Genomic DNA, 115,343 nt, shown 5'->3' with positions numbered 1-115,343 from the left:
TCCGCCCGGGCGCGCAGGCCGAACACCCCCTCGATCCACCGCTCACCGCGGGAGTGCGCCAGCGCGCGCGGCAGCGCCCGTACGACGTCCTCGAAGCCCGCCGTGGTGTGGTCGACGGCGAGCTGTAGCTGCCCGACCTCCCAGGCATCCTTCACCAGGCGCAACTCGGACAGGGAGGAGTCCAGTTCGGCATCCTCGGAGACCCTGCGGCCGGGCGGAGAGCCCAGTGTGTCCAGGTGGGCGCAGCGCAGGCCCGTCAGCCGTTCCGCCTCCGCGAGGTCGGGGCGGCGGCCGACCCAGAACTCCCCGTACCTGCGGTCCCGGAAGAACTCGTCCTCGCCTTCCGCGCGGGGCGACCGGGGACGCAGATACAGCACCGCCTCGTGCCGGTGCGGACCGGTCGGTTCCAGCACCAGGACGTGTCCCGCCTGGTCCTCGCCGGTCAGGCCGGTCAGCCAGGCGTAGGCGCTGTGCGGACGGAAGCGGTGGTCGCAGTCGTTGGAGCGCACCGTCAGCTCCCCGGCCGGGACGATCAGCCGTTCCCCGGGAAAGCGTGCCGAGAGCCGGGCACGCCGGCCGGGGGTGACGTCGTGCGCCGGCACGCGGGCGGAGGCGGGCAGCGGCGAGGGCGACCAGCCACCACCCATGAAACGGGACAGGTCCGGAGACACCTGCAGGTCATGGCTGCCGATGTGCAGGCGAGCGGGGGTGTCGGTCACGGGGCTCCTCGGGAAGAAGCGAACTGCTGGGCGCACAGGGCTTGTCAGTGCAATTTCACATTACTATGTTACAGCTCACGCCGCGGCATGTTCCTCTCCGTCAACCACCTTCCGCGACACGGCGGTTGACGCGCCTCTCGCCGCGTCAGCACACCACTTCCCCCACCTCCCAGCCCCCCAGGAGCCGTTGGTGTCCCAGCACAGAGCCGCGCGCACGTCCCTCCTCTCGGCCGCCGTGGCGGTCACCCTCCTCGCCACGGCGGGCCAGGCGTGGACCCGGACCGCCGAACACGGCCCCGCCGCCGCCCCGACGTCCGCACCGGCGAGTACCCCCGAAGCCGTCCCGCCTCCCTCGGCGGGCACGTTCGCCTCCGGTGCGCCCGGCGCGAACCCCTTCGACGAGGTCGACCGCCTCGCCTCGGAGCGGAGGCAGGCGCCGGCCTCAGCGTCGGCCCCCGGAGGCCACACCGCCGACGGCCGCGTCCCCGGAGCCGCCACCGCCGCACCGCCGTCCCCGCGTACCGAGAAGAACCGCGCCCTCGCCGCCGCCCGCACGGCACGCACGGCCGCGGGCGTCCCCTGCACCCTCGACGGGATCACGCGCCTCGCGCCGGAACAGTTCGCGGACTTCCTCGGCGACCCGGCCGTCCTCGCCGACGACTGTCTGCGCGGCCTGATCTGGACCTGGGACGCGCGCCTGACGCCCGTCATGTCCGACGCGCACGTCCAGGCCGTGTCCCGCCGCATATCCGCCCTGGCCGCCACCCACGACGGCCGCGACTCCTCCCACCTGGAGGAGATGTTCACGTACCTGCACGCCGTGGCCTACCACGACCACTCCCGCTCCGAGATCGACATCACGGACGCCCCGACCGTGGACGCCATGCGGCGCGCCATCGCCGATTACGGCGCCGCCGCCCGCACCTTCGACGTCACCCCGGCCAACGCCCGCACCCTGCGCGAGGCGCTCTACGCGGGCAGCGCCCCCGGCCTGCGCGCACACCAGACCGGGCTGATCAAGAAGGTCCTGGCCACCATGGGCCCGTCCCACCCGGCCACCCACCTGGACCCGGCCTGGGCGGGCGCCGCGCTCGCGGCGCTCTCCGTCAACTACCTCGGCGTCTACCCGGGCAACGCCGACACGGCGTTCCACGCGGCCGTGACCGCCGACGACTCCTACCGCGCCGCCTTCAAGGCCTTCGCCGGCCACGCCCACCTCAAGGGCACCGCCAACGCCTGGGTCGCGCGCGACGCCCTCGGCGAGTACGGCCGCTTCGGCCAGGTCGCCGCCCTCCAGGACCGGATCGTCCCCGCCCTCGGCGCCCTGCTGCCCACCGCCCGCTCGACGTTCGGAGACGGCAGCCAGCCCTGGGCCAAACTCGTCTCCTGGCTCAACTTCTACGAGGCGTGCGAGCCGTACGGAGTCTGCAAGGAGGACATCGAGAAGCAGATCTTCCCCCACACCTACACCTACGACAACGGCGCCATCAAGGTCCGCACCGGCCTGGACCGGGCCACCGTCGACCAGTTGTACTACGCGGCCAAACAGGTCAAGGCGCAGTACCACCGGGTCCTGGGCACCGAACAGCCGCTCGCCGGGGACCCCAACACCACGCTCACCATCGTGCTGTACGCCTCCCGCGCCGACTACGAGAACTACCACCCGATCCTGACCGGCTACGACACGAACAACGGCGGGATCTACATCGAGAAGGGCGCCACCTTCTACACGTACCAGCGCCGTGTCCCGCAGGACTCCTCGCTCACGCTCGAGGAGCTCTTCCGGCACGAGTACACGCACTACCTCAACGGCCGGTTCGCCGTGCCCGGTTTCTTCGGCGAGGGCCCTTGGTACGAGGGGGACAGGACCACCGCCATGGACGAGGGCACCGCCGAGTTCTTCGACGGCGCCACCCGCGACGACGGCATCGCCGTTCGCAAGTCCCTGGTCAAGAGCATCATCGCCGACACCGCGGGCGGCGGCCCGAGGATGACCGTCGAGCAGATACTGAACGCCACCTACGAAGGCGACGGCTTCCGCTTCTACAGCTACGCCGGGACCTTCTTCGAGTACCTGTGGACCGAGAGGCCCTCGGTGCTCCGCGAGATGTACTCCCACCTGCGCGGCAACGACGTCGCCGCCTACGACGCCTGGCGCCACCGGCTCGGCGCGGACACCTACACGCAGCGAGGCTACGACCGCTTCCTCGACGCGCAGATCGCCAGGGTCGACGACCTCTTCGTGCCGGACACCGTCTACACCCCGAACGACCGGCTCCGCGACGCCGCGCTCGCGAACGTGAAGACCTCGTTCGCGAGCGCCACCCACAACACGCCGGACTGCGTCGAGAACGGAGACCCCGGAAAGCGCCGGTTCACCTGCACCGGCCGGATCACCGCCAACCTGAAGGACTGGCGCAGCGCCGACCAGAACTTCAAGGACATGTCCGAGACGGTGGACTACTTCCTTCTGGACCGGGCGGGCGCGGTCTCCAACAACCTGGCCGACATGAACTGCTCCTTCGGCCCGGTGGAGATATGGAGCAACCGGGTGGCGGGAACCTCCCCGTACAGCTGCGAGGGACCGCTGCGCAGCTAGTCCGGCCGTCCGATCGTCCTGCCGAACCCGAACCCGAACCCGACCTGTACGGGGGCGCCGCGGTCCGGTCCCGTCCTCCTGGCGGGACCGGGCCGGAGCGGCCCCCGGCACCCTGGCCGCCCCCTGAAGAATGTGACACCTTACTGCCGTGGACGTGATCGTTATCGGTGCCGGCGTCGTCGGCGCCGCATGCGCGTACGACGCCGCCCGAGCGGGCCTCTCCGTCGCCGTCGTCGACCGGGGCCCCGTCGCGGGCGGCACCACCGGCGCCGGCGAGGGCAATCTGCTCGTCTCCGACAAGGAGGCGGGCCCCGAACTCGACCTCGCCCTGTTCTCGGCCGGCCTGTGGCGGGACCTCGCCGCCACACTCCCGGGAGAGTTCGAGTACGAGCCCAAGGGCGGGATCGTCGTCGCCCCCGACGACGCCGCCCTCAAGGCGCTGCGCGTCTTCGCGGACGGCCAGCGCCGGGCCGGCGTCGACGCGGTGGAGGTGCCGGCCGACGCGCTGCACGACCTGGAACCGCATCTGGCCCACGGCCTGGCGGGGGCCTTCCACTATCCGCAGGACGCCCAGGTCCAGCCCGCCCGCGCGGCGGCCCGCCTCCTCGCCGCCTCCCGCGCCACGCTGCACCTGGGCGAGGAGGTGACCGAGATCGTGAGGAAGGGAGGCGCCGTACGCGGCGTCCGCACCCGCACGGGAACGGAGATCCTCGCCCCCCACGTGGTGAACGCCGCCGGCACCTGGGGCGGACGCGTCGCGGAACTGGCGGGCGTGACCCTGCCCGTGCTCCCGCGCCGCGGCTTCGTCCTGGTGACGGAGCCCCTGCCCCGCGTCGTGCGGCACAAGGTGTACGCCGCCGACTACATCTCCGACGTCGCCAGCGGCTCCGCCGCCCTGCAGTCCTCGGCGGTGGTCGAGGGCACGCCGTCGGGGCCGGTGCTCATCGGGGCGACCCGCGAGCGCGTGGGCTTCGACCGATCCCTGTCGGTGGAGGCCCTGCGCCGGCTGGCGGCCCAGGCCGCGGCGCTGTTCCCGGTCCTGGCGGACGTACGCGTGCTGCGCACCTACCTCGGCTTCCGCCCGTACCTCCCTGACCACCTCCCGGCGATCGGACCGGACCCCCGCGTCCCGGGCCTCCTGCACGCCTGCGGCCACGAGGGCGCCGGCATCGGCCTTGCCCCGGCCACGGGCCGCCTGATCACGGCCGCCCTGACGGGCACCCGGCCGCCGGTGGACCCCGCTCCGTTCCGCCCCGACCGATTCGAGGAGCCACCCCGATGACCGGCATCGGTCCACCGGAGAGACCGCTACGCGGGCTCGCCTCCTCCTGCCGCACCACCGAACCGATGACGCCCGTGCCTCCTCCCACACGACCGAACCGATGCCCCCCCCGTGCCCGCATCCGAAGGAGCCCGGCCGATGACCGACCCCGCCGCCGACGCGTCCGCAGATCCCGCTCGGGAGGCCGTACCGCGACGGGCGCGCCGGCGGCCCTGGTGGCCGGCGCGTCGACGGTCGCCGCGCGACCTGGTGGGCGGAGCGCCGGAGGCGACGTACGTCCTCCGGTTCGACGGCCGTGAACTGACCGCGCAGGCAGGCCAGAGCGTCGCCGCCGTGCTCTGGAACGCCGGCGTCCTCGCCTGGCGCACCACCCGCGAGACAGGCGCCCCGCGGGGGGTGTTCTGCGGGATCGGCGTGTGTCACGACTGCCTCGTCACCGTCAACGGCCGCCCCAACCAACGGGCCTGCCTCGTGCCCGCCCGCCCCGGGGACACCGTCACCACACAGAAGGGGACCGGCCATGCCGACCTGGCCGTCTGACGCGACGCCCGACGGGGAGGGGCCTTCGGGTGCAGCGCCTGTCGGGACGGGGCCCGTGGCCTCCACGCCTGCCGGAGGGGCGCCTTCGGGCACATCGCCCGCTGCCGAGGGGCCTTCGGGCGCGTCGCCTGCCGGCGCGGGACCTTCCCGACCCTCCGCTGCTGACCCAACGCCCCCTGCCCCCGAGCTCCCTCGCGCGGTACCTTCCGAGGCGGCGCCGTCCGACGGCGCGCCGCTTGCGGAGGCGACGTCCGATGCTCCGGTCCCCGACCTCGCCGTCGTCGGTGCCGGGCCGGCCGGGCTCGCCGCCGCCATCACCGCCGCGGGCCTCGGTCTGCGCGTCGTCGTCCTGGACGCCGGCGACCGCCCCGGCGGCCAGTACTACCGCCGCCCCGCCCCGGGGCTCGGCGCGGCCCGGCCGGAGGCGCTGCACCACGACTGGGCGGCCTTCGCCGCCCGCGAGGCCGCCTTCCGCGGGCAGGAGTCGGCGGGCCGCATCACGTACCTCCCGGCCCACCACGTGTGGACGGTGGTGCGGACGGACTCCGTGGCCGGCGGCGGCTGGGTGCTGCACGCCGTGGCGGGCACGGACGACAGGGCCGTGACCGTGCGGGCGAGGACCGTGCTGCTGGCCACCGGTGCCTACGAGCGGCAACTGCCCTTTCCCGGCTGGACCCTGCCCGGGGTCGTCGGGGCGGGCGGAGCCCAGGCCATACTCAAGAGCGGTCTGGTGCTTCCGGGCAGGCGGGTCGTGGTCGCCGGCAGCGGGCCGCTGCTGCCGGCCGTCGCCGGGTCGCTCGCCGCCGCAGGGGCCCGCGTACCCGCCGTCGTCGAGGCCGGCGCCTACACCGGCTACGCCCGGCACGCGTCCGCGCTGCTCCGCAACGTCGGCAAACTCGCCGAGGGCGCCGCGTACGGCGGCGCCCTGCTCCGCCACCGGATCCGTCTCCTCGCCCGGCACGCCGTCACCGAAGCCCACGGCGGCGACCGCGTCGAGGCGGTCACGGTGGCCCGGATCGACCACGAGTGGCGCCCGCTGGCCGGCACCGCCCGCAGGATTCCATGCGACGCCCTCGCCGTCGGCCATGGGCTCGTGCCCCAACTGGAGCTGGCCACCGGCCTCGGCTGTGCCACCCGCTCCACCGTCGACGGCACCGTCGTGCTCGCCCTGGACTCCCGGCAGCGCACGTCCGTTCCGGGCATCTGGTCCGCCGGCGAGACCGGCGGCATCGGCGGAGCCCGGCTGGCCCTCACCGAGGGCGAGATCGCGGCCCGCGCGATCGCCGGCGCGGCCGTCCCCACCGCCCTGCTGCGCCGCCGTCTCCGGCTCCGTGCCTTCGCGGACGCCATGACCGCCGTCCACCGTCCCGGCCCCGGCTGGAGGGGCGGGCTGCGCGACGACACCGAGGTGTGCCGCTGCGAGGAGGTACCGGCCGGCCGGATCCGCGAGGCGGTCGCCGACCTGGGCGCCCGGGACGCCCGTACGGTCAAACTCCTCACCCGCGCCGGCATGGGCTGGTGCCAGGGCCGCATGTGCGGACCCGCCGTCGCCGGTCTCCTCGGCGAGCCGCCCGTCGCCGACCGACGCCCCTTCTCCTGCCCGGTCCCGCTGCGTCATCTCGCCGAACTGCCCACCACGGAGGGCTGATTGGACGGCCGGTGCTCTTGCGGGCTGATGCATACCACCTTGTAAAATGTCACACATCACTTGAGGAGTTGCGATGACCCACGCGCCTTCCGCCGCGCCCACCCCGCCCCCCGGATCCGAGCCCGCCCCGCCCGCCCCCGCGGCGCGTACCCGCCCTCGCCCCTGGCACGGAATCATGGTCGCCACGGCCCTCCCGATGCGTGAGGACCTGTCCGTCGACTACGACGCCTACGCCGAGCACGTCGCCTGGCTGATCGCCAACGGCTGTGACGGCGTGGTCCCCAACGGCTCCCTCGGCGAGTACCAGACCCTCACCGACGAGGAGCGGTCCCGAGTCGTCCGCACCGCCGTGGAGGCGGCGGGGGGTGACGGAGACCGTGTCATGCCCGGCGTCGCCGCCTACGGAAGTGCCGAAGCGCGCCGCTGGGCCGACCAGGCCGCCGAGGCGGGCGCCGGCTCCGTCCTCCTGCTGCCCCCCAACGCCTACCGCGCCGACGAGTCCGCCGTACGAGCCCACTACGCCGAGGTCGCCCGCGCCGGGCTCCCCGTCGTCGCCTACAACAACCCCGTCGACACCAAGGTGGACCTGACCCCGGCCCTGCTCGCCCGGCTCCACGGCGACGGATCCGTCGTCGCCGTCAAGGAGTTCAGCGGCGACGTCCGCCGCGCCTACGAGATCGCCGAACGCGCACCCGGCCTCGACCTCCTCGTCGGCGCCGACGACGTCCTGCTCGAACTCGCCCTCGCCGGCGCCGTCGGCTGGGTCGCCGGCTACCCCAACGCGCTGCCGCGCTCCTGCGCCGCCCTCTACCACGCGGCGGTCGCCGGGGACCTCGGCACCGCGCTCCCGCTGTACAAGTCCCTGCACCCCCTGCTCCGCTGGGACTCCAGGACCGAGTTCGTCCAGGCCATCAAGGCCTCCATGGACCTGGCCGGCCGCACCGGCGGCCCCACCCGCCCTCCCCGCTCGCCGCTCACCGGCGAGACCGAGGCCGCCGTCCGCGCCGCGACCGAGAAGGCCCTCGCCGAGGGGCACCACTGACCGACCCCGGAGGGGACCTCCATGCGTACGCGTCACGTCTACCACGCCGTGGATTCGCACACCGAGGGCATGCCGACCCGGGTGATCACCGGGGGAGTCGGGGTGATCCCCGGCGCCACCATGGCCGACAAGCGGCTCCACTTCATCGAGCACCTGGACGACGTCCGGACCCTGCTCATGTACGAGCCGCGCGGGCACTCCGCCATGAGCGGCGCCGTCCTCCAACCCCCCACGCGACCCGACGCCGACTTCGGCGTGCTCTACATCGAGGTCTCCGGACTGCTGCCCATGTGCGGGCACGGCACCATCGGCGTGGCCACCGTCCTGGTCGAGACCGGCATGGTCCCCGTCGTGGAACCGGTCACCACGGTCCGCCTCGACACCCCTGCCGGGCTCGTCGGTGTCGACGTCCGCGTCGAGGACGGGGCCGCCACCGCCGTCACCCTCACCAACGTCCCCTCCTTCTGCGCCGGCCTCGACCTCAAGGCCCAGGTCCCCGGCCACGGCACGGTCACCTACGACCTCGCCTACGGCGGCAACTTCTACGCCTTCGTCGACCTCGACTCCCTCGGCCTGCCCTTCGACCGGTCCCGCAAGGACGACCTGCTCGCCGCCGGTCTCGCGGTCATGGACGCGGTCAACGCCTCCGCCGACCGGCCCGTCCACCCCGAGAACCCCTCGATCGCCGGGGTGAAGCACGTCTATCTCGCGGCCCCCGGCTCCGACGCCCGACACTCGCGGCACGCCATGGCGATCCACCCCGGCTGGTTCGACCGCTCTCCCTGCGGTACGGGCACCAGCGCCCGCATGGCCCAGCTGCACGCGCGCGGACTGCTGCCGCTCGGCGCCGACTTCGTCAACGAGTCCTCCATCGGTACGCGGTTCACCGGCCGGCTCACCGGGGAGACGACCGTGGGCGGTCTTCCCGCCGTCGTACCGACGGTCACGGGACGGGCCTGGATCACCGGCACCGCCCAGTACTTCCTCGACCCGTCCGACCCCTTCCCGGCGGGCTTCCTCCTGTGAGATCCGCGACGCCCGCCGCCCGTACCGGCCGCGCGCTCTCGACGCGACCCGGTCTCGTACGGCCGACCGCGGTGGCGCGGCGGCGATGTCGCCCACCACCGGGGGATCGCGGCGCAACGTGACATCGTACGCTGTTCCCCTGCGACGCTCGGAGGAACGGCAATGGGTGATCTGAAGCAGCACAGTCTCATCAAGGCCCAGGAACGGCTGCGCGACCAGGTCGGTCATGCCCTTCGAGCGGCCCTGATAGCGGGGGAGTTGCGCCCCGGGCGCGTCTACTCCGCGCCCGGCCTCGCCGGGGAACTGGGCGTCTCGGCCACGCCGGTGCGCGAGGCGATGCTCGACCTGGCCCGTGAGGGGCTCGTCGAGCCGGTCCGCAACAAGGGCTTCAGGATCACCGAGGTCAGCGAACGGGACCTGGACCAGTACACCGAACTGCGCACGATGATCGAGGTGCCGACGATCGGGCGGGTGACGAAGGTCGCCACCGTCGAGCAGTTGGAGGCGCTGCGCCCGATCGCGGAGGAGATCGTCACCAGCGCCCGCGAGCACGACCTCATCGGCTATCTGGAGGCGGACCGCCGCTTCCACCTCTCCCTGCTGGCCCTGGCGGGCAACGACCGGCTGGTCGAGACGGTCGGCGACCTGCGCAAGCGCTCCCGCCTCTACGGCCTGACCGGCCTGGACGAAGCAGGCAAGCTGGTCTCCTCGGCGGAGGAGCACCTCGAACTCCTCGACCTGATGCTCGGCGGCGACGCCGAGGCGGCCGAGGCCTGCATGCTCCGCCACCTCGGCCACGTCCGGTCGCTGTGGGCCCAGGGCCGCGACGAACCGGTGGGCCGCACCCAGGGCGGCCTCGGCTCGGGTCTGTAGGCCGTGCGCGGTCTTCGGGCCGGATCCCCCGCACACGCGGGGCTCCTGCTCCGACTCCGCTCCGCGAGCCGCGTGCGCGTCAGGACGCCTCCGCCGCCTCCACGTTGGCGATCATCCTGCGCAGGACCGTGAGCGCGGCCACGTACTCCTCGTCGCTGATGCCCTGGTGGACCACGGCGCGCTGCTCGGTCACCAGCTGCCTCAGCCGTACCCGGGCGGACTCCCCGGCCTCGGTGAGGTGCAGGCGCTGTCCGTCGTCGAGCGTGAGCCAGGCCCGGTGGAGCAACTGGTCCACCACCCGGGCGATCTCGTGCGGCCCGTCCGCGAGCGGCGTCAGCTGGGTGACCACGTCCTCCCGGCTGGGTGCCCCGGTCCCGCCGTCGACCCGGTTGAGCACCCAGTACTGCGGCTGCGTGACATCGACCTTGGCCATGGCGTCACGCAGCCGACGCGTGACGGCCGTGTGGACCAGGCCGCTCCGGTAACCGATGGGCTGGGTGGCCAGCATGTCGTCGGTGGCGGCCGGATCGGCCGGCGCCTGGTCGCCGGCGCCTGTCGATGACGTCATGATCACAACAGTACCTGCGGCCGGAGGCCGGCCACGGGACCGTAAGTGGCCCGGCGTTCAGCGGGGGTTCCCCGCGTGGGTGAGGGTCTACCACGCCACGAAGAGGGTGTCGGTCCCGGCCGGACGGTTGCGCGCCGCTTCCACGAGAGGCGGGCCCGCGTCTACGTGTGTGCGACGAGGGCGTAGCGCTCGTCGCACACCGGTCCGCCCCACAACTCGGCCCGATCGCTGAGCGGTTCGACGCGCACGCCGGTGACCAGCGGACGGACGGCGTCCGCGAGGTCGGCGGCGCCGATCCCGCCGTGCCACGGCAGCGCATCGGCTCCGGCCACATAGGCCGGGCCGCTCTCCCCGGCCTCGCGCCAGCGCCCCTCGATCAGGAGCAGCCGACCGCCGGGGCGAAGCCGCGCCACCCATGTGCGGAGAGCCCCCACGGGATCGGGCAGGGTCCATACGAGGTGCCGGGCGATCACCACGTCGAAGCGCTCGTCGCCGACCGGCGGCGCCGCCGCGTCCCCCACGAGGAACCGACCCTCCCGCCCCGCCGCCGACAGCTTGGCCCGCGCCCGCTCGATCATCCGCGGTGCCACGTCCACACCGGTCACGCGATGTCCCGCCGCGGCCAGGAGCAGGGACAGCGAGCCCGTACCGCACCCGACGTCGAGGACATCGGCCGGCTCGGAGGGTGCCATCCGCTCCAGGAGCCGAGCCCACGCCCGGCGGGTCGGTTCGTGCCGCAGTCCGTGGTCGGGCTCGGCGTCGAAGGCCGACGCGGCGTCGTCCCAGTACCGCGTGATCGCGGAAGTGATGTCCGTCATGACGGAGATTCTCCTCGTCACCACTGACAGCCAGGGCGGGGTGGAGAACCGGCCGTCACCACCCCGAGGCCGGGCGGGGCGTCGAGCAGGCCGTCACCACCACCAGGCCGGGCGGGGCGTCGGACCGGTCGTCACGGCTTCTCGACCGTGGTGAGCCAGAGGCTCACGTACCGTTCCACGTCCACGCCCAACGCCACGTCCACCAGCGGCTGTTCGCGGACGCCCCCGTGGATCTCGGACTCGCCCGGGCGGGGGCGCCGGTCGACGATCGTCTGGCCCCGGGTGGGGCCCGGGGCGAGGCTGACCTCCACCGGCAGCGACTCCGTGGTGATCCCCTCCGGGTCGACGACCGCGCAGACCGCGCCCGCGTCACCGAGCCCGCCGGTCGGAGTGGGGTCGCCGGAGGTCGCCGGGTCGCGGTGGGCGAGAAGTTCGCCCGCCAGCCGCAGACGGGGCTCGCCGCTGGCGCGCAGCCGGTGGACGTCGGCGGCGGGCACGAGTACCTGCTTGAAGACGTCCAGCCCGTACATCGTGATCGGCACCCCGGCCGTGAGCAGGATCGCGGCCGCCTCCGGGTCGTGCCACACGTTGAACTCAGCGACCGGGGTGGCGTTCCCCGTCGCCACCGCCCCGCCCATGAAGACGATCCGCTCGATGTTGCGCACCACCTCCGGGTGGGTGCGCAACAGCAGCGCGATGTTCGTCAGCGGCGCCGTGGGGACCACGGTCACCGGCCTCGGCGACGCGAGGATCTCGCGGCCCAGCAGCGTGACCGCGTCCACGTCGACCGGTCTGCGGGTCGGCGCGGGCAGACCGAGGTCGCCCATCCCGTCCTGCCCGTGCACGTGCCGGGCCCTCCGCACCGGCTCGATCAGGGGACGGTCGGCGCCCCGCGCGACCGGGATGTCACCCGCGCCCGCCTGCTCCAGCACGGTCAGCGTGTTGCGAACCACCCCGTCCAGGTCGGTGTTCCCGGCCACGCAGGTCACCGCGCGTACGTCGAGTCCGGGGTGGCGTACGGCGAACAGCAGGGCCAGGGCGTCGTCGACACCCGTGTCGCAGTCGATGACGACCGGGATGGGCTGACCAGTCACGGCAACGCTCCTTCTCTCCTGCGACGTCTCTCCGGGCCTTCGTCCCCGCGCGTACGCACGTGACCCTATACAGCCCCCGCCCGCCCGCTCCCGCATCCTCGCCCGCACGTCGGCGTACCGCCGTCGGGTCCACCCCGCCGGCCCGGGGCCCGGTCCGAGGGCGGCCGGCCGAGACGGCGTGGGCGGTCGGGGCCGTCCGGGTGACCCGCCGCCGGGCGGCACGGTGAGGGACAGCGCCCGACGAAGGCGCGGACACGGAGGAAGGGCCGGACACGGGGAAGGCCCGGACCCGGGGAAGGCCCGGACCTGACGAAGGCGCGGATCCAGGCAAGGCCAGGACTCCCCGAAGGCCCGGCTCCGACGAAGGTCCGGGCTCCCCGACGGCCCGGATCCGGCCCCGGGGCGAGCACGGCTCACCCTGCCGGCGGACGAGGCCGGCCGCGTGGCTCCGGGCGTGGCACCGTCAGGTCGGCGACGACCGGCCGGTGGTCGGACGCCGACGACTCCGGAACCTCCACGTGGAAGGGGCGGATCCCGGTCGAGGCGGTCACGTAGTCGAGGTACTTGACCGGGTCGCGCGCAGGATACGTCTTCGCGCAGGGACCGGCGACGGCACAGGCATCGGTCATGCGGCCCCACAGCGGGGCGAGTTCCGGCGCGGTGGGCTCGGCGTTGAAGTCGCCGAGCAGCAGCTGGGGGTCGTCGCCGTCCTGGCCGAGGATCCGCAGGGTGTCGGCGATCTGCGTCTCCCGGACCGAGGGGTCGTCGCGGTAGTCGAGGTGTGTGCCGTACACGTGCAGGCGCGTGCCCCGCAGATCGACCGTGATCTCCGGGAAACCCGGCGCCCGCGCGGGCTCGGCGTTCCGCTCCTGCGTGGACAGGCGGGTCAGCTCGTGGTTCTCGGCGGCCAGGACGGGAAGCCGACTGAGGAGCGCCACTCCGAACCGCCGTCTGGGGGACTGGGGCGTGACGCCGGGGAGGTCGTAGATGTGCCCGAAGAACACTCCCATGTCCAGACGCTCGGCCAGCATCGCCGCCTGGTCCTGCCACGCGCTGCGCTCACCCCAGTGGACGTCGACCTCCTGCAGGGCGACGACGTCGGGACGGGCCGCCTCGATCGTCCCGGCGGTGCGCTCCAGATCGAGCCGCCCGTCGTGCCCGGCACCGGCATGGATGTTGTACGTCATCGCGCGGACCGTCTCCTGGCCGCCCGGGGGCACGGGAGGGCCGGACCGGCCGCCGGCCACGGCGGCGGGCACGGCCGCCCCGAGGAGACCGGCGACGGCGAGGACGAAACGTAACCTGCGGAACGCGTTCGGGCGCATACGCCGTTCTCCGGTGTCGATGGCAAGGGCGGGGCGCACGTCGTCGAGGTCGGAGGCCCTCCCCTCGACGGCACCCGGGTCACCCCGTCGAGGTGTGGCTGGCAGTATGGCGGGCATGGACATCTTGCGCAGGAACAACGTCACGGTCACGGGAAACCCGCGTGGGCCGGTGGTGGTGCTGGCGCACGGGTTCGGGTGCGATCAGAACATGTGGCGGCTCACCGTGCCCGCCCTCGCCGACGACTACCGCGTCGTGCTCTTCGACTACGTCGGTGCGGGACGTTCCGATCTGTCCGCCTTCTCGGCCGAGCGTTACGCGAGCCTGGACGGCTACGCCCAGGACGTGGTCGAGGTCTGCGAGGCGCTCGACCTGCGGGGAGCGGCGTTCGTCGGGCACTCGGTCAGCGCCATGATCGGCGTCCTGGCCGCCGCCAGGGCGCCCGAACGCATCGGATCTCTGATCATGGTCGCCCCGTCCCCCCGGTACATCGACGATCTCGACTACCGCGGCGGTTTCAGCGCCGAGGACATCGACGAACTGCTGGTGTCCCTGGAGTCGAACTATCTCGGATGGTCCTCCGCCATGGCGCCGGTCATCATGGGGAACCCGGACCGGCCCGAGCTGGGCGAAGAGCTGACCAACAGCTTCTGCGCCACGGACCCCGACATGGCCAGGGCCTTCGCCCGCACGACCTTCCTGTCGGACTCCCGCGAGGACCTCAAGACGGTCGGCGTGCCCACGCTGGTGCTGGACTGCACCCAGGACGTCATCGCCCCGCGCGAGGTCGGAGCCTACGTCCACCGCGCGATCGCCGGGTCGCGGCTCGTCACGCTGGACGCCACGGGTCACTGCCCGCACATGTCCGCGCCCGAGGCCACCAACGAGGCCATCCGCACCTTCCTGTCCGGCCTGTAAAGGTGTGCCCCATCGGCCAGGGCCCCGGACCGTACGAAACCAGCGGCGAACGCGTGGGTGACGCGGCTTTCGCCGCCCTGCTCGAGGACGGCGCGGAAGAGCTGTACGAGAGCGCGCCGTGCGGCTACCTCTCCACGCTGATGGACGGGACCATCGTCAAGATCAACGCCACGCTGCTGGGCTGGCTCGGCCTCGACCGCGAGGCCGTGGTGGGCCGGATGAGGTTCACCGACCTGCTGACCGTGGGCGGCAAGCTCTACCACGAGACGCACTTCGCGCCCCTGCTGCGGATGCAGGGCAGACTCAACGGCATCGCCCTGGAGATCAAGCGGACCGGCGGCGGACGCATGCCCGTGCTCCTCTCCTCCGTCGTCAAGCACGGCGCGTCGGGCGAGCCGCTCCTGATCCGCACCACCGTCTTCGACGGCCACGACCGCCGCGCCTACGAGGAAGAGCTCCTGCGGGCACGCAAGGCGGCCGAGCGGGCGGTGAGGCAGGCCGAGGCCGACCGCGCCAGGCTGCAGGACGCGCTCGCCGTCCTGCAGAAGTCGCTCCTCCCCGACTCCTTGCCGACGGTGCCCGGCATAGAGGCCGCCGCGCACTACCACACCGCTTCCCCCGACCGGCTGGGCGGCGACTTCTACGACATCTTCGCCATCGACGGGAAACGCTGGGCGTTCTTCCTCGGCGACGTCTGCGGCAAGGGGCCCGAGGCCGCCGCGGTCACCTCGCTGACCCGCTACACACTGCGGGCGGCGGCTCTCCACACGCCCGACCCCGTCGCCGCCCTGACCACGCTGAACACCGTCCTCCACGAGCGCTACAGCGGAGGCGACCCCCGCTACTGCACCGCGATCTTCGGCATCCTCGAACCCGATCCGGTGAGCGGCGACGCCACGGTCCGCCTCGCCTCCGGCGGCCATCCCCCCGCGCTCGTCCTGCGCGCCGACGGGACCTGCGACTACCTCCGCACCCCCGGCGGTCTGCTCGTGGGAGTCGTCGCCGAGCCGAACTTCGTCACCGCCGTCACCACGCTCGGCCCCGGCGACAGCATCCTGCTGTACACCGACGGCCTCACCGAAGCCCGTACCGGCGCGAGCCGCACCCATCTGTACGGGGACGAGGCCCTGCGGGAGTTCGCGACCGGCCACGCCGGCCGGCCCGCGCACCGCCTGATCGAGGCGCTCACCGAGCTGCTCGCCGGCTTCGGCGACGGCCTCGACGACGACACCGCCCTGCTCGCCCTCGGCATACCCCGCCCGACCCATCCGGCCTCCGGCCCCGTGACGAAGAACCCCTCATGACACCCCTGAAGATCACCTTCCGCTCCGCCGCCACCGGCCCTGTCCTGGAGGTCGCCGGTGAGCTGGACTACTCCAGTGCCGCCGAACTGAGGCGGCAGGTCACCGCGCTCGTGCTCCAGCCGGGGCAGCGCCTGGTCCTGGACCTCGCCGGGATGGAATTCTGCGACTCCAGCGGCATCACCGTCCTCCTCGCGGCCCGCAACCACGCCCAGGCCGCTCAGGCCGACATGGCCCTGGCCGCCGTACCGGACAACACCCTGCGGATCCTGCGCATCGTGGGACTGGACCAGGTCTTCACCCTGTACGCCGAGAGCGACGCGGCCACCCGCCCCTGAGGCTCGGCCCCAAGGCCGCGCCGGGACCGCCCGCGCACTCCGTGGTCGTCCGGCCGCTCCGGGCCGCCTTCCCCTGCCCGGACACCGCCCGCACCCTGACGGCGGTCACCCTTTGCGGTGAAATCGGTCCTCCGGCGCGAAGGCGGCGTGTCGAGGCGGGACATATGAGGGGCGGGTGCTAAAGGGCACCCTCCCCTCGTGCCGCCGGCAGACCCGGAGGCGAAAGGACGTACCCATGCGGACCATGCGAAACCAGCTCGCGACGACCGCCCTCGTCATAGCCGCCACGGGCGTCCTGTGCGCGCCCCCGGCGTCGGCCGCGCCCGTCGGGGACCAGGACGCCTCCTTCGTGCGGACGGGGCACCGGGTGGACCTCGCCGAGATCGCCGCGGGCGAGGACGCCCGGAAGAACGCCACCACCGCCTGCGTCAAGGCCGTCGGCGCCGCGCTCGTACGCGACCACACCCAGCTGGACGCGGGCCTGGTGGGCCTTGCGAAGGAACTCGGTGTCTCCCTGCCCGACTCTCCCGCCCCCGAGGACCGCCGGAAGCTCGAGGCCGTCCGGGCCAAGGCGGGCACGGCGGCCTACGACACCGCGTGGCTGGCCGACCAGGCCGCAGGACACACCCGGGCGCTCGCCCTGATCGACGAGGAGATCGCCCAGGGCGACAACGCGCAGGTCGTCGCCGCCGCCCGCGTCGCGCGGCCGGTCATCGCCATGCACCTGGACATGGTCCGCGGCGGCACCTGCCACGGCGTCGCGGAGCCGAAGACGATTGACGCGGGCAGCGGCGGCCACCTCGCGGCGGTCGTCGACGATCACCTCGTCCTCGGCACGGTGGCCCTGACGGGCGGAGCCGTCCTGGCGGGCGCCGGCCTGTGGCTCCTGGTCGCCCGGCGGCGCAACAACGCGGGCAGGTGACGACGGAGACCCGGCATGCCCCGTCCGCCGCTCCGGAAGGTCAGTAACCGGCGGTCTGCCCGCTGTACTGGTAGCCAGGGCCCGTGTCGCAGTTCGCCCTGACGTACGCGGTCACTCCCGCGTCGTAGACGGTGTTCGACCACACCGTGGCGTTCGTGGCCCCGAACGCGGGGCTGCGCGAGTACTCCTGGCCGTCGGAGTTGCGGTGCACCGTGACGGTGCAGCCGGCCTGGTCGTAGTCGGTACCCCAGGCGCCGGTCAAGCGCCCCCAGACCGTGCGGCAGCTCGAGCTGTAGCGCAGTTCGAGCAGGGGGCCGGTGGCGGCACCGTCGTAACTGCGCTTGAGGCGCGTGGAGTGGATGGTCTGCCCGCCGCAGGACGCGGCGAGGGTGTCGGGGTCCTTGTTGTCGCAGTTGGAGGAGGTCCCGGTCTGCCCGGCGTACCAGGAACAGGTGGCCGCCTGGGCGGGTGTCGCCAGTCCCAGCCACACGCCGCCCGTCGCCGCCGTCAGGGTCAGCGCGCTCACCAGCGCCTTGACACGCACTCTCTGCATGGAATTGCCCCCTTGTGTCATCTTCCGCAGGTGCGGAACGCGGCCATCTTGCCAGCGGCTCCCGGTGGGCCCCAGACTCTGCGAGCAGGCTCGAAGTGCGCAGGCCGCGAGGGGGAATTCGTTGCTCCGGATCCACTTCACCGAGGTCGACCTCGCCCGGACGCGCGTCGCCCGGCGACCCGACCCGCTGTGGGAGATCGCGTCGAGCCTGCACCGGTTCCAGACACGGTGCGGCAGGTGGGCCTACTCCGGCTGGTACCGGTCGACGGCGCGGCGGCTGACCGAGTCCGGCCTCGCGCCCACGGTGAGATCCCTGCTGCTCCCCGCGTTCCCGCGCGCGGCCTACTACCCCGACTTCCTCACACCCCCGGAAGCGCAGGAGGGCCTGGCGGCCGGTCTGGAGGCGATCCTGGCGACGCCGCGGGACCGGGTGCTCCGCGAGGTGGCGCTGGTCCCCGACGCCGACCGCCACCCCTGGCTGCCGTGCCTCGCCGAACCGGAGCAGCGCCGCACGCTGGCGGACGCGTTGCGGGCGTACCACGAGACGGCCATCAAGCCGTACGAAGACCGGATGCAGGCCCGCATCGACGCCGACCGGGCGGTACGGGCACGCGCCTGGCTGGACGGCGGCGCCGAGGGGCTGCTGGCCGGCTTCGCGCCGCGCATGAACTGGCGGCCCCCGGTGCTGGAGGTGGAGCACCACATGGTCGGAGGTGACCTGCACCTGAACGGCCGCGGCCTCGTCCTCCTCCCGTCCTACTTCGACTGGCACAGCCCGGTGACCCTCGCGGACCCGGGCCTGCCCCCGGTCCTGGTCTACCCCCTGCTCCACAGGGCCCCGCCCGATCCGGCGCACGGCGACGGGCCACACGCGCTCGACGCGCTCCTCGGGCGCACGCGGACGGCGGTCCTGCGCGCGTCCGCGTACGGCGTGACCTCGACCGAGGCCGCCAGGGCGGCCGGCGTCTCACCGACGACCGTCAGCTTCCACACCCGCGCCCTGCGCGACGCGGGGCTCATCGCGAGCGAGCGCGTCGCCGCCCACGTCCTGCACACGCTCACCCCCCTCGGGGCGGCGCTGCTGCGCGAGGCGGGACGAGCGCGCCGGACCGCTCCCGGCCCGCCCGCGCGTGCTCCCCGGCCGGGCACCCGCCGGGAGATCGATGCCGGGACGACGGCATGACTCGGTCGTGTTTCGGATATGGCTTCTCCTCGAGAGCCGCCACATCCGGCAGGGGAGAGGCAACACCTGGCATGAGCGAGTCCGTGGGGAACGACGCCCGTCCCTTCGCGCGCGGGGGCGTGCCGAGCACGTCCCCGCTCCGTGTCCCCGGAGCCCGCCGGTGACCCCCGAGGACGAGGCGACAGCGCACCTGCTCGTCGCGGCCGCCTTCCACGACGCCGCGGCGAAGGCCGAGGAGCGGGGCGACAGCTCCGTCGGGGAGTTCTCCCGTGCGGTCATCCGCCGGTTCGAGGAGCAGCAGCACCTGGAGGGCGCCCTCTACGACATCGTCCTGCAGTACGCCAAGGAGTACGCCTCTCCCACCGACAGGGCGGCGCTGGAGCGCTGGATCACCGAGGTGACGGGCCGGTAGGCGGGCTGCGGCCACCTCGCCGGGGCGGTCATGTGCCTCGGCCCCGCCTCGACGGCCGTGCCGCGCCGAGTCGGGGCCCGGGGGTGTGGGTCCCGGTCCGCGGGGCAGGCGGTCCTCCTCGGTCGCGGCGGCCGCGCCCCCCGCGACCCGGCTGAGGCCGTGGCGAGTGACGGGCCTCAGGAGGACGTCCGAGACGGAGGAGGATCGGCATGGCGGAGAACGTGTGGAGCTACGGGGAGGCGTTCGGTCATCTGGTGGGCACCGACCTGACCGGATGGCGGGTCGAGGCGACCGACGGGCACATCGGGAAGGTCGACAAGCACTCCGACGAGGTCGGTGACGCCTACCTGGTGGTCGACACCGGGGTGTGGATCTTCGGCAAGGAGGTGCTGCTCCCGGCGAGCACGGTGACCCGGATCGACCTGGAGGGGCACTCGGTCCACCTCGGCCTGACCAAGGAACAGATCAAGGACGCGCCGGAGTTCCACGCCGACAAGCACCTCGCCGATCAGCAGTACCGCGAGGAGATCGCCGTGCACTACCGGACGGGCGGCCCCTTCGGGGGCGGGCCGAGCCCCGTCTGACCCTCGGCCCGGCACGACGAGGCGGCTCCCGCACCTGCTGCGGGAGCCGCCTCGCGGCGTGGTGGCACGGAACAGCCCCGCCCGGCCACCGGCCGGGGCTCACGCGATCGCGCTGAGGGTGTCCGCGAGGCGGTGGCGGGTGGCGCGGGCCGCGGGCAGGACGGCGAGGGCGATCGCGCCCGCGACGGCCCCCAGGGCGAGAGCCGCGAGGTAGGGGAGCGGAGGGGCGTGCGCGATGCCCGCGCCGATGCCGACGGCCCGGGCCTCGTGGTCGATCAGCCAGTGGGCGAAGGGGACCCCGAGTGCCGTGCCCGCGAGGGCGGCGGCGAGGGCGGTGCAGCCGACCGCGCTGACGGTGACCGTGGTGATCTGGCGCGGGGACAGGCCGATGGCCTTCAGCGCGATCAGGTCCCGGCCGCCGTCCCGTACGCTGCCGCCGATCGTGGTGGACAGCTCCGTGAGGCCGATCAGCGCCAGGACGGCGATCAGACCGGCGACGACCCCGCGCAGCGCGGAGAGGTGGTCGGCGGGGCTGGTGACCTCGCGGATGTCCAGCCGCCCCCGGGAGGCGTCGGCGAGGTGATCGCGCACGGCGGGCGCGTCGGCGCCGGGCCGCAGGCGGAGCTGGTAGAGCGAGGGGCGCAGGGAGGGGTCGTTCTCGCGCAGGGTGTCGAGCGACGTCGAGATCACCCGGCCGCCGTTCTCGGGCTCGATGCTGCGGCCGACGATATGCAGGACCTGCGGGTGGCCGCCGACGGTCAGCCGCACCCAGTCGCCGACGCGGGCGTCGAGCAGGTCCAGCAGGCCCTGCCCGGCGACCGCCTCGTCACGGCCGTGGGCCGGGCGGCCCTCGGCGACGGAGAACGGGTAGGGCTCCGCCCTGGTGCCGACGCCGCGCAGGGCGATGGTGCCGGTCTGGCCCGGGACCAGGGCGGCGACCTCCAGGCCGGGGTGGGCGGCGGCGACGCCGGGGTCGTTCTCGAGGAGGGCGGTCGTCTCGGCGTCGGTGAGGGTCCCGTCGGGGCGGGCGGTGAGCGCGGCGGCCAGACCGAGCTGCTCAGGACGGCTCTCGAACCGCTCGATGGTCGTCCAGGCGCCGAGTGCCACCGTGATCAGCAGCAGGGGCAGGGCGAGGCGGACGACGGTCGCCGGGGCGCGGCGCCCGCGTCCGAAGGCCTGGTGCCAGCCGAGGACGAGAGCCGCCGGGACGCGCAGCCCGAGCGCCTTCCTCGCCGCCCGGGAGAGCCCCAGTCCCGACGCCGGCCTGCGCGACGCCCGTACCGGACCGCTGGACGGCAGCACCGGTACGGGCGGCACGCGGCCGGCCCGCCAGGCGGCCAGGCACGTGGCCGCGCCGATGAACAGCACCGCCGCGACGGGGACGAGCAGCAGGGCCGGGAGATGGCCCGGAAGCCCCTGCCAGACCTCGACCGCGTCGCCGAGCCTGCCGGGCAGGCGGCCGCCCGAGCTCCGGACGAGCAGCACGGCCAGCGCGGCCCCGAGGACGGCGAACGCCAGGTGCTGGACGAGGAAGATCCGGACCACCTGGCCGGGCGTGAACCCGACCGCCTTGAGGACGGAGATGTCCCGCAGATGGCCACGGACGCGCGTGCTGATCGCACCGAACACCGCAAGCGCGGCGGCGACGAGCGCGCCCACACCGAAGAGTCCGAGGACCTGGCCGAGCAGCCGCGTGTCGCCCTGCGCCTCGGCGCGGGCCTGCTGCCAGGTGGAGACGTCGGTCACGGCGCCCGCGCCGAGCGTGGTGACGACCCGCTGGACGGCGTAGTCGGTGTCCTCCGGATCGTCGAGCCGGAGCGCGACGACCTGACCGCCGGTACGGTCCTGGGGCACCGCCCGTGGCAGGGCCCAGATGGTGCCGGGCCGCTCCCCGGGGCGGTAGCGGCGCTCGGCTGTGTCGGCGACGCCGAGGACGGTGACGGTACGTCCGGGCAGGGTGAGGCGGTCGCCGGGTTCGGCCCACAGGGCGCGTGCGAGGCCCGCTTCGAGGACCACGCCGTCCGGCACGGCGGGGTCGAGCCAGCGGCCGGACGTCGTCAGGGGACGTCCGGTGGCGGGGTGACCGGCCGCCGCCGGGTCGGTCGCGGGAGGGTGGCCGGCCACCGCCCGGAGTTCGGCGCTGGCCCGGGCGCCGCGCGAGGCGACGGTCGTGGTGGCCGTGCGGTACGGGCCGGAGACGGCGGAGACACCGTCGAGCGCGGCGAGTCGCCCGGTGTCGGCGGCGGGCCCCGTGTGGATCCACACGTGCGCGCCGTGGGACTGGGTGAAGACCCGCTGCCAGGGGTTGGTGGCGTACCCGAAGAGGGCGGTCGCGAGCAGCAGCGAGGCGACGATGCCGGCCGTGGCGGCGACGAGGAACAGCGCCTCGCCCCGATGCGTCCGCAGATCGGCGTGCGCCCAGCGCAGCATGGCCCGCACGGTCAGTCCTTCAGTTCGTTCAGCGCGAGGACGCCGGACAGGCCGGTGCCGCGCGGCGGCGTGCCGCCGAGCTCCGCGTCGTCGGCGATGCGGCCGTCGAAGAAGCTGATCACCCGGTCCGCCGCGCTCGCGAGCCGCGCGTCGTGGGTCACGAGGACGATGCTCTGCCCGCGCTGGTGGAAGCGGGTCAGCAGCCGCATCACCTCGCGCGTGCCCTTGCTGTCGAGGCTTCCGGCCGGCTCGTCGGCGAGGAGCAGGCGCGGATGGTTGACCAGGGCCCGGGCCAGGGCGACGCGCTGCTGCTCGCCGCCGGACAGCTCTCCGGGCATGCTGCGCGCCTTGCCCTCCAGGCCGAGCTCGGCGAGGAGCGTCTCCCGCTCGGTCCGGGCCCGCCGGGCGGAGGCCCCGGCCAGCAGGGCGGGGAGTTCGACGTTGTCAGCGACGGTGAGGTTGGAGACGAGGTTGAAGAACTGGAAGACGATGCCGATGCGGCGGCGCCGCTCGACGGCCCACCGGGCCTCGCTGTAGCCGTCCGTGCACTCGCCGTCGAGCCAGAGGGAGCCGGTGTCGGGGCGCTGGAGGCCGCCGAGGAGGTGCAGCAGTGTGGACTTCCCGGCGCCCGAGGGGCCGGTGATGGCGACGAACTCGCCGTGCCGCACGGTTAGGTCGACACCGCGTACGGCATGGGCGGGGGCGCCCTCGCCGTGATGGGTCTTGCCGAGGCCCTCGGCCCGCAGCAGCGGCGCGGCGGATCCGCCGGGAGCGGCCGGTATCGGGGGTATCGCGGAGGCGTCCGTCACCGCAGGTCCTCCAGTTCCTCCTGGCAGCGCTCCAGCCAGTCGAGATCGGCCTGGAGATGCAGCATGGCGCCCTCGATCAGCAGGTGGGAGATGCGGTTGCCCCGGTCTTCGGTCGCGGCCAGCTTGGACAGGTTGCGCATGGTGTTGAGGTACTCGCGTCGCTGTTTGTTGATGAGGGCGATCTGGTCGGCGAGACCGGTCCTCGGGGCGAGGGCGAGCTTCATGAAGAACTCGTCCCGGACCCTCGGCTCGTCGGCCGTCTCCTCGAACCAGGCGCGCAGCGCTTCCTGCCCGGCGTCGGTGAGGCGGTAGATCTTCTTGTTGGGCCGGCTCTCCTGGGCGATCTCCTCGCCCTCGATGAGGCCGGACTTCTCCAGCCGGCCGAGCGTCACGTAGATCTGGCCGACGTTGGTGGGAGGGTACGCGGCGCCCAGGAGTTGCTCAAGGTCCTGCTTGAGCTCGTAGCCGTGGGCGGGCCCCCGTGCCAGGAGGGCGAGGAGCGGAAGGCGCACTCGTGCTGTCCTCCTCCGCCGGCTCCCGATGTGATGTGGGCTCTAGTATCGCCCATGCCTAACGGGTATACATGCCCGAGACGCCGGACGCCGAGGTCCTGCGCCGGTGTACAGGGAGGAACCTATGCGGTGGATGCGTGCCGCCGGTAGGGGTCTCCTGGTCACCATGATCGTTCTGACCGGATACGTCACGTCCGGGGCCTCCCCCGCGGCCGGGGAGCGCGGGGGAGGGCGCGGCCCGATGACCCTGGCCACGGCCGGGGACCTCACGGGCTATCTGGGCCGGGTGCTCGACGGATGGAACCGGGAGCATCCGGGCGAACGCGTCACGCTGGTGGAGCTGCCCGACTCGGCGGACGAGACCCGCGCGCAGATGATCACCGATCTGCGGTCCGGCGAGGGCCGGTTCGACGTCCTCAACATCGACGTGGCCTGGACGACGGAGTTCGCCGCCGCCGGGTGGATCGCCCCCGTGGACCGGACGAGGATCCCGCTCGACGGCTTCCTGCGACCGGTCGTGGACACGGCGACGTACGAAGGGCGGCTGTACGCCGTCCCGTACGTCACCAATGCCGGCATGCTCTTCTACCGCAAGGACGTGCTCGACCGCGAGGGCGAGAGGCCGCCGCGGACCTGGGCCGAACTGGAGCGCCAGGCGCGCACGATCGCGCCCCGGCACGGGCTCGGCGGATACGCCGGGCAGTTCCTGCCCTACGAGGGGCTGACCGTCAACGCCGCCGAGGCCGTGTACTCCGCGGGCGGCACCATCCTCGGCGACGAGGGCGAGCGGGTCACGGTGGAGTCGGCGGCCGCACGCGCCGGGGTCGGGTTCCTGGCCCGCGGTGTGCGCGACGGCTGGATCCCCCGGGAGGCGCTGACGTACACGGAGGAGGAGTCCCGGAAGGCGTTCCAGGACGGCCGGCTGCTCTTCCTGCGCAACTGGCCCTACGCCTACGCGGGGGCCTCCGGCCCGGACTCCCGGGTGGCGGGGAGGTTCGGCGCCGTGCCCCTGCCCGGCCCCGACGGGCCGGGCACCAGCGTGCTCGGCGGATCGAACCTGGCGGTGAGCAGCCACGCGCGCCATCCGGACTCGGCGCGCGATCTCGTCGCCTACCTCACGAGCGAGCGGGTGCAGCGGCGCGTGCTGACCGAGGGCGCGCTGCCGCCCGTGCGGGCCGCGCTGTACGGCGACCCGGCGCTGGTGCGGCGGTTCCCCTATCTGCCCGCGCTCCGCGCGAGCGTGCTCGCCGCCAAGCCGCGGCCCAAGAGCCCGCGGTACGAGCAGGTCAGCCTGGCCGTGCAGGCCGTGGTGCACGACGCCATGGCCCAGCACCAGACGCCCGAGGCGGCCGTACGACGGCTGGCCGGCGAGCTCGCGGCCATCGCCCGCCGCCGCTGACCCGCCCCGGCGCGCGCCGAGGCCCGGGGGCGGGCTTTCCCGTCCGCCGCAGGCGGCGGGGCTTCTAGTTACCCGTTAGCTATGTCTGTGACGCGTCTCCGTCGCCGATCTTCGGTATGGAACGGCACATACCCTCTCAAAGGCCGCCGGTTTCGGCGCAGTCGTTGACACCTGCTTGGCACGTCTACCTAACATGCATGCATAACCGCTATCCGCTCTGGATGGCGCGCACCCTTCACGAAGAAACAGGTCAACGGGTGATGCTCACAGCTTCCGCCGGCGACGGCCTCGCGCAGCGCCTCACACACCTCTCCGCCCATCCCTGGTGGCGCGACGCGGTGATCTACCAGGTCTACGTCCGCAGCTTCCTGGACAGCACCGGTGACGGCATCGGGGACCTCGCCGGCGTACGCGCCGGACTGGCCTACCTGAAGAAGCTCGGCGTCGACGGCATCTGGCTGAGCCCCTTCTACCCCTCGCCGCAGGCCGACCACGGCTACGACGTCGCCGACTACTGCGACGTGGACCCCGTCTACGGCGACCTGGAGGAGTTCGGCCGGCTCGTGGCCGACGCGCACCGGCTCGGGATCAAGGTCCTCCTGGACATCGTCCCCAACCACTGCTCCAGCGAGCACGCCTGGTTCCGCGAGGCGCTCGCGGCCGGCCCCGGCAGCGAGGCCCGCGCCCGGTTCCACTTCGCCGAGGGCCGGGGCCCCGGCGGTGACGAGCCGCCCAACAACTGGCACGCCATGTTCGGCGGTCCCGCCTGGAGCCGGGTCACCGAGGAGGACGGCACCCCCGGCCAGTGGTACCTCCACATGTTCACCCCCGAGCAGCCCGACCTGAACTGGCGCAACCCCCAGGTGGGCGCCCACTTCGAGCACGTCCTGCGCTTCTGGCTGGACCGGGGCGTCGACGGCTTCCGCATCGACGTGGCCGCGGGCCTCTTCAAACACCCCGACCTGCCGGACTCCGCCGACCCCGAGGCCGACGCCCGGGCCCGCGACTCGGTCAACCCGCTGGCCTGGAACCAGCCCGAGGTGCACGACGTCTGGCGCCACTGGCGGTCGGTGTGCGAGCGGTACACGGCCCGCGACGGGCGCGAGCGGCTGCTCGTCGGCGAGGTCTCCGTGCCGAACGCCAGGGAGCACGCCGCGTACGTACGCCCCGACGAACTGCACCAGGCCTTCTTCTTCGACCTCCTCGGCGCGCCCTGGGACGCCGGCTCCTTCCGCGCGGTGATCGACGAGGCGATGCGCGACATCGCCGGCACCGGCTCCACCGTCACCTGGGTCCTCAACAACCACGACCAGGTCCGCACCGTCACCCGCTACGGAGAGTCCGGCACCGAGGGCAGCGGCCTGGGGGCCGCCCGGGCGCGGGCCGCCGCCCTGCTGATGCTGGCGCTCCCCGGCGCCGCCTACATCTACCAGGGCGAGGAGCTGGGCCTCCCGGAGGTCGTGGACCTGCCCGACGAGGTGCTCACCGACCCCATCTTCCGGCGCACCGGCAGCCGGGCCCGGATCCGCGACGGCTGCCGCGTCCCGCTGCCGTGGTCCGGCCACGCCTCGCCGTTCGGCTTCAGCACCGGCGCCGAGAGCGCCAAGCCGTGGCTGCCGCAGCCCGGCTGGTTCGCCGAACACGCCACCGAACGGGCCCTCGCCGACACCCGCTCGTCCTGGCACCTGTACCGCGAGGGCCTGCAACTGCGGCGCGGCCTGCCCCAGCTGGGCGAGGGCACGCTGCGCTGGCTGGAGGCGCCTCCCGGTGTCCTGGCCTTCGCGCGCGGCGAGGGCCTCGTCTGCGCCGTGAACTTCACCGCCGCGCCGGTGCCCGCACCGGTCTCCGGCGCCCCCCTGCTGGCCAGCGGGCCCTGCCCGGCCGGCGTCCTGCCCGGATCCACCGCCGCCTGGTGGATCAGCGACCACACCACCTCGGAGGTATGACATGACGATGCGACGACGTACGGCGATGGCCTGCTGCTTGGCCCTCACCCTGGCGCTCGGGGCGACCGCCTGCGGCGGTGGCCCGGTCGGCGCGGGCGGCGGCGGTGGCAAGGAACTCGGCGGCCAGACCCTGAACGTGGCCGGTGTCTGGTCCGGCGCCGAGCAGAAGAACTTCCAGAAGGTGCTCGACGCCTTCACCGAGAAGACCGGGGCCGAGACCCGCTTCACCTCGACCGGCGACAACGTCTCCACCGTCGTCGGCAGCAAGATCGAGGGCGGCAACGCCCCCGACGTGGTCATGGTCCCCCAGGTCGGCGTGCTCCAGCAGTTCGCGAAGAAGAACTGGCTCAAGCCGCTGTCCGCGACGACCGTCAAGGCCGTCGACGCCAACTACGCGCCGGTATGGAAGGAGTACGGAAGCGTCGACGGGACGCTCTACGGCCTGTACTTCAAGGCCGCCCACAAGTCGACCGTCTGGTACAGCCCGGAGGCGTTCGAGCAGGCCGGCGTCAAGCCGCCGAAGACGTACGAGGAGATGCTCCGCAGCGGCCAGGCCGTCTCCGACTCCGGCCTGCCCGCCTTCGCTGTCGCAGGCGAGGACGGCTGGACGCTCACCGACTGGTTCGAGAACGTCTACCTCTCCCAGGCCGGCCCCGAGAAGTACGACCGGCTCGCCAAGCACGAGATCAGCTGGACCGACCCGTCCGTGGTGAAGGCGCTGACCACGCTCGGCACCCTGTTCGCCGACAAGAAGCTGATAGCCGGCGGGCAGAAGGGGGCGCTCGGCACCGACTTCCCCGGCTCCGTCGAGAAGGTCTTCGGCCCCGAGCCCGAGGCCGGCATGGTGTACGAGGGCGACTTCGTCGCCGGCATCGCCAAGGACCAGTTCGGCAGGAAGATCGGCCAGGACGCCACCTTCTTCCCGTTCCCGGCCGTCACGGGCGGCAAGGCCCCCGTCGTCAGCGGCGGTGACGCCGCCGTCGTCCTGAAGGACGGCAAGAACCAGAAGGCCGCGACGGCGTTCCTCGAGTACCTGGCGACGCCCGAGGCCGCCGCCGTATGGGCCGGGGCCGGCGGATTCCTTTCCCCCAACAAGAAGCTGGACCTCGCCGCCTACGGCGACGACACCCTGCGGCAGACCGCCAAGTCGCTGATCGACGCGGGGGACTCGGTGCGCTTCGACATGTCCGACCAGGCCCCGGCCTCCTTCGGCGGCACCAAGGGCGTGGGGGAGTGGAAGCTGCTCCAGGACTTCCTGCGCGACCCGTCGAACCCGGCCGGAACCGCGGCCGCGCTCGAAGCCGCCGCGGCCAAGGCCTACAAGGGCTGACGGACATGACCACCCTCACCCCCACTGTGGGGGCCGCGAGTCCCCGGCGGCGCGCCCAGCGCCGCCGGCGGGCCATCGCCGTGGCCTTCGTCCTGCCCGCGCTGCTGCTCCTCGGCGCCCTGGTCGTCTACCCCGTCCTCTTCTCCGTCGGCCGCAGCTTCTTCGACGCCTCCGGCAGCCGCTTCGTCGGCGGCGAGAACTACGCCGAGATGTTCCGCGACCCGGCCACGCTGACCGCGATCCGCAACAGCGCCCTCTGGGTCGTCGTCGCCCCGACGCTGCTGACCGGCCTCGGGCTCGTCCTCGCCGTCCTGGTGGAGAAGATCCGCTGGGCCACCGCGTTCAAGCTGCTGCTCTTCATGCCGATGGCCGTCTCCTTCCTCGCTGCCGGCATCATCTTCCGCCTCGCCTACGAGGAGGACCCCGACAAGGGCGTGCTCAACGCCGCCGTCGTCGGCGTGCACGACGCCTTCACGGACACCTCCACGTACCCCACGGCCCGGGCCCGCGAGGGACAGGGCTTCGACAAGGCCCCGGACGGCTCGTACGGCACCACCGACGCCGTCGCGCCGGGCCGGACGGTCCAGCTCGGACTGGTGGGCGTACCGCCCAAGGACGTGCCGGCCGACGCGAAGCCCGCCTCACCGGCGAAGGCCGGCGCGGACGAGGTGCGCGGCGCCGTCTTCCTGGACTTCACGCCCGGCGGGGCGGGACGGCCCGGCGTGATCGACCCGGCCGAACGCGGCCTGCCGGGACTGACGGTGGAGGCGCTACGGGACGGCAGGACCGCCGCCACCACCACGACCGCCCCCGACGGCTCCTTCCGCCTCACCGGACTCGACGCGTCGGGCACGTACACCGTCCGGCTGCCCGCCGCGAACTTCGCGCCCCCCTATGAGGGCGTCTCCTGGCTCGGACCGGCCCTCGTCACCCCCGCGATCATCGGCGCGTACCTGTGGATCTGGACCGGCTTCGCCATGGTGCTCATCGGCGCCGGACTGTCCTCCCTCCCGCGGGACGCGCTGGAGGCCGCCCGGATGGACGGCGCGAGCGAGTGGCAGGTGTTCCGCAGGATCACCGTCCCGCTGCTGGCGCCGGTGCTCACGGTCGTCTTCGTGACCCTGGTGATCAACGTGATGAAGGTCTTCGACCTCATCTACATCATCGCGCCGGGGCCCGTGCAGGAGGACGCCACCGTCCTGGCCACCCAGATGTGGCTCGTCTCCTTCGGCGGCGGCAACAACCAGGGGCTCGGCAGCGCCCTCGGCGTGCTGCTCCTCCTGCTCGTGATCCCCGCCATGGTCTTCAACGTCCGCCGCTTCCGCAGGAGCCAGTCATGAGCGCGACCGTCACCCCGGCGCCGTCGAAGCGCCCCGTCCCGCCGGCCGGCCCGGGCACGCCCGCCCGGCGGACATCGGGCCGGGGACCCGGCGTGCGGCTCCGCCGCATGCTCGGCAGCAGCCTCGTCCAGGCGTTCCTCGCCGTCGTCGGCCTGGTCTGGATCACCCCCGTCGCCGGTCTGCTGCTGTCCTCGCTCCGTTCGGCCGACGACAGCGCGTCGAGCGGCTGGTGGACCGCGCTGAGCGCCCCCGGGCAGCTGTCGCTCGACAACTACACGGCCGTGCTCGCCAACGCGGGCATCACCCGGGCCTTCTGGAACACGGTGCTCATCTCCGTTCCGACGACCGTGCTCGTCGTCGTCATCGCCGCACTCGCCGGCTACGCCTTCGCCTGGCTGGAGTTCCCCGGCCGCGACTGGATCTTCCTGCTCGTCGTGGCTCTCCTGGTGGTGCCCGTGCAGGTCGGGCTGTTGCCGGTCGCCAAGCTCTTCGGACAGGTGGGCCTGTTCGGGTCGATCCCGGGCGTGGTGCTCTTCCACGTCGCGTACGGGCTGCCGTTCGCGGTCTTCCTGCTGCGCAACTACTTCGCCGACATCCCGCGCGAGATGCTGGAGGCCGCGAGGATGGACGGCGGTGGCGAGTGGCGCATCCTCACACGGCTCGTCCTGCCGGTGGCCAGGCCCGCACTCGCGAGCCTGGCGATCTTCCAGTTCCTCTGGGTATGGAACGACATGCTGGTGGCGCTGCTGTTCGCGGACAGCTCCGCCCAGCCGCTGACCGTGGAACTCCAGTCGCAGGTAAGGCAGTTCGGCAGCAACATCGACGTTCTGGCCCCCGGCGCGTTCCTCTCCCTGATCGTCCCGGTCGTGGTCTTCTTCGCCTTCCAGCGCCACTTCGTGCAGGGGGTGATGGCGGGCTCGGTCAAATGACGGCCCCTTCAGGCACGCTCCTCGAGCTCGGCCAGCACCAAGGTGCCCGCGCCCGGGAACGTGAGCCGCTTCAGAGGGTGCCGGTAGGGCCAGCTCTCCGCCCGGTGGAAGCTGACGTCCGCCGGGACCGGGACACCGCGCAGGTCCACGCCGTGCGTGCCCGGCGGGAGTTCCGCCGCGGCCGCCCGCAGCGGGTCGGCGGACCCTGCCCACTCCTCGACGGGCACCGGGCGGGGCCACGCCTCCCCTGTGTTGGGGAACAGCCAGGGGGCGTCCGGGCGCCACGCACCGCCCGACCGCTCCCGGGCCGCGGCCTCCCGGGCCAGCCGCGCGTAGGTCAGCAGCAGATCGGGGAGTGACTCGGCGATCAGCGTCAGGTCGGGGAACTCCCGCAGGGTCCCGGGCGAGGACATCACCGACACCGCGCACCCCCACGCCCCCGTGGCCGGGTCGATCCGGATCTGCGCGAGCGCGTCGTACGGGCCGTAGCGGACCCGGGCGAGCGGCCAGTAGGTGCCGTCGCCCCCGAGCATGGCGTGCGTCTCGGGTGAGACCTCGTGCTCCTTCGCGCCGGGCAGCAGCAGAAGGTCGGGCAGCCCGTCGACACGTACCGCGCCGATCTCGCGGAACACGTCCCGCAGGCCGGCCGGGACCGGGACCGGCCAGCTGTCCGTCTCGCCGTCCGCGCAGCCCGGCGCAAGCTCCACGCGCGCCGGGAAGTCGGCTGCCAGGGAACGCAGTTCGGCCACCGCCCGCGCCGCCGAGTCGGACGGCACCGTGTGCCGAAGGACGGGCCGGCCCAGGAAGTCGCCGCTGACCACGCTGCGCAGCGACAGGAGCCGGCCACCGCCGGAGAGGGACGCCTCGACCTCGCTGCTGCCGGTGTCGGCGGTGTTGAACTCCAGTGAGTAGTACGGCTCCCAGCGCACCCGGCACGGGTAGCCCGGCAGCGAGGCGAGGTCGACCACGTCCGTCAGCTGGTCACCGCGGCCGACGAGCGCGGCGAGTTCGGCGTCGGGACCCTCGGCCACCGCCACACTGGGCACGGCGGTCACGAACGGCGTGTCCGCCCCCTCGCGGTGTCCGTCCGCCGTGGCGGGCGCGGGGCCGGCGAGTGAGGCCAGCCACTCCGTGAAGGTCGGCGCCAGCACCCACACCTCGCCGTCCTCCCCGAACGACGCGGCGAGCACCGGCCCCCAGTCGGCACGGTCGGCCCCGTCGACGCCGACCAGCACCTGCAGGCGGTCGCGGCCGTGTTCGCCCATTCCCCAGTACCCGTCGCGGAAGGCACGGGGGGCGTACCGGGACTCCGGTCCGAACCGGTAGGTGTCGCCCCACGATTCGTCCGGACGGGGTTCCCTGACGAGCCCACCGGTCTCCAGCAGGACCCGGCGCACCGCGGCCGGAACGGTGATCGGCCACGCGTCGAGCTCCTCCGCCGTGAAGGGTTCGGCCGCCCGCACCGTTCCGTTCGCCCGCAGAGCGGCCAGGGCCTCGTCCGCCCGTGCCATCGCCTTCGCCTCGCCGTCCACCACTGTCCCTCTCGTCCGCCCGTTCGGATCACGCCTGGTGAGGGTATCCGGAAGCGCCCGGTGGGCTGTTGCGGCGTCCGGCGCGCGTGCCGCCGGCGGTGCGCCGCCGGGGGCGGCGTCGGCCGTCGACGGGTCCCCTCGCCCCCCGCGGCCGTGCCGCTTCGGGTTTGACGCCCGGATAAGCGGCAAGCCGAACCGGCAGAGCGCTCTGCAAGCAGTGACGAACAGCCAGCCAGGAGTCACGATCCAGGAAGGCAGCCATGTCGACCCTGACCACAGTCCTCATCATCGCGGCGGTCGTCGCGGTGGTGCTGGCGGCCGGTGTCCTGCTCCGAGCCCGCACGGGCCCGGGCAGCGACAGGCGCTCCCTCAAGCGGCGCTTCGGCCCCGAGTACGACCGCACCCTCGAACGCCACGGCGGTGACGCCGAGGCCGCCCACGCCGACCTGCGCGAACGGGTCGAACGGCACGGCCACATCCGGCCGTTGCCGCTGGAGCCCGCCGTCCGTGAGCAGTACGCCGCTCAGTGGACGACGCTGCAGGAGCGCTTCGTCGACGCCCCGCGGCAGGCCGTCGCCGACGCCGTACAGCTCCTCTCGCGGATCGCGGCCACCCGGGGCTTCCCGGCCGGCGACCGGCACGACGACCAGCTCGCCGCGCTGTCGGTGCATCACCCGCGGCACGTGGAGGGCCTGCGCACGGCGCGCCGGACGGCGCACACGGAGTCCGCGTCCACCGACGAACTGCGCAAGGCCCTGCTCCACGCGCGGGCCCTCTTCGAGGACCTGACGACGGCCGGACCCACGGCCGGCGCCACGACGCGTCTGCGCGAGACGGCCACGCACCGCCGTGGTCACCTGCTCAAGCCGAAGGGAAGTGGAGCGTGATGGCACGCGAGAACCGCGACCAGTGGGCGGAGGGCCGGACCGGCGCCGACCCCCGGCAGGAGCCCCCGGCTCCTCCCGCCTACCCCGACCCGACGGGCGGCGGCGACGGATCGCACCGCGCCGAGGGCGGGGCGCGCCGCGGGGCATCCCGTGAGGCGGCACCGGCCCCGCACGCCGGCCACCCCGCGCCCGGGGCGCCCGTGGCCTCACCGCCGCCCCCGCCTCCCGCACCGCCCGCCGGGGGTGCCGCCGGGACCCCGGCGACACCGCTGTCCCGGTCGCCTCTGTCCGCAGCACCGTCCGAAGACCCCGGCGCCACGGGCCGGAACGGCGGGAGCCGTACGCAGGCTCCCGCCGTGGCCCCCGCCGCGCCGCGCGGACGGAACACGACGGACCCGCTCACGCACGACGGCCCCACCACCGGGGCCGGCCGCGAGCGGGGCGACGAAGGCCGCGGTGCCCTGCCGGGGGACGGCGCGCGCCCGGCGTCCGGTGCGGCTATGAAGACGGGTACGGCCGTGCATACGGGTACGGCGTCGGACACGGGGACGAGTGCGGGTACGGACGGGGTGACCGGCCTTCGGTCCGGTGCCGCCTCCGGTTCCGCCCCCGGTTCCGCCTCTGGTCCCGGTTCCGCCTCCGGTTCCGAGGGAGACGGCGCGGTGGAGCCGCTGCTCGGCGGCGCCGACCGGGACCGCCTCGGCGAGCGCATGCACCACGCGCTCGCCGGGTTCGTCGACTCGCCGCGGGACTCGGTCGCCGAGGCGGCCGAGGTGCTCGACGAGGTGGAGCGGCAGCTCGTCGCCTCCCTCCAGGAGCGCCGCGCCGCGCTGCGGAAGGGCTGGCAGCCGGGCGGCGACTCGGGCCACCGGGGCGTGGACACCGAGCAGCTCCGGCTCACCCTGCGCACGTACCGCGAGGTGACCGAGCGGTTGCTCTCCACCTGAGGTCGGAGTCCCGTGTCGTGGGCATGGCCGGGGCCCCCGTGGTGATCCACGGGGGCCCCGGCCATGCTGCGTGCCCGATCAGCTCGCGGAGTGGCACGGCCTTCCGCCGTCCTCGGCCGCGGTGGTGTCCTCGCCGAAGTTCCACGTCTCGACGTCGCGGTAGCGGATCGGCCCCGGGCCGCGGCCGAAGTTGCTGCCGACCAGGTGCAGACGTCCGGCGAGCCAGGGGCGGCCCGCGAAGGCGGTGAGGGCGGCGGCCACCTCGCCGACACTGGTCGTGTCGTCCCGGCGGGACCGGGCCAGCGTCAGATGGGGCCGCAGGGGCCGGTCCTCGAAGGGGACGCCACAGTCCTTGACCACGGAGCGGACCTCGGTGGCGAGCAGGTGCAGTCCGTCGAGGTCCCCGTCGACACCGCTCCACAGCACCCGCTCGTCGAAGCACCCGGAGCCCCGCAGGGCCAGCCGCAAGGGCCGGCGCGCCGCCGCGATCCGCGCCAGCGGGGCCCGCAGGAGCGCGACCGTGTCGGTAGGCACCTCGCCGAGGAACGCCAGCGTGATGTGCCAGTCCTCGATGCGGTTCCACCGCATGCCCGGGTACGCCTCGTAGGCGGGCCGCAGCTCCCGCGCCAGTTCGTCCTTCGCCTCGTCGGGCGGGGCGAGCGCTATGAAGAGGCGGACGGTCGAGGCAGGGATCGGTTCGTTCACAGAGCCTTCGTACACCACCGCCCCGCCGGTCCGGCAAGGAGCCCGGGCGTCGCTCTGCCGCGCGGTGGTCCACCGGGGCGCCCACGCACCTCAGGAGTGCGGCTTCACCTCGGGAGCGGCCGTGGCCGCGGCGAGGCGCCCGACCGTGACGGATCTTTCCGATGCCTCACGGGCCGCAAAAATTTTGCGGTGCTTGCGCTAGGCTTGCGTGTATGACGCGACGACTTGCTCAGGTGGCCAAGAAGGTGGGGGTCAGCGAGGCCACGGTCAGCCGGGTGCTCAACGGCAAGCCCGGTGTCTCGGACGCGACTCGGCAGTCCGTGCTGACCGCCCTGGACGTGCTGGGATACGAGAGGCCCACGCAACTGCGGGGTGAGCGGGCGCGTCTGGTCGGGCTCGTGCTGCCGGAGCTGCAGAACCCGATCTTTCCCGCGTTCGCGGAGGTGATCGGCGGCGCGCTGGCCCAGCAGGGGCTGACGCCGGTGCTCTGCACCCAGACCAAGGGCGGGGTCTCGGAGGCGGACTACGTCGACCTGCTGCTCCAGCAGCAGGTCTCCGGCGTGGTGTTCGCCGGTGGCCTGTTCGCCCAGGCCGACGCCCCGCACGACCACTACCGGCAGCTCGCCGAGCGGAACATCCCGGTGGTGCTCATCAACGCCCCCATCGAAGGGCTCGACTTCCCCTGCGTCTCCTGCGACGACGCCGTGGCCATCGAGCAGGCGTGGCGTCACCTGGCCTCGCTCGGCCACGAGCGGATCGGCCTGGTCCTCGGCCCCGCCGACCACGTACCGTCCCGCCGGAAGCTGGAGGCCGCCCGCGCGGCGTCGAAGGCCGCCGGACGGAAGCTGTCGGACGAGTTCGTCGAGCGGTCGATGTTCTCGCTGGAGGGAGGGCAGGCGGCCGCCGCGCGCCTGTGGGAGCGCGGCGTGACCGGGATCGTGTGCGCCAGCGATCCGCTCGCCCTGGGCGCCATCCGCGCCGCGCGCCGGCGAGGCCTCGGCGTCCCCACGGACGTCTCGGTCGTCGGCTTCGACGACTCCGCCTTCATGAACTGCACCGAGCCGCCGCTCTCGACCGTCCGGCAGCCCATCGAGGCGATGGGACGGGCCGCGGTGGAGCTGCTCTGCGCCCAGATCCAGGGGTCCCAGACCCACTCGGGAGAACTCCTCTTCGAGCCGGAGCTCGTCGTCCGCGGCTCCACCGCCCAGCCGCCCGTGGCGTAGGAGGCCCGGCCCCGTCGGGGCGTCGTCCTCGCCACGTGGGGGCCGCGCGGCCCTTCCCAGGGCGGGCCGTCCTTGAGTCCTCTACTCCCGCCCCGTCCCCTTCGTCCGGCCCGGCCTCGCCGGGCCTTCTCCGTATACGGCCCCGGCGGGCCCGGCCCCGCCGCGTCCGCCCTCCGTGTCCGGCCCCCACGTCCGGCGCCGACGAGACCCGTGGCCGGAATCGTCGTGACCTCGCCGTGATTCGCCGCGCCCCGTCCCGCGCCTACCGGCCGGTAGGCCGTTTCCGCCGGTCCGTCGGCCTCCCCGGCCGACGCCCCACCGGTGACCTGCCGTAACGCGCCTTCCCGCGTGCCTCGCCGTGACCTTCTGCGCACCCCGCTCAACTCCACCCTTGGTCACGCCCGTTGACAAAGTGGTGACCTGGTAGAAACCTGTCACCCTGGCAGCGCAAAACATTGACCGAATAACTCAAAAGTTCTGGATAGTCGCTGTCATTTCCTCGCCATCGCCATGTCAGGTACCTGGCGAAAGCTCCTGTCATCGTCCACTCGGCGCACCGGCACGTGTGCCCCGTCGCCCTGCCCTCCGCCGACCGGCACGTCGGCGGAGGACCGGATGACGAGCCGCGGCCGCCTGCCCGGATCACGGAACAAGAGGCCATCATGAGAGGCACACACCACGGTCGGCGGCTGCTCGCCGGCGCGGTGACAGCCGGCTTGATCGCGGTCGGGCTGCTGCCCGTCACCGCCCACGCGGCTCCCCAGGCCGCACGCGCGGCCGAAGGACCCAATCTGGCTCTCGGCAAGTCCGCGACGGCCGGCGGCGCCCACGGCGCCTACCCGGCCGGCAATGTCACCGACGGCAGCCAGCAGACGTACTGGGAAGGCCCGGCCGGCTCCTTCCCGCAATGGGTCCAGGTCGATCTCGGCGGCAGCGTCCGCGCCGACCGCGTGGCACTGAAACTGCCCACGGGGTGGGAGGCGCGGGGCCAGACCCTCGCCGTGCAGGGCAGCACCGACGGCAGCGCCTTCAGCACCCTGTCCGCGGCCGGCGCCCGCACGTTCGACCCGGCCGGCGCGAACACCGTCTCCCTCGGCTTCACCGCGGCCACGGTCCGTTTCGTCCGCGTGCAGGTCAGTGCCAACACCGGCTGGAACGCGGCGCAGCTGTCCGAACTCGAGGTGTACGGAGAGGACGACGGGGGCCCGGTCGATCCCCCGGTGAACGGCTCGAACCTCGCGCGCGACAAGCCGATCGAGGCCACCTCCACGACCCAGACCTACGCCGCGACCAACGCCAACGACGACAGCGTCACCAGCTACTGGGAGTCGGCGGGATTCCCGTCGAGCCTGACGGTGAAGCTCGGCGCCAACGCCGATGTCCAGGCCGTGGTGGTCAGGCTCAACCCCGACCAGGTGTGGGGCGCACGGACCCAGTCCCTCCAGGTCCTCGGACGGGAGCAGTCGGCCTCCGGGTTCACCTCCCTCAAGGCCCGCGCCGACTACGCCTTCAGCCCGTCGTCCGGGCAGAACACCGTCACGATCCCCGTGACGGGCCGGTACGCCGACGTCCGGCTCACGTTCTTCTCCAACACCGGCGCCCCCGGCGCCCAGGTGGCGGAGTTCCAGGTCGTGGGAGCCGCGGCGCCCAACCCCGACCTCACCGTCACCGGCCTCGCCTGGGCCCCGGCCACGCCGTCGGAGACGGACAGCGTCACGGTCAACGCCACCGTGCGCAACGCCGGGACCGCTCCCGCGGCCGCCACCACGGTCGACGTCAGTCTGGAAGGCGCGGTGGCGGGCTCCGCCTCCGTGCCCGCTCTCGCCGCCGGGGCCTCGGCGACCGTCCCGGTCACCGTGGGCAAGCGCCCGATGGGCTCGTACACCGTCTCGGCGGTGGTCGACCCGACCGACACGGTCGCGGAGCAGGACAACACCAACAACAGCCGCACGGCGTCCACGAAGCTGGTCGTCGGCCAGAGCCCCGGCCCGGATCTGCGGGTCACCGGGATCGCCACCAACCCCGCCGCCCCGGCGGTCGGCGCCCCGGTCGGCTTCTCCGTGACGGTGCAGAACCGCGGCACCGCCGGTGTCGCGGCCGGTACGGTGACCCGACTGGTGGCGGGCGCCACCACGCTGAACGGCACCGCCAGCGCGATCGCCGCGGGAGCCAGCGTCACCGTCCCGATCAGCGGCACCTGGACCGCCACCAACGGCGGCGTCACACTGACCGCCACGGCCGACGCCACGGGCACGGTCGCCGAGACGGACGAGAACAACAACACCTTCTCCCGCTCCGTCGTCGTCGGGCGCGGTGCGGCGGTGCCGTACACCGAGTACGAGGCGGAGGACGCCCGCTACCAGGGCACCCTCCTCACCAGCGACCAGAAGCGGACCTTCGGCCACACCAACTTCGCCACCGAGTCCTCCGGCCGCCGGTCGGTTCGCCTGACCTCCACCGGCCAGTTCGTGGAGTTCACCTCCGCCAACGCGGCGAACTCGATCGTCGTACGCAACTCGATCCCGGACTCCGCCTCCGGCGGCGGCGCCGAGGCGACGATCAGCCTCTATGTGAACGGCTCCTTCAACCGGAAGCTGACCCTGTCCTCGAAGCACAGCTGGCTGTACGGGACGACGGACGACCCCGAGGGCCTGACGAACACGCCGGGGGGCGACGCGCGCCGGCTCTTCGACGAGTCCCACGCGCTGCTGGCGCAGAGCTACCCGGCCGGAACCACCTTCCGGCTGCAGCGCGACGCGGGTGACACGGCCTCCTTCTACATCATCGACCTGATCGACCTGGAGCAGGTGGCTCCGCCCGCCTCCCAGCCGGCCGGCTGTGTGTCGATCACGACCTACGGCGCGGTGCCCAACGACGGTATCGACGACACCGACGCGATCCAGCGCGCGGTGACGGCGGACCAGAAGGGGGAGATCCCCTGCGTGTGGATCCCGGCGGGCCAGTGGCGCCAGGAGCAGAAGATCCTCACCGACGACCCGCTGAACCGCGGGATCTACAACACGGTCGGCATCCGCGACGTGACGATCCGCGGCGCCGGCATGTGGCACTCGCAGCTCTACACCCTCACCCCGCCGCACGAGGCGGGCGGCATCAACCATCCGCACGAGGGCAACTTCGGCTTCGACATCGACCACAACACCCAGATCTCCGACATCGCGATCTTCGGCTCCGGCACCATCCGCGGCAACAACGGCAACCTGGAGGGCGGCGTCGGCCTCAACGGCCGGTTCGGCAAGAACACCAAGATCAACAACGTCTGGATCGAACACGCCAACGTCGGCGTGTGGGCCGGCCGCGACTACACCAACATCCCCGAGCTGTGGGGCCCGGGCGACGGCGTCGAGTTCTCGGGCATGAGGATCCGCAACACCTACGCCGACGGCATCAACTTCGCCAACGGCACCCGCAACTCCACCGTCTACAACTCGTCCTTCCGCAACAACGGTGACGACGCGCTCGCCGTCTGGGCCAGCAAGTACGTCAAGGACACCTCGGTGGACATCGGCTCCAACAACCACTTCCGCAACAACACGATCCAGCTGCCGTGGCGCGCCAACGGCATCGCGATCTACGGCGGTTTCGGCAACACCATCGAGAACAACATCATCTCCGACACCATGAACTACCCGGGCATCATGCTGGCCACCGACCACGACCCGCTGCCCTTCTCGGGCGAGACCCTCATCGCCAACAACGCCCTCCACCGCACCGGTGGCGCGTTCTGGAACGAGGACCAGGAGTTCGGGGCCATCACCCTGTTCGCGCAGGGCCAGCCCATCCCCGGCGTCACCATCCGGGACACCGACATCCACGACTCGACGTACGACGGCATCCAGTTCAAGACCGGTGGCGGCGAGATGCCGAACGTGAAGATCACCAACGTCCGGATCGACAAGTCGAACAACGGGTCCGGCATCCTCGCGATGAGCGGCGCCCGGGGCAGCGCCACGCTGACCAACGTGACCGTCACCGACTCGGCCCAGGGCGACGTCCTCGTCGAGCCGGGCTCGCAGTTCGTCATCAACCGCGCCGGCTAACGGGTCCGCCGCGGTGAAGCACCGGCGAAGGCCGCCTCGGTCCCGGCCACGGCGGTGGCCGGGACCGAGGCGGCCCGCACCGGCCGCCCCCACGCACCACCCCACATCCCCCCCGTACCCACCCGACCCACGTATCCGACCGAGCCGTGCCGCGCTCCCGAGGGGCGCGCGGCCGAGAACGAGGACCGATGAGAATCCGGAACTGGAGATCGCGGAGCCTGAGCGCCGCGATCGCGACGAGCCTCCTGGCGTTGGGCGGTCCCCTGATGACCGCCCAGGCCGCCGGGGGACCCAACATCGCGCTGGGAGACGCGGCCGCGGCGAGCAGCGCCCACGCCGAGTACGGCGCGCCCCACATCACCGACGGCAACCAGGGCTCGTACTGGCAGAGCGCCGGGGCGGCCCTGCCGCAGTGGGTGCAGGCCGACCTGGGCACCACCACCCGCGTGGACGAGGTCGTGCTCAAGCTGCCGGCGGGCTGGGAGAGCCGCAGCCAGACCCTCTCCGTCCAGGGCAGCGAGGACGGGACCAGCTTCGCCACCCTGAAGAGTTCCGCCTCCTACACCTTCACCCCCGGCGCGGCCAACACGGTGACGGTGGGCTTCCCGGCGACCCGCGCGCGGTTCGTACGGATCGACATCACCGCCAACACCGGCTGGCAGGCGGCCCAGCTGTCGGAACTCGAAGTGCACGCGGCCGACGGGACCTCCGCCAACCTCGCCGCGGGCCGGACCCTGACCGCGAGCAGTCACACCGAGGTCTACAGCGCGCCGCACGCGAACGACGGCAACCGCGCCACCTACTGGGAGAGCGCCAACAACGCCCTTCCGCAGTGGCTGCGCGTCGACCTCGGCTCGTCCGTACGGGTCGACCGGGTCGTCCTGCGGCTCCCCGACACCTGGGAGCCCCGCAGCCAGACCCTCAAGATCCAGGGCAGCGCGAACGGCACCGACTTCACCGACCTGACCGCCGCGCGGGCGTACACCTTCGACGCGGCGAGCGGGCGCTCGGCGACGATCACCTTCGACGCCACGACCACCCGCCACGTCCGCGTCCTGGTCACCGCCAACAGCGTGCAGCCCGCCGCCCAGATCTCCGAGTTCGAGGTCTACGGACCCACGACCGGCGACACCCAGGCACCGACGGCCCCCGCCGGCCTCGCCTTCACCGAGCCGGCCGCCGGCCAGGTCAGGCTGGTGTGGAACGCCTCCGGCGACGACACCGGCGTCACCGGCTACGACGTCTACGCCAACGGCGCCCTGCTCACGAGCGTCGCCGGAAACGTCACGACCTACACCGACACCCGGCCCGCGAACCAGACGGTCACCTACCACGTCCGCGCCAAGGACGCCGCCGGCAACCAGTCGGCCGACAGCAACACCGTCACACGCCGGGCGGACACCGGCGACACACAGGCGCCCACGGCCCCCGCCGACCTCGCCTTCACCGAGCCGGCCGCCGGCCAGGTCAGGCTGGTGTGGAACGCCTCCGGCGACGACACCGGCGTCACCGGCTACGACGTCTACGCCAACGGCGCCCTGCGGGGCAGCGTCGCCGGCAACGTCACCACCTACACCGACACCCAGCCGACCACCGCCACGGTCACCTATCACGTCCGCGCCAAGGACGCGGCGGGCAACCAGTCCGCCTCCAGCAACTCCGTGACCCGCAACGGCAGCGGCGGCGGCTCCAACCTCGCGGTCGGCAAGCCGGTCAGCGCCTCCTCCGTGATCCACACCTTCGTCGCGGAGAACGCCAATGACAACAACACGACCACCTACTGGGAGGGCGCAGCGGGCAGCTACCCCCAGACCCTCACCGTCAAGCTCGGCGCCAACGCCGACGTCAGCGGTCTCGTGCTGAAGCTCAACCCGGACTCCGCCTGGGCGGCCCGCAGCCAGACGATCGAGGTCCTCGGCCGCGAACAGGGCGCGTCCGGCTTCAGCGGCCTCGTCGCCGCGAGGAGCTACACCTTCGATCCCGCGAGCGGGAACAGCGTCACCGTGCCCGTCACGGCCCGGGTCGCCGACGTGCAGCTGAGGTTCACCGCCAACTCCGGATCCTCGGCCGGACAGCTCGCCGAGTTCCAGGTGATCGGCGTACCCGCCCCCAACCCCAACCTGCAGGTCACCGGCCTGAGCACGTCACCGGCCGCCCCCGTGGAGTCGGACGCGATCACCGTGCACGCCACCGTGCGCAACAGCGGTCCCGCCGCCGCCCCGGCGAGCGCGGTCGCCCTGCGGCTGGGCGGCACCAAGGTGGCCACCGCGCAGGTCGGCGCGCTGGCGGCCGGCGCGCAGACCACGGTCAGCGCCTCCCTCGGGGCCCGCGACGCCGGTACGTACCAGCTGAGCGCGGTCGCCGACGAGGCGAACGCGGTCGTGGAGCAGAACGAGTCCGACAACACCTTCACGAGCCCCACGTCGCTCGTGGTCAAGCCGGTCTCCAGCTCCGACCTGATCGCCGCGGCCGTGACCACCTCGCCCTCCAGCCCCGCGGCGGGGGACACCGTGTCCTTCAAGGTGGCGCTCAGGAACCAGGGGACGGTGGCGACCGCGGGGGGCGGTCACGGCGTGACGCTGTCCCTGGTCGACTCCAAGGGCGCCACGGTCAAGACCCTGACCGGTGCCCATGAGGGCGCCCTCGCACCCGGTGCGGCGGTGGACGTCCCCCTCGGCCCGTGGACCGCGGCCAACGGCTCGTACACCGTGAAGGTCGTCCTCGCCGACGACGCCAACGAGCTTCCGGTGAAGCGTGCCAACAACACCTCCACCCAGCCGCTCTTCGTGGGACGCGGCGCCGACATGCCGTACGACATGTACGAGGCGGAGGACGGCACGGCGGGCGGCGGCGCCAAGGTCGTCGGCCCCAACCGGACGGTCGGCGACATCGCCGGCGAGGCCTCGGGCCGCAAGGCCGTGAACCTGGACGCGACGGGGGAGTACGTCGAGTTCACCACCCGCGCCTCCACCAACACCCTGGTGACCCGGTTCTCGATCCCGGACGCACCGGGCGGGGGCGGCATCGACTCCACGATCGACGTCTACGTCAACGGCGTCCTGAAGAAGGCCCTCCCGCTGACGTCGAAGTACGCCTGGCTGTACGGCGCCGAGACCGCGCCCGGCAACTCGCCCGGGTCGGGCGCCCCTCGCCACATCTACGACGAGGCGCGCCTCCTGCTCGGCGAGACCGTGCCCGCCGGCAGCCGGATCCGGCTCCAGAAGGACGCCGCGAACACCTCCACCTACGCGATCGACTTCGTCAACCTGGAGCAGGTCGCGCCGACCGCGAACCCCGACCCGGCGGCCTACACCGTGCCGGCCGGGTTCACGCACCAGAACGTGCAGGACGCGCTCGACAGGGTCCGCATGGACACCACCGGCAAGCTGGTCGGCGTCTACCTCCCGGCGGGCGACTACCAGACGTCGAGCAAGTTCCAGGTCTACGGCAAGGCCGTGAAGGTGGTCGGCGCGGGCCCCTGGTACACCACGTTCCACGCCCCCGCCACGCAGGACAACACCGACGTCGGGTTCCGGGCGGAGGGCACGGCCAAGGGCTCGTCGTTCTCCGGCTTCGCCTACTTCGGCAACTACACCTCGCGGATCGACGGCCCGGGCAAGGTGTTCGACTTCGCGAACGTCTCCGACGTCGTGATCGACAACATCTGGAACGAGCACATGGTGTGCCTGTACTGGGGCGCCAACACCGACCGGGTGACGATCAAGAACTCCCGGATCCGCAACATGTTCGCCGACGGCATCAACATGACCAACGGGTCGACGGACAACCTGGTGACCAACAACGACGCCCGGGCCACCGGTGACGACAGCTTCGCGCTCTTCTCCGCGATCGACGCGGGCGGCGCGGACATGAAGAACAACATCTACGAGAACCTGACCAGCACCCTGACCTGGCGGGCGGCCGGTGTGGCCGTGTACGGCGGCTACGCCAACACCTTCCGCAACATCCACATCGCCGACACTCTGGTCTACTCGGGGATCACCATCTCCTCGCTGGACTTCGGGTACCCGATGAACGGTTTCGGCACCGATCCCACCACCTTCGAGAACATCTCGATCGTGCGGGCCGGCGGCCACTTCTGGGGCTCCCAGACCTTCCCCGGGATCTGGGTGTTCTCCGCGTCCAAGGTCTTCCAGGGCATCCGGGTCAACCACGTCGACATCGTCGACCCCACCTACAGCGGCGTGATGTTCCAGACGAACTACGTCGGCGGGCAGCCGCAGTTCCCCATCAAGGACACGGTCTTCAGCGACATCTCCATCACCGGCGCCCGCAAGAGCGGGGACGCCTACGACGCCAAGTCCGGCTTCGGTCTCTGGGCCAACGAGATGCCCGAGTCCGGACAGGGGCCCGCGGTCGGTGAGGTGACCTTCAACGGCCTGGAACTGAACGACAACGCCGTGGACATCCGCAACACCACCTCCACCTTCAAGATCAACATCAACCCCTGACCCCTGCCGGGAGGCGCCCCGCGAGAAGCCGGGGGCCGACGCCCGCCACGCAAGCCGTTTGCGTGGCGCGCGTCGGCCCCTTGCGGTCGTTGCGCCCCCGAACGGTGCACCCACGGGCCCTGAAGGCCCCCCGGGTGCCCTCCGGGTGCCCCGAGGGTGCGCCTGGAGGGGAACGCCCCACTCGCCCTCGCTTCGCCTGCCTGCGCTCTACTGTCAAACAATTACGAAATCAGCGCGAGATCTTGCGTTCACTTGTCGACGGTGGTTGAGTGTGCCGCGCCCCACAACGCACCGGCGGTGGGGTGAACTCCACGCCCTTGGCCCGAAGGGGACCACCCATGAGAAGTGCTCGGTTCCGCCGCACCCGCCGCGCCAGCGCGGTCACCCTCGTCTCCGCCCTCACGCTCACCGCGCTCGCCGCCTGCGGCACGAGCAGCAGCGACAACAACGGCGACGGTGGTTCCGAAGGCGCCGGGTCGTCCGACCCCACCGCCCCGCTCGACCCCAAGACGAAGGTGACGCTCACCATCGACTGCATGCCGCCCGCGGCGAAGGCGGCCGAGCTCAAGGAGTGGAAGGAGGACGTCGCCACGTTCAACAAGACGTACCCCCACATCACCATCGAGGGCCGCTCCACCCCCGGCCAGTGTCTGGAGCCGCCGCGCTTCACGGCGATGCTCAAGGCCAAGTCCCAGCCGGACGTCTTCTACACCTACTTCACCGACCTGCCGCAGGTCCTCGACAACGACGGCGCCGCCGACATCACCGCCTACGTCAACGAGAAGACGGTGCCGCTGCTGGGGGACATCGACCCCGACGTCCTCGCCTCGCTCAAGCAGGACGGCAAGCTCTACGGCCTGCCCACCAGCAACTACCGCATGGGCCTGCTCATCAACCGCAAGCTCTTCCAGCAGGCGGGCCTCGACCCGGACGCCCCGCCGCGCACCTGGGCGGAGGTACGCACGGCGGCCAAGAAGATCGCGGGCCTGGGCCAGGGCATCGCCGGCTTCGGCGAGTACAGCGCGGGCAACACCGGCGGCTGGCACTTCACCGCCCAGATGTACAGCGTCGGCGGCGAGGTCGTCGACGCGAGCGGCAAGAAGGCCGCCTTCAACGACGACCTCGGCAAGCAGGTCGCCAAGAACCTCCACGCCATGCGCTGGGAGGACGACAGCATGGGCAAGACCCAGCTGCTCAAGTGGGGCGACCTGCAGAAGCAGATCGCCACCGACAAGCTCGGCATGTTCCTCGCCGCACCCGACGACATCGCCTACATGGTCCAGCAGCTCGGCGCGAAGTACGAGAACTTCGGCATGGGCCCGATACCAGGCGAGCGGGCCACCCTGGCCGGCGGCAACAACTACATGATCAAGAAGGGGATCTCCGGCGACAAGATCAAGGCCGCGATCGCCTGGCTGAACTTCAAGAACCTCACCGTCGGCAAGGGCCAGTTCGACTGGGAGCGCACCAAGAAGGACGGCCTGCCCGTCGGTGTCCCGCAGCCCAACTTCTGGCTGAACGACTCCAAGGCCAAGGACGACGCCGCGCGCGTCACGCACGCCACCATGCCGGTCGCCAACTTCAAGGCCTACATGGACAACCCGGTCGGCGGGAAGGCGGAGCCGCCGAAGGCCCAGGAGGTCTACAAGGTCCTCGACAACGTGATGTCCGGCATCCTCACCAACAAGGACGCCGACGTCGACAAGCTCCTCGCCACGGCCGAGGCCCAGGTCAACCAGGTCCTGGCCCACCCGTAACGGGTCCGCGCGGGGGCGGTGACCGAGCACCACCCGAGCATCCGCCCCCCGCCGCGAGCGCCGATCCCCGGTGACCGGCGCCGCGCGACGACCGCATGACGCGTCGCGCGCCGAGCCCCGGCCGGCGCCCGCCCCGACCGCCCGTGGCACCACCCGCGGAACCGCAACCGGCAGACCAGTACCAAGGAGCGACGATGTCGGCCCCCAGCCTGACCCCGAGCAAGGCGGACGCCCCCCGCCCCTCCCCACCGCGCGCGGCCGGCCCCCGACCGACCGGCGGCCACTTCGCCAAGAGCCTCCGGCGCAACCTCACCGCCCATGGCTTCCTCATCGGCGCGGTCCTCTGCTTCGCGCTGTTCTCCTGGTTCCCGATGGTCAGGGAGTTCATCCTGGCCTTCCAGAAGACCGAGGGCGGACAGACCACTTGGGCCGGCTTCGACAACCTCGCCACCGTCGTCAACGACCCCGCCTTCTGGCAGGCCTGGCGCAACACCCTCCTCTTCACCCTCCTGGCCCTGGTCTTCGGCTTCGCGGTGCCCTTCGTGGTGGCACTCGTCATCAACGAGTTCCACCACGGCCAGGGGTACCTCCGCCTGCTCGTCTACCTCCCGGTGATGCTGCCGCCGGTCGCCTCGGTCCTGCTCTTCAAGTACGTCTACGACCCGGGCTACGGCCTGCTCAACGAACTCTTCCGCTTCCTGCGCCTGCCCGAGCAGCAGTGGCTCCAGGACCCCGACATCTCCATGCTCGCGGTCGTCATCGCGTCCACCTGGATGAACATGGGCGGCGCCGCCCTCATCTACCTCGCCGCCCTCCAGGGCATCCCCGGCGAGCTGTACGAGGCGGCGGAGCTGGACGGAGCCGGTCTGCTGCGCAAGATCTGGCACGTCACCATCCCGCAGACGCGGCTGATCCTGTCGCTGATGCTCCTCATGCAGATCATCGCGACGATGCAGGTCTTCGTCGAACCCTTCCTGCTCACCGGCGGCGCCGGCCCGGAGGGCTCGACGACGACGGTCGTCTACCTCATCTACCAGTACGCCTTCAACTTCAACGACTACGGCGCCGCGGCCGCGCTCGGCCTGCTCCTGCTCGTACTCCTGGCCGGATTCTCGGCGGCGTACGTGAAGCTCAGCCGCGCCGAGGACGAGTAGGCAGGGGAGACCAGCATGTCCACACGTACTCTCATCTCACCGGCCCAGCTCGCCAAACCCCGGGGCAAGGCCCTCTACTGGGCGACCTTCGCCCTGGTCGTCAGCGGCTTCACCCTGCTCTTCCTCGGCCCGCTCTACTGGATGGTGTCCAGCGGGTTCAAGGACGCCCAGGAGGTGATCCAGACCCCGCCGACCCTGGTCCCCGGCTCCTTCGAGCCCGGGAACTACACCCGGGCCTGGGAGGTCATGGACCTCGCGACCCTGCTCTTCAACACCCTGTACTACGCGTTCGGCGCCCTCGCCTTCCAGCTCGTCCTGGACGTCGCGGCGGCCTACTCGCTGTCGAAGCTCCGGCCGGTCCTCGGCAAGGCCATCCTCGGCATGATGCTGGCGACGCTGATGATCCCGGCGACGGTCCTGGTGGTACCGCAGTACCTCACGGTGCTCGACGTGCCGATCGTCGAGCGCAACCTGCTCAACACACCCTGGGCGATCTGGCTGCCCTCGGTCACCAACGCCTTCAACATCTTCCTGCTGAAGCGCTTCTTCGACTCGATCCCGAAGGAGCTCCTGGACGCCGCCTCGATGGACGGCGCCTCCCCGATGCGGGTGCTGTGGTCCATCGTGCTGCCCATCTCACGGCCGATCCTGGGCGTGGTGTCGATCTTCGCGATCGTCGGGGTCTGGAAGGACTTCCTCTGGCCGATGCTCACCCTGCCCGACCCCGCCAAGCAGACGCTCAACGTCGGCATCTACTCCCTCTCCAACGGCGTACCCGTGAACGTGCTGATCGCGGCGCTCACGATCGCCTCGCTGCCGACACTGCTCATCTTCCTGGTCTTCCAGCGCAACATCATGAGCGGCCTGACCGCCGGCGGACTCAAGGGCTGACCCGCGGGCCCGGCCCCCCGGCCTCCCGCCCGGGCCGCGCACCTGCCCACCCCCGTCGGGTGCGCCCGCGCGCCCCTCCGCATCCTCCCCAGCCTTCGCCGCCGGACCGTCCGACGCCGCCCCGCCGACCGGCCCGGCGGCGAAGCCCACCCTGCCCGAAAGGACCCTCACGTGGCAGCCCCTCACTCGCCCCGCACCGACGACTGGTGGCGCGACGCCGTCATCTACCAGGTGTACCCACGCAGCTTCGCCGACGGCGACGGCGACGGCACCGGGGACCTCGCGGGCGTCCGGACGCGACTGCCCTACCTCGCCGAACTCGGCGTCGACGCCCTCTGGTTCACCCCCTGGTACCTCTCGCCGCTGGTCGACGGCGGGTACGACGTCGCCGACTACCGCACCATCGACCCCGCCTTCGGCACCCTCGGCGAGGCGGAGAAACTGATCGCCGAGGCACACGACATCGGCATCCGGACCATCATCGACATCGTCCCCAACCACGTCTCCGACCAGCACGCCTGGTTCCGGGCGGCTCTCGAGGCCGGTCCGGGCAGCCCCGAGCGCGAGCGGTTCCACTTCCGCCCCGGGCGCGGCGAGCACGGCGAACTCCCGCCGAACGACTGGCCCTCCCAGTTCTCCGGCCGGACCTGGACCCGCGTACCGGACGGCGAGTGGTACCTCCACCTCTTCACCCCCGAACAGCCCGACCTCAACTGGGCCCACCCGGCGGTCCGCCAGGAGCACGAGGACGTCCTGCGCTTCTGGTTCGAGCGCGGGGTCGCGGGGGTCCGCATCGACTCCGCGGCCCTGCTCGCCAAGGACCCCGCGCTGGCCGACTTCGAGGAGGGCGTCGACCCCCACCCGTACATCGACCGCGACGAACTCCACGACATCTACCGGTCCTGGCGTGCCATCGCCGACGAGTACGGAGCCGTCTTCGTCGGCGAGGTGTGGCTGCCCGACTCCGAGCGCTTCGCCCGCTACCTCCGGCCCGACGAGCTGCACACTGCCTTCAACTTCACCTTCCTCGCCTGCCCCTGGGACCCCGGCCGGCTGCGCCGCGCCATCGACGACACGCTGGCCGAGCACGCCCCGGTGGGCGCGCCGGCGACCTGGGTGCTGTGCAACCACGACGTGACACGGACCGTGACCCGCTACGGGCGCGAGGACACCGCGTTCGACTTCGCCACGAAGGCCTTCGGCACACCGACCGACCTGGAACTCGGCACGCGGCGGGCCCGCGCCGCCGCCCTGCTGACCCTCGCACTGCCGGGGTCGGTCTACGTCTACCAGGGCGAGGAGCTGGGGCTGCCCGAGGCAGACATCCCGCTCGACCGCATCCAGGACCCGATGTTCTTCCGTTCCGGGGGGACCGACCCGGGACGCGACGGCTGCCGCGTCCCGCTGCCGTGGAGCGCGGACGTGCCGTACGCCGGCTTCGGCTCACGGGCCGAACCCTGGCTCCCGCAGCCCGAGGACTGGTCGGAGCACGCTGCCGACCGGCAGAGGCTCGATCCCGCCTCGATGCTCACCCTCTACCGCGAGGCCCTCCGGCTGCGCCGTACCACTCCGGGCTTCGGCGACGGGCCGCTGCGCTGGCTCCCCTCCGCCGACGGAGTGCTGGCCTTCGCCCGCTCCGAACACCTGCTGTGCGTGGTCAACCTCTCGCCCGTCCCGGTGGGGCTCCCCGCTCACACGGGCGTCCTGCTGAGCAGCGGCCCCCTGGACGCGGACGGAGCGCTCCCGTCGGACACCGCCGTCTGGCTGCGGACCTGACGACGGCGTGCGGGGCGGGGCGACGGTGTGGACCGCCGCCCCGCCCCGGACCGTGCACGGCCCGTCAGACGCGGTCGGCCGCGATCAGGACGTACTGGAACGAGCCGTCCTTGTAGGAGTTGATGAACGCCTCCTCGATGCCGGTGACCAGCGACGACGTGGCCCGCAGCTCCCAGTAGGGGAGGGTCTCGGGCGTCAGGTCGATGACCGCCTGCGGGACGAGACGGTTGTCGGCCATGGCACGCAGGTACTCACGGCGGGAGTGGATGTTGCACTCGAAGTGCGCGTTGATCTGCGAGACCCACTTCGAGGGCTGGCCGTACCGCGGGTTCCAGCAGCCGGTGATGGTGACGTAGCGTCCGCCGACCTTGAGGAGGCGGGAGTGCTCCGCGAAGAGGTCGTGCAGGTCGACGTACATGCTCGACTCGTTGTTCCAGGAGGCCGCGGCCCGCCCCGTCTCGAAGGGGGTGTCGAGCATGTTGCAGACCCGGGCCTGGACGTGGTCCTCGATGCCGAGTTCACGGGCGCGCCGGTTGGCGAAGTCGGCCTGGGTGGTCGACAGGGTGACGCCTTCGACGTCGCAGCCGAAGCGCTGGTGGGCCATGACCATCGAGCCGCCCCGGCCGCAGCCGGCGTCCACGAGGGTGTCGTCACGGCCGATGACGCCGAGGTGGTCCAGGAGGACATCGGTCTGCGCCGACTCCAGGCGGTGGAGCTCGGCGATCAGCCTCTTCTCGTAGGCGCTGTCGTCGGTGTTCCCGAGCGCGGCATGGTCGACGTCGCCGATGCCGTAGTGGTGGTGGTAGAGCCCGTCGACGTCGCCGAGCCGCAGGTTCACGGGCCTCGCCTCCTGGTTCCAGTACCGGGCGATGTCACCCTGGTAGGGGGAGGCCGGTGCCGGGACGAAGGCGGAGGTGCCGTGGGAGGTGCTGAACTGGGTGCTGGTCACAGATAAGTCCTTCTCTACCAGAAGTCGGGCAGGCTGTATCGATAGGTGTTGGTCTGGTGCCAGTAGTGGTTGCCGTCGACCCACACCGCCACGCCGCGCAGGAAGCGCAGCAGACTCGGGACGGGACAGGCGGCGGCCAGGGCGGCTGCTTCGGTCTCGAAGCCGTGCATGAGGTCGTTGTGGACCTCGACCGCCTTCAGATAGGCGTCGCGCTCGGAGCGCTTCTCGCGCTCGGCGATCACCACCGGCAGGTTCAGGTGCGTCCCGGGACTCGCCAGTTCCTTGGTGTACGAGTACAGGTCGTTGACGATCGTGGTCGCGTTTCCGGCGAGCGCGATGATCCGCTGAAGGGCCGGCTGGGCGTGCAGGTCGGCGGGGAGTTCGTAGCCCCCGACGGTGTCGGTGATGGTGGGGCAGGGGCGGAAGTTGTTGAACTGGCGCATCGCCAGGTACTCCCACACCTCCGGGACGTGGTCCGTCTCTGCCCACGCGGCCTCGGCGAGGTAACCCATGTGGAGACGGGCCATGTCGTGCCGGAACCGGTCCGCCTGCGAGGCGGTGGCCTGCCGGAGGAAGTACTCCATCGCCGAGCGGTAGGCGCGGCGGGGGGCGTCCGCCTGGAGCGACTCCGTCCACGCCGGCTCGTACTCCTCAGTCGTGTGCAGGGGGTCGAGGGCCGTGTGCGCGAGGAGGAGGCGGCTGCCAAGGCCGACGGGTGATCCGCCGTGGTCCTCGCAGTAGCAGTCGTCGACCGCGTTCTCGGCGACCATCAGCCGGGTGGCGATCATCAGGTGGTCCACGGTGGGAGCGTCCGGATGGCAGGCGACCATGTAGCGGCCGACGGAGAAGCCGTCGAACTGGTCCTCCCACTCCGGGGGGAACGCCTGGACCTCGTCCACCGCCCACGCCTTGATCCGGTGGCTGACCTCCTCCACCCGTACGGGGTCGGGCTCCGCGACCGGGTGGTGGTAGAGCCCGGGGATGGGTGTGCCCGCCGCCGAGGGCGGAGGTGCGGCCGGTTCCGCGGGTGCCGGGGGCGCCTCGCGCGGCGTCAGGCGCAGGCCGGCCGTGCCCAGACCGCTCGGGCCGCGCAGGAGGCGCTCCAGCGCGGGCGTCCCCAGCCCGGCCTTCGGAGGCTCGTCGCTCACGGGCGGGGCCGCCGGGGCGGGGCCGGGCATGCCGGCCGGTGTGAGGCCGAGGGCGTGGGCCCCGAAGTGTGCCGCTGCGGCGGGCACACTCGACTGCAGAGGGGAAGGCCCGGGATCGGGCATCCGTGACTCCTTGGTGGCGTGGGTCAGGGGGTCAGTCGCGCCTACGGGCGATCTGCACGTTCTCCAGCACGCCGAGTGCGTTGGGCACGAGGATGGCGGCGGAGTAGTAGGTGGTGACGAGGTACGAGATGATCGCCTGTTCGTTGATGCCCATGAAGCGCACGGACAGGCCCGGCTCGATCTCGTCGGGCAAGCCGGTCTGGTGCAGACCGATGACGCCCTGGTTGTCCTCGCCGGTACGCATGGCGAGGATGGAGCTGGTGCTGTCCTTGCTGATGGGAATCTTGTTGCAGGGCAGGATCGGGATGCCCCGCCACGCCGGCACCTGCTGCCCGCCCAGGTCGACGTGGTCGGGGTAGAGCCCGCGGGCGTTGAGCTCACGCCCGATCGCCGCGATGGTCCGGGGATGGGCGAGGAGGAGTTTGGTGCCGCGCCGGCGGCAGAGCAGCTCGTCGAGGTCGTCCGGGGTGGGCGGGCCGGAGTGGGGCTGGATCCGCTGTTTGAAGTCGGCGTTGTGGAGCAGCCCGAACTCGCGGTTGTTGATCAGCTCGTGCTCTTGCCGCTCACGCAGCGCCTCGACCGTGAGCCTGAGCTGTTCCTCGGTCTGGTTCATCGGCCCGTTGTAGAGGTCGGTGACCCTGCTGTGGACGCGCAGAATCGTCTGCGCGACCGAGAGTTCGTACTCGCGCGGGCGGAGTTCGTAGTCGACGAAGGCGCCGGGCAGCGCGACTTCACCCGTGTGACCGGCCGACATCGCGATCTCGGCTTCACCGTGCCGGTTCTGGCGCTGATCGGGAAGTGAACTGAAGTGCCGGATGTGTGCCTGGAGGCTCGGCGCCGCGGCCATCACGGCGGCGAAGTCGGCCCGGGACAGGGTGAGCAGGGTGCCGGCGGTCTCGGCGGTGGCGGTGTAGTCCCACCGCGCGTCGGCGTCCAGGAGGGCGTTCTCGCCGAACCGGTCGCCGTCCGCGAGCACGGAGACGGTGACCTCGTCGCCGTACTTGCCGACGGACGTCTGATTGACCCGTCCGTGCGCGATCAGATGGATCTGCTCGGACGGCGCGCCGCGCTCCGCCAGTACCTCGCCGGCCCGGAAGTCCCGCTGCACACACCGATCGGCGAGCCCGTTCAGCACCTCCTCGTCGTCGAACCCCCGCAGAAGGGCCAGTTCGCCCAGCTCGCGCGGGATCACCCGGACGTCGCCACCGGTCTGGACGAACTCGACGCGCCCGTCGCCGACGGTGTAACTCAGCCTCCGGTTCACCCGGTAGGCGCCACCCTTGGTCTCCACCCAGGGGAGCATGCGCAGCAGCCACCGGGAGGTGATCTCCTGCATCTGCGGGGCGGACTTGGTCGTGGTGGCGAGCTGGCGCGCGGCCGCCGTACTCAGACTGGACTGCCGGGGCGCGTCCCGTTGTTCTTCCGGGCTGGTCTCAACGGCCATCGGGCGGGCTCTCCTTCGCAGGGGGCGATCGGCGTATGTGTGCGCCGACCGGTGAAAGAGGAGGAATGCGGATGAACATCCGGGAATCCGTCCAGATCCCTGGGAACAGTAACGGCCGGTACGCACGCCTCGCCCGGAAGGCCGTGGGCATTCCCCAGATGCAGTGATCTCGATCAGTTCGGTGTTTAACCGCAGACCGGCGACTTCCGGACACCCTCGCGCCCCCTGGCGCGGACACCCATGCAGAACGGCCCCCTCCGCGATGCGGAGGGGGCCGTCGTGGCGCCTGGGATCAGGACCAGCTCTGGGCCGGAGACGCGTTGCAGTCCCAGGTGCGGAAGCCGCCCGCGACGGTGTCGTCCATGCAGCGGTTGGTGCCCTGGTTCTTGAGCTCGAGGGTGTTGTCGTTCCACCGCTTGACGAACCAGCTCTGGAACACGCCGTCGTTGCAGTCCAGGACGCGGAAGCCCAGGTTGCTGTCGTCGATGCACTTACCGGTCAGCACGTTCTGGAACCGCCGGGTGCCGTCACCCCACGACTTCACGTACCACTTCTGCGCATTGGTGTTGTTGCACGGGAAGGCGCGCAGGCCACCCTCGTTGGTGTGGTCGATACAGCGACCGGTCTCCTGGTTCTGGAAGGTGTTGACGGGGTCGGCCGTGGTCGCCGCCGAAGCCGTCGACGTACCGGGCAACAGGGCGAGTACGGCGACGGAAGCCCCGATACCCGCTGCGCGCTTCAGAACAGACACGTGAAATCTCCCTCGTGGTGGTCCATGCCGATGGCAACGGAACAGAGTCTGCTGAGGGCGGGAGCCCGGGAACACCGGTAACGCTGCATATAGACGCGGAGCGGAATCGATGCGAGAGTGGAGGATTTTCTCTCGCCGCCGCCCAGGCTGCCGCTGCCCCTGTCGCCGTCCGCACGGGGCGGCGGCGGGCGCGTCCGTAACACGTGCGATCCGCACGGTCGCCCCGTCAACTTCCGGGTACCGGGGCCGCCGAGAGATCCGTAGCGTCCCCCTGCGTCGAGGATCGCCGGACGGTCGAGGCGGGCCGCGGTCCGAGCCGGGACACCCGCACACGGACGCCGCTCCGGCCTCGCACCGCGAGCGCCGACGGCCGCACCGGCGGCACGAGGCACACCGACATCTGCAGCGAGCCCGCCGCGGTCGACGCCGCGGCGGCCCGACCCCGAAGGGGACCCCGACTGTGAACAGCCCGACCACCCCACGCGGCGGATTCCCCGCCGACAGCCCACCGAGCGGGAGGACGGCGCGGCTGCGTCGACTCGGTGTCGCCGGCGCGGCCGTCCTCGCCATGGCCGCGACGGCCCTGGGCCTGACCGGGGCGCCGCCCGCCGTCGCGGCGCCGGCCCGCTCCGCCGGTGTCGAGGTACCGGCCGGCGTCACCGCGGGCGTGGCGGTCTTCGACCGCACGACCGGCACCTTCACCGAGCGGCTCAACGAGAACACGCAGTTCCGGTCCGCATCGGTGGTCAAGCTGCTGATCGCCCTGGACTTCCTGCGCACCCGCGACCCCCGCCAGCTGCCCGCCACCGACCGGACCCGGCTCGACTCGATGCTGCGCAGCAGCGACGACACGGCAGCCGGCTTCTACTGGACCCTCGGCGGGAGGACGGCGATCATCCAGCGGACGGTGCCGGAGATCGGCCTGACCGGCACCTCCCACCCGCCCTCCGGCATGGAGGACTACTGGGGTTACGTGGCGACCACGGCCGCGGACACGGTGCGGATCTACCGCCACCTCCTGGAGACGGCGCCCGCGCCGGTGCGCGACTACGTGATGGGCAACCTGCGGCAGTCCACGCGCTGCGGCACCGACGGCTTCGACCAGCACTTCGGAATCGCGGGATCCTTCGTCCGGCCGTGGGCGCTCAAGCAGGGCTGGTCCGGCTTCGGAGCCTCCGGCGGATGCACCCCCAAGCCACCGACCACCGTCCCCGGCAACGCCGTGGCGTCCCAGGAGGAGCGGGCGACACCGGGGACCCACGGGCGGACCGCACGACGGACCGCCGCGGAGCGCACCCCGCGCGCCGGCGCCGCGGTGGACCTGACCCGCGAAGCACTGCACACCACCGGCACCGTGGGCGCGGGCGACCGCACCATCGTGGCCGTCTTCACCCTGCACCCCGACGGCACCCCGTACGGCACCGCGTACACCGCCGTCAACCGGCTCACCCGCTCCCTCGACGTGCCCGGCGCCACCCGCCCCGCGGGGACATGGTTCGGCACCTGGGGGTCGGGCGTGAACGTGCGCCCGCAGCCGACCACCGTCAACTCCCCGCCGCTCACCACCCTGCCGGCCGGCGTGGAGGTCCTGGTCGGCTGCCAGAAGCAGGGCCAGGAGGTCACCATCCCGCCGTACACCAACACCTGGTGGGCCTACCTGCCCCAGTACGGCGGCTACATCACCAACATCTACGTCAGCTCTCCCGGCAGCCAACTCCCGGGCGTGCAGACCTGCGCCGCCTCCTGAACCGAGCCGGAGGACGGCCCGGGGGCCCCGCGTCGGACGGACCGACGCGGGGCCTCAGCCGTGCTTTCGACCCCGATCTCCTTCACTTGCCAACGTTGTCGGGCCAAGACGCGCAACCCCCCGCGCACCCCTTCCCGACCGCGTTACGATGCCCGGCGGCTGATGACCGGCCGACACGGGGAAGGAAGATCGTCGATGAGCGGCATTCTGATCCACCTGCCGTCCGAGGAACGCTCGGAACCCACGACCACCTTGAGACTGGGGCCCGGAGAGGCCGCGCGCTTCGGCCGGGGAACGGCCGCCCACCCGGTCGAACTCCGTCTGCCGGACCCGGCCGTCTCCCGGCTCGCCGGCGAGATCCGGGTGACCGAGGATCACTGGCAGCTCACCAACTACTCCACCACCCAGAGCTATCTCGTGGAGAACCCGGAGGGGGCGGGGGAGTACCTCCGGGTCCCGCCGCGCCGGTCGGGCGCGCCGATCCCCTTCGAGTTCGCCCGGGTCGTGCTGCCCACCCGGGGCTCCACCGTCAGCTTCCAGGTGTTCGCGCCCGACCACGTCTACCTCGACGCGGCCGACCCCTCCGGAGCCTGGGGCACGGGCACCCTCACCGCCTACTCCCTGGACGAGACGGCCACGTACTTCCTCGTCCTGGTCGCCCTCTGCGAACCCCGGCTGCGTGACGAGTCGGCCGTCCAGGTGCCCACCACGCCCCAGGTCGTGGACCGGATCAGGAACCACCCGGCACTGGCCAGGCTGACCCCGCGGGCGGTCAGCGCCCACATCCAGTACCTGGCGGAGGAGAAGCTGCGGGTGCACGGGCCGCAGGACGCCGGCCCGGGGCGCGGGGTCCGGCGCACCGGCACACGCGAGGCCGTGGTCGGCGTCGCCCTCCGCTTCGGCCTGGTCCGCGAGGAACATCTGAGACTGCTGCCGCCCCGCTCACCGGGCGCCCCGCTCGCGGAGCCGGCGCGGACCGGAAGCGGCGGGTGAGCACGACGGTGGAGGCGTACGACGGGACCGGCGAGACGGTCGGGCGGGTACCACCCGGCTACCGCGTCGGTCGCTGGGAGGTCGTCCAGCCGATCGCCGACGGCGGCTGGGGACACGTCTACGAGGGCCGTGACACCGCACCGGGTACGCCCCTCGCGCAGCCGGAAGGGGCCGAAGGCGCGGCTGAGGAGGGGGAGGCAGGGCAAGAGAGGGAGCGGGCCGGGGAGACCGCCGAGGCGGGGCGGCGCGTCGCGCTGAAGTTCCTGCCGACCTCCGGGCTCGCACCCCGGCAGGCGGAACGACTGGCGGAGACGGCCCGGCGCGAGATCGAGTTCGGCCGCCGCGCGCAGCACCCCCGGCTGATGAGGCTGCTGGACTCCGCGGTGCTCGACGAAGCGGAGCTGCCCGGCCTCGACGGCGCCGTGGTGCTGGTCATGGAGCGGGCCGAGAGCAGCCTGCAGGACCTGCTGGACGCCGCGGACGGCGAGCCCCTGCCGGAGGCGGAACGGCTGCTGTCGGAGATCTGCGAGGGGCTGGCCCACCTGCACGGGCTCGGCTGGGTGCACGGGGATCTCAAACCGGACAACGTGCTGGTCATGCCGGACGGTTCGGTACGGCTCTCGGACTTCGGCCTCACCGTCGAGCTGGAGGGGACACGCGGTACCCACGGGTACATTCCGCCGCTCGGCTCGCCCGACTACCTGCCGCCCGAGCGCTGGAGGGCGCCGCTGGGCGAACGCGGCGTGCTCGTGCGGCCCAGCGCCGACGTGTGGGCCCTGGGGGTGATGATCCATCAGGTCTTCACCGGGGGAGCCTCGCCCTTCCCCGGAGCGACCCCGAACTCCCGGGGCGCGGCGGTCCAGGAGTACGCCGAGGGCAGGGCCCCGTTGCGGCTGCACGTCGCGGTGCCGGAGTTCTGGCGTGCCATGGCGTCCGACTGCCTCCTGCCGGGGCACGCCGAGCGTTCGGCGCACACCGCGCAGAGCCTGCTGGAACGCATCCAAGCCGCCGGTCGCGGCGGCGCGCGGCCCGCCACCGGGCTCCGGGGCGGGAAGCGGGGGGTGGCACTGGCCGTCGGCGCCGTGGTCGCCCTGGGCGGCGCGGCCGGCGGCGCCTGGTGGCAGTGGGGCGGCACCGACAAGGACCCCCGGCGGACGGCGTCGCAGGTGCGGCTGACGGTGTTCAACGCGGACGCCAAGTGCCGCGACCGCACGGACCGGGATCCGCTGTGCAGCCTCGGCCTGGCCATCGACCCGACCGCGCCGTACGTCATGGACAACGTCGTACGGACCCGCGTATGGCACGGTGACCCGCTCACGGTCGAGTGCGTCCAGGCGCGGGGCATCCCGGTCACCGACGAGGTGGGGACCAAGTCGTCCCGGTGGTACCGGGTGCGGCTGCCCGCGGCGGAGAGGGACCCGGAGGCCGTGCCCGCCACCGCCTGGCTGCCGGAGGTGCGGACCAAGAGCCGCCCGCCGGTTCCGGCCTGCGCGGACTGAGCCGCCGCGGGGTCGGTCGGGTCCGTCCGCACGGACCGGCCCTCATGGAGCGGCCCTCACGGATCGGCCGTCAGGGTCCCTCCGTACGGGGCCGGCCGGCCGCGTGGTCACGGGTGACCGTGATCGCGCGGCCGGTCGCCGCCGCGACCCGCTTGCCCGGTGGGCCTGCCGGGCGGGTGCGGGTGCGGGGTGTCAGCATGGGGTGCGTACGCCGCCGGTCTCGTCGCCCTTGAGGTAGATGCCGCTGACGTAGCCGACGCCGCCGGCGTTGAGGGGCAGGCGGATCCATTTGTCGTTGGTGACGCCCTCGGCGGTGATCTTCTGCCCGACGATCCAGCAGTGCGCGGGGTAGGACTGGTTGGGGTACACCTTGCTGACGATGTTGCAGGTGGTCGAGGCACACGAGCGGACGTTGGCCTCGGCCCACGCCGTCACCGACGTCCCACCCCCGCCACCACCACCGGGCGTGCACGGCAGGCCCACTCCGCGGTCGCGCAGGTAGGGCACCGGGTCGATGCCGCGGACCGACGTGGACGTGCCGACGCGTACCCGCAGGTGCAGATGGACGCCGGTGGAGTCGCCCTCGGACCCCATCAGGGCGATGCGCTGGCCGGCCGACACCTGCTGGCCCACCGAGACGTCCCGCTGGTACATGTGCCCGTACTCGGTCACGGTGCCGTCGGGGTGCAGGATGCGGATCCACTGTCCGTACCCCTGCGCGGGACCGGAGTTGATGACCTCGCCGGGGCCGGTCGCGTAGATCGGGGTGCCGAGCGAGCTGGCGATGTCGACACCGTCGTGGGTGCTGCTGTAGCCCTGGGTGACCACGCCCGCGGCGGGGCACGAGCCGGCGTAGGCGGTGGCGCCCGCGGGGCTCTTCGTCGCCGCGTGGCCGGGGGCGGCCATCGCCAGAGGCAGCAGCAGGGCCGCCGCTGCCAGCAGCGCGGCCCGCGGATTCATGCCGCGCAGTCCAAGTCGCACGTGAGGTTCCTTCCTGGAGTACGGCTCGTGATGAGCCGCGGGGTCCGGTGGTACGGCCTCCGCCCGTTGCGGGGGACCGGCCGGACGCCACGGAACATAGACGCGCCGCCCGCGAAGGGGCATCCGTAAGTTTGCGGAGAGACTCCGCCCCGGCGGTGCGGTAAACCCTGGAGCGTCGTCCCGAGCCGGCGCGTCTCACCGGTTCGGGTCGCCGCCGGGACGACGACGCGTCGCGGGCCGGTCCCGCATCCGGCCGTCGCCGCCGTCGAACGACCGGTGGCCGGCGTGCCGGCCGCGACCGCCTCGCCCGGCTCACGTCTCCGTCGTCATCAAGGGGGAAAACCCGTGCCTGTCACATCCGTCCGTTCCCGGTGGCGTACGCCGCCCCGCTGGACGCGCATCCTGTGTCCGCTGTTCGTCCTGGTCAGCCTGACGGCCCCGGCCGCCGTCGCCGCGGAAGGCGGGCACCGGGACGGTACGTCCCAGGCGGGCGGGCAAGCGGCCGGCGATCACCGGAAGGCCGGGGGTCCGAACGGCCGAGGCCAGGACAGCTGGCGCATCGACCTGGCGGGGCCGGAGGCCCAGCGGGGCAACATCGCCCGCGGCCAGGGCGGGATCACCGTGGAGGACGGCCACCGCCGCACGTCGTCGGCGCCCGCCAACTCCCACGCCGTGTACACCTCGCCCGGCACCGAACTCGGGCGCCCGCTGACGGCGTTCACCGTGCGGACCTCGGCGGACGTCCCGGTCGGCACCCAGGTGCTGACCGAGGTGCGCGGCGGCGACCGCCCCGACACCTGGACGCAGTGGCGTGCCGTCGACCGCGCGGGGAAGGTGCGGCTGCCGCAGGCCGTTTCCCGGCTCCAGGTCCGGCTGACCCTGCTCGGCGTACCCGGCGGGTCCTCGCCCACCGTCTCCGCCGTCACCGTCGGTGCCGCGGCCGAGCAGCCCGCGCCGCAGCAGACGCCGCAGGACGGGAAGGTGACGGCCGCGTCCGGGCCGACCTTCCGGCTGTTCGCGACCCGGGAGGGGCTGGTCGGCCACACCACGGCCAACGGCCACGTCATCACCGCGCGCGACCACTTCGTCGCCCTGCCCTCGCGCCGCATGCTGGCGACCAACGGCGGCCACGAGTACCAGGTACGGCTGTGCTACAAGGGCCGCTGCGAGACCGCACCCGTGTGGGACGTCGGACCGTGGAACACGAAGGACGACTACTGGAACCCGTCGAGCCAGCGGGAGATGTGGCGGGATCTGCCGCAGGGCACCCCCGAATCCCAGGCGGCGTACCTCAACGGCTACAACGGCGGGCTCGACGAGTTCGGCCGCCGGGTCGCCAACCCGGCCGGCATCGATGTCGCGGACGGTACCTTCTGGGACGGCCTGGGCATGACGGACAACGACTGGGTGGACGTCACCTTCATGCCGGACGGTGGTGGCGGGGGTGGGACGTCGGTGACGGCGTGGGCCGAGGCCAACGTCCGCTCGTGTGCCTCGACCACCTGCAACATCGTCAGCAAGGTGTACCCCAACCAGTCCTACCCCGCGCACTGCTGGATCGTCGGGCAGAAGATCACCGCCGAGGGCGTCACCAACGACAAATGGATCCGCCTGCCCCTCAACGCCGGCGGCGTCGGCTACGTCAGCGGCATCTACCTCAAGGGCGACGAGACCGGCGGCGTACGCACCCCATGCTGATACCCCGCACCCGCACCCGCCCGGCAGGCCCACCGGGCAAGCGGGTCGCGGCGGCGACCGGCCCTCCCGGGAAGCCCCCGGGAGGGACGGCCGCCGTGCGTGACGTTCAGCTCTCCGCCACGACGATCACGCAGTCTCCCGGCTCGAACCGCACCGTCCCCCGCTTGTCCGGGTTGACCGTGACGCCGTAGGACGGGCCCGTCGAGGACGCGGCGCGCAGGCGGTATCCGATGGCGCACTCGCGACGACGGCGCGCGGACTCGACGACGGTGGCGAAGGTGACCTCGCGATGCGGAAGGACATAGTCCTCGGCGGGCTTGAGATGGATCTCGCTGCCGTCCGCGGTGAAGAGTTCGTCGAAAAGGCCGGCCAGATGCCGGTTCTCCGCGATCTGCGTCATGAGCAGGCTGATCAGCCGGCCGCTGACGATGAAGTCGGCGCCCTGCCGCACCGGCGCCAGCAGGCGGTTGCGGTCGTCGGTCATCTCCGTGATGACGGGCAGCTCCCGTCGGGCCGACTCCTCGACGGCCCGGAGATGGAGCAGGGTGACCAACGTCCGGTCGTCCGTCTCGGCGTCCTGCGTCGTGGGGTGGCTCTCGTCGCCGATGACCATGACGCTGCCGTACGACGGGACGTCCAGCCGGGCCAGGGTGCGCCGCTCGGTGATGTCGCCGCCGACGAAGCTCACCGACAGGTGCCTGAGCGCCCCGCCGGCGGTGCGCACCGCGTCGAGCGTGGCGTCGTCGCCCAGGGCGACGACGTCGAGGGTGGAGCCGGGCCGTACGTACTGGTCCAGCTGCTCGATGATCAGCGGGGCCCGCCGGTTCCAGCCGAGCAGGAGCAGCCGCTCGGCCGCCCGCGTCCGGGGCGGCACGGTGACGATCGCGTCCTGGTCCACGGCCCCCGCGGGCGGGACGGAAGCGAGGGGCACGGCGGGCGCCGGGGGCGCGAGGGGCGCGCGGCGTGCGAGGGTGCCGACGGACCGGGCGGCGTCCGCCGCCGGCACGGCCGCGGACGCGCGGCGGGAGCGCGCCGCGGGGAGGATGCCGACGGTGGGAGCGGTGACGGCGGTCGGGGTCGTGTCGTCGTCCTCGGTGATGACGACGAGCCGGTCGCCGGCGCCGATGCGGGTGTCCGGGCACGGGTTCACGGCGAGAGTGCCGTCGGCGTGGACGAGGCCCACCACCGAGGAGGTGGCGAAGGCTCCCAGCGCCTCGCCGAACGGGCGGCCGGCGAGGGCGCCTGCCGGGACGACGTAGAACTCGGCGCCCGCGAAGTCGAGCAGTTCCTGGTAGACGAGGGAGAGGCCGGGCTGGCGCGAGGTCTGGACGAGGAGTCGGGCGACGATGTCGTCGATGCTGAGCACGTGCCCGTGCCGGCGTGCCGCGAGTGTGGCCGCCAGGTGGTGCCGCGGATCCCGCACCGCCGCCACGACCACACGGTCACCGGACGGTTCACCCGTCGCGTCCAGGGCGAGGAGCGTCTTGACGACCTGCGCGTCGCCGTTCCGGCCGCCGGGCGGGAGCACCAGGACCGCCTTGGCCGTGTCCGGGCTCACCAGGGCGAGGACCGTCGGATCGGTGAGGGGACCGCTGCGGCAGATGATCCGGGTGGTGCCGGTGTGGGGGACGTGGCCGGCGATCTCAGCGTCCATCTCGGCCTTGTCCTTGTCTGCGAGGACGGCGACGGCCGCTCTGCGCTGGTTGGCGTTGGCCGCCACCAGCTCCGTGATCACGGGGTACACCTGGTCGGACCAGCCGAGCAGTACGGTGTGCCGTTCCTCCAGGACCACCGACCGTCCCAGCCGCAGCGCCATCAGGCGCTCACTGAGGCCCGTCGTGATCAGGCCGACGAGCGCCGACACGAACAGCAGGGCCACCAGCGCCAGCAGGACGGAGGTCACCACGTAGAGAGGCGGCCCGACCTCACCGCCCAGCCGCAGGGTGCGCCCGACGCTCTGCCAGACGGCCCCCGCCCGGCCGGAGAACGTGGACGGCGCGGCCCGGTCCGCCCAGACGAGAACCACGCTCGCCGGGACCACGATCGCGAGGCACACCAGCGAGAGCCAGCCGATGAGCACGGGGGTGCCGTAGGCCATGAGGTTGTCGAACCCGTACCGCAGACGCGACCACGTCCGGGACGCGCGTGGTGCTGCCATGAGTCCCCCTGAACGACTGCCGCGCGCACACGCTTTCCGGCACGTGCGTCCCTCGGTCCTGCGGCCCAGTGTCGTGGCGCGCATCGCGCGAGCGCCCGCCTTCGGCGCCCCCTTCACCCGCAGGTGGCACACACCTCACCCCCCTGCCGTACGCACGGGCGCGGGTCGGGGGCCGCCCGGGGGCGACGCGCCTACGGCAGGATCGAGTCCACGCATCCGCCGGCCACCCGCAGCGCGCCACCCGCCGTGGCGGTCACTGCCCCCGGATCTCGTCGAGTGAGAGCTGCGTCGCGGCCCGCGCGCGCACGAACCAGTCGGCGAGGACGGCTGTCTCGTCGGGGGTGTAGTCGGCGAAGAGGGCGCCGAGCCGTTCGTAGTGCGGGCCGTACACGCTGAAGACCCGGGCGGCGGCCGTCGCGTCCAGAACGACACGGACGCGCCGGCGGTCCCCGGGGTCCGGCTGCCGGTGGACGTATCCGGCACGCTCGAGGCGGTTCAGTACGCCGGTCACGGCGCCGGTGGTGATGTTGGCGCGCTCGGCCAGATCGCCCGCGCTCAGGTGCTGGTCCCCCGCGCCGATGATGTGGCCGAGGCACGTCAGGTCGGTGACGTTGAGTCCCAGCCTCTGGGCGATGTCGTGCTGGGAGACGAGGGCGAGCGCGATCATCCGGTCCATCGCGTCCAGTGCCTGCTGCGGTGTCGCCTCGGGGCGGGGCTTGCCCTTCACCGGAATTCTCCTTAGCATCTAAGTTACTTAGCTCGTGAGATAAAACATCCTGCTTCCGTGAAGATACAGACAGGATCGGCTTGAGGAGATATATGAGCGGCATGCACGGCGACCACGACCTCGGCCACACCGTCGCCGGATGGACGGGCACCTGCCTCGCCCTTGTCGGGCTCACCTTCTCCGGCGGTGCGATGGTCGCCGCGTGGGTCACGGGCTTCTGGCTCGGGCTGGCCGTGGTCGTCCTGGCGGCCCTGGTCACCTGGGCGCTCCATCTGGGCGGCTGGGGCAAGGCGAGCGGCCCGCGTGTGCCCGCCGAACAGTCCTGGCGCGCGAAGGACCGGACGGCCGAGCAGGGCCATCCGGACTGCGTGGGGTGTCGCGTGGCGAGGCGCGGCCGCTCCGCGCACGCGGTCGCGGCGGGGAGGCGGCCGGCGGCCGAAGCCGCCTGAGTCCCGGGCGGGCGACGGGGGAGGTGTCCGTGAGGCGCGGGGCGCCTTCGGCGGCGGCGCGAACGATCCGCGCCGCCGCCGAGGGCGACGTCCGTCAGGACAGTTTGCCGTCGTAGTCCGGCAGCTTGAAGGTGCGCTCGGCGTGGCCGCCGACGAGGTCGGTGGTGTTGTTGCCGATGTTGGCGATGATCGTGTAGCCCTTGGCCTCGATCTCCGCCCGCTGCGCCGTCTTGTACGTGCTGACCGGCCCGAACAGGTCGGGCAGCGAGCGTACGTACAGCCCGTCCACCGGGTAGCCCGCCTGCTTCAGGTTCCAGTCCGTCAGGGAGTAGATGATGCCCGGACGGGCGGTGACGAAGAAGACGGCCACTCCGCGGTCGTGCGCGCCGCGCACCAGGTCGCGTACGTCGGCGATGGCCGGGGTGGGCAGCTCCCAGAAGGGGTGGAAGTCCGTCTCCAGGGAGGAGTTGTCGATGTCGAGGACGATCGCCTGCTTCTCCTCGTCGGCCTCCTCCGAACGCGCCTCGATGTACGGGCGGGCTTCGGCGACGACCGCCGCCACGTCACGGCGCCAGGTGGCGTAGTCCACGCCGCCGAGGGCGGCCGACGAGAGGGTGGTGTGGGTCTCGGCGGCGGTGGCGGCGGGCGCCGGGCCGACGACGAGGAGAGTGGTCAAGGCGACGGACGCGGTGGCGCCGGCGGCGGCGCGTCTGCGGAGGGGGGTGGAGGGCATGTGGGGGCTCCCAAGGAGTCGACCGGTTCACTGGTTGACATGCTCGCGGCCCATACTGGACGGTAGGCGTCCAAAGGGCTACCGGTCGGTAGCCACTTTCTGAGCGGACGCCGACATCCCGGTGGGGGGCGGGCGTGGGGGCGGCGTCGTGAGGGCGAGGTGCGGGGCCGGTTCACGAGGGGGCGGCCTCCGGGTACCGGTCGAAACCGCGCACAGAGGCGTCGCATGGGCGCCTCGCGGCTGGACGTCGGCAACTTCGTCTCGTCGGCTTCCCCCGGACGTCGGACGGCAGCGGCCACGGGCCGGCTTCGATCGTGGCGGAGCTCGACGCGCACTCGTGAGGGGCCGGGCCGGCACCGGCGGCGTTCAGGAGGCCGGGTGGCTCGACACGACCTTCCCCTTGGTGTCGGCGGCCAGATAGCCGACCGCGTTGTACTCGTTGATGAGGTAGAACCGCAGCGTCGGACGGTCGTCGTTGAAGGTCCAGCGGTCGGCGATGACGTAGCGCATGGTCGGACGCTCCACCTTCAGGTCGCGCTCACCGCGCTGGATCAGCGCCGGAAGGCTGTCCCACGGCAGGGTGGCGACGTCGAACGGCTGGTCGTCCGTCGCGCTGATGGTGCCGCCGGGGCCGGTCCTGCGGGCGACGCCGTCGCGGTACTCGTACGCGTCGTAGGTCTTCGCACCGGGCCGGGTCGGGATGGCGGCCAGGGCGTACTCCTCGTAGACCGTCAGCTCCTTGATGGTCGTGCTGCCGCCGGCCTTGCGGAACGCCTCGATCACGGTGCGGATGTTGGCCGGGGTGAGCAGGCTTCCGCGGGGCGCGGCGGTGTCGGAGGCATCCGCGCCATCGGCGCCTCCGCTCCCGGTCGCGCTCCCGCTTCCGTTGCCCGAGGAGCTCCCTTGTCCCGTGCCTGTGCCGGCCACGTCACGGCTGGGGGTCGAGCCGCCCTTCGCCCCGGGGTCGGCGGTGCCGTCCGGGATCAGTTTCACGGCGCCCAGCACGGCGGCGGCCGCCAGCACGAGCGAGGCGGCGATCACGGCGGCGCGGCGGCCCGGGCGTGTGGCGACGGCGGCGGAGGGGACGTGCGGGCCGAAGCCGTCGGCGGCCGCGCGGGAGGGCACGGTCGGGGTGCCCCAGGCCTGCTGCCCCGGCGGCGCGTAGGCGGGGTGGGGATACGGCGCACCGAACGGGCCGGAGGGGGAGGGACCGGCGGGGGACGACGGGCCGGACGGGGCGAAGGGTGTCGAAGCGCCGGACGTGAACGGGGTCGGTGGAGTGGAGGGTGTGACGGCCGGCGCCCCGCTTCCCGACGCGTGCGCTCCGGGTCCGGTCGCGGCCGACGCCTCGGCCAGGAGCCGGTCCAACTGCGCCCCGTCGGGACGCTGCGCGGGGTCGCGCACCAGCAGCCGCTCGAGTACGGGCGCCAGGGCACCGGACCTGACCGGCGCGGGAATCGGGTCGTCCAGGACGGCGACCACGGTCGCCAGGCTCGTGGCGCGGCGCAGCGGGTGGTGGCCCTCGGCCGCCACGTACAGAAGCATGCCGAGCGACCACAGGTCGGAGGCGGGATTGCCCTCCTCACCCCTCACCCGCTCGGGGGCGATGAACTCGGGCGAGCCGATCAGGTCCCCGGTGGAGGTGAGCCGCGACGTCGACTCGCTGAGGACGGCGATGCCGAAGTCCGTGAGGACGGCCTGACCGTCGGAACGGAGCAGCACGTTGGCGGGTTTCACGTCGCGGTGCTGGATGCCCGCCGAGTGGGCGGAGCGCAGGGCGGACAGCACCTGACGCCCCAGGGTGAGAACCTCGGGTACGGGCATCGGGCCCTCGGCGAGCCGGTCGTACACCGAGCGGCCCTCGACGAGTTCCATCACGATCCACGGGTGCGAGCCGTCGAGCGGTTCGACGATGTGGTGGATCGTCACGACGTGCGGGTTCGAGAGGCGTGCCAGGGCGCGGGCCTCTCGGACGGCCCGTTCCCGCAGTTGTGCGGCGAGTCCCGGGTTGGCCTCCTCGACGGCCGGGTCGGGCGGACGGACCTCCTTGAGGGCGACGTCGCGGTGCAGGGCGATGTCGCGTGCTCGCCAGACGGTGCCCATGCCGCCGCTGCCCAGCCGGGAGATCAGCTGGAACCGCCCGTCGACCAGTGGTCTTCCGTCCTCACTCGTACTCATGGGCGGTCATCGTAGGCGGTGCCGGTGACACCCCGTCCCCCGGGCGTCACACCTGAGACGGGGGCGGGCCGGCGACCCGGGGCCAGGCGCGTCGGCACGCCGTGTGCCGGGCCCGGCCCACCCCGTACGCGCGGACATGGTGAGCCGCTCGTGGCGGCCTGGATCCGGCGCGATGGACCGGGCCTCCCGCGTCGCCTCTCGTGACACGCGCGGGGGAGCGGCCCGTCCGCGGCGCACCCGAGGTGCGCCACAGGGGGCCGCTCCCGTGTCACCGGCTCCGATCTCCGGGGGCACCGTGTCCGGTGGTTCCCTCGGAACGGGGGAACCACCTTCCTTCACTGTCCAGCGGTGGTGTTCACGCACTCCTGGAACGGGCTCTGCTGGAGGCACTGGGGAAGCGTGTCCTCCCACTTCGTCAGCTGGTCGGTGGCCTCGGTCCGCTGCGCGGGCGCGGAGTCCGGGCTCTGGGCCACCTTCATCGTGTCGTTCACTTGCTTCGCGAAGTTCGTCGCCGCGGCCTGCTGCGCGGGCGGCGTACCCGGCTTCAGGGACGAGACCAGTATCTCCGTCGTCGTCTTCACGACATTCGTCGCCGTGACCTTCACCGAGGCCGGTGCGCTGGAACCGAGGATGCCCACCAGCACGCTCGTGGTCGTCTTCACCGTGTTGGTGACCGCCACCTTGACCGCCGGCGAGGCGCCCGACTTCAGTACGTCGACCAGGACGTTCGTGGTGGTCTTGACGGTGTTGGTGACCGCTACCTTCAGCGCCGGCGAGGCGTTGGATTTCAGGACGTTGACGAGGACGTTCGTGGTGGTCGTCACGGTGTTGGTCACGGCGACCTTCACCGAGTCCGGGGCGTTGGACTTCAGGACGTTGGCCAGGACGCTCGTGCAGGTCCTGACGGTGTTGGTGACAGCCACCTTGACGGCGGGCGGGGCGTTCGACTTGAGGACGTTCACCAGGACGGTCGTGGTCGTCGTCACCGTGTTGGTGACCGCCACCTTCACCGACGCGGGAGCGCCCGACTTGAGGACGTCGACCAGGACGGTCGTGGTGGTCGTCACGGTGTTGGTGACCGCGATCTTCACCGAGTCCGGGGCGTTGGAGTTGAGGACGTCGACCAGGACGCTCGTGGACGTCTTGACGGTGTCGGTGACCGCCACCTTGACGGCCGGTGTGGCGTTCGACTTGAGGACGTCGACCAGGACGGTCGTGGTGGTCTCGACGGTGTTCGTCACCGCCACCTTCACCGACGCGGGAGCGTTCGACTTCAGCACGTCCACCAGGACGTCGGTGGACTGCTTCACGGTGTTGGACACCGCGATCTTCACCGATGCCGGTGCGTTCGACTTGAGGACGTCGACCAGGACGGTCGTGGTGGTCTCGACGGTGTTCGTCACCGCCACCTTCACCGACGCCGGGGCATTCGACTCCCTGACGTCCACCAGGACGTCCGTCGACTGCTTCACGGTGTTGGTGACCGTCGCCTTGACCTCAGGCGGCGCGGCCGACTTCTCGACGGTCGCGAGGACATCGGTCGACTGTTCGACGATGTTCGCGAGCGTCACCCGCTCGGCCAGCGGTGTGTTCGGGTCCTCGATCGCCTTCAGCGTGCTGCTGAGATTGTTCGCCGTCTCCTTGACCTCCGGGGAGGCGCCCTCCTGGTTCGCCAGTTCCTGCACTCCCTGCTTCAGTTGCGGCGTCTGCTTCTGCAGCTCCGCGTTCTGCTCGGCCGGCGGAAGCTGCTCCTCCTCATCCTTGGGCGGCTGCGGCGGCTGCTCCTCCTCCGGCGGTGGTGGTGGCGGGGGTTGCTGCTCCTCCGGCGGTGACGGTGGTTGCTCCTCCTCCGGCGGTGGTGGTGGCGGGGGTTGCTCCTCCTCCGGCGGCGACGGTGGTTGCTCCTCCTCCCCCGGAGGCGGAGGCGGAGGCGGTGCGGCGGGTACCGCGGCCAACGCCGCGGCGCGGGCCGGGGATGCCGCCTCGGCGCTCGCCAGACCTGGCGACAGCGCGAGCACCGCAGCCAAGCAGGAGGCGCCCACGAAACGGAGAACGTGTTGCTGGGCGATCTTGGACATGGTCGGATCCAGGTGTGCTGGGCACAGACTTCTCGGCGCCGTGATGCCCGTCCCTGAGGGCGGCGACGGCCCGGGGCCACGGAGATCCACAACTCAACGTGGCGCAGGCGTGTACAGGACCCACTCTTCTACCCCGTCGCGCATCCCGCAACGTGACCCGGGCGCGTCGGTGCAACTGCGCCCCGCGCGGCGGCGCATGCACGGCACCCGGTGGCGCCGAGAGAAAGTGGAAGCCGAAACGACCTGGCCACACCCGGCGTTGGCCGTCGGGCCGGTTGCCCCGCCGCTCTCCGTGCCCTCGCCTTCGGCACCTCCCGTCGGCTCCCCGGACGCGCCTGTCGTACCTGTCGCGCCCCGCCCACCCGCGTGCCCCCCGCCGGTTCGCGCGCCCCGCCCACCCGCCGGTTCGCGCGGCCCGGTCAGGCGCGGGGCGGGGGAGCCGTGAGGCGTCGGACCGCCTCCACGACCGCCGACCGGTGGACGGCCTTGCGCCGTTCGTCCCAGACCGAGCCGTCGGCTTCCATGGCGGGCCCGCCCGCGGCCGAGACCCAGGCCTGGGAGAGCGCGAGGACCAGGGTGAGGATGTCGGAGGGCTCGAAGGCGGGGTCGACATGCCCGGCGCGCTGGGCAGCGGCCAAGGCGTCCGTCTTGGCCGCGTAGGCGTCCTGCTGGGCGGGCATGGCCGCCGTCGGGCGTTCCAACTGCTTCCAGAGGACCAGTCGCATCAGCTCCGGCCGGCCGCTGAGGTGGTCGAAGATCGCGCCCGCGTACCCGGGGAGGTCCTCGGCGTCGAACGGCACCGACGCCGCCCCCGCTTCCAGGGCCCGCTGCATGACGTGGTCGAAGAGCTGTTCCTTGTTGCCGAAGTACACGTAGATGAGCCGCTTGTTCGCCTCGGCCGCCTCGGCGATGCGGTCGACGCGGGCGCCGGCGATCCCGTGGGCGGCGAATTCGGTCAGGGCCGCGTCGAGGAGGCGGGCCTTGGTCGCGCTGGAGTCCCGTGCCATGACGATCACCCTACCAAGTAACTATCTGGTTATTGACAAGCCGGGTCTCCGTACCGCATGCTCGAACTATCCAGTTAGTTACTTACGAGACGGAGTGGACGACATGCAAGAGCGCGCACTGGGCACCCAGGGTCTGAAGGTCGGCGCGGAAGGGCTCGGCTGCATGGGCATGAGCGCCTTCTACGGAGCCACCGACGAGACCGAGGCCCTCGCCACGATCGACCGGGCCCTCGAACTCGGGATCACCCTCCTGGACACCGCGGAGAGCTACGGCCCGTTCCTCAACGAACGACTTATCGGCAAGGCGCTGGCCGGGCGCCGGGAGAAGGCCGTCGTCGCCACCAAGACCGGCATCGAGTTCACCGACGCCGGGCAGATGGTCGGCCAGAACGGCACGCCGGAGTACATCCGCCGCTCCGCCGACCGCTCGCTGCGGCACCTGGGCACCGACCACATCGACCTGTACTACCTGCACCGCGTGGACCCGAACGTCCCCGTCGAGGAGAGCGTCGGCGCCATGGCGGACCTCGTCACCGCCGGCAAGGTCCGCTACCTCGGGATCAGCGAGGCGGCCGCGGCGACGGTCCGGCGGGCCCACGGCGTGCACCCCCTCACCGCCGTCCAGAGCGAGTACTCCCTGTTCGAGCGGGGTGTCGAGGCCGACGGCGTCCAGGCCACGCTGGACGAGCTGGGCATCGGCCTCGTCGCGTACTCCCCGCTGGGCCGCGGCTTCCTCTCCGGCGCGATCACCAGCCCCGACGACTTCGCCGACGACGACTTCCGCCGCACGGACCCGCGCTTCCAGGGCGAGAACTTCGCCCGCAACCTCGCCGTGGTCGACCGGGTGCGCCGGATCGCCGAGGAGAAGTCGGTCACCCCGTCGCAGCTCGCGCTGGCCTGGGTGCTGCACCGGGGAGCGGTACCGATCCCCGGGACCAAGCGCCGCGGCCTTCTGGAGGAGAACGCCGCCGCCACGGCCGTGACCATCACCGCCGACGACATCGCGGCCATCGAGGCGGTCGCCCCCCGCGGCATCGCCTCCGGCGACCGCTATGCGCCCGAACTGATGAACTCCCTGAACGGCTGACGCTCACCTCGACGCGCTCGGCACCCCGGCGGCGCACCGGCCCAGCCGCCTCCGCCCCCTTGCGTACGCCCGGCCGTATCCCGCCGCTCCTCCCCGTGCGGACCGGGGCGTACGGGAGCACCCTGGGCTCTAGGAACGGCCGACGGTCGCCGGGTCCCCATTCCCTCGCGGACCCTCGGCGACGGCCCCTCGGGCCGTGTCGCCGTGATGGTGTGACCGGGAATCCGAAGGAGAACGCGATGTCGAAGAAGGACGGCCTGGGCAAGGGGGACAAGGTGTCCTGGAAGAGCCATGGCCAGACCGTGACGGGCAAGGTCAAGAAGAAGATCACCGACCGCACCCAGGCAGCCGGCCGGACCGTCGACGCCTCGAAGGAGGAGCCGCAGTACGAGGTGGAGAGCGACAAGTCCGGCCGTTCCGCCGTGCACAAGCCCGGCGCCCTGCGTAAGAAGGGCTCGCGCTCCTGATGACGGCCAAGCAGCAGGGCGACGACCGGGACGAGATCGTCTCCGCCTTCGAGGAGGCGGTCAACATGACCGCCGGCCGGCTGGAGAAGTGGCTCGCCACGGACGAGTCCAGGAGCGTGGGGCAGAGCGACGGAGGCGAGAGCGTCGGGCACGCGTCCGGCAGACGCATCGTCGAACTCCTCCGCACCAAAAAGGCCGACCTCAGCGACGACGACCTGGCGCACATGCGCAAGGTCACCGGCTACGTCCACCGCCACGTCAAGCAGCGTCCGAGCGGCGACGTCACCGACACCCGGTGGCGCTACTCCCTCATGAACTGGGGCCACGACCCGAAGAAGTGACCCGTCGGGCCGCGTCGGGGGACACGCATGAAGAGGGCCGTTTCGGACAGGATGGGCTGGGTGATCCTTTCCGATGGCGTCTACCTTGCGATGGGCTTGGGCGCGCTCGGCGCGGCCGTCGTGCCGAGGCTCGTGTTCAAGCGGCCCCTGTCCATGCCGATGGTGTTCCTCGCCGCCGGCGCGATGGTGGCCGCGCTGCCGTTGCCCGTGCCGACGGTGGATCCCGTGCGGGACCGGCTCTGGGTCGAGCACGCGACCGAGCTGTGCGTGATCGTGTCGCTCATGGGGGCGGGCCTGGCACTCAACCGGCCCTTCGGCCGCCGCGCCTGGGCCGGTCCCTGGCGCCTGCTCGGCATCAGCCTGCCCCTGACCATCGCCGGTACGTCCCTCCTCGCCGCCCTCCTGCTCGACTGGCCGCCGGCGCTCGCCCTGCTCGTCGCCGCCGTCCTCGCACCGACCGACCCCGTGCTCGCGGCCGAGGTGAGAGTGGGAGAGCCCACGGACGCGGAAGACGACGAGGACGAGGTCCGTTTCGCCCTGACGGCGGAGGCCGGGCTGAACGACGGCCTGGCCTTCCCGTTCGTCCTGGCCGCCCTCGCCCTCGCGGCGGCGGCCGGCGACGGCTGGTCGGCCGAGTGGATCGGTCGGTGGCTGCTCGTCGACGTCCTGTTCAAGATCGCCGCCGGCGTGGCGGTCGGACTCGTCGCGGGGCGTCTGCTCGGCCGGATGTTCTTCCGCGCGCAGGCGAACGCGCTACGGCTGTCGGAGCACATGGAGGGGTTCGTCGCCCTGGGCGCCACGTTCCTCGCCTACGGCGCGGCCGAACTGCTCCACGGCTACGGCTTCCTCGCGGTGTTCGTGACCGCCTGCACCATCCGCGCGGCCGAGCGCAGCCACGGCTACCACCGGGTGCTGCACGAGTTCACCGAGCAGATCGAGCGGCTCCTGACCGTGTGCCTCCTCTTCCTCCTCGGAGGCTTTCTCGTCACGGACGGTCTGCCGGCCCTCACCTGGCAGGGTGCCCTCGTCGCCGTGCTCCTCGTCCTCGTCGTCCGGCCGGTCGCGGGTCTGCTCGGCCTGCTCGGGTTCGCCGCGGGGCCCAGGGAGAAGACGGTCACCTCCTTCTTCGGCATCCGCGGCATCGGCTCGCTGTTCTACCTCGCGTACGCGCTCGGGCACGGCACCTCCCTGGTGGCCGACGAGGCGCGGCAGCTCTGGGCGGTGGTGGCCTTCACCGTCCTGCTCTCGGTCGTCCTGCACGGCGTCGCGGCGACACCGGTCATCCGGCGCCTCGACCGGTTGCGGCGCACCTCACCCGCACCGCCCTGAGACCCCGACCGCGCCGGACGTGGCGGGCGGGGCCGGGGAGGCCGGGGTTCAGGTGGCGGGAGTGGGCCAGGGGACGTCGGTCTCGACGGCGGCCGTGTAGTCGAAGCCGGGGACGGAGAAGCCGTACAGGCGGCGCACCTCGTCACCGAACCAGTCGAGGTCGGCGAGTTCACCGATCGTGTCGCTGGTGGCGGTGGACCAGCGGTCGGCGACGGCGCTCTGCACGGCGGGGTCGAGTTCCCAGGTGTCGAGGCGGACCCGGCCCTCGTCGTCGAGATCGAGGGGGCGGGCGCCGGTCAGCCGGTCCCACAACTCCACCAGTTGACCGATCGGGGCCACCATCGCGTCGCCGAGGACGCCGCGCAGCAGTCCGACGTACAGGGCGATGCCGGGGACGGCGGTGGCGGACTGGGTGACGGCGGCGGCGTTGACCGAGGTCACCGCCCGGCCGCCCACGGTCTTCGCGAGGCGCTCGTCCAACACGCGTGCGGTGGCTTCCAGATGGGCCTTCGCGGCGCCGATGGTGCCCTGACGGTAGATCGCCGCCGTGAGCGGCGAGCCGATGTAGGACAGGGCGGCCGTGGTGAAGCCGTCGGCCAGCAGGCCCCGGTCGGCCAGGAACGTGATCCACCGCTCCCAGTCGCCGCCGCCCATCACCGCCACGGTCTGCTCGATGTCGTCGCCCTCGGCCGGCGCGGCGGTGACCTCCTTCACCTCGGGGGCCCCGGTCTCGTCGAAGACGAGCGTCCTGGTCGTGTACGGCGAGCCGATCGGCTTGAGGACCGAGGCGTACCCTTCGCCGGTGTCCGGGTCGGTACGGCGAGGCGCGGCCACCGAGTAGACCAGGTAGTCGAGCCGTCCCCCGAACCGCTCGACGAGGAGGTCGGCGACCTGCTCCTTCACGGTGTCGCCGAAGGCGTCGCCGTTGAGGAAGACCATGTCCCGCCCGTGCTGTCGGGCGAGCCGGGCGGTGGCGGCGGTGCGGTACCAGCCGGCCGTGCCGGTGCGTCGCGCCGGCGCCTTCTCGAAGCACACGCCGATGCCACGGATGCCGACACGGGCCAGGCCCGCGATCGTGGCGGCCAGGCCGTACCCGGCGGACGAGCCGATGACCAGGGCCACCGGCCCTTCGCCCCCGGGGGCCGCCGGAGCGGGCACGGCCTGCCACATCTCCTCCACCAGGCGTCGGCAGCCGCCGGGGTGGGAGTCGAGGAAGAGGAAGCCCCGGCTCTTGGGCACGATGACGCGTTCGCTCACGATGTGGTGTCCCGGGTGTCGTCACGGACAAGGGCGCGGCGGCCGCCTCGGCCACCCCGTCCCGCTAGTCTGCGCGTGCGCGGAGGAGCGTGGTGATCTTGACCGGCACAAGGATGAGCCGCCGGGCTTGGAGGGTTTCCACTGCCGCGGGCGGGCAGCCGGCCCCGGCAGCTCGGCCGGCTTCCGGCGAGCAGCCCGGTGCGTGCCTTCGTGGTCAGGGCTAGTCCCCGCTCGAGTCTCCGTTGCCGCCGCCCAGGCCTCGGCGCCGGTTCCGGTCGGTCCGGCGCACCAGTTGGCCGGCGGCGAGCGTGCCGGCTGCCACGGCGCGGGCCCACCGGGGCCCGCCGCGATCCGCCCACACCACGCACACGCACCCACCGACGACGAGCGCCACGACGCCCAGCAGCACCAGAACGGTCACGTTTCCACCCCTGTAGAGGTCCTACGGTCCCGGCGATTCTCCCAGGCCCCCGCGGGCAGCCCCGCAGGCCCGTTCGCCGGGGATGCGGGTGTGCGATTGTCGGTGGCGCGTGATAGTCACTACACCCACGGGGCGGGGTGATCATCGACCTCCCCGTTCGAACATGACAAGGGGTGGGGACATGGCGTTGCTCCGTGATTGGGGGCTCACGCTGGGGAAGTGGACGGGACGGCCCGTCGCGCAGATACAGAAGGATTCCGGCGATCCCGAGGTACGGCGTGTGCGACAGGCCGCCGAGGCGGCGGACTGGGCCACGGTGCGGGACGTGCTCGAAGCACGTCCCGAGAGCGAGGACCGCACGGAGCTGCTGTGGGCCGTGGGCGACACCGCCGGCGTGGAGCACTGGATCGCGCCCGTCCTCGAAGCGGAACCGGAGGCCGCGCTGCCCCGCCTCGTGGCGGGTGTCCGCCACGTCAACTGGGGTTGGGAGGCCCGCACGGGGGCCCGGGCGAAGGACGTCTCCCGCCGGCAGTTCGAGCTGTTCCACGAACGACTGCGCACCGCCGAGCAGTGGCTGTACGAAGCCGCCGAACGCGAGCCGCAGTGGACCTCGCCCTGGCACGCCCTGCAGACCAGCGGCCGCGGCCTCGAGGTCGGTCAGGCCGTCGCACGCCGCCGCTTCGAGGCGACCGTACGGCGAGACCCGCACCACCTGGGAGCGCACCAGCAGCAGTTGCAGCAGGTCTGCGACAAATGGGGCGGCTCGCACGAGGAGATGCACGCCTTCGCACGCGAGTCCGCGTTCGGCGCACCGGGCGGCACGCTCCTGGGCCAGCTGGTCGCCGTCGCCCACCTCGAGCAGTGGCTCTCCCTCGACGACGGAGCCGACGCCGCCTACATGCGCCGGCCCGAGGTGAGGGCGTCGCTGCGGGATGCCGCCGACCACTCGATCCGGCATCCGGACTTCGTCCGTCGAGGGCTGTGGATCCAGGTCTTCAACACCTTCGCCATGGCCTTCGCGCTGGCTGGGGAGCGCGAAGCGGCGCGCGAGTGCTTCCGCGTCACGGACGGCCGCGTCAGCGAGTTCCCCTGGTACTACATCAACGGTTCCGACCCCGCCGCGGCCTATCGGCAGCAGCGTTCGGCAGCCGGGCGCTGAGCCGGGGCGCGACGAGGTCCGAGGCGTCGGGCTCCGAGGACGCCGCCGGTCGCCGACGGCCCGCACGGGCACGGCGGTCGGCCGGTCGCATCGCCGGCACGGTCGGCGGCATCGGCCACCGCGTCATCGGCCACCGCGATCGAACCGCACACCGTGACCGCCCGTCGACGGCCTCACGCCCCGACCGTCCGTCCCGCGCGCACGTGTCCGGACCCCGGATCCGACGCGGTCGGCGGCCGTGACCGTACGCGGCTTCGACCGCCCCGTCCGTCAGAGCGCGGCGTCGCCGTCGGCCCGTCCGTCTGCCTCGCCGTCGGCCCCGTACCTCCGTACCTCCGTACCGCTTCCGTCCGCCCCCGCTCCCGCCCCCGCTCGCTCACACGGCGGGAGCGCCCACCGAAAGACTGCGCCAGGTGCCTCACTCCGAGACCACTCACTCCTTCCAGGTCGACTTGCGCGGCCTCGTCGACCTGCTCTCGCACCACCTCTACTCGAGCCCTCGCGTCTACCTGCGCGAGCTCCTGCAGAACGCCGTCGACGCCATCACCGCACGGCAGGCCGCCACGCCCGGCGCGCCCGCCACCATCACCGTGCGCACCGGTGACACCCTCACCGTCACGGACACCGGCATCGGTCTGACCGAGGCCGACGTCCACCGCTTCCTCGCGACCATCGGCCGCAGCTCCAAGCGGACCGCCGAAGGCGCCCTGGACGGTGCCGGGCTGGACGCCGCCCGAGGCGAGTTCATCGGCCAGTTCGGCATCGGCCTGCTCGCCTGCTTCGTCGTGGCCGACGAGATCACCGTGCTCAGCCGCTCCGCCGCCGACCCTGCGGCGCCCGCCGTCGAGTGGCGCGGCCACTCGGACGGCCGCTACACGATCCGCACCCTGCCCGCCTCGGCCGTGCCCGAACCGGGCACCACCGTCCGCCTCGTCCCGCGCGCCGACAACGCCGAATGGACGAGCCCGGAGCGGGTCGTCTCCCTCGCCCGGCACTACGGCGGCCTCCTCCGTCACGAGGTCACCGTCGTCGGCCCTCGCGGCGAGACCCACCGGGTCAACGAGACGCCCCCGTGGGAGCAGACCCACCGCTCCCCGCTCGCCCGCCGTGAGTCGATGACCGCGTACTGCCGCGGCCTCTTCGACTTCACCCCCCTCGACACCATCGAGCTCGACCTCCCGGCGGCAGGACTGCGCGGCGTCGCCTACGTCCTGCCCACGGCCGTCTCCCCGGCGCAGCGCGCCGGGCACCGGGTGCACCTCAAGGGGATGCTGCTCACCGACCAGGCGCCCGAACTGCTGCCGGACTGGGCGTTCTTCGTCCGCTGCGTGGTCGACACCACCAGCCTGCGTCCGACGGCGTCCCGGGAGGCGCTGTACGAGGACGGCACCCTGTCCGCCGTACGCGACGCCCTGGGCGAACGGATCCGTGACTGGCTCACCGGACTCGCCGCCAGCGACCCGTCCCTGCTGCACCGCTTCATCGACACGCACCACCTCGCGGTCAAGGCGCTCGCCCGCTACGACGACGAGCTGCTGCGCATCGTGCTGCCGTGGCTGCCGTTCGAGACCACCGACGGCAACGTCACGCTCGAGGAGTTCGCGCGGACGCACCCGACCCTCCTGGTCACGCGCAGCGTGGAGGAGTTCCGCCAGGTCGCCCCCATCGCCGCGGCCGCCGGCCTCGGCGTCGTCAACGGCGGCTACACCTACGACCGCGACCTCGTGCTCCGGCTGCCCGAGATCCGGCCCGGCACGTCCGTCACCGACCTCGACCCCGCCACCGTCACCGCGCATCTCGACGCCGTGGACCCGACCGCGGAACTGCGTGCGGCAGCCTTCCTCGCCGTGGCACGGGAGACAATCGGCGTCCACGACTGCGATGTCGTCCTGCGCGACTTCCAGCCGGTCACCGCGCCCGCGCTCCTCCTCGACAACCGCGAGGCCCGCCACGAGCGGACCAGGGCCGGCCTGGCCGCCGACAGCGACGGACTGTGGGCCGACATCCTCGGCTCCCTGCGCAACGAGACCCCGCGGGCCCAGCTCGTCCTGAACCACCTCAACCCGCTGGTCCGCCAGGCGATCACGATCACCGAACGCGGCCTCGCCGTGACGACCGCCGAGGCCCTCTACGGCCAGGCGCTGCTGCTCAGCCGCCGCCCGCTCCGGGCGAGCGAGAGCGCCCTGCTCAACCGGGCCTTCATCGGCCTGCTCACCCACGCCATGCACCACTCCGGCACGGCGGAACCCGGCTCCGAGCCCCGGAAGGAACTGTAGATGCTGGACACCCCCGAGGCCGTGGTCGAGGCACTGCGCGAGAACCACGACCGCCCCCACGGCCTGCAGCGCACCATCACCGCCGAGGAACTGGTCGAGGCCGCCGAACCCTTCGACAAGCACGACGTCCTCGTCACGGCCCTGCTGGAACTGATGTCGGCGTACGAGTTCACCGGCGAGCACCGCAAGTCGCCCGTCACCTTCGCCCGCCTCCTCAAGCTGTGGGACACCGCACCCGAGGCCTTCAGCCAGTGGGAGGCCCACCAGGTCTTCTGGCGCTTCAAGTGGGTGACGACGTCCCTGTTGCAGGTGCCCGAAGTGCCCCTGGCCACGATCCACGGCTGGATCGACCAGATGCGCACCCGCTACGAGAAGGCCGGGCACGGCATGCAGCCGGTGGCGGCGATGCGCTACCACGTGGCCGCCCACACCGGCGTCGGCACCGACACCGCCTACGACCTGTGGGCCACCCGGCCCCGTACCGAACTGAGCGACTGCGAGGCCTGCGAGACCCGGCACTTCGCCTGGCACCGGATGACATCGGGCGACGACGCCGCGGCTCTCGCGAGCTGGCGACCGGTCCTCGACGGAGCCATGGGCTGCACCGAGGAACCGCAGATGAGCCAGGCGCGCGCCCTGCTGCCGCTGCTGCGCACGGGCCGTGCGGACGCGGCCCGATGGGACGAGGCCCGCTCCCACCACCTCACCGGCTACCGGCGGGTCCGTGGCAACACGGGCATGCAGGAGGAGGTCGGACTCCACCTGGAGTTCTGCGCCCTCTCGCGCAACGAGGGGCGCGGACTGGAGATCCTGGCGGAGAACCGGCCGCTGTTCGAGGCGGCCGGCGCTCCGCTGGCCCGCCTGGGCTTCCTCACCGGTGTCGAGGTGCTGCTGGCCCGTCTCCTCGACGACGGGCACGCCGACACCGCCGTCGCCGGCCCGCCCGGACGGAACTGGACCGCTGCGGCGCTCCTCGCCCACGCCCGGGCCGAGACGGACCGGCTCGCGGCCGCGTTCGACGCCCGCAACGGCACCACGGCGGTCGGGGACCACCGCAAGGCGCGCCTCGCCCGGACCCCGCTGCTCGACGAGCCGCTGCCGCTCGGACTGCGGACCACCGTCCCGCGCCCGACCGCGGCCGGGAAGCGGACGGCGGTCCCCGCCGTCACCGCCGCCGCGGCCGCCGCGGCCGCCGCCGGGCCGGAGATCCCGGAGGACTTCGTCCCGCTGGTACGCGAGGCACGGCGCCTGTCGGCCGAGGGCCATCCGGGCAGCAGCAGGCTCTGGAGCCGTGTCGCCGAGCGCCTGGCCGAGGCGAACACCCCGCACGACGAGCGGCTCGGCCCGGAGGACCTTCTCCGCGCCGAGCTGGCCGCGCACCGGGCCTACCGGCTTTCGCAGGAGGACGTCGAGGCCGAGAGCATCACCGAGCTGAAGCGGGCGGCCGAGCTGTTCGAACGGGTCGGCATGCCCTGGCACGCCCTCTCCGCTCGCACGCGTGCCTTCGCCTGGGAGGTGGCCCCCGACGACGGCCCGTACGGCGCGGAGGGCGAGGCCGGCATCGAAGGCACCGACAGCGCCGCGCACACCGAAGGGACCGGCAGCGCCGAGGGTGCCGAGGGCACGGACGCCGGGATCTCCGACGCGGTCCCGGCCACGGACGGCGCGGTGCGGGACACGATCAGGGCCGGCCTCGACGAAGCGCTGCGCGCGGTGGAACTCCTCACGACCCAGGCTCCGCTGACCGGCGAGAACCCGGGGGAGGGGGAGCCGGAGTCCCTGGCCGAGAGGGCGGCGGAGCGCGTACGGGAGTACCTCGGCGTGCTGTACTCCTGCACGTTCGCCGCCTACCAGGGAGTGCTGGCACAACTGCCCGAGCCCACCGACTCGGCCGTCGAGCGGTTCGACGAGCAGGCCGGGAGGCTGCGCCGTGAGGCGGAGCGCCTGTCCGTCCCCCATCAGGTCGCCGCCGCGCGGCAGTTCGTCGCCGACATGGCCGGCCGGCGTGGTGACGTGGCGAGCGCCGAGACCGAGCTGCGCGCGGCGCTGAAGGACATCGAGGCCGCCGGCCGGCCCTGGCGCGGATCGCGCCCGCGCGCCCTGCTCGCCCAGATGCTGCTGGCCAAGAACGAGCCGGCGGAGGCGGTGGAGCTGCTGCACCAGGCCATCGCCGACGCCGTCCGCCACGACGACACGGGGTTCCCGCTGGCGCCCACGTACGCGCTGCTCGGCCACGCCGCCTCGCACCTCGGGGACACCGGCGGCGCGGTGCGGCACCTCTCCGAGGCCGCCGCACGGTTCGACCAGGCCGGGGCGCACGACGAGGCCACCGACGTGCGGCTCCAGCTGGCCGACGTCCTGGCCCGCACGGGTCAGCAGGCCGACGCCGTCGCCGTACTGGAATCCGTCCTGTCCGACGAGACGTCCTCCGGCCTCGACGAGCGGGTGCTCGCGCAGACGCGGCTGTCGCTGGCGCGGGGACTGCGGGAGCTGGAGGAGTACCTGCCGGCGGCCGAGGAGTTCCTGCGCCTCGCGGACACCGTCGCCGGGTGGCCTGACGACCGGGTCGTCCACACGCTGGTGGCGGCAGAGGCGGCCACCACACTGGCGATGGCCGACCGTTGGGACGCGGCCGCCACGGCGTTTGCGCGCGCCGTCGCGTCCCACGCCGAGGCACCGAACCCGTCCTTGATCGCGCACATGATGTGCGAGTTCGCGCGCCTCACCATGCTGTCCCGGGGAGCCGACGGCCTCGACACCGCACTGGACCACCTGAAGCAGGCCGACGGTATCCGGGCGGCCGTGCCGGAGAACGCCGAGGGATTCGTGCCCTGGTACGAGGCGGGCACGGTGCACTACCGCCGGGCCCGCGTCCTGGCGGAGGCCGAACGCTTCCCGGAGGCCCTGGCCGAGGCGGAGGCGGCGATCGCCGCACACGAACAGGGCGGGGAACACGGCGAGGTGCCGCGTGCGGAAGCGGTCCGGATCGCGGCCCTGATCGAGGGCAACGGCCTCGACCGCGTCAAGGAGGCCATCGCCCGCCTCACGACGGCGGCGGCGCGCTGCCGCAAGGCGGAGCTTCCCGAGGCCGCCGAGATCCTCGACGCCCTGCGGCAGGACTATCTGAACCGCTAGGCCCCCGGCCCCTGCGGATGACCGCGGGGGTCGAGGGCGCCGCGGCGCGCCTCCGCGCTCGGGCCGCCGGGGAGGAAGCCCCCCGGCTGCCCGGCACGGCCGCTCAGGCGAACGCCGCCCCGACGCACCCCGCTCCGGCACGGCGGCTCCGGAGCGGGACCCGGCGCTCGTCGCGGGGGTGCCTCATCGCGCAGCTCCCTCGGCGCCCGGCAGCGGGGACACCGGCTCGTCGTCCCAGTCCCACGTGTCGAAGTAGGCCGTCGTGCAGGTCCTGCGGGCCTCCATGACGGCGGTGAGCCGGTCGAAGTCGCGCGTCGGCATGAGCGGCCTCCACTCCTCCCATGGCAGCACCCGGAACTCGTCGTGCTCCTCGGGCGCGAGGGTGATGCGCGCGATCTGCCGATCGGTGAGCCGCCCGCCGTCGAACACGTATCCCGCGGTCGCGAGCGGCCACCCGGCTCCGGGCAGCCCGAAGACCGCCGCCAGCAGCCGCGCCGGACCCGGCACCGGCAGACCGGTCTCCTCGAAGGTCTCCCGCCGGGCCGTGTCCCACGGCCGCTCGCCCGGCTCGGCCGTTCCGCCGGGCCACTGCCAGGGGTGCTCGGAGCTGTAGACGGCATGGAGGTGCAGGGGCCGGTCCGCCTGGTCGGTGAAGAAGACGCTGCCGAAAAGGGACGCCTTCGGCAGCATCTTCGCGTACTCCTCGGGCGGCAGCCACGTCTCGCTCATGTCCGTTCCTCTTCCTCTCGGTGTTTCTGCGCGCGGAACTCCTCCACCGCGCGCGGCGGTTGCCCGCCCCGTGGACCGTCGGCCACGAGGCGCAGCCGGTCCGCCGCCGCGTCGTACGCGATGGCGTCCCCTGGTTCCTGGAAGTGCACCGCGATCCGGGCCCCGGCCCGGTAGGCGTCGAGACCGGCCCGGCAGTAGGCGACCATCGGCTCCGGCAGGCCGTCGAAGGCGAACCACCGCATGGCGTCGCACACGTCCGGCTCCATGACACCCGGGACGCCCTGCCAGCGAAGCACCTCGAAGAAGAACCCGACGCGCGCCCTCCCGCCCGGCCCCCGGTGGTGCACCGTGACGGCCGCGAGCACATCGGCCGGATCCACGCCGAGCCCCGTCTCCTCCCGCGTCTCCCGGACGAGAGCGGTGACGACGTCCTCCTCCGGCCCGTCGAGGTGCCCCGACGGCAGGTGCCACATCCCGGCGGCGTACGCGTCCCCGGCCCGCCGCGACAACAGCACCTCCGCACCCCGTACCCCCTCGCGGCGTGCGATCAGATGCACATCCAGCGGCTCGGTATGCCGCCCGCCCCCACTCACGAGGCGCCTCGCCGGACGGTGGCGTCCGGCCGGGACGGGGTGGCCGTCATGAGGTGGTTCCTTCGTCGGGTGCCGCGCCGCGGGGCCGGTAGCCGCCGGCCTGGAGGGTGAACATCCGGGCGTAGGCGCCGTCGAGAGCCATGAGGTGGTCGTGGGAGCCGGACTCGACGATGCGGCCGGCGTCGAAGACGTAGATGCGGTCGCAGTCGACGACGCTGGCGAGCCGGTGGGAGATGAGGACGGTGATCTGGTCCTCGCGCGGCCGCCCGCGCAGCACCGCTTCGTAGACGGCGTGTTCGGAGGGCGGGTCCATGCTCGCGGTCGGCTCGTCGAGCAGGAGGAGGGCCGCGCCCTTGTAGAGCCCACGGGCGACGGCGATCTTGGCCCACTGGCCGCCGGAGAGTTCCTGTCCTCCGCGGAAGCGTTTGGAGAGCAGCGCCTCCCACTGCCCGGGAAGCGCCTCGATGACCCGGTCGGCGCCCGCGGCCCTCACGGCGGCGAGGGCCCGTCCGGGATCCGCCTCCGTGAGGCTGCCCGTGGAGACGGTCACGTTCGACAGGGCGCTGAAGGGGAAGCGGACCGGGTCCTGGAGGACGCAGGCGACCCGCTGTTGCAGTGACCGCGCGTCCATGGTGCGTACGTCCACACCGTCCCAGTACATCCGGCCCTGCTGGACGTCGTGCAGCCCGGCGAGAATCTTCGCGCAGGTGCTCTTGCCCGAGCCGTTGAGCCCCACGAACGCGACGGTCTCGCCGGCGCTGAGCGTGAGGGACACCCCGTTCAGCGCGGGGGCGTCCTGCCCGGCGTAGGTGAAGGAGACCTGCTCCAGGCTGATGGTCTTCACCCGCTCCGGGGCGTGCACGTCGGAGGTGCGCTGCTGGAGACCCCGGCAGCGTTCCTGGACGGCCAGGAGGTCGTCGACCCACATCGCGTGCTCGTACAGCAGGTGCGCGACCTCCACGAGCCGGGTGAGCGAGGTCTGTCCGACCTGGACGGCGAGGACCGCTCCCGCGCCGGCGGCCAGCGGAAGCCAGCCGGCGATCAGCATGGCGGCGAGGGCGCCGTACGTGATCCCGGTACCGAGACCGCCGATTCCGCGCCCGGTCAGATGGAGCAGGGCGGCCCGCACCCCCAGACGGGTGTCCTCCTCGGCGATACGGGTGATCAGGCGCCGGTGCTCCTCCAGGAGCGCGCCCTGCGCCGTGTCGGAGCGGAGTTCGGCGGCGGCGTCCTGGTCGAGGAGCAGCCACGAGAACACGCGCACGCGCCGCTGGAGGGCGTTCCAGCGCTTGAAGGAGTGGAATCTGGCCCGGGCGCTGTGGACGGCCGCCATGCCGACGGGGAGGACGGACAACAGGAGCAGGGGGAGCAGGGCGGGGTGGAGGACGCCGAGGACCCCGATGGTGCCGGCCAGGCTGAGGAGGGCCGAGGCGAGGGAGACCACCTGGGCGACGATCTGCCGGGCGTAGAACAGGCCGCGGTCGTTCGCGCGGTATACCTCGTCGTGCCAGTCGGCGTCCTCCACCGCCTCCAGGCGCACGTGCGCCGTCAGCCGGAAGAACTCGCTCTCCAGGGCGGTCCTGATCTTGGGGGTGACCCGCGCCTGCGCCACCGCGAGCGTGGCCTCCGCGAGGGCCCGCGCGGCGAGGAACCCGACCACGAGCAGCACCTGGGGGACGGCGGCGCGCACCCGGTCGGGAGTCGGCCCCTGGGCGAACAGCTCCCGCAGCACGGCGACGCCCGCGATCAGGCCGAACGCGGTCATCGCCGCCGAACCCAGCTGGCAGACGACCACCGCGGCCGTCGCACGCCGGTCGGCCCGCCAGGCGAGCCGGCCGATCCGCCGGGTGATCCGGGGCAGCCGGACGAGGACCTGGCGTACCGTCGCCTCGGCGGAGGCTCCGTCGTGGACGGACCAGTACGTCTCCTCCATCTCCTCGGCGATGTCCTCGCCCGGGGAACCGCTCGGCAGGGCCCGGGGCGGAAGAGGGAGCGGAGCGTTCCGTGGCGCCGGAACCGTGACGTCCGCGGCCTCGGTACGGATGGCGTCACTCATGCCGCCCACCTCGTGGGCGGGCGGAAAGGGCGGGCGAGGGGCACATGAGGACCTCCTGGAGGGAGCCGTCAGGCTGTTGTGGAGGTCAACGAGAGGTCCCCGCATTTCGAACACACGTGTTTCGGTCGGGGTGCGAACCGCGTGACAGAGCGCGCGGGCGAGGCTGCTCGATACACGGACCCTTACCGGGCAAGGTCCGTGTCGCACAGCGCAGTTGGCCGAAACGCCGATGCCTCGCCGGAGCGGTCGGACAGGTGGTGTTCCACGCCTCAGGGCACGGGCGGCCCGTGCCGAGCGCCGCGTGTCACGCCAGGAGCGCGGCCGCCTGCTCGCGCGCCTCGGCCAGCCAGGTCGCGCGTTCCTCGGAAGACGACCCGGTGACGGTCCGGAAGACGACCCGGCGGACGTCGGAGACCCCCACGTAGGGCAGGACGCACGCCGACCACACGCTCTGCAGCGGGTCGCCGAACTCGCTCGCCTCCCGGTCGGCGGGGGTGTCGGAGGTGTTCAGCACGAGAGCCCGGCCGGCCTTCAGGAGCCCGGCGGGTTCGCCTTCCGCCGTCTCCAGCTTGTACGCGACCCCGGGCGCGAGCACGCGTTGTATCCAGCCCGTGAGCACCGCGGGCGGCATGCCCCACCAGTTGGGGTGGACGAACACCATGGCATCCAGCGTGGCCACCTCGGCGCGGTGCCGCGCCACGTGCGCGTCGTGGGAGTGGGCGGACGACCCGACGGTCTCCGTCTCGTCGGCGGAGAGCAGGGGTCCGAACCCTTCCGCGTACAGGTCGTGCGCCACCACCTCTGATCCTCGTGCGCGCAGTGCCTCCACGACGGCGTCGAACACGGCGTGGTTGAAACTCCCCGGGCGCGGGTGAGCGAGATAGACCCCTGTGCGCATGATTCCCCCAGTTGATCTTCCGTAGCTGATCACCAGCAGACGGCTTCGAGCGGCCGTCTGTCATGCGGTCGGCCGAACCGCTCCGAGCGTCGTTGCCGCGACGGCCTCCCGCCGGCGCTCACCACTCCCGGGGGGCGATCAGCTCCTCCACATCGGCGTCCTCGAAACCGTAGGCCGACGCGACGAACCAGAAGTCCTCGGCGATCTCCTCCCGGGCGACCGTCTCGATCTCACTCCCGGCTGCCTCGAACTCCGCCTCCAGGTCGTTGAACTCCTCCGTCGCGGCATGGGTGAGCGCGTAGAGGGCGGTCACGTCCGCGGGCTGCCCTGCCTCGATCCTCTCGCACAGCCGCAGCAGGATCGCCCGGCCCTTCTCGAGTACGTGATCGGGGTAGTACGTGTCCGCGTACAGGTGCCGCAGAAACGCGTGCCCCGCTATCCGCTGGTTGGTGACCGGCATGGTGATGCCCTTCCTGTGGAGGAACCGTGGTGCCGATCCTGCACCCCACCACTGACAGGACGACGCGCCGGCCGGCGCCCCTCCTGAGGGGCTCCGGCCGGCGCGTCGGTGCAGGCGCATTCGGTGAGCTCACGTCACCGCAGTCGCTTGGGCGAACACGCTCCGATGCGCGTGCGTCACGAGTGGACTGCCCTCGTGCGCACGGGAATCACTTGACGCCGAGCCCGGCGTCGGCGACCTCGGGCTGCCCCGCGGCCTTGAGGACCTTGTTGAGCGGCTTCAGGTCGTAGATGCCGTTCAGGTCGGGCTGCTTGAGGAGGCCGGCCTTCACCGCGTGGTCCGCCTGGGCCTGGAGCGTGGCGGCCAGCGGGTCGTTGGTGAACCGGATCGACGGCCAGGCGGCGTCGATCACCTTGGCGCCCAGAGGCTTGCCCGTCAGCTCCTTGAGCTTGGCGTTCGCCGACGCCTTCGCCTTGTCCGGGTTGGCGTTGATCCACGCGTTGGTCTTCACCACACCGCGCAGGACGGCCTCGACGACGTCCGGGTGCTCGGCGAGGAACTTCTGCGACACGATGATGTTCGTGATCACGAACTTCTTGTCGGGCCACAGCGTCGACTCGTCGAGCAGGACCTTCGCGCCCTCGCTCACCAGCTTCGAGGCGGTCGGCTCCGGCACCCAGGCGCCGTCGATGGCGCCGGAGGTGTAGGCGTTCGGGGTCACCTTGTTGTCCGTGCGGACCACGGAGACGTCGCCCTTGCCGCTCTGGGCGTCGACCTTCCAGCCCTTCTCGGAGATCCAGTTGAGGAAGGCGACGTCCTGGGTGTTGCCGTGCTGCGGGGTGGCGATCCTCTTGCCCTTGAGGTCGTCCAGGGTCTTGATCTTGTCCGGGTTCACCACCAGCTTCACGCCGCCGGAGGCCGAACCCCCGACGATGCGCAGGTTCTTGCCCTTGGACTTGGTGTAGCCGTTGATCGCGGGGGAGGGGCCGATGAACCCGATGTCGATCGAGTCGGCGTTGAGCGCCTCGATCTCGGACGGGCCGGCGTTGAAGGTGGACGCCGTGATGGTGGTGCCGCCGAGTTCCTTCTGGAGGATGCCCTCCTGGACGCCCACCAGGGCCGTCGCGTGCGTCAGGTTCGGGAAGTAACCGAGCCGCACCTTGTCGGACGAGAGCTTCTCGGCGTCCACCGCGACCTTGGGCTGCGCGGCGTCGTCGGAGCCCTCCGAGCCGTAGCCGCAGGCGGTCAGCAGAAGGGGAAGCGCGGCTACGGCGGCGAGGGTACGCAGGGTGGTGAGCGGTCTTGCGGCAGACACGGAGTGTCCTCTCGGGCGGATCGGTGATCGGTGAGCGATCAGGGAGACAGGGAGGTGCGGGACGAACCGCTTCTCGGCGCGACCCGGCTGCCCCGGCCCTCCACTCCCCGGCCGTCGGAGGCAGGCACACGCGCAGGGGGCGGGCATGCCGTCATCGAGGGCGGGAGAGCGGAACGAGCGGGGTGTACGCGGCCGTGGACGTGCGGGATCCGCCCGCGAGGGCGGAGCGAGGGCGCGGTGGTGGTGCGGAGAAGTGCGGGGACGGAGGCGTCAGAAGGGCCGACAGAGGGCACTGGACGCGCGGCCGAGGTCGATGTGACGACGCGAGGCCAGGAGGGGCGACGACGGCTTCGCGCGGTCGAGCGTTCCCATGGCCACCCCCCCTTATCCCTAGTTCTCCTACCTGGTTGATAGGGATCGTGACAGAAGGAGGCCGCCACCCCAAGAGGGTGTTCGCATGATGGACTCAATCATCTCGCCATACGAGACAGGTGAGGTGGGCCCGGGTGTCGCGGGGCCTGTGGCGGGGGCGCAACCACAGTCAGGGCGACCCGGGTTGGCGCCGGTCCGGCATCCGGGCGCCGGTTGACGGGAAGCGCGAGTAATGCTCAAGTGTTCGCATGATTGCTGAGCGGCGCTTGGTCACCCGTGACCACATCGACTTCGGTCGGGTGTGGTCCGCGGCGTGTTGCGCCTGACTCGGCAGTGGGCCGCCTGACCGGCCCTTCCTCTCCCTCGGCGCCGTCGCCGCGGGTCGCTCCCGCCCCTCGCCCCACCGCCCCGCCCACGCGCTGAACCCGCGTACGGACGGTCCCGCGAGCGCGGACGCGCTGCCGTAACCCCTCCCCGCCCCGGGCCCCGCCCCCGGCGTCGTCAGCCTTGCCCGTCCCGCGGCCCCGTCGGCCCTCAGCTGGACGGCCACCGCAACCCACCGTGCCCGGGGGCAGCTCCGTGCTGCCCGCCTGCCACGCCTCCGGACACACCACCCCTCGGCACACGAGGACGTGAGGAAAGGTCATCTCCCATGCCTGTGGAGTTCCTCGGCATCGCCGCCACCCATGACGGGTCGGAAACGACCGCGCGCTCCGGCGCCGCCTTCGACAAGCAGTACACCCTCCGGCTCGCCCGGGCGCACGAGGAGCACGGCTGGGACCGGGTGCTGTTCGCCTACGGGTCCGGATCGCCCGACCCCGCGCCGGCCGCGGCCTTCATCGCGAGCAGGCTCGACACCCTGCAGATCCTGCTCGCCCACCGGCCCAACGTCTCGTACCCGACCTTCGCCGCCAAGACGTTCGCCACCCTCGACCGGATCAGTGACGGCAGGCTGACCGTCCACTTCATCACCGGGGGCAACGACCACGAGCAGGGCCGCGAGGGCGACACCCTCTCCAAGGACGAGCGCTACGCACGGACCCGCGAGTACATCCGGATCGTCAAGAAGATCTGGACCACCCACGAGCCGTTCGACCACGAGGGCGAGTACTACCGCTTCCACGACTTCGTCAGCGACGTCTTCCCCGTCCAGCAGCCACGGCCGAACGTCTCCTTCGGCGGTTCCTCCGCCGCGGCGTACGAGGCGGGCGGCGCCGAGGCCGACGTCTACTGCCTCTGGGGCGAACCGCTGGCGAGGACCGCGGAACAGATCGAGGCGGTGAAGGCCGCCGCGAAGGCCGCGGGCCGCACCGACGTCCCCCGCATCCAGGTGGCGTTCCGGCCGATCATCGCCCCGACCGAGGAACTGGCGTGGGAGAAGGCCCACCGTACGGTCGGCGCCATCCGCGCCCGCCGCGAAGCCGGACTCGTGCGCCACCACCGCGCGGGAGCACCGGAGAACGCCGGCTCGCAGCGACTGATCGCCATCGCGGAGGCGGGGGAGCGGTACGACCGGGCGCTCTGGACGCCGACCGCGGCCGCCACCGGAGGCGCGGGCAACTCCAACGCCCTGGTCGGAACCCCGGAGACGGTCACCCAGGCCCTGCTCGACTACTACGACCTCGGCGTGGACATCCTCTCGGCGCGCGGGTACGACCTGCTCGACGACGCCATCGACTTCGGGCGGTACGTCATCCCGATCGTCCGCGAGGAAGTCGCCAAGCGTGATGCCGAGCGCGATGCCAAGGGCGACGTCAAGGGCGACGCCGAACGCGATGCCCGGCGTGACGCCGCGCGCGCCGACGCGCGTGAAGCCGGGCGCGACGCGGCGCACCTGTCGGCCGGCGGCCCCGAGCCGCTCGTGGCGGTCCACCGATGACCGCGTCACCCGACTCCCGCGCCCCCGAGCTGTCCGTCGTCCAGGTCCCGGTCTCCGACCCGCGCGTGGCCCCGCTGCTGCGCGGCCTCGGCGACGAGTACACGGCCCGCTACGGCGACTTCGCCCAGGCCGAACTCGGCCGATATCCCGATGAGGAGTTCGCTCCGTCCCACGGCGGCGTCCTGCTCCTGCTCCTGGAGGGCGGGGCCCCGGTCGCAGGCGGAGCGTTCCGCCGGTACGACGGGACCACCGCCGAGTTGAAGCGGATCTGGACGCACTCCGCCCACCGCAGACGCGGACTGGCCCGCCGGGTCGTGGCCGAGCTGGAGCGGGAGGCGGACGACCGGGGCTACCGGCGCATCTACCTGACCACGGGTCCCCGGCAGCCCGAGGCGCGTGGCCTCTACCTGGCCACCGGCTACACACCGCTGTTCGACACGAGCGCCGACCCGGAGATCGTCGGCGTCCTGCCCTTCGAGAAGCACCTCCGCCCCGGCGCGCGTACCGGAGAAGGCCCCCGCCCTGTGAACCTGCCGTGAACCCACCCGGAGTCCGCTCCCGTTCCCGCGTCCGCTCACGTCTGCGTCTCGTGACCGACGACCCGGCCACGGCCCCGCGCGGGACGGGCGACCCGGCGCCGGCCGCGCGCCCCGCCGACGTCACGACCGCGATCCCGGCCGGCGCCCCGGGCGCTTCCGGCCTGCCCGACTCACCCCGAGTCGTCTCCGCCCGCCACTACGGCCGGTGGATCGCCGGCGCCGCCGTGACCGTACTGGTCCTGCAGTTCGCCCACGGCCTCGCCACCAACCCGGTCTGGGAGTGGTCCGTCTTCGGGGCGTACTTCTTCTCCGAGACGATCGTCCAGGCCGTCGGCGTGACGCTTCAGCTCACCGCCTACGCCACCGCGCTCGGCTTCCTCCTCGGCACCGTCCTGGCCTTCATGCGGCTCTCCCGCAACCCGGTGCTGCAGACCGTCGCCTGGTCCTACATATGGATCTTCCGGTCCATCCCGATGATCGTCCAGCTGGTGTTCTGGTTCAATCTGAGCGCCCTCTACGAGACGCTGGGCGTCGGCATCCCCTTCGGTCCGGTCTTCTGGTCCGTCGACAGCAACAGCCTGATCGGCACGATCGGCGCCGCCCTCATCGGACTGTCGCTCCACCAGGCCGCGTACGCCGCCGAGATCGTGCGCGGCGGAGTCATCTCGGTCGACCACGGACAGCTGGAGGCGGCCGCCGCCCTCGGCATCCCCCGGCTGCGGCAGATCCGCCGGATCGTGCTCCCGCAGGCGATGCGCGCCATCCTCCCGACGGCCGGCAACGAGATCATCGGCCTCCTCAAGGGCACCTCGGTGGTCTATGTCATGGCGATCGGCGAGCTGTTCTACCAGGTCCAGGTGATCTACGGCCGCAACGGCAGGGTGATCCCGCTGCTGCTGGTCGCCACCGCCTGGTACGTGCTCCTGACCTCGCTCCTCTCCATCGCGCAGTACTACGTGGAACGCCGCTTCGCCCGAGGCGCCGACCGCACACCGCCGCTCACCCCGCTCCAGCGTGTCCGGCGCCTCGTTCGGAACCTCCGCGCGGCGGCGGCTCGGCCCGATCAGCCCGTGAGCCCCTTCAAGACCCTGGGAGAAGCCCGATGAGCGAGGTGATGGTGGACGTCCACGGCGTCCACAAGAGCTTCGGCCCCCTGGAAGTACTGCGCGGAGTGGACCTCCAGGTCCGCGCCGGCGAGGTCACCGTGATCCTCGGACCGTCAGGCTCCGGGAAGTCCACGCTGCTGCGCACCATCAACCACCTGGAGAAGGTGAACCGCGGCTGGATCAGCGTCGACGGCGAGCTCATCGGCTACCGCCGCTCCGGCGACAGACTGCACGAACTGAAGGAGAAGGACGTCCTGCGGCAACGCACCCACATCGGGTTCGTCTTCCAGAACTTCAACCTCTTCCCGCATCTGACCGTACGGGAGAACCTGGTCGAAGCCCCGGTCGCCGCGCTGCGCCGCCCGCGCAAGGACGCCGTCGAAGCGGCCGGCCGGCTCCTCGAACGGGTCGGCCTCGCCGACAAGGCGGACGCCTATCCACGCCAGTTGTCCGGCGGCCAGCAGCAGCGCGTCGCCATCGCCCGCGCACTGGCCCTCGAACCCAAGGTGCTGCTCTTCGACGAGCCCACCTCGGCGCTCGACCCGGAACTGGTCGGCGAGGTCCTCGACGTGATCAAGGACTTGGCCCGCTCCGGAACCACCATGATCGTCGTGACCCACGAGATCGGCTTCGCCCGCGAGGTCGCCGACACCGTGGTGTTCATGGACGACGGAGTCGTCGTCGAACAGGGGCCGCCCGCCGCCGTCCTGGACGCCCCGCGGCACGAGCGCACCCGCGCCTTCCTCTCCAAGGTCCTCTGAACCGACGCGACGCCCGCGAGCGGTTCCCGACCACCCGGCCCCACCCCCTCATGTCGCACGCCCACGCAAGGAGAACGCCCGTGTCCGTCCCTCTCGCCCGCCGCGCCGGCGCAGCCGCGCTCGGACTCGCCACCGCACTCGTCCTCGCCGCCTGCTCCAACCCCTCGGACGGCGGTACGACCGAGGTCGCGGCCACGACCGGAGCCCGTACGAAGATCAATCTGGGCCCGGACCAGAACCGCGTCCGCACGGGCAAGGTGGAGTCCATAGCGGCCCAGGTCCCCGAGGAGATCCGCAAGAGAGGCACCCTGGAGATCGTCGACTCCTCCGGCTCGTCCGCGCCGCTGACCTTCCGGGCCACCGACAACAAGACCGTCATCGGCGTCGAACCCGACCTCGCCCACCTGGTCGCCGATGTCCTGGGCCTCAAGGCGCACATCAACACGGTCTCCTGGGAGAACATCTTCATCGGCCTCGACAGCGCCAAGTACGACGTCGGCTTCAGCAACATCACCGTCACCGAGGAGCGCAAGGAGAAGTACGACTTCGCCACCTACCGCAAGGACGACCTGGCCTTCGAGGCGAAGAAGGGCGGCGGCCTGAAGGTGACCGGACCCGCGGACGTGGCGGGGAAGACCGTCGCCGTGGACACCGGGACCAACCAGGAGAAGCTGCTGGTCGAGTGGAGCAAGGAGAACGAGAAGGCCGGCCGCAAGCCGGTGGACATCACGTACTACCAGAACGTCAGCGACACCTATCTCGCGCTCCAGTCCGGCCGCATCGACCTCTACCTCGGCCCCAACCCGGTCGCCGCCTACCACGTGGCCACCACCGGGAAGACCGAGGTCGTCGGCACGCACTCCGGCGCGGGCGCCACTCTCCAGGGCCTGATCGCGGCCACCACCAAGAAGGACAGCGGACTGGTGAAGCCGCTCGCCGCCGCGCTCGACGAGATCATCGCGAACGGCACGTACGCGAAGGTCCTGGAGCGCTGGGGGCTCTCGGCCGAGGCCGTGCGGAAGTCGGAGATCAACCCGCCCGGCCTGCCCAAGGCCAAGCCGTAACGCATCCCGCGCCACCCCGCTCACCACCGGCTCCGAAGCCTCAGCAACCCGAAGGATTTCCCATGGCCATCGTTCTCTCCGTCTCCGGGAGCCCCTCCGCCACCTCCCGTACCGCCCGCCTGCTGCGCCACCTCGACGCACGGCTCGCGGACCAGGGACACGACGTGATCCCCCTGGACGTGCGCACCCTGCCCGCCGAGGCGCTGCTGGGCGCCGACGTCACCCACCCCGCGATCGCCGAGGCCGCCGCGCTCTTCGCCCGGGCGGACGGCGTGGTGATCGGCACGCCCGTGTACAAGGCCGCCTACTCCGGTCTCCTGAAGTCCCTGCTCGACCTCCTCCCGCAGTACGCGCTCGAGGGCAAGACGGTCCTTCCCCTGGCCACCGGCGGCACCACGGCCCACGTGCTCGCCATCGACTACGCCCTGCGCCCGGTCCTCGCCTCCATGGGAGCCACGCACATCACCCCGGGCTGGTTCACGCTCGACAAGGACATCGCGGTGGGCGACGACGGCACCCTCCTCGTCGCCTCCGGGACCGCCGAGGCGCTGGCCCAGGTCGTCGACCAGTTCTCCGCCGCCCTGGGCGGCGTCCCCCGCCCGGCCCTGCTCGCGGCCACCGGCTGATCGGAAGACACTCCGGCCCCCCCCGCCCCGGCCCGTACCGCGCACCGGGACCTCGCCCCCGCGCACACGGACCTCACCACCCCTCCCGTTCACGAAAGGTGTGTACCCGGTGAGCCTCACCTTCCACTGGTTCCTGCCCACCAGCGGCGACAGCCGGCATGTCGTCGGCGGCGGTCACGGCACCGTGGTCCCGGCGGCCGGCTCCGACCGGCCGCCGACCGTCGGCTACCTCACCCAGATCGCCCGCGCCGCCGAGGACCTGGGCTTCGAGGGCGCTCTCACCCCCACCGGCGCCTGGTGCGAGGACGCCTGGCTGACCACGGCCATGGTCAGCCGTGAGACCGAGCGGCTGAAGTTCCTGGTCGCGTTCCGGCCCGGCTTCGTCGCGCCGACCCTCGCCGCGCAGATGGCGTCCACCTACCAGCGGCAGACCGGCGGGCGGCTCCTGCTCAACGTCGTCACCGGCGGCGAGAGCCGTGAGCAGCGTGCCTACGGCGACTTCCTCGACAAGGACGCCCGCTATGCCCGTACGGACGAGTTCCTCGACATCGTCCGGCGGTTGTGGCAGGGCGGGACGGTGTCCCTGAAAGGCCGGCATCTCCACGTCGAGGAGGCGGAGTTGACCCGGCTGCCCGACCCGGTGCTCGAGGTCTACTTCGGAGGCTCCTCGCCAGCCGCCGGCGAAGTGGCGGCCCGCCATGCGGACGTCTATCTCACCTGGGGAGAACCACCCGCCGCGGTCGCCGAGAAGATCTCCTGGGTGCGGGGACTGGCGGAGAAGGAAGGCCGGCGGGTCCGCTTCGGGATCCGGCTGCACGTCATCACGCGCGACACCTCCGAGCGGGCCTGGGCCGAGGCGCGACGGCTGCTCGACGGCTTCGACCCCGAGACCGTCCGCACCGTCCAGAGCGGACTGGCCCGCAGCGAGTCCGAAGGACAGCGGAGGATGCTCGCCCTGCACGGCGGGAGCGCGGACGGCCTGGAGATCCACCCCAACCTCTGGGCCGGCATCGGCCTGGTGCGCGGCGGTGCCGGCACGGCGCTCGTCGGCAACCACGAGGAGGTCGCCGAGCGCATCGTGGAGTACCACCGGCTCGGCATCGACGAGTTCGTCCTCTCCGGCTACCCGCACCTGGAGGAGGCGTACTGGTTCGGGGAGGGCGTCCTGCCGAGGCTGGCCGCGCGCGGCCTGTGGGCCCACCCCGGCCGACGGGCCGCAGCCTGAGGTCGCGTCCCCAGCCGCAAGCCGCAAGCCGCAAGCCGCAAGCCTCATGGCACATGGGTTTCCGGCCCGGGGTCCTCGGGCCCAAGCCCTCGGGCTTCCGGCCCGAGGCACGGGCCCCCAGGGCCCGAACGGTCCGCTACGGTTCGATCAGGAAGGCGTTCTCGCCGTGTCCACCCCTTCGTCCTCTTCCCCCTCCTCCTCCGCGCTGCACCTCGCCGTCGCGCTCGACGGCGCGGGCTGGCATCCCGCCGCGTGGCGCGAGCCCGCCGCCCGGCCGCGCGCGCTCATCACCGCCTCGTACTGGGCCGACCTGGTGACGGAGGCCGAACGCGGCCTGCTCGACTTCGTGACGTTCGAGGACGGCCTCGGCCTGCAGTCCTCCCACCCCACGCAAGCGGACGAGCGCACCGACCAGGTGCGGGGGCGGCTGGACGCGGTGCTCGTTGCCGCCCGCGTCGCCCCGCTGACCCGGCACATCGGACTGGTGCCGACGGTCGTCACCACCCACACCGAACCCTTCCACGTGTCCAAGGCGATCGCCACCCTCGACTACGTCAGCGCCGGCCGTGCCGGCGTGCGGGTGCGGGTGTCCGCGCGGCAGGACGAGGCGGCCCACTTCGGACGGCGCACCCTCCCCGTGCTCGACGGGCAGGAGGGGGAGCCTCGGTTCGATGACCCCGCCGTACAGCGACTGATCCACGACCTGTTCGACGAGGCCGCCGACTACGTCGACGTGGTGCGGCGCCTCTGGGACAGCTGGGAGGACGACGCCGAGATCCGGGACGTCGCCACCGGCAGGTTCATCGACCGCGACAAGCTGCACTACATCGACTTCCGGGGGCGGTACTTCAGCGTCAAGGGCCCCTCCATCACGCCCCGGCCACCCCAGGGCCAGCCCCTGGTGGGCGCGCTCGCCCACGAGAACCCGACCGGGGCGCCGTTCCGGCTGGTCGGCCGCTCCACGGACCTCGGGTTCGTCACCCCGCACCACACCGACGACGTCCGTGGCATCGTCTCCGCCGTCCGGGCCGAGCAGGACGCCGCGGGACGAGCGGGCGAACCGCTGCAACTCTTCGGCGACCTCGTCGTCTTCCTGGACGACGATCCCGCGGACGCCGTGTCCCGCCGCGACCGTCTCGACTCCCTCGCCGGCCGTCCTTACACCGGTGACGCCCGCGTCTTCACCGGTACGCCCGCCCAACTGGCCGATCTATTGCAGGAGTTCGGCGCCGCCGGCCTGACCGGTTTCCGGCTGCGGCCGGCCGTCGTCGGTCACGACCTCCCGATGATCACCCGGGGACTGGTGCCGGAGCTGCAGCGCCGGGGTGTCTTCCGGCGCGCCTACGAGGCCGACACCCTTCGGGAGCTGCTGGGACTGCCCCGCCCCGCCAACCGTTACGCGGCGACCTCGCCCGCCTCGACCGCGGCGGCGGAGGCGGAGACCGAGGCGCCCGCCTCCCCCTCCGCCGCCTCCACCCCCGAGCCCGCCCCCGCCGCCCCTGCCACCGCCGTCTGAGCCGGAGGACCGTACGACCATGAGCAAGCCGCTCAAGCAGATCCATCTGGCCGCCCACTTCCCCGGGGTCAACAACACCACCGTGTGGAGCGATCCGAAGGCCGGCAGCCACATAGAGTTCGGCTCGTTCGCCCACTTCGCCCGGACCGCCGAGCGTGCCAAGTTCGACTTCCTCTTCCTCGCCGAGGGGCTGCGGCTGCGCGAGCAGGGCGGCCGGATCCACGACCTGGACGTGGTGGGGCGGCCCGACACCTTCACCGTCCTGTCCGCGCTCGCCGCCGTCACCGACCGCCTCGGCCTGACCGGCACGATCAACTCCACCTTCAACGAGCCCTATGAGGTGGCCCGCCAGTTCGCCTCCCTCGACCACCTGTCCGGCGGCCGCGCCGCGTGGAACGTCGTCACCTCCTGGGACGCCTTCACGGGCGAGAACTTCCGTCGCGGCGGCTTCCTCCCGGAGGAGGAGCGGTACTCCCGGGCCGAGGAGTTCCTGGCCACGGCGCACGAACTCTTCGACTCCTGGCACGGGGACGAGATCGTCGCCGATCAGGCGGCCGGCGTCTTCCTCCGCGACGCGAAGGCCGGCGCCTTCGCCCACAGGGGACGGCACTTCGACATCGAGGGTCGGTTCGACGTCCCGCGAAGCCCCCAGGGCCGTCCGGTGATCTTCCAGGCGGGTGACTCCGAGGAGGGCAGGGAATTCGCGGCGGCCGACGCCGACGCGATCTTCAGCCGGTACAGCACCCTCACGGAGGGACAGGCGTTCTACGCGGACGTCAAGGGCCGCCTGGCCCGGTACGGCCGCCGGCCCGACCACCTCCTGATCCTGCCCGCCGCGACCTTCGTCCTCGGTGACACCGACGCCGAGGCGGAAGAGCTGGCGCGGGAGGTCCGCCGCCGGCAAGTCAGCGGAGCGACGGCGATCAAGCACCTGGAATTCGTCTGGAACCGGGACCTGTCGGCGTACGACCCGGACGGCCCGCTCCCCGACATCGACCCCGACGTCGGCGAGCACACCATCGCCCGCGGCCGGGCGCAGGTGCGGATGTACCGCGACCCGCTGGCCACGGCGCGGGAGTGGCGCGAGCGCGCGGCCGCCCACCAGTGGTCCATCCGCGACCTGGTCATCGAGACCGGAAGCCGTCAGTCCTTCGTCGGCTCCCCGGCCACCGTCGCCCGCACCATCGACGAGTTCGTCCAGGCCGACGCCGCCGACGGCTTCATCCTCGTACCCCACATCACCCCGGGAGGGCTCGACGCCTTCGCCGACACGGTCGTACCGCTGCTCCAGGAGCGCGGGGTCTTCCGCGCCGACTACGAGGGCACGACCCTGCGCGACCACCTCGGCCTGGCCCACCCCTCCGGCCGGGCCCGCCGCGTACCGACCGCCCACCCAGGAGTCCTCACCCCATGACCGGCGTCCCCCTCGGGGTCCTCGACCTCGTCCCGATCCCGTCCGGCTCCACCGCCGCCGAGGCGCTGCGCAACTCCGTCGACCTCGCCCGGCGGGCCGAGCGGTTCGGCTACGCCCGCTACTGGTTCGCCGAGCACCACCTCAACCCCGGCCTCGCGGGCACCTCGCCGGCGGTCCTCCTCGCCCTGACGGCCTCCGCCACCTCGACGATCCGGCTCGGCTCGGGCGCGGTGCAGCTCGGGCACCGCACCGCGCTGTCCACCGTCGAGGAGTTCGGCCTGATCGACGCGCTGTACCCCGGGCGCCTCGATCTGGGCCTCGGTCGGTCGGGCGGACGCCCGAGCACACCGACGGCCGCCCCGCCGCCCGACCGCACCCCACCGTCGTCCCCGACCCCGCCCCGCACCATCACGCCCGTCGTCGACGGCCGCACCCCCAACGGGCTGCTCATCCCGCCCCCGTTCTCCTTCGGGCATCTCCTCGGCTCCCCCCGCATCGCGCTCCAGCGGAGGCTGCTCCAGCAGCCGCACGCCGAGCCGCAGGACTACGCCGAGCAGGTCGACGACATCCTCGCCCTGCTCGCGGGCACCTACCGCTCCCCGGACGGCATAGAGGCACACGCCGTACCCGGTGAGGGAGCCGACGTCCAGGTGTGGATCCTGGGCAGCAGCGGCGGACGGAGCGCCGAGACGGCCGGTCGGCGCGGACTGCGCTTCGCCGCGAACTACCACGTCAGCCCCGCCTCCGTACTGGAGGCCGCCGAGGGATACCGCGCCGCCTTCCGGCCCTCCGACGTCCTCGACAAGCCCCATGTCAGCGTCTCCGCCGACGTCGTCGTCGCCGAGGACGACGCGACCGCGCGCGAACTCGCCGCCGGCTACGCCCCCTGGGTCCGCAGCATCCGCAGCGCCGAGGGTGCCATCGAGTTCCCCACCCCCGCGCAGGCCCGCGCCCACGTCTGGACCGACGCGGACCGGGCCCTCGTCGCCGACCGCGTCGACACCCAGTTCGTCGGCACACCCGGACACGTTGCGGACCGACTGGAACAACTCCAGGAAGCCACCGGCGCCGACGAGTTGCTGATCACCACCATCACCCACGGCCACGCCGACCGCGTGCGGTCGTACGAGCTGCTGGCCGAGGAGTGGCGGCGCAGGTGACAGCGCCGCTGCCGCCCTCCTCATCCGCGTACGCCCCCTGTCCGTCCCCCGCTCCCTCCGCCCAGGACGAGGTTCCCACGATGCCGTCGCACACCCCCGCCGCCACCACGCCACGCCCGCGCCACGACGAGACCGCCTACGACAGCCGCAGACTCCGCCAGTACCTCGCGGGGGAGGCCAGAGCGGACGGGGTCACCCGCCGCCGGCTGCTCACCCTCCTCGCCGCCACCGCGGCCGCGACCGGCCTCCCCGCGCCCCGCGCCGCCCAGGCGACCGCGACCACCGCGACCGCCGGCTCCCCGATCGTCAAACCGCTGCCGCCCGAGTGGTTCGTCCCGCGCGGCACCAACGCCGAGACCCGCTGGGAGGCGCTGCGCGGAACCGGGCACCACACCCCTAACGAGCTGTTTTTCGTCCGCAACCACACCACCACCCCCGTCCTCGAAGCCGCCGACTGGCGGTTGCGGCTGTGGGGTGACGGCCTGCGCGGCGGGCGCGGCGAGGACAGGCCGGTCGAGTTCGGGTACGACGACCTGCGAGCGCTGCCCGCCGTGACCCGGACCGCGTTCGTCGAATGCGCAGGCAACGGCCGCAGCCACTACACCACCCAGCAGGGCGAGACGGTCTCCGGTACGCCGTGGACCCTGGGAGCCATCGGTGTCGCCCGCTGGCGCGGGGTGCGCCTGGCGGACGTCCTGCGCAGGGCGGGGCTGACCCGGTACGCCGTGGACGTGCAGCCGCGCGGTCTGGACGCCGAGTACCTCAGCGGCGGCGAGAGCCTCGGCAGGGTGCGCCGCCCCCTGCCGGTGGCCAAGGCACTGGACGACGTACTGCTCGCGTACGAGATGAACGGCGAGCCGCTGCCGGCCGACCACGGGTATCCCGTGCGCGTACTGGTGCCTTCGTGGGTGGGGATCGCCTCGATCAAGTGGGTCGGCGATATCGAGGTGTCCGCGCGGCCGCTGTACTCCCCCTGGAACACCACCTTCTACCGGCTGTTCGGCTCCGCCCACCCCGAGGGCGGCAGCGCGCCGATCGGCCGGCAGACGACCAAGAGCGCCTTCGAACTCGCGAGCGGGGCGACGTTCACGGCGGGGGAGGGGCGGGTGCTGCACGGCCGGTCGTGGTCGGGCGCGGGAGGCATCGTGCGGGTCGACGTCAGCACCGACGGCGGGAGCAGCTGGCGCCCCGCCCGGCTGCACGACCGGCCGCGTCCCGGCACCTGGACCCGCTGGTCCCTGCCCTGGCGCCCCCAAAACCCCGGCCCCACCCACCTCCTGGCCCGCGCCACGGACTCCGCCGGCCGTACGCAGCCGGTGACCTCCGTGCCGAACGCGCAGGGCTACCTCTTCGACGCCGTGGTGCGGCATCCGGTGACGGTGCTCTGACACGCTCTGCGGCATCTCCGACACCGGGTTGCGGCACCGGCTCCGACGCCGGGTACGTACGCAGGGCTCCGCGCGCGCGTTCCTGCCGCCGGGTGCTCAGGCGCGGAGCCTTCCAGGCAGCCCCGGCCCCGAGAACGCGGGGCCGGGGCCGCTCCGCGTGAGCGGCCGGCCGGCGGCCCCACGACGCGCTCGGCTTCCTCCACCGGGCCATCCATCATGTGAGACCGCGACGCCGAAGTCGGCAGGCCCCCTTGACGTGTCAGGACGGCCGCTCGACACTCCGACGTAGTATCCCTGGCGAATAGGTAGGAAATGATGGAGCGTCCGGAGCCGGCCACCGACCGAGTGACCCGCTCACGTCGACCGTCTCCCCTCCTGACCTCCCGCCGCCACATCGACCTGCTGCGTGTCTGCAGCGCGGCGAGTCCTCTGAGCTGACTCCGCGGGGCCTCGCGTACACCGCCGACCCCCGCACGGGCGGGCGTCGTTGCCGGCGCCTGCCCGCGATCGGCCGCCCGCACCGTCCCAGAGAACCAGTCACCGGACCCGGGAGACAGACATGTCCGCAACACCCCTGACAGCCGTGCCGTCCTTCCCGTCCCCGCCCTCCTTCCGGGGCCGGATCGGCCACGACGCGCGCAGCGGTCACTACGCCGCCCCGCGCCGCTACCGCCTCCACCTCTCGCCGTCCTGCCCGCACTGTCTGCGCATCGCCGTCACCCACAGCCTGCTCGGCCTCGCCGACATCCTGCCCGTGACGCCGCTGCCCGCCGTCCCCGACGGTCCGGACGGCGAACACTCCGAGCTGCGCCCGCTGTACGAGGCCAGCGCGCACCACTACCCCGACGCCGCCACGGCACCGGTGCTCAGCGACGACTGGACGGGCCGGATCGTCAGTACCCACACCCCCGACATCCTGCGCGACCTCGCCCTGCACTTCGGCGACCGCGGCCCCGACCGGCCCGTGCTCCACCCGCACGGCACCGAAGCCGGGATGCGGGCCGTCGACCACCTCTGCGAGCAGGGCGTCAACGCCGCCGCGCAGCGCGCCGGACAACCCGGCGCCGACAGGGCGGTGCGGGACACGGCCCTCAACCGTCTGCTCCGCACGCTGCACACACTGGAACGACGACTGACCTCACGGACGTACGTCCTCGGCGACGCGCTCACCGCGGCCGACGTGCAGGTATGGGTGACGCTCGTGCGCCTCGACACCGTCCACCGCTGGCACCTGGACGCCGCCGCCGTCCACCGCATCGCCGACCATCCCCGCCTGTGGTCCTACGCCCGCCGTCTCTCCTCCCACCCGGCCTTCGGCCCCCACCTCGACCTCGACGCCATCGCCCGCCGACACCACGCGCAGTGCCGCGGCCTGGAGGGTGCCGGGGCGGCCGTCCAGATCCTCGACTGGGGCGGTGGCGCCGCCGGCGACCCGGACGGAGAGGCCGCCGGTGCCCACACGACCCGGTGCGGCGTCCCCACCGAGCGCGCGGCAGCGGCGGCGAGCGGAGATTCTTTGCGGCGGTGATGAACGGAACTTCACGGCCCTCCGTATGAGAGGCCGGACGCGTCCCCCGGTCGCCCCGTCGGCGATCTCGGTCCGGAACCCCTTGTTGGAGGCGAAGAGTTGAGTCACAGGCGCATACCCAAGCGGAAGGCCGTTCTCGCGGGAGCCGGGGCGGTGGGCATCATCGCCGCGGCGATCCTGCTACCGCAGGCCAATGCCTCACAGGACGGCACGGGGGAGCCGTCGGGCTCGCCGAGAAGGATGAGCGCCGCCGCGGCCGCGGAGGTCCTGCCGCGGCTGGGCAAGCAGCTCGGTGACTCCTACGGCGGCGCGTACTACGACGCGGACCGGCAGCAACTCGTCGTCAACGTCGCGGGCGACGGCACCAGGGCCGCCGCCCAGGTCAGGAAGGCCGGCGCCGTCGCGCGCAGCGTACGCAACAGCCTTCCCGCACTCACCACGGCGATGGGCTCCCTGAGCGCCGAGGCGCCGGTCCCCGGCACCGCGTGGGCCGTCGACCCGAGGACGAACCGCATCCTGGTCACCGCCGACCGCACCGTCACGGGCGAGCGGTGGGAGGAGATCGAGGGCGCCGTGCGCTCGCTGGGCGACGGAGTGGCGACCATCCGGAAGTCCAAGGGCGAGTTCAGGCCCTTCATCGAGGGCGGCGACGCCATCTTCGGCGGCGGATCGCGCTGCTCGCTCGGCTTCAACGTCACCACCCAGGAAGGGCAGCCCGGCTTCCTCACGGCGGGACACTGCGGCGTCGCCGTCGCGCAGTGGTCGGAGCAGCAGAACGGCGAACCGATCGGCACCGTACGGCAAGCCGTCTTCCCCGGCGAGGGCGACTTCGCACTCGTGACGTACGACGACCCGGACACCGACGCGCCGAGCGCCGTGGACGTCGGCGACGGCCGGATCGTGGAGATCGGACAGGCGGCCGACGCGGCGGTCGGACAGCAGGTGTTCCGCATGGGCAGCACGACAGGGCTGCGGGACGGGCGGGTGACGGGCCTCGACGCCACCGTGAACTACCCCGAGGGCACGGTCTCGGGACTCATCCAGACCGACGTGTGCGCGGAGCCCGGTGACAGCGGCGGAGCGCTGTTCACCCGGGACGGCGACGCCGTCGGCCTCACCTCCGGCGGCAGCGGCGACTGCACCTCGGGCGGCGAGACGTTCTTCCAGCCGGTGACCACCGCCCTGGACGCCGTCGGCGCCCGGATCGGCGCCGGCGACGCCGGAGACGGAGGGGCCGGCGACGCGGGTTCCGATGACGGAGCCGGTGGCGAAGGTGCCGACGCCGGAGACGGAGGGGCCGGCGGAGCCGACGACGGCGGGGACGCCGATGGGGGCGACGGCGCCGGCATCGGTGGCATCGAGGAAGGAGGGACCGGGAACGACGTCGGCTGACGGCTGGAAGGAAGGCGGCCCCGGACATCACGGATGTCCGGGGCCGCTGCCGTGCCTCCCACCGCCGGGCGAGACCGTGGGCCGCGGTTTCGTGGCGGGCCGTCGTCGCGAGCGACGACGGACTCGGGGAGCCCCGCACGCGTCGCGGAAGCCGACGCGCCGCCCGAGGTGACCGGGGCGCCACCCTCCTCGTTGGGCACGGCATGCAGTCGTACGACACCTCCCACCGCCCCGTCATATCCGCCGCGGCCGACCGCCCGGCCCGCCCCTCGAGGAACGACGCGGAGGCGGCCCTCGTCGAGCACTATCCGCGGCTCGTCCGGCTCGCCCACACCGTTCTGCCGCCCGCTCTCGGCCGGCACCGCAGGGTGCTCACCGCGCACTCCCTCGTGCAGCGGGCCCTCCCGGGGGCCGCCCGCTCCGGCCCGGGGCCGAAACGCCCCGGCCCGACGCTCCCCGCCCAGCGCGGCCAGGAGGATCCGGCCCTCGCGTGGCTGCGCGAGCGCGTGGTCGCCGGCGCGCTGCGCGCGGCCGCCCGCCCCTCGCGCCTCCGCGTCCGGCCGCTCCTCCCCGTCGTCATCGGACTGCGGCTGTTCCCCCGGGCCGGCGGTGACGGCGAACTCGCCCTGGAACGCGAACTGGCGACCGTCGCACCGGAGATCAGGGCCGCCTTCGCCCTGCGCGTACTCGAAGGACTCACCCCCGGCTCCACCGCCCGGCTGCTGACCGCCGCGGGCGTGGCCGACGCGAGCGCCGCCCTCCAGGACGCCGAACGCCTCGCCGCCACCACCGGCTCCGATGCCGAACCGCTCCTGCACGGAGCGGAGTTCGACGCCTGCACCGTACAGACACGCCCCACGGACCTGCTGCGCCGCCGACAGCGCCGACAGCTCGTCGCGCTCGCCGCGGCCCTGCTGCTCACGGCCACCGCGACCGCGACCGTCACGCTCCGCCCCGAGGGGGAGACGCGCGCGGCCACCGCCCCGGCCTCCCTCGCCCTCGCGGTCGACCCCGCCCGACTGGTCCGCGCCCCCGGACAGCTCTGGGCCGACACGGCAAGCGTCGACCTCACCGTCTGGCCCGCCCGGGGCGCGCGGACCGGCGACACGGCGCTGCTGTCCCGCGCGCTCGACGCGTGGGCCCGTGCCACGCTCCCGCCCAATGCCGACGAACGGGCCGGCCTCCGCGTCACCCTCACCCCGGGAACCTCACCGGCCCCTCCCACCGCACCGGCACAGCTGCTCTTCGCCTGGACGGTCGACGACACGGCCGTCGTCCTCCTCCACGACCGCCGCCGCCTCGTCCGCTATGCCGAGCCCCTCACCGGGCGGGGAACGGCGGCCGTCGATCTCGCCCTCGCCGACGACACCGACGTGACCACCGGCGCGGCCGTGGCCGTCGGCAGAGAACCCGGCCGGGCACGGTTCCTCCTCGCACCCTGGATCGACCGCGGCGCCGTACGGGACCTCCGGCGCCCGAGCCGGGACGGCGCCCCGCTGGCCGTCTCCCCGGAGGGGATCACCGACCCCGTGCCCCGGATGGCCGGGGACTGCGGCCGGGCGCCCGTCCTTGAGCTGCGCTCGTCCGCGAGGATCGTCGAGGACCACTCCTTCCTCCTGGCCGACCTCGGCGACCTCACGCCCGCCCACCTGAGCTGGACCCCGCCCCCCACGACCGGAACCCTGGCGCGACAGCCGCGTGAGGCCACCTCGACCGCCGGACTCGCCGCCTGGGCCCGCTCCGCCTGCTCGCTGACGGCCCTCGGCGGTACGGGCGTACGCGCCGTCAACCGCTGGGAGTTCGCGGAACACCCCCTCCCCGGGGGCGTCGGCCGCGCGACGTGGACGTGCACCCGCGCGGAGAACGGGGAAGGGCGTGCCCGTGTCTCGGTGGCGGTGGAGTCGACCAGCGGGACGACCCGCCCGGTGCCGGGCCCGAGACCCGTGCCGACGGACACCGCCGCGTGCAGCCGCCGGCTGACCGGCGTCACCGCCCGGGGCGCCGTCTCCGCCTCCTTACGCGGGCCGCTCCTGGCCGTGCGGACGACGGCGGAAGGACCGGTCCGGCTGACGGGAACGGTGCCCGGCGCCGGCGAGGTACGCGGCTGGGGCGAAGGCGAACGCGGGTAGGGCGCCGGACGGAGGGGAGACCGAGAGGCGGGGAGCCGACACGGACGTGGCCGGGCGCAGGGCGGGGTGAGCCGCCCCGGCGTCACCCGTGCGTCGCTCCGCCCTCCCACCGGCACCACAGGCGCATGCTCTCCCGCCGCCCGGCGTCGCCTCCGTCGATCGACGCCAGCGCCTCCGCCTCGTGCGCGCGGCGCGCAGCGACGGGGTCCCCGCCTCCGGCGTCCATCGGCCCGTGCTGTCAGACGAGGCCGCCGGTCCGCCCTGCGGTTTCCGGGGTCCGGAGGGCGAGGGGATCAGGACGTCGTCCAGGGAGGCGGCGGCGTCATCGAGGACCAGGAGCGCGGGCCGGTAGCCGCGGGTGGGGAGTTGGCGGCTGGCGCGCCGCGCCGGGGAACAGCGGTAGCGAGGGGGGCGGTGCCGCTCCCGGTCCGTCCTTGATCGTGCGGCCACCTCGGCCGCGATCGGGCGCAGGACCTCCACCACAGGAGATCCGTTACGCGCTGCTCGCTCGGCCGCTGCCCAAGCCCTAGCGGACCACGGCCGGCGCAGTCGTCGGACGGCGGATGCGGGACCTCATCGCGGTGGGGCCGGCCGCAGGAGTACGGCCGATCCACGCGCAGCAGGTCGGCGAAAGCGACGTGCGGTGGCGGGAGCCCGATGGCGCGGGTCAGACCCCGGTTCCGGCGTCTGGGCGGACAAGCGCGCGCAGCTGGAGGCAGAAACCTCCGGTAGCGGGCGGCACCGGCCCTTCGGGACGAGGGCATGTGCCCTGGTCGAACCTGTGCCCGGCCGGCGGGGTCCCCGTACAGGCATCAGGACTGGATGCTGTACTTCGCTGGAAAGCTGTGCTCCGGGGTGAAGGTGCCGCTCTTGACGGCGTCGAGGTCATAGACGTGGTACCCCGCGGTGCCGGACGACACATGACGTACCGCGATACGGCCGTGGTCGATGTCCAGGGACGGGGTGACCGTAATGGCTGTGCTCGACGCCGAGTCCGGCACCGTGGCCGAAGCCTCGCGGGTATACGACGGCGCGGACGGTCACCACCCATGTCCTCTGACATCGAAGTTGAACCGATTGCCATCCAAGCTGGACGGCTTGAGCGCCGCGCTCTATCTCCTGCGCGCCCGTGCAACCAGAAACGCCGCTCCCACGAGGACGATCAAAACGATGGCGATGATCCAGAAGGGCGGGGAGCCCTCACCCGCTCCCTTGGCCAAGAGCTGCATGTGCGACATGTGGTTTCCCGTCCCTTGCGTGTAACTGATTACGGCCCGCCATCCGGGTGCCCGGTCCACGCGTACGTATCCGGTCAATCCGTCCAGCTTCGAGGCAGGCAGTCCATGTTCACTGTCAGAGGACAACCCACCTGGTGTCACGTCGGATCTGACAGGTCCGGCTCCTGTCGACCCAGGCGAGTGCGGCTCGAAGATCCACTTGATCACCGAGCGGACCGGTCTGCCCATTTCCGTCGGATTCGCGGGCGCGACCCGAACGACAGCCCCCCGCAAAGGCATCGAAAGCTCACAACGGCTCGGACGCCGCCGGTGGACCATCGGGCGAACCGTGTCCTGGCTCGTCGGCTGCCGCCGCCGAACACCCGGGCCTCCGCAAGTCTGGGTCGACGGCGGCTACCGCCGGCACCTCGTCGAACATGCTACGACCCTCGGCATCGACATGGAGATCACCGTCCGCAAGCCCGGGACCAGGGGCTTACCCCGATACCGAGACGGTGGGCGGTGGAGCGGACCTACGGCTGGCTCATGCTGAACCGCCGCCTGGCCCGCGACTACGAAACCCTGCCCACCCGCTCCGAAGCCCTGATCCACCTCACCATGACCAGCCTCATGAGCCGCGGCCTCACCTACGAGAACACGATCTCCTCGCGCGACCCGAAGAGTCCCATCTCGGGCTGCAGCATGGGACGATAACGACCTCTTAGCCGGCGGGACGACCATCGCGCGAAGTGTCCGGCCCACTCCGTGCGGCCGGACACCTCGCGCGCGTCGGATTACACCGCTGTCGCCCGATCCGGGTCGTCGAGGGGGGTGTTGACCCTCAGCCACCGGTAGCCGTACGGGTCCAGCGCGACATCGACGAGGCCGGCGGCCGCCGACTTGAGGGTGTCACCGGTGAAGACGTCGGTGAGCAGCCGGCCGCCCCTCAGTCCCGGGACCTCGACGGAGGCGGTGACGGACCGCTCGGAGAAATTGTGCAGCACGAGCACCGCGCCGCCCTCCAGCGAACTGAGGTGGACCAGCACGCCCGGATCGTCCGCGTCGATGACCCGGTAGTCGCCCAAGGCCAGCTCGGGGGTCTCCCGGTAGCGTTCGATCAGCGTCCGCATCCGACCCAGCGGCGAAGCCGGGTCGTGCGCCTGGTCGTGCGCGTTGACCTTCGTCGGGCCGAACGCACCCGTCGTGACGGGATTGGGCAGCTCCACTCCCTCTCCGGCGGTGAAACCGCCACTCTTGTCGGGCGTCCACTGCATCGGGGTGCGGACGGCCTGCCGGCCCTCGGCGGCGAGGTTCTCGCCCATGCCTATCTCCTCGCCGTAGAACAGAACCGGTGTGCCGGGCAGGGAGAAGAGCAGGCTGTAGGCCAGTTCCACGCGCCGCTGGTCGCCGTCGACCATCGGTGGCAGGCGGCGGCGCAGGCCCCGGTCGTAGAGCTGCATGTCCTTGTCGGGGCCGAAGGCGGCGAACACCTCGGCGCGCTCGTCGTCGTCGAGTTTGTCGAGCGTGAGCTCGTCGTGGTTGCGGACGAACGTCGCCCAGTGCGCGTCGCGGGGCGCCGCGGGGCGCTCCCGGAGAGCCGCCGCCAGAGGGGCCGCCTCGCCCCGCGCCATCGACAGGTACATCTGCTGCATACCGATGAAGTCGAAGCACATGGTCAGCTCGTCACCGCGGGAGGACTCCGAGTCGCCGAAGAACTTCGCGGTGTCCGGGTAGGGCAGGTTCACCTCGCCCAGCAGCACCGCGTCACCGCTGCGACGTCCGAGGAAGGCCCGCAGGTCGGCGAGGTACTCGTGCGGGTCGGGCAGCTGGTCCGCGTCCTCCTGGCCGTCGGTCTCCAGCAGGAACGGCACCGCGTCGACCCGGAATCCCGACAGCCCGAGCTGCGTCCAGAAGCCCATGATGCGCGCTATCTCGTCACGGACCGCCGGGTTGGCGACGTTGAGGTCGGGCTGCTGCTTGTAGAAACGGTGCAGGTAGTACTGCTCGGTGGTCTCGTCGTGCTCCCACACGCTCTTCTCGACGTCGGGGAAGACCACACCTTCGGGGCCGTCCTCCGGCGGGCTGTCGCACCAGACGTACCAGTCGCGGTACTTCGATGTGCGGCTGGAGCGGGCGTTTTGAAACCACGGATGGTGGTCGGAGGTGTGGTTGACGACCAGGTCGGCGATGACCCGGATGCCCCGGTCGCGGGCGGTGCGCACGAACTCGGTGAAGTCACCCAGCGTGCCGAGCCGGGGATCGACGGCGTAGAAGTCGGTGATGTCGTAGCCGTCGTCGCGCTCCCGCGTCGGGTAGAACGGCATCAGCCACACGCAGGTGACGCCGAGGCGCACCAAATGGTCGATGCGCTGTGTCAGGCCCGCGAAGTCGCCGGTGCCGTCGCCGTCGGAGTCCTGGTACGTCTCCACGTCCAGGCAGTAGACGACCGCGTTCTTCCACCACAGGTCGGAGGTGCGGGTCAGCCTCATCGGACATCCTCCGCGACGGCGGCCGGGGGCCGGGTGACATCCAGCTGCGGCAGCACCTTCGCGCCGAACGCGTCGATGAAGGCGCTCTGCTCCTTGCCGACGTGATGCAGCATGACGGTGTCGAAGCCGAGGTCGGCGTACTCCTGGAGCCAGGCCGCGTGCCGGCCGAGATCGTTGGAGATGTTGACGGACTCCGCGACCCTGTCCGGAGAGACGTGCTCGCTGACGTTGTCGAACAGCTCGGCAGAGTCGAGGTCCCAGCTCGCCGGCGGCCCGTGCACGTTGGTGCGCCACTGGTCGTGGGCGAGTTCCTGGGCGGTTTCCCAGTCGGGGGCCCAGCTGAGGTGCACCTGGAGGTGCAGCCGGCCGACGCCGCCCGCCGAACGGTAGGCGTCCACGATCCGGCGCAGTGTCTCGTGCGGCGCGTTCACCGTGATCAGGCCGTCCGCCCACTCCGCGCACCACCGCGCGGTCGCCTCGCTGCACGCGGCCCCCACCAGCGGTGGCACCGTCTCCGGACGGGTCCACAACCTGGCCCGGTCCACGGTCACGAGACCGTCGTGGCTCACCTCCTCGCCGCGCAGCAGGGCCCGGACGATGTCGACGCACTCGCGCAGCCTCGCGTTCCGGACGTCCTTACGCGGCCAACGGTCGCCGGTTATGTGCTCGTTGGACGCCTCACCGCTTCCCAGCGCCGCCCAGAAGCGGCCTGGGTACATCGCGGCGAGGCTGCCGATTGCCTGCGCGACGATCGCCGGGTGGTAGCGCTGGCCCGGGGCGTTCACCACTCCAAAGGGGATCCTGTCGGTGGCCTGGAGCGCCGCGCCGAGCCAGGACCAGGCGAAGCCGGACTCACCCTGCCGGACGCTCCACGGTGAGAAGTGGTCCGAGCACATCGCGGCGGTGAAGCCCGCGCCTTCCGCGCGCACGACGGCTGCCAGCAGGTCGGCGGGAGGTACTTGTTCATGGGAGGCGTGGAATCCATAGACGGTCATGGGATCCGCGTACCCGGCACCGGAGGGATCATCGGTCGCCGTCCCCGCCCCGCTCGGCTCAGTCGTTGCGCCGGTGCACTCGCGCCTCCCACGGGGCAAGCACCAGGCGGCCGGGCCGCGGGGGGACCGACGGATAGTTGCCCATGACGAGTTCGGCGCCGTCCCATCCGGCGGGCATCACGGCGGAGGCCGTGTCGCCGGTGAAGTTCCCGACGACCAAGAGCACCGTGCGGCCGTACCGGCGGGTGAACGCGTAGATCCGCTCGTCGTCCGGCAGCAGCATTGTGAAGTCGCCGTGCACGACGGCCGGTTCCTGGTGCCGAAGGGCGATCAGCCGACGGTAGTGGTGGTAGACGGAGCCGGGATCCGCGAGGGCCGCTTCGGCGTTGACCTCGGTGTGGTCCGGGTTGACGGGGATCCACGGGGTGCCTGTGGTGAACCCCGCATGCGCGGACGCGTCCCACTGCATGGGTGTACGGGCGTTGTCGCGGCCCATCGCCCGTAGTCCCGGGAGGACGTCTTCGGGTTCCGCCCCCGCGCGCAGCGCCTCCGTGTAGTGGTTCAGGGACTCGATGTCCCTGAAGTCCTCGATGGTGCGCAAGGGCGCGTTGGTCATGCCGAGTTCTTCGCCCTGGTAGACGTAGGGCGTGCCCCGGTGCAGGTGGAGCACGGTCGCGAGCATCGTCGCGGACCGGGTCCGGTGGCTCGGTCCGTCGTCACCGAACCGAGAGACCACCCGGGGCTGGTCGTGGTTGTTCCAGTACAGGCTGTTCCACCCGACGTCGGCGAGGCCGGACTGCCAGCGGCCGAGCGAGGCCTTGAGGTCGGTGAGCCGCAGCGGGCGGGGATCGAACTTGCTCCGCCCGTGGTCGAGCCCTACGTGCTCGAACTGGAAGACCATGTCGAGCTCGGCACGCGCCGGGTCGGTGAACAGACGGGCCTGCTCGACCGTCACCCCGGGCATCTCCCCGACGGTCAGCAACCGGCCCGGGTACCGGGCGATCACCTCGCGGTGCATCTCCTGGAGGTAGTCGTGTATGCGGGGTCCGCAGACGAAGTAGGGCGAGCCGTCACCGTACGGCCCCTGTTCGTGCACCTCGCCGTCGGGGAGGGCGGGGTCCTTGGAGATGAGGTTGACGACGTCCATCCGGAAGCCGTCCACGCCCCGGTCCAGCCACCAGCGCATCATCGCGTACACGGCCCGGCGCATCCGGGGGTTCTCCCAGTTGAGGTCGGGCTGCTTCGGCGAGAAGAGATGGAGGTAGTACGCGTCGCTCGCCGCGTCCAGCTCCCAGGCGGAACCGGAGAAGAAGGAGCCCCAGTTGTTGGGTTCCCGTCCCTCACGTGGCGGACGCCACCAGTACCAGTCGCGCTTCGGGCTCGCCGGGTCGCGTGACTCCTGGAACCACGGATGCTCGTCGGAGGTGTGGTTGACGACCAGGTCCATGACGAGTTTCATCCCGCGCTCGTGCACGGCGCCCAGCAGCCGGTCGAAGGCCGCCAGGTCACCGAAGACGGGGTCGATGTCCTGGTAGTCGCTGATGTCGTACCCGTTGTCGGCCTGCGGGGACGGGTGGACGGGCGACAGCCAGAGCACGTTGACGCCGAGCCCGGACAGATGGTCCAGGCGTCCGGTGAGGCCGTCCAGGTCGCCTACGCCGTCACCGTCGGAGTCGGCAAAGCTGCGCGGATAGACCTGATAGACCACCGCGGACCGCCACCACGCCTCCTCGGCGTGCCCCATGTCGTCGGCTGCCATCGGTGGACTCCTCTCGCCCGGGGTGGGGAACGTGAGTCTCCTTTCCCCGGGGGCTGAGGTCATACCGGTCAGGGCGGCATCGCCGGCCGGGCGGGCCCCGGCGCCCCCGGGACGTACCGACTCGCTGGGGCACATCCCTGCGCGCACGGCCGGCGCCGTTGCGCAGGCCGCGGTGCTCCTCGAGGAGGGGCTCACTCACCAGCAGCCCGCCCACCTCCAAGAGGTCTGCGCCGCTCTTCTCCACCGCGGCGGAAGCCGGCGGCGGGCCACCCGACGGGCGCGGCCCGGCGGCAGGGCAGCTCAATCAGTTGGGTCGCTGCCGGGTATGGGGGGCCTCGGACGCTCTTGCCCGGGTTTCCCGCTGCGCTTCCCCATCTGTATGGGCAGCGGCCACCGCACGATCTTCAGGAGTCCACACAACCCCCGATGATCACGCGGGGGCCGTTCCCGTTCCTTGCCGACTCCGCATCGAAGCGTCAGCCGGCAGCACTGTGGCGCTCGATCGCGACTACTTCTGGTCCGTTCCGGGCGACGAACTCCTTCGCCTTCCGAGGCAAGGATCGCAAGGTTTCAGTTCGGTGGGGTCGCTGAGGCCGAAGGTGGAACGGGCACCATCCTGGGCGCAGCGCCATCCGGCATTCAGTCAGAAGTGGAATGCGCCCAGGTCGCGCACGGTGTCGGCCAGGGCGCGGATGAGGTCGTTTTCGGCTTCGGTTCGCCAGACCAGGGCGAAGTGCATGGTGGCCATGTCGGGGATGGGGAGCCATCGGATATGGGTCAGGCCCCAGTACCTGGTGACATGGCCGGGGAAGGCGTGGATGATGTCGCCCATACCGACGTGGCCGATCAGTTCATCGCCGCTGTCCGAGGCCGCGGAGGTGAGGCGCTCGATCGTGCGGCCGCGCGGGGTGCGGAAGGGCAGGTAACTGTCCTCCCAGTAGTCCGGCATACCGAGGGCAGTGGCGTGTGGGAACTCGGCGAGCAGCTCCACGGGTACGGATTCGCGTTCCGCGAGCCGGTGGTCGGCGGACATGGCAAGGACCCGGGAGTCGGTGCACAAGGTCGGCCCGACGGTGAAGTCCGGTTCTTCCACCGGTAGCCAGACGATCATGACGTCCATGGCGCCGCTGCGGAGCTGACTGAACGGATCGGTGAAGGTTGCCTGGCGGATCTGGAGTCCCCAGTGTGGGTGGCGTGTGCGGAAGGTCTTCCAGTAGGGGTGCAGATCGCCCACGTTGAAGGGCATCAGGCTGACGCGGAGCTGTGCGGTGATGCCCCGGGCGGCCAGCTGGGCCCGCTCGACGGATTGGTGCAGGCCGGTGTAGACGGGTTGCAGGTCGTCGCGGAACTGCCGGCCGACCTCGGTCAAGCTGACCGTCCGGCTGGCGCGGGCGAACAGCTCGGCACCGATGCCGTTCCTGCTTCTTGATGGCCTGGCTGACGCGTGCCTGGGAGACGTGCAGCCGCTGCGCGGTCCGGCCGAAGTGCAGCTCCTCCGCCAGTACCAGGAATATTTCGATGTCCCGCAGCTCCACCCGCCCCCGCCCCCTGTGTCGATGACTCCACGGCTGTCGAACCGCGTAGAGGTCTGCCTTGATCATATGCGCGGATCGCAAGATGGTCTGAGGCGTGCGTACATGCAAGAAGAACCGTGAACAACGCCGTACCCGGCCCGGTGAGCGACGCTGTAGACCTCAGCGGAGGTACGCGATGCATGGCGCGCTGCGCCGGGAAACTGGCTCAGCTCGACCAGGTCGGCCGCCGCGGACCGTGACCCCGCGCGCGTACTCGCCACCGCTGCCGGATGGACCCCCGTTGAAGCAGGCCCATCCCGCCCACCACGCTGCCGAGTAGGCTGCGGCGCGTGCGACGTGAGGACGCCGGCGGGCTGCTTCAGAAGCGGAACGTGCCCATGTCGCGCACGGTGTCGGCCAGGGCGCGGATGAGGTCGTTTTCGGCTTCGGTTCGCCAGATCAGGGCGAAGTGCATGGTGGCCATGTCGGGGACGGGGAGCCATCGGATGTGCGACATGCCCCAGTGCCTGGTGACATGGCTTGGGAACATGTTGATGATCTCACCCATGCCGACGTGACTGATCAGCTCGTCGGAGTTGTCCGAGACCGCGGATGCGATGCGTTCGATCGTACGGCCGCGAGGGGTGGTGAAGGGCAGGTAGCTGTCCTCCCAGTAGTCCACCAGGCCGTCCGCGGTGCCGTGCGGGAACTCGGCCAGCAGTTCCAGCGGCACGGAGTCCCGTGACGCGAACCGGTGGTCGGCGGCTACGGCGAGGATCCGGGAGTCGGTGCACAGGATCGGCCCGACGGTGAAGTCGGGCTCTTCCACCGGCAGCCAGGCGACCAAAACGTCCATGGCGCCGCTGCGGAGCTGGTCGAACACATGAGTGAAGGTCGACTGACGGACCTGCAACCCCCATTGCGGGTGCCGCGCCCGGAACGCCTTCCAGTAAGGGTGCAGATCGCCCACGTTGAAGGGCATCAGGCTGACGCGGAGCTGTGCGGTGATGCCCCGGGCGGCCAGCTGGGCCCGCTCGACGGATTGGTGCAGGCCGGTGTAGACGGGTTGCAGGTCGTCGCGGAACTGCCGGCCGACCTCGGTCAAGCTGACCGAGCGGCTGGTGCGGGCGAACAGCTCGGCACCGATGCGCCGTTCCTGCTTCTTGATGGCCTGGCTGACGCGTGCCTGGGAGACGTGCAGCCGCTGCGCGGTCCGGCCGAAGTGCAGCTCCTCCGCCAGTACC

The 115,343-nt window shown here is 72.3% G+C and carries 91 protein-coding genes and 2 pseudogenes (1 of these 93 running past the window's edge); 56 read left to right on the top strand and 37 right to left on the bottom strand.

Annotated features, from left to right (window positions below; all coding sequences use genetic code 11):
• Positions 1 to 719 carry the 5' portion of an aminopeptidase P family protein gene (locus ACZ68P_RS28335; protein ID WP_471011076.1) on the bottom strand. The gene continues 652 nt to the left of window position 1, outside the view, so 719 of the gene's 1,371 nt are visible here — the first part of the coding sequence; the start codon lies at positions 717 to 719; its stop codon lies off the left edge, out of view.
• Between the two features lie 190 nt (positions 720 to 909).
• Between ACZ68P_RS28335 and ACZ68P_RS28330 the strand changes: the two genes are divergently transcribed.
• The 7 genes from ACZ68P_RS28330 to ACZ68P_RS28300 all read left to right on the top strand — a co-directional run bounded on the left by ACZ68P_RS28330 (position 910) and on the right by ACZ68P_RS28300 (position 9,729).
• Positions 910 to 3,318 carry a collagenase gene (locus ACZ68P_RS28330; protein ID WP_471011075.1) on the top strand — a complete coding sequence of 803 codons (2,409 nt, stop codon included), beginning with the start codon at positions 910 to 912 and terminating at the stop codon, positions 3,316 to 3,318.
• 148 nt (positions 3,319 to 3,466) lie between these two features.
• Positions 3,467 to 4,600, top strand: a complete 1,134-nt coding sequence (locus tag ACZ68P_RS28325; RefSeq protein ID WP_471011072.1) for an NAD(P)/FAD-dependent oxidoreductase — start codon at positions 3,467 to 3,469, stop codon at positions 4,598 to 4,600.
• A gap of 138 nt (positions 4,601 to 4,738) precedes the next feature.
• Positions 4,739 to 5,140 (top strand): (2Fe-2S)-binding protein, encoded by a 402-nt coding sequence (locus ACZ68P_RS28320; RefSeq protein ID WP_471011070.1) that lies wholly within the window; start codon positions 4,739 to 4,741, stop codon positions 5,138 to 5,140.
• A 55-nt stretch (positions 5,141 to 5,195) separates the two neighbouring features.
• The gene (locus tag ACZ68P_RS28315) at positions 5,196 to 6,788 is read left to right on the top strand and encodes an FAD-dependent oxidoreductase (RefSeq protein WP_471011067.1); all 1,593 of its coding nucleotides are present in this window, start codon (positions 5,196 to 5,198) and stop codon (positions 6,786 to 6,788) included.
• Between the two features lie 175 nt (positions 6,789 to 6,963).
• Positions 6,964 to 7,830 carry a dihydrodipicolinate synthase family protein gene (locus tag ACZ68P_RS28310; protein WP_471011161.1) on the top strand — a complete coding sequence of 289 codons (867 nt, stop codon included), beginning with the start codon at positions 6,964 to 6,966 and terminating at the stop codon, positions 7,828 to 7,830.
• 21 nt (positions 7,831 to 7,851) lie between these two features.
• Entirely contained in the window at positions 7,852 to 8,856 is a 1,005-nt protein-coding gene (locus ACZ68P_RS28305) for a proline racemase family protein (RefSeq protein WP_471011064.1), read from the top strand.
• 162 nt (positions 8,857 to 9,018) lie between these two features.
• A complete protein-coding gene (locus ACZ68P_RS28300; protein ID WP_471011063.1) occupies positions 9,019 to 9,729 on the top strand; it encodes a GntR family transcriptional regulator in 711 nt (236 codons plus the stop codon).
• 79 nt (positions 9,730 to 9,808) lie between these two features.
• On the opposite strand, the gene ACZ68P_RS28295 is transcribed toward ACZ68P_RS28300, so the two are convergent.
• From ACZ68P_RS28295 to ACZ68P_RS28280, 4 genes are all read right to left on the bottom strand, one after another.
• On the bottom strand, positions 9,809 to 10,297 hold the full coding sequence (locus ACZ68P_RS28295) for a MarR family transcriptional regulator (protein WP_471011060.1): 489 nt from the start codon (positions 10,295 to 10,297) through the stop codon (positions 9,809 to 9,811).
• A gap of 161 nt (positions 10,298 to 10,458) precedes the next feature.
• Complete coding sequence (locus ACZ68P_RS28290) at positions 10,459 to 11,115, bottom strand: class I SAM-dependent methyltransferase (RefSeq protein ID WP_471011058.1); 657 nt, start codon at positions 11,113 to 11,115, stop codon at positions 10,459 to 10,461.
• 131 nt (positions 11,116 to 11,246) lie between these two features.
• Positions 11,247 to 12,209: a nucleoside hydrolase gene (locus tag ACZ68P_RS28285; RefSeq protein WP_471011055.1), complete on the bottom strand. Its 963-nt coding sequence runs from the start codon at positions 12,207 to 12,209 to the stop codon at positions 11,247 to 11,249.
• Between the two features lie 413 nt (positions 12,210 to 12,622).
• A complete protein-coding gene (locus ACZ68P_RS28280) occupies positions 12,623 to 13,534 on the bottom strand; it encodes an endonuclease/exonuclease/phosphatase family protein (protein WP_471011052.1) in 912 nt (303 codons plus the stop codon).
• A gap of 115 nt (positions 13,535 to 13,649) precedes the next feature.
• On the opposite strand from ACZ68P_RS28280, the gene ACZ68P_RS28275 reads away from it, so the two are divergent.
• The 4 genes from ACZ68P_RS28275 to ACZ68P_RS28260 all read left to right on the top strand — a co-directional run bounded on the left by ACZ68P_RS28275 (position 13,650) and on the right by ACZ68P_RS28260 (position 17,011).
• The gene (locus tag ACZ68P_RS28275; protein ID WP_471011049.1) at positions 13,650 to 14,450 is read left to right on the top strand and encodes an alpha/beta fold hydrolase; all 801 of its coding nucleotides are present in this window, start codon (positions 13,650 to 13,652) and stop codon (positions 14,448 to 14,450) included.
• Positions 14,451 to 14,452: 2 nt separating this feature from the next.
• The gene (locus tag ACZ68P_RS28270) at positions 14,453 to 15,754 is read left to right on the top strand and encodes a PP2C family protein-serine/threonine phosphatase (RefSeq protein ID WP_471011046.1); all 1,302 of its coding nucleotides are present in this window, start codon (positions 14,453 to 14,455) and stop codon (positions 15,752 to 15,754) included.
• Positions 15,751 to 16,089, top strand: a complete 339-nt coding sequence (locus tag ACZ68P_RS28265) for an STAS domain-containing protein (RefSeq protein ID WP_471011045.1) — start codon at positions 15,751 to 15,753, stop codon at positions 16,087 to 16,089. The genes ACZ68P_RS28270 and ACZ68P_RS28265 overlap by 4 nt, the downstream gene beginning before the upstream one ends.
• A 235-nt stretch (positions 16,090 to 16,324) precedes the next feature.
• Positions 16,325 to 17,011 (top strand): DUF4142 domain-containing protein, encoded by a 687-nt coding sequence (locus ACZ68P_RS28260; RefSeq protein WP_471011043.1) that lies wholly within the window; start codon positions 16,325 to 16,327, stop codon positions 17,009 to 17,011.
• A 40-nt stretch (positions 17,012 to 17,051) separates the two neighbouring features.
• On the opposite strand, the gene ACZ68P_RS28255 is transcribed toward ACZ68P_RS28260, so the two are convergent.
• Positions 17,052 to 17,564 carry a DUF2690 domain-containing protein gene (locus tag ACZ68P_RS28255; RefSeq protein ID WP_471011040.1) on the bottom strand — a complete coding sequence of 171 codons (513 nt, stop codon included), beginning with the start codon at positions 17,562 to 17,564 and terminating at the stop codon, positions 17,052 to 17,054.
• A gap of 121 nt (positions 17,565 to 17,685) precedes the next feature.
• Between ACZ68P_RS28255 and ACZ68P_RS28250 the strand changes: the two genes are divergently transcribed.
• From ACZ68P_RS28250 to ACZ68P_RS28240, 3 genes are all read left to right on the top strand, one after another.
• Positions 17,686 to 18,747: an ArsR/SmtB family transcription factor gene (locus tag ACZ68P_RS28250; protein WP_471011037.1), complete on the top strand. Its 1,062-nt coding sequence runs from the start codon at positions 17,686 to 17,688 to the stop codon at positions 18,745 to 18,747.
• Positions 18,748 to 18,907: 160 nt separating this feature from the next.
• Complete coding sequence (locus ACZ68P_RS28245) at positions 18,908 to 19,159, top strand: hypothetical protein (protein ID WP_365720915.1); 252 nt, start codon at positions 18,908 to 18,910, stop codon at positions 19,157 to 19,159.
• A 209-nt stretch (positions 19,160 to 19,368) separates the two neighbouring features.
• A complete protein-coding gene (locus tag ACZ68P_RS28240; RefSeq protein ID WP_471011034.1) occupies positions 19,369 to 19,743 on the top strand; it encodes a PRC-barrel domain containing protein in 375 nt (124 codons plus the stop codon).
• A gap of 99 nt (positions 19,744 to 19,842) precedes the next feature.
• Here the strand turns inward: ACZ68P_RS28240 and ACZ68P_RS28235 are convergent, their stop codons facing one another.
• The 3 genes from ACZ68P_RS28235 to ACZ68P_RS28225 are packed head-to-tail and all read right to left on the bottom strand — an operon-like array spanning position 19,843 to position 23,494.
• Positions 19,843 to 22,182: an ABC transporter permease gene (locus tag ACZ68P_RS28235; protein ID WP_471011032.1), complete on the bottom strand. Its 2,340-nt coding sequence runs from the start codon at positions 22,180 to 22,182 to the stop codon at positions 19,843 to 19,845.
• 2 nt (positions 22,183 to 22,184) lie between these two features.
• Positions 22,185 to 22,982 (bottom strand): ABC transporter ATP-binding protein, encoded by a 798-nt coding sequence (locus tag ACZ68P_RS28230; RefSeq protein ID WP_471011030.1) that lies wholly within the window; start codon positions 22,980 to 22,982, stop codon positions 22,185 to 22,187.
• A complete protein-coding gene (locus tag ACZ68P_RS28225) occupies positions 22,979 to 23,494 on the bottom strand; it encodes a PadR family transcriptional regulator (protein ID WP_471011029.1) in 516 nt (171 codons plus the stop codon). Before ACZ68P_RS28225 ends, ACZ68P_RS28230 begins: the two co-directional genes overlap by 4 nt.
• A gap of 124 nt (positions 23,495 to 23,618) precedes the next feature.
• Between ACZ68P_RS28225 and ACZ68P_RS28220 the strand changes: the two genes are divergently transcribed.
• From ACZ68P_RS28220 to ACZ68P_RS28200, 5 genes are all read left to right on the top strand, one after another.
• On the top strand, positions 23,619 to 24,893 hold the full coding sequence (locus ACZ68P_RS28220) for an ABC transporter substrate-binding protein (RefSeq protein WP_471011027.1): 1,275 nt from the start codon (positions 23,619 to 23,621) through the stop codon (positions 24,891 to 24,893).
• A 260-nt stretch (positions 24,894 to 25,153) separates the two neighbouring features.
• Positions 25,154 to 26,839: a glycoside hydrolase family 13 protein gene (locus ACZ68P_RS28215; protein ID WP_471011025.1), complete on the top strand. Its 1,686-nt coding sequence runs from the start codon at positions 25,154 to 25,156 to the stop codon at positions 26,837 to 26,839.
• Position 26,840: 1 nt separating this feature from the next.
• Entirely contained in the window at positions 26,841 to 28,169 is a 1,329-nt protein-coding gene (locus ACZ68P_RS28210; RefSeq protein ID WP_471011023.1) for an ABC transporter substrate-binding protein, read from the top strand.
• A gap of 5 nt (positions 28,170 to 28,174) precedes the next feature.
• Positions 28,175 to 29,509 (top strand): carbohydrate ABC transporter permease, encoded by a 1,335-nt coding sequence (locus ACZ68P_RS28205; protein ID WP_471011020.1) that lies wholly within the window; start codon positions 28,175 to 28,177, stop codon positions 29,507 to 29,509.
• Positions 29,510 to 29,616: 107 nt separating this feature from the next.
• Positions 29,617 to 30,438 (top strand): carbohydrate ABC transporter permease, encoded by an 822-nt coding sequence (locus ACZ68P_RS28200; RefSeq protein WP_471011159.1) that lies wholly within the window; start codon positions 29,617 to 29,619, stop codon positions 30,436 to 30,438.
• 8 nt (positions 30,439 to 30,446) lie between these two features.
• Here the strand turns inward: ACZ68P_RS28200 and ACZ68P_RS28195 are convergent, their stop codons facing one another.
• The gene (locus ACZ68P_RS28195) at positions 30,447 to 31,970 is read right to left on the bottom strand and encodes an SMI1/KNR4 family protein (protein WP_471011019.1); all 1,524 of its coding nucleotides are present in this window, start codon (positions 31,968 to 31,970) and stop codon (positions 30,447 to 30,449) included.
• A gap of 260 nt (positions 31,971 to 32,230) precedes the next feature.
• Here ACZ68P_RS28195 and ACZ68P_RS28190 point away from each other — a divergent pair, with 260 nt between their 5' ends.
• Together ACZ68P_RS28190 and ACZ68P_RS28185 are read left to right on the top strand one after the other, a co-directional pair.
• Complete coding sequence (locus ACZ68P_RS28190; RefSeq protein ID WP_471011017.1) at positions 32,231 to 32,857, top strand: hypothetical protein; 627 nt, start codon at positions 32,231 to 32,233, stop codon at positions 32,855 to 32,857.
• Between the two features lie 662 nt (positions 32,858 to 33,519).
• Entirely contained in the window at positions 33,520 to 33,804 is a 285-nt protein-coding gene (locus ACZ68P_RS28185) for a hypothetical protein (protein WP_471011015.1), read from the top strand.
• A gap of 78 nt (positions 33,805 to 33,882) precedes the next feature.
• Here ACZ68P_RS28185 and thpR read toward each other — a convergent pair whose 3' ends face one another.
• Positions 33,883 to 34,509 (bottom strand): RNA 2',3'-cyclic phosphodiesterase, encoded by a 627-nt coding sequence (gene thpR, locus ACZ68P_RS28180; protein ID WP_471011013.1) that lies wholly within the window; start codon positions 34,507 to 34,509, stop codon positions 33,883 to 33,885.
• 212 nt (positions 34,510 to 34,721) lie between these two features.
• Here thpR and ACZ68P_RS28175 point away from each other — a divergent pair, with 212 nt between their 5' ends.
• The 7 genes from ACZ68P_RS28175 to ACZ68P_RS28145 all read left to right on the top strand — a co-directional run bounded on the left by ACZ68P_RS28175 (position 34,722) and on the right by ACZ68P_RS28145 (position 49,840).
• Complete coding sequence (locus ACZ68P_RS28175) at positions 34,722 to 35,732, top strand: LacI family DNA-binding transcriptional regulator (protein ID WP_471011011.1); 1,011 nt, start codon at positions 34,722 to 34,724, stop codon at positions 35,730 to 35,732.
• A 662-nt stretch (positions 35,733 to 36,394) separates the two neighbouring features.
• On the top strand, positions 36,395 to 39,790 hold the full coding sequence (locus ACZ68P_RS28170; protein ID WP_471011008.1) for a CARDB domain-containing protein: 3,396 nt from the start codon (positions 36,395 to 36,397) through the stop codon (positions 39,788 to 39,790).
• A gap of 188 nt (positions 39,791 to 39,978) precedes the next feature.
• Positions 39,979 to 44,262: a discoidin domain-containing protein gene (locus ACZ68P_RS28165; protein ID WP_471011007.1), complete on the top strand. Its 4,284-nt coding sequence runs from the start codon at positions 39,979 to 39,981 to the stop codon at positions 44,260 to 44,262.
• A 338-nt stretch (positions 44,263 to 44,600) separates the two neighbouring features.
• Positions 44,601 to 46,019 carry an ABC transporter substrate-binding protein gene (locus ACZ68P_RS28160; RefSeq protein ID WP_471011006.1) on the top strand — a complete coding sequence of 473 codons (1,419 nt, stop codon included), beginning with the start codon at positions 44,601 to 44,603 and terminating at the stop codon, positions 46,017 to 46,019.
• Between the two features lie 194 nt (positions 46,020 to 46,213).
• Positions 46,214 to 47,173: a carbohydrate ABC transporter permease gene (locus ACZ68P_RS28155; RefSeq protein WP_471011003.1), complete on the top strand. Its 960-nt coding sequence runs from the start codon at positions 46,214 to 46,216 to the stop codon at positions 47,171 to 47,173.
• 15 nt (positions 47,174 to 47,188) lie between these two features.
• Entirely contained in the window at positions 47,189 to 48,064 is an 876-nt protein-coding gene (locus ACZ68P_RS28150) for a carbohydrate ABC transporter permease (RefSeq protein ID WP_471011000.1), read from the top strand.
• A 171-nt stretch (positions 48,065 to 48,235) separates the two neighbouring features.
• Positions 48,236 to 49,840 carry a glycoside hydrolase family 13 protein gene (locus ACZ68P_RS28145; RefSeq protein WP_471010997.1) on the top strand — a complete coding sequence of 535 codons (1,605 nt, stop codon included), beginning with the start codon at positions 48,236 to 48,238 and terminating at the stop codon, positions 49,838 to 49,840.
• Positions 49,841 to 49,904: 64 nt separating this feature from the next.
• Here the strand turns inward: ACZ68P_RS28145 and ACZ68P_RS28140 are convergent, their stop codons facing one another.
• The 4 genes from ACZ68P_RS28140 to ACZ68P_RS28125 form a co-directional block, all read right to left on the bottom strand.
• Entirely contained in the window at positions 49,905 to 50,789 is an 885-nt protein-coding gene (locus ACZ68P_RS28140; RefSeq protein ID WP_471010995.1) for a geranyl diphosphate 2-C-methyltransferase, read from the bottom strand.
• Between the two features lie 14 nt (positions 50,790 to 50,803).
• Positions 50,804 to 52,060, bottom strand: coding sequence for a family 2 encapsulin nanocompartment cargo protein terpene cyclase (locus ACZ68P_RS28135; RefSeq protein WP_471010993.1), 1,257 nt, complete (start codon positions 52,058 to 52,060; stop codon positions 50,804 to 50,806).
• 31 nt (positions 52,061 to 52,091) lie between these two features.
• Positions 52,092 to 53,504, bottom strand: coding sequence for a family 2B encapsulin nanocompartment shell protein (locus ACZ68P_RS28130; protein WP_471010992.1), 1,413 nt, complete (start codon positions 53,502 to 53,504; stop codon positions 52,092 to 52,094).
• A 292-nt stretch (positions 53,505 to 53,796) separates the two neighbouring features.
• Positions 53,797 to 54,255, bottom strand: coding sequence for an RICIN domain-containing protein (locus ACZ68P_RS28125; protein ID WP_471010989.1), 459 nt, complete (start codon positions 54,253 to 54,255; stop codon positions 53,797 to 53,799).
• Positions 54,256 to 54,823: 568 nt separating this feature from the next.
• On the opposite strand from ACZ68P_RS28125, the gene ACZ68P_RS28120 reads away from it, so the two are divergent.
• From ACZ68P_RS28120 to ACZ68P_RS28110, 3 genes are all read left to right on the top strand, one after another.
• Positions 54,824 to 56,002: a serine hydrolase gene (locus ACZ68P_RS28120; RefSeq protein ID WP_471011157.1), complete on the top strand. Its 1,179-nt coding sequence runs from the start codon at positions 54,824 to 54,826 to the stop codon at positions 56,000 to 56,002.
• A 195-nt stretch (positions 56,003 to 56,197) separates the two neighbouring features.
• Entirely contained in the window at positions 56,198 to 56,995 is a 798-nt protein-coding gene (locus ACZ68P_RS28115; protein WP_471010987.1) for an FHA domain-containing protein, read from the top strand.
• Positions 56,992 to 58,494 carry a serine/threonine-protein kinase gene (locus tag ACZ68P_RS28110; RefSeq protein ID WP_471010984.1) on the top strand — a complete coding sequence of 501 codons (1,503 nt, stop codon included), beginning with the start codon at positions 56,992 to 56,994 and terminating at the stop codon, positions 58,492 to 58,494. The genes ACZ68P_RS28115 and ACZ68P_RS28110 overlap by 4 nt, the downstream gene beginning before the upstream one ends.
• A 192-nt stretch (positions 58,495 to 58,686) precedes the next feature.
• Here the strand turns inward: ACZ68P_RS28110 and ACZ68P_RS28105 are convergent, their stop codons facing one another.
• Positions 58,687 to 59,475 carry a peptidoglycan DD-metalloendopeptidase family protein gene (locus ACZ68P_RS28105; RefSeq protein ID WP_471010982.1) on the bottom strand — a complete coding sequence of 263 codons (789 nt, stop codon included), beginning with the start codon at positions 59,473 to 59,475 and terminating at the stop codon, positions 58,687 to 58,689.
• 345 nt (positions 59,476 to 59,820) lie between these two features.
• On the opposite strand from ACZ68P_RS28105, the gene ACZ68P_RS28100 reads away from it, so the two are divergent.
• The gene (locus ACZ68P_RS28100; RefSeq protein WP_471010979.1) at positions 59,821 to 61,173 is read left to right on the top strand and encodes an SH3 domain-containing protein; all 1,353 of its coding nucleotides are present in this window, start codon (positions 59,821 to 59,823) and stop codon (positions 61,171 to 61,173) included.
• A 106-nt stretch (positions 61,174 to 61,279) separates the two neighbouring features.
• Here the strand turns inward: ACZ68P_RS28100 and ACZ68P_RS28095 are convergent, their stop codons facing one another.
• Positions 61,280 to 63,331 carry a CASTOR/POLLUX-related putative ion channel gene (locus tag ACZ68P_RS28095; RefSeq protein WP_471010978.1) on the bottom strand — a complete coding sequence of 684 codons (2,052 nt, stop codon included), beginning with the start codon at positions 63,329 to 63,331 and terminating at the stop codon, positions 61,280 to 61,282.
• Positions 63,332 to 63,584: 253 nt separating this feature from the next.
• Positions 63,585 to 64,058 (bottom strand): MarR family winged helix-turn-helix transcriptional regulator, encoded by a 474-nt coding sequence (locus ACZ68P_RS28090; protein WP_471010975.1) that lies wholly within the window; start codon positions 64,056 to 64,058, stop codon positions 63,585 to 63,587.
• A gap of 92 nt (positions 64,059 to 64,150) precedes the next feature.
• On the opposite strand from ACZ68P_RS28090, the gene ACZ68P_RS28085 reads away from it, so the two are divergent.
• Positions 64,151 to 64,507, top strand: a complete 357-nt coding sequence (locus ACZ68P_RS28085) for an HGxxPAAW family protein (protein ID WP_471010973.1) — start codon at positions 64,151 to 64,153, stop codon at positions 64,505 to 64,507.
• Positions 64,508 to 64,601: 94 nt separating this feature from the next.
• Here ACZ68P_RS28085 and ACZ68P_RS28080 read toward each other — a convergent pair whose 3' ends face one another.
• The 4 genes from ACZ68P_RS28080 to ACZ68P_RS28065 all read right to left on the bottom strand — a co-directional run bounded on the left by ACZ68P_RS28080 (position 64,602) and on the right by ACZ68P_RS28065 (position 70,503).
• Complete coding sequence (locus tag ACZ68P_RS28080; protein ID WP_471010970.1) at positions 64,602 to 65,240, bottom strand: HAD family acid phosphatase; 639 nt, start codon at positions 65,238 to 65,240, stop codon at positions 64,602 to 64,604.
• Between the two features lie 366 nt (positions 65,241 to 65,606).
• Positions 65,607 to 67,418, bottom strand: a complete 1,812-nt coding sequence (locus ACZ68P_RS28075; RefSeq protein ID WP_471010968.1) for a serine/threonine-protein kinase — start codon at positions 67,416 to 67,418, stop codon at positions 65,607 to 65,609.
• A gap of 335 nt (positions 67,419 to 67,753) precedes the next feature.
• On the bottom strand, positions 67,754 to 69,496 hold the full coding sequence (locus ACZ68P_RS28070; protein WP_471010965.1) for a hypothetical protein: 1,743 nt from the start codon (positions 69,494 to 69,496) through the stop codon (positions 67,754 to 67,756).
• 419 nt (positions 69,497 to 69,915) lie between these two features.
• A complete protein-coding gene (locus tag ACZ68P_RS28065; protein WP_471010964.1) occupies positions 69,916 to 70,503 on the bottom strand; it encodes a TetR/AcrR family transcriptional regulator in 588 nt (195 codons plus the stop codon).
• Between the two features lie 103 nt (positions 70,504 to 70,606).
• On the opposite strand from ACZ68P_RS28065, the gene ACZ68P_RS28060 reads away from it, so the two are divergent.
• The 4 genes from ACZ68P_RS28060 (at position 70,607) to ACZ68P_RS28045 (ending at position 73,727) form a co-directional block, all read left to right on the top strand.
• Complete coding sequence (locus tag ACZ68P_RS28060; RefSeq protein WP_471010962.1) at positions 70,607 to 71,590, top strand: aldo/keto reductase; 984 nt, start codon at positions 70,607 to 70,609, stop codon at positions 71,588 to 71,590.
• A gap of 239 nt (positions 71,591 to 71,829) precedes the next feature.
• Entirely contained in the window at positions 71,830 to 72,057 is a 228-nt protein-coding gene (locus ACZ68P_RS28055; RefSeq protein ID WP_365716413.1) for a hypervirulence associated TUDOR domain-containing protein, read from the top strand.
• The gene (locus ACZ68P_RS28050; RefSeq protein WP_471010961.1) at positions 72,057 to 72,398 is read left to right on the top strand and encodes a DUF3140 domain-containing protein; all 342 of its coding nucleotides are present in this window, start codon (positions 72,057 to 72,059) and stop codon (positions 72,396 to 72,398) included. Before ACZ68P_RS28055 ends, ACZ68P_RS28050 begins: the two co-directional genes overlap by 1 nt.
• Before the next feature lie 90 nt (positions 72,399 to 72,488).
• The gene (locus tag ACZ68P_RS28045; protein WP_471011154.1) at positions 72,489 to 73,727 is read left to right on the top strand and encodes a cation:proton antiporter; all 1,239 of its coding nucleotides are present in this window, start codon (positions 72,489 to 72,491) and stop codon (positions 73,725 to 73,727) included.
• A 48-nt stretch (positions 73,728 to 73,775) separates the two neighbouring features.
• On the opposite strand, the gene fabV is transcribed toward ACZ68P_RS28045, so the two are convergent.
• Together fabV and ACZ68P_RS28035 are read right to left on the bottom strand one after the other, a co-directional pair.
• A complete protein-coding gene (gene fabV / locus ACZ68P_RS28040) occupies positions 73,776 to 74,984 on the bottom strand; it encodes an enoyl-[acyl-carrier-protein] reductase FabV (protein ID WP_471010959.1) in 1,209 nt (402 codons plus the stop codon).
• Between the two features lie 220 nt (positions 74,985 to 75,204).
• On the bottom strand, positions 75,205 to 75,405 hold the full coding sequence (locus ACZ68P_RS28035; protein WP_471010958.1) for a hypothetical protein: 201 nt from the start codon (positions 75,403 to 75,405) through the stop codon (positions 75,205 to 75,207).
• A gap of 280 nt (positions 75,406 to 75,685) precedes the next feature.
• Between ACZ68P_RS28035 and ACZ68P_RS28030 the strand changes: the two genes are divergently transcribed.
• From ACZ68P_RS28030 to ACZ68P_RS28020, 3 genes are all read left to right on the top strand, one after another.
• A complete protein-coding gene (locus ACZ68P_RS28030; protein WP_471010955.1) occupies positions 75,686 to 76,564 on the top strand; it encodes a hypothetical protein in 879 nt (292 codons plus the stop codon).
• A gap of 413 nt (positions 76,565 to 76,977) precedes the next feature.
• Positions 76,978 to 78,840 (top strand): HSP90 family protein, encoded by a 1,863-nt coding sequence (locus ACZ68P_RS28025; protein WP_471010953.1) that lies wholly within the window; start codon positions 76,978 to 76,980, stop codon positions 78,838 to 78,840.
• Positions 78,841 to 81,975, top strand: coding sequence for a tetratricopeptide repeat protein (locus ACZ68P_RS28020; RefSeq protein WP_471010950.1), 3,135 nt, complete (start codon positions 78,841 to 78,843; stop codon positions 81,973 to 81,975).
• A 183-nt stretch (positions 81,976 to 82,158) separates the two neighbouring features.
• Here ACZ68P_RS28020 and ACZ68P_RS28015 read toward each other — a convergent pair whose 3' ends face one another.
• The 6 genes from ACZ68P_RS28015 to ACZ68P_RS27990 form a co-directional block, all read right to left on the bottom strand.
• On the bottom strand, positions 82,159 to 82,704 hold the full coding sequence (locus ACZ68P_RS28015) for an NUDIX domain-containing protein (RefSeq protein ID WP_471010948.1): 546 nt from the start codon (positions 82,702 to 82,704) through the stop codon (positions 82,159 to 82,161).
• Complete coding sequence (locus ACZ68P_RS28010; protein ID WP_471010945.1) at positions 82,701 to 83,261, bottom strand: NUDIX hydrolase; 561 nt, start codon at positions 83,259 to 83,261, stop codon at positions 82,701 to 82,703. The genes ACZ68P_RS28015 and ACZ68P_RS28010 overlap by 4 nt, the downstream gene beginning before the upstream one ends.
• Positions 83,262 to 83,343: 82 nt before the next feature.
• Positions 83,344 to 85,353, bottom strand: a complete 2,010-nt coding sequence (locus ACZ68P_RS28005) for an ATP-binding cassette domain-containing protein (protein ID WP_471010943.1) — start codon at positions 85,351 to 85,353, stop codon at positions 83,344 to 83,346.
• A gap of 304 nt (positions 85,354 to 85,657) precedes the next feature.
• Positions 85,658 to 86,251, bottom strand: coding sequence for an NAD(P)H-dependent oxidoreductase (locus ACZ68P_RS28000; protein ID WP_471010942.1), 594 nt, complete (start codon positions 86,249 to 86,251; stop codon positions 85,658 to 85,660).
• A 118-nt stretch (positions 86,252 to 86,369) separates the two neighbouring features.
• On the bottom strand, positions 86,370 to 86,711 hold the full coding sequence (locus tag ACZ68P_RS27995; RefSeq protein WP_471010939.1) for a DUF5713 family protein: 342 nt from the start codon (positions 86,709 to 86,711) through the stop codon (positions 86,370 to 86,372).
• A 208-nt stretch (positions 86,712 to 86,919) separates the two neighbouring features.
• Positions 86,920 to 88,026, bottom strand: a complete 1,107-nt coding sequence (locus ACZ68P_RS27990; protein WP_471010938.1) for an aliphatic sulfonate ABC transporter substrate-binding protein — start codon at positions 88,024 to 88,026, stop codon at positions 86,920 to 86,922.
• 1,024 nt (positions 88,027 to 89,050) lie between these two features.
• On the opposite strand from ACZ68P_RS27990, the gene ACZ68P_RS27985 reads away from it, so the two are divergent.
• The 15 genes from ACZ68P_RS27985 (at position 89,051) to ACZ68P_RS27915 (ending at position 106,125) form a co-directional block, all read left to right on the top strand.
• Positions 89,051 to 90,277 (top strand): LLM class flavin-dependent oxidoreductase, encoded by a 1,227-nt coding sequence (locus ACZ68P_RS27985; RefSeq protein ID WP_471010936.1) that lies wholly within the window; start codon positions 89,051 to 89,053, stop codon positions 90,275 to 90,277.
• Positions 90,274 to 90,816 (top strand): GNAT family N-acetyltransferase, encoded by a 543-nt coding sequence (locus ACZ68P_RS27980; RefSeq protein ID WP_471010934.1) that lies wholly within the window; start codon positions 90,274 to 90,276, stop codon positions 90,814 to 90,816. The genes ACZ68P_RS27985 and ACZ68P_RS27980 overlap by 4 nt, the downstream gene beginning before the upstream one ends.
• A 41-nt stretch (positions 90,817 to 90,857) precedes the next feature.
• The gene (locus ACZ68P_RS27975) at positions 90,858 to 91,922 is read left to right on the top strand and encodes an amino acid ABC transporter permease (protein WP_471011152.1); all 1,065 of its coding nucleotides are present in this window, start codon (positions 90,858 to 90,860) and stop codon (positions 91,920 to 91,922) included.
• Positions 91,919 to 92,683, top strand: a complete 765-nt coding sequence (locus ACZ68P_RS27970; RefSeq protein ID WP_365716441.1) for an amino acid ABC transporter ATP-binding protein — start codon at positions 91,919 to 91,921, stop codon at positions 92,681 to 92,683. Before ACZ68P_RS27975 ends, ACZ68P_RS27970 begins: the two co-directional genes overlap by 4 nt.
• Positions 92,684 to 92,763: 80 nt before the next feature.
• Entirely contained in the window at positions 92,764 to 93,747 is a 984-nt protein-coding gene (locus ACZ68P_RS27965) for an ABC transporter substrate-binding protein (protein ID WP_471010932.1), read from the top strand.
• A gap of 62 nt (positions 93,748 to 93,809) precedes the next feature.
• Positions 93,810 to 94,373 (top strand): NADPH-dependent FMN reductase, encoded by a 564-nt coding sequence (gene ssuE / locus ACZ68P_RS27960; protein WP_471010930.1) that lies wholly within the window; start codon positions 93,810 to 93,812, stop codon positions 94,371 to 94,373.
• A gap of 109 nt (positions 94,374 to 94,482) precedes the next feature.
• Entirely contained in the window at positions 94,483 to 95,598 is a 1,116-nt protein-coding gene (locus ACZ68P_RS27955; protein ID WP_471010928.1) for an LLM class flavin-dependent oxidoreductase, read from the top strand.
• Positions 95,599 to 95,764: 166 nt separating this feature from the next.
• Positions 95,765 to 97,114 carry an LLM class flavin-dependent oxidoreductase gene (locus tag ACZ68P_RS27950; RefSeq protein WP_471010925.1) on the top strand — a complete coding sequence of 450 codons (1,350 nt, stop codon included), beginning with the start codon at positions 95,765 to 95,767 and terminating at the stop codon, positions 97,112 to 97,114.
• Between the two features lie 19 nt (positions 97,115 to 97,133).
• Positions 97,134 to 98,528: an NtaA/DmoA family FMN-dependent monooxygenase gene (locus ACZ68P_RS27945; protein WP_471010922.1), complete on the top strand. Its 1,395-nt coding sequence runs from the start codon at positions 97,134 to 97,136 to the stop codon at positions 98,526 to 98,528.
• The gene (locus tag ACZ68P_RS27940; protein WP_471010920.1) at positions 98,525 to 99,688 is read left to right on the top strand and encodes an LLM class flavin-dependent oxidoreductase; all 1,164 of its coding nucleotides are present in this window, start codon (positions 98,525 to 98,527) and stop codon (positions 99,686 to 99,688) included. The genes ACZ68P_RS27945 and ACZ68P_RS27940 overlap by 4 nt, the downstream gene beginning before the upstream one ends.
• 80 nt (positions 99,689 to 99,768) lie before the next feature.
• Positions 99,769 to 101,076 carry a sulfite oxidase gene (locus ACZ68P_RS27935; protein ID WP_471010918.1) on the top strand — a complete coding sequence of 436 codons (1,308 nt, stop codon included), beginning with the start codon at positions 99,769 to 99,771 and terminating at the stop codon, positions 101,074 to 101,076.
• A gap of 312 nt (positions 101,077 to 101,388) precedes the next feature.
• Positions 101,389 to 101,514, top strand: coding sequence for a putative leader peptide (locus ACZ68P_RS27930; protein ID WP_471010916.1), 126 nt, complete (start codon positions 101,389 to 101,391; stop codon positions 101,512 to 101,514).
• A 121-nt stretch (positions 101,515 to 101,635) separates the two neighbouring features.
• Positions 101,636 to 102,604, top strand: coding sequence for a glutathione S-transferase C-terminal domain-containing protein (locus ACZ68P_RS27925; RefSeq protein ID WP_471010914.1), 969 nt, complete (start codon positions 101,636 to 101,638; stop codon positions 102,602 to 102,604).
• A 99-nt stretch (positions 102,605 to 102,703) separates the two neighbouring features.
• Positions 102,704 to 103,996 carry a S1 family peptidase gene (locus ACZ68P_RS27920; protein WP_471010912.1) on the top strand — a complete coding sequence of 431 codons (1,293 nt, stop codon included), beginning with the start codon at positions 102,704 to 102,706 and terminating at the stop codon, positions 103,994 to 103,996.
• Positions 103,997 to 104,199: 203 nt separating this feature from the next.
• Positions 104,200 to 106,125: a hypothetical protein gene (locus tag ACZ68P_RS27915; protein WP_471010909.1), complete on the top strand. Its 1,926-nt coding sequence runs from the start codon at positions 104,200 to 104,202 to the stop codon at positions 106,123 to 106,125.
• Positions 106,126 to 106,937: 812 nt separating this feature from the next.
• Here the strand turns inward: ACZ68P_RS27915 and ACZ68P_RS27910 are convergent.
• The gene (locus ACZ68P_RS27910; RefSeq protein WP_471010908.1) at positions 106,938 to 107,126 is read right to left on the bottom strand and encodes a hypothetical protein; all 189 of its coding nucleotides are present in this window, start codon (positions 107,124 to 107,126) and stop codon (positions 106,938 to 106,940) included.
• Positions 107,127 to 107,713: 587 nt separating this feature from the next.
• On the opposite strand from ACZ68P_RS27910, the pseudogene ACZ68P_RS27905 reads away from it, so the two are divergent.
• Positions 107,714 to 108,056, top strand: a pseudogene (locus ACZ68P_RS27905) (transposase); the annotation flags it as partial.
• A gap of 80 nt (positions 108,057 to 108,136) precedes the next feature.
• Here the strand turns inward: ACZ68P_RS27905 and ACZ68P_RS27900 are convergent.
• The 6 genes and pseudogenes from ACZ68P_RS27900 to ACZ68P_RS27875 all read right to left on the bottom strand — a co-directional run.
• Complete coding sequence (locus ACZ68P_RS27900; RefSeq protein ID WP_471010906.1) at positions 108,137 to 109,831, bottom strand: alpha-amylase family protein; 1,695 nt, start codon at positions 109,829 to 109,831, stop codon at positions 108,137 to 108,139.
• A complete protein-coding gene (locus tag ACZ68P_RS27895; protein ID WP_471010903.1) occupies positions 109,828 to 110,826 on the bottom strand; it encodes a TIGR03885 family FMN-dependent LLM class oxidoreductase in 999 nt (332 codons plus the stop codon). Before ACZ68P_RS27895 ends, ACZ68P_RS27900 begins: the two co-directional genes overlap by 4 nt.
• Before the next feature lie 58 nt (positions 110,827 to 110,884).
• Entirely contained in the window at positions 110,885 to 112,585 is a 1,701-nt protein-coding gene (locus tag ACZ68P_RS27890) for a glycoside hydrolase family 13 protein (RefSeq protein WP_471010902.1), read from the bottom strand.
• Between the two features lie 643 nt (positions 112,586 to 113,228).
• The gene (locus ACZ68P_RS27885) at positions 113,229 to 113,954 is read right to left on the bottom strand and encodes a substrate-binding domain-containing protein (RefSeq protein ID WP_471010900.1); all 726 of its coding nucleotides are present in this window, start codon (positions 113,952 to 113,954) and stop codon (positions 113,229 to 113,231) included.
• Between the two features lie 97 nt (positions 113,955 to 114,051).
• Positions 114,052 to 114,186 (bottom strand): annotated as a pseudogene (locus ACZ68P_RS27880) (hypothetical protein); the annotation flags it as partial.
• Positions 114,187 to 114,478: 292 nt separating this feature from the next.
• Positions 114,479 to 115,343: LysR family transcriptional regulator (locus ACZ68P_RS27875; RefSeq protein ID WP_471010897.1), on the bottom strand; the 865-nt coding region annotated here is incomplete at its 5' end.

Source organism: Streptomyces sp. NPDC036822, assembly GCF_055609145.1.
Note: the sequence above shows the minus strand (reverse complement) of the source record. Positions and strands in the feature narration are given on the sequence as shown.

What these genes read in the sequence shown, in the direction of transcription:
- ACZ68P_RS28280 (WP_471011052.1), bottom strand. Translation starts at nt 13,534, where the DNA reads ATGCGCCCGAACGCGTTCCGCAGGTTACGTTTCGTCCTCGCCGTCGCC.
- ACZ68P_RS28095 (WP_471010978.1), bottom strand. Translation starts at nt 63,331, where the DNA reads ATGGCAGCACCACGCGCGTCCCGGACGTGGTCGCGTCTGCGGTACGGG.
- ACZ68P_RS28205 (WP_471011020.1), top strand. Translation starts at nt 28,175, where the DNA reads ATGACCACCCTCACCCCCACTGTGGGGGCCGCGAGTCCCCGGCGGCGC.
- ACZ68P_RS28165 (WP_471011007.1), top strand. Translation starts at nt 39,979, where the DNA reads ATGAGAATCCGGAACTGGAGATCGCGGAGCCTGAGCGCCGCGATCGCG.
- ssuE (WP_471010930.1), top strand. Translation starts at nt 93,810, where the DNA reads ATGGCCATCGTTCTCTCCGTCTCCGGGAGCCCCTCCGCCACCTCCCGT.
- ACZ68P_RS28170 (WP_471011008.1), top strand. Translation starts at nt 36,395, where the DNA reads ATGAGAGGCACACACCACGGTCGGCGGCTGCTCGCCGGCGCGGTGACA.
- ACZ68P_RS27930 (WP_471010916.1), top strand. Translation starts at nt 101,389, where the DNA reads ATGATGGAGCGTCCGGAGCCGGCCACCGACCGAGTGACCCGCTCACGT.
- ACZ68P_RS28150 (WP_471011000.1), top strand. Translation starts at nt 47,189, where the DNA reads ATGTCCACACGTACTCTCATCTCACCGGCCCAGCTCGCCAAACCCCGG.
- ACZ68P_RS28265 (WP_471011045.1), top strand. Translation starts at nt 15,751, where the DNA reads ATGACACCCCTGAAGATCACCTTCCGCTCCGCCGCCACCGGCCCTGTC.
- ACZ68P_RS28130 (WP_471010992.1), bottom strand. Translation starts at nt 53,504, where the DNA reads ATGGCCGTTGAGACCAGCCCGGAAGAACAACGGGACGCGCCCCGGCAG.
- ACZ68P_RS28310 (WP_471011161.1), top strand. Translation starts at nt 6,964, where the DNA reads ATGGTCGCCACGGCCCTCCCGATGCGTGAGGACCTGTCCGTCGACTAC.
- ACZ68P_RS28175 (WP_471011011.1), top strand. Translation starts at nt 34,722, where the DNA reads ATGACGCGACGACTTGCTCAGGTGGCCAAGAAGGTGGGGGTCAGCGAG.
- ACZ68P_RS28190 (WP_471011017.1), top strand. Translation starts at nt 32,231, where the DNA reads ATGTCGACCCTGACCACAGTCCTCATCATCGCGGCGGTCGTCGCGGTG.
- ACZ68P_RS28295 (WP_471011060.1), bottom strand. Translation starts at nt 10,297, where the DNA reads ATGACGTCATCGACAGGCGCCGGCGACCAGGCGCCGGCCGATCCGGCC.
- ACZ68P_RS28290 (WP_471011058.1), bottom strand. Translation starts at nt 11,115, where the DNA reads ATGACGGACATCACTTCCGCGATCACGCGGTACTGGGACGACGCCGCG.
- ACZ68P_RS27995 (WP_471010939.1), bottom strand. Translation starts at nt 86,711, where the DNA reads ATGCCGGTCACCAACCAGCGGATAGCGGGGCACGCGTTTCTGCGGCAC.
- ACZ68P_RS28045 (WP_471011154.1), top strand. Translation starts at nt 72,489, where the DNA reads ATGGGCTTGGGCGCGCTCGGCGCGGCCGTCGTGCCGAGGCTCGTGTTC.
- ACZ68P_RS28320 (WP_471011070.1), top strand. Translation starts at nt 4,739, where the DNA reads ATGACCGACCCCGCCGCCGACGCGTCCGCAGATCCCGCTCGGGAGGCC.
- ACZ68P_RS27935 (WP_471010918.1), top strand. Translation starts at nt 99,769, where the DNA reads ATGCCGTCGCACACCCCCGCCGCCACCACGCCACGCCCGCGCCACGAC.
- ACZ68P_RS27895 (WP_471010903.1), bottom strand. Translation starts at nt 110,826, where the DNA reads ATGACCGTCTATGGATTCCACGCCTCCCATGAACAAGTACCTCCCGCC.
- ACZ68P_RS28065 (WP_471010964.1), bottom strand. Translation starts at nt 70,503, where the DNA reads ATGGCACGGGACTCCAGCGCGACCAAGGCCCGCCTCCTCGACGCGGCC.
- ACZ68P_RS28060 (WP_471010962.1), top strand. Translation starts at nt 70,607, where the DNA reads ATGCAAGAGCGCGCACTGGGCACCCAGGGTCTGAAGGTCGGCGCGGAA.
- ACZ68P_RS28055 (WP_365716413.1), top strand. Translation starts at nt 71,830, where the DNA reads ATGTCGAAGAAGGACGGCCTGGGCAAGGGGGACAAGGTGTCCTGGAAG.
- ACZ68P_RS28075 (WP_471010968.1), bottom strand. Translation starts at nt 67,418, where the DNA reads ATGAGTACGAGTGAGGACGGAAGACCACTGGTCGACGGGCGGTTCCAG.
- ACZ68P_RS28000 (WP_471010942.1), bottom strand. Translation starts at nt 86,251, where the DNA reads ATGCGCACAGGGGTCTATCTCGCTCACCCGCGCCCGGGGAGTTTCAAC.
- ACZ68P_RS28160 (WP_471011006.1), top strand. Translation starts at nt 44,601, where the DNA reads ATGAGAAGTGCTCGGTTCCGCCGCACCCGCCGCGCCAGCGCGGTCACC.
- ACZ68P_RS27900 (WP_471010906.1), bottom strand. Translation starts at nt 109,831, where the DNA reads ATGAGGCTGACCCGCACCTCCGACCTGTGGTGGAAGAACGCGGTCGTC.
- ACZ68P_RS27940 (WP_471010920.1), top strand. Translation starts at nt 98,525, where the DNA reads ATGACCGGCGTCCCCCTCGGGGTCCTCGACCTCGTCCCGATCCCGTCC.
- ACZ68P_RS28005 (WP_471010943.1), bottom strand. Translation starts at nt 85,353, where the DNA reads ATGAGTGACGCCATCCGTACCGAGGCCGCGGACGTCACGGTTCCGGCG.
- ACZ68P_RS28155 (WP_471011003.1), top strand. Translation starts at nt 46,214, where the DNA reads ATGTCGGCCCCCAGCCTGACCCCGAGCAAGGCGGACGCCCCCCGCCCC.
- ACZ68P_RS28015 (WP_471010948.1), bottom strand. Translation starts at nt 82,704, where the DNA reads ATGAGCGAGACGTGGCTGCCGCCCGAGGAGTACGCGAAGATGCTGCCG.
- ACZ68P_RS28215 (WP_471011025.1), top strand. Translation starts at nt 25,154, where the DNA reads ATGCTCACAGCTTCCGCCGGCGACGGCCTCGCGCAGCGCCTCACACAC.
- ACZ68P_RS28240 (WP_471011034.1), top strand. Translation starts at nt 19,369, where the DNA reads ATGGCGGAGAACGTGTGGAGCTACGGGGAGGCGTTCGGTCATCTGGTG.
- ACZ68P_RS28115 (WP_471010987.1), top strand. Translation starts at nt 56,198, where the DNA reads ATGAGCGGCATTCTGATCCACCTGCCGTCCGAGGAACGCTCGGAACCC.
- ACZ68P_RS27985 (WP_471010936.1), top strand. Translation starts at nt 89,051, where the DNA reads ATGCCTGTGGAGTTCCTCGGCATCGCCGCCACCCATGACGGGTCGGAA.
- ACZ68P_RS28305 (WP_471011064.1), top strand. Translation starts at nt 7,852, where the DNA reads ATGCGTACGCGTCACGTCTACCACGCCGTGGATTCGCACACCGAGGGC.
- ACZ68P_RS28135 (WP_471010993.1), bottom strand. Translation starts at nt 52,060, where the DNA reads ATGCCCGATCCCGGGCCTTCCCCTCTGCAGTCGAGTGTGCCCGCCGCA.
- ACZ68P_RS28255 (WP_471011040.1), bottom strand. Translation starts at nt 17,564, where the DNA reads ATGCAGAGAGTGCGTGTCAAGGCGCTGGTGAGCGCGCTGACCCTGACG.
- ACZ68P_RS28200 (WP_471011159.1), top strand. Translation starts at nt 29,617, where the DNA reads ATGCTCGGCAGCAGCCTCGTCCAGGCGTTCCTCGCCGTCGTCGGCCTG.
- ACZ68P_RS27945 (WP_471010922.1), top strand. Translation starts at nt 97,134, where the DNA reads ATGAGCAAGCCGCTCAAGCAGATCCATCTGGCCGCCCACTTCCCCGGG.
- ACZ68P_RS28085 (WP_471010973.1), top strand. Translation starts at nt 64,151, where the DNA reads ATGAGCGGCATGCACGGCGACCACGACCTCGGCCACACCGTCGCCGGA.
- ACZ68P_RS27980 (WP_471010934.1), top strand. Translation starts at nt 90,274, where the DNA reads ATGACCGCGTCACCCGACTCCCGCGCCCCCGAGCTGTCCGTCGTCCAG.
- ACZ68P_RS28050 (WP_471010961.1), top strand. Translation starts at nt 72,057, where the DNA reads ATGACGGCCAAGCAGCAGGGCGACGACCGGGACGAGATCGTCTCCGCC.
- ACZ68P_RS27890 (WP_471010902.1), bottom strand. Translation starts at nt 112,585, where the DNA reads ATGGCAGCCGACGACATGGGGCACGCCGAGGAGGCGTGGTGGCGGTCC.
- ACZ68P_RS28300 (WP_471011063.1), top strand. Translation starts at nt 9,019, where the DNA reads ATGGGTGATCTGAAGCAGCACAGTCTCATCAAGGCCCAGGAACGGCTG.
- ACZ68P_RS27970 (WP_365716441.1), top strand. Translation starts at nt 91,919, where the DNA reads ATGAGCGAGGTGATGGTGGACGTCCACGGCGTCCACAAGAGCTTCGGC.
- ACZ68P_RS28260 (WP_471011043.1), top strand. Translation starts at nt 16,325, where the DNA reads ATGCGGACCATGCGAAACCAGCTCGCGACGACCGCCCTCGTCATAGCC.
- ACZ68P_RS27915 (WP_471010909.1), top strand. Translation starts at nt 104,200, where the DNA reads ATGCAGTCGTACGACACCTCCCACCGCCCCGTCATATCCGCCGCGGCC.
- ACZ68P_RS28080 (WP_471010970.1), bottom strand. Translation starts at nt 65,240, where the DNA reads ATGCCCTCCACCCCCCTCCGCAGACGCGCCGCCGCCGGCGCCACCGCG.
- ACZ68P_RS28070 (WP_471010965.1), bottom strand. Translation starts at nt 69,496, where the DNA reads ATGTCCAAGATCGCCCAGCAACACGTTCTCCGTTTCGTGGGCGCCTCC.
- ACZ68P_RS27925 (WP_471010914.1), top strand. Translation starts at nt 101,636, where the DNA reads ATGTCCGCAACACCCCTGACAGCCGTGCCGTCCTTCCCGTCCCCGCCC.
- ACZ68P_RS28220 (WP_471011027.1), top strand. Translation starts at nt 23,619, where the DNA reads ATGCGGTGGATGCGTGCCGCCGGTAGGGGTCTCCTGGTCACCATGATC.
- ACZ68P_RS28210 (WP_471011023.1), top strand. Translation starts at nt 26,841, where the DNA reads ATGACGATGCGACGACGTACGGCGATGGCCTGCTGCTTGGCCCTCACC.
- ACZ68P_RS28020 (WP_471010950.1), top strand. Translation starts at nt 78,841, where the DNA reads ATGCTGGACACCCCCGAGGCCGTGGTCGAGGCACTGCGCGAGAACCAC.
- ACZ68P_RS28275 (WP_471011049.1), top strand. Translation starts at nt 13,650, where the DNA reads ATGGACATCTTGCGCAGGAACAACGTCACGGTCACGGGAAACCCGCGT.
- ACZ68P_RS28120 (WP_471011157.1), top strand. Translation starts at nt 54,824, where the DNA reads ATGGCCGCGACGGCCCTGGGCCTGACCGGGGCGCCGCCCGCCGTCGCG.